Source organism: Methylonatrum kenyense (genome assembly GCF_023195885.1).
In the GTDB taxonomy this organism is placed as follows: domain Bacteria; phylum Pseudomonadota; class Gammaproteobacteria; order Nitrococcales; family Aquisalimonadaceae; genus Methylonatrum; species Methylonatrum kenyense.
Window position 1 is genome coordinate 170949 of record NZ_JALPKO010000002.1, and the last position, 115343, is coordinate 286291.

Annotated in this window: 99 protein-coding genes, 1 pseudogene and 1 riboswitch (2 of these 101 cut by a window edge); of the genes and pseudogenes, 73 read left to right on the forward strand and 27 right to left on the reverse strand. The window is 64.3% G+C overall.

What is annotated here, in order from left to right; genetic code table 11:
* On the reverse strand, positions 1–555 hold the 5' portion of the coding sequence (gene argH, locus M0534_RS02955) for an argininosuccinate lyase (RefSeq protein ID WP_248566927.1). 843 nt of this gene lie to the left of the window's left edge; the window shows 555 of its 1398 coding nt (coding positions 1–555); its start codon is at positions 553–555; the stop codon falls past the left edge of the window.
* A gap of 131 nt (positions 556–686) precedes the next feature.
* On the opposite strand from argH, the gene M0534_RS02960 reads away from it, so the two are divergent.
* The 6 genes from M0534_RS02960 (at position 687) to M0534_RS02985 (ending at position 6792) form a co-directional block, all read left to right on the forward strand.
* Positions 687–1721: a sensor histidine kinase gene (locus M0534_RS02960; RefSeq protein WP_248566928.1), complete on the forward strand. Its 1035-nt coding sequence runs from the start codon at positions 687–689 to the stop codon at positions 1719–1721.
* Entirely contained in the window at positions 1718–2446 is a 729-nt protein-coding gene (locus M0534_RS02965) for a LytR/AlgR family response regulator transcription factor (protein WP_248566929.1), read from the forward strand. The genes M0534_RS02960 and M0534_RS02965 overlap by 4 nt, the downstream gene beginning before the upstream one ends.
* Positions 2447–2582: 136 nt before the next feature.
* The gene (hemC, locus tag M0534_RS02970; RefSeq protein ID WP_248566930.1) at positions 2583–3533 is read left to right on the forward strand and encodes a hydroxymethylbilane synthase; all 951 of its coding nucleotides are present in this window, start codon (positions 2583–2585) and stop codon (positions 3531–3533) included.
* A complete protein-coding gene (locus tag M0534_RS02975; RefSeq protein WP_248566931.1) occupies positions 3511–4320 on the forward strand; it encodes a uroporphyrinogen-III synthase in 810 nt (269 codons plus the stop codon). The genes hemC and M0534_RS02975 overlap by 23 nt, the downstream gene beginning before the upstream one ends.
* A complete protein-coding gene (locus M0534_RS02980) occupies positions 4310–5554 on the forward strand; it encodes a uroporphyrinogen-III C-methyltransferase (protein WP_248566932.1) in 1245 nt (414 codons plus the stop codon). Before M0534_RS02975 ends, M0534_RS02980 begins: the two co-directional genes overlap by 11 nt.
* Positions 5551–6792 (forward strand): heme biosynthesis HemY N-terminal domain-containing protein, encoded by a 1242-nt coding sequence (locus tag M0534_RS02985; protein ID WP_248566933.1) that lies wholly within the window; start codon positions 5551–5553, stop codon positions 6790–6792. The genes M0534_RS02980 and M0534_RS02985 overlap by 4 nt, the downstream gene beginning before the upstream one ends.
* A 9-nt stretch (positions 6793–6801) precedes the next feature.
* On the opposite strand, the gene M0534_RS02990 is transcribed toward M0534_RS02985, so the two are convergent.
* From M0534_RS02990 to M0534_RS03000, 3 genes are all read right to left on the reverse strand, one after another.
* Positions 6802–9081 carry an NADP-dependent malic enzyme gene (locus M0534_RS02990; RefSeq protein WP_248566934.1) on the reverse strand — a complete coding sequence of 760 codons (2280 nt, stop codon included), beginning with the start codon at positions 9079–9081 and terminating at the stop codon, positions 6802–6804.
* Positions 9082–9176: 95 nt separating this feature from the next.
* The gene (locus tag M0534_RS02995) at positions 9177–9980 is read right to left on the reverse strand and encodes an alpha/beta fold hydrolase (protein ID WP_248566935.1); all 804 of its coding nucleotides are present in this window, start codon (positions 9978–9980) and stop codon (positions 9177–9179) included.
* Positions 9967–14781, reverse strand: a complete 4815-nt coding sequence (locus tag M0534_RS03000) for an NAD-glutamate dehydrogenase (RefSeq protein WP_248566936.1) — start codon at positions 14779–14781, stop codon at positions 9967–9969. The genes M0534_RS02995 and M0534_RS03000 overlap by 14 nt, the downstream gene beginning before the upstream one ends.
* A gap of 194 nt (positions 14782–14975) precedes the next feature.
* Between M0534_RS03000 and M0534_RS03005 the strand changes: the two genes are divergently transcribed.
* The gene (locus M0534_RS03005) at positions 14976–15593 is read left to right on the forward strand and encodes a hypothetical protein (protein WP_248566937.1); all 618 of its coding nucleotides are present in this window, start codon (positions 14976–14978) and stop codon (positions 15591–15593) included.
* Positions 15594–15614: 21 nt separating this feature from the next.
* Here the strand turns inward: M0534_RS03005 and M0534_RS03010 are convergent, their stop codons facing one another.
* The 11 genes from M0534_RS03010 to M0534_RS03060 all read right to left on the reverse strand — a co-directional run bounded on the left by M0534_RS03010 (position 15615) and on the right by M0534_RS03060 (position 31186).
* Positions 15615–16604: a 3-oxoacyl-ACP synthase III family protein gene (locus tag M0534_RS03010; protein ID WP_248566938.1), complete on the reverse strand. Its 990-nt coding sequence runs from the start codon at positions 16602–16604 to the stop codon at positions 15615–15617.
* A gap of 112 nt (positions 16605–16716) precedes the next feature.
* Positions 16717–18480, reverse strand: a complete 1764-nt coding sequence (lpdA, locus tag M0534_RS03015; RefSeq protein ID WP_248566939.1) for a dihydrolipoyl dehydrogenase — start codon at positions 18478–18480, stop codon at positions 16717–16719.
* Between the two features lie 286 nt (positions 18481–18766).
* Positions 18767–20431, reverse strand: a complete 1665-nt coding sequence (aceF, locus tag M0534_RS03020; RefSeq protein ID WP_248566940.1) for a dihydrolipoyllysine-residue acetyltransferase — start codon at positions 20429–20431, stop codon at positions 18767–18769.
* 72 nt (positions 20432–20503) lie between these two features.
* Positions 20504–23164 carry a pyruvate dehydrogenase (acetyl-transferring), homodimeric type gene (aceE, locus tag M0534_RS03025; protein WP_248566941.1) on the reverse strand — a complete coding sequence of 887 codons (2661 nt, stop codon included), beginning with the start codon at positions 23162–23164 and terminating at the stop codon, positions 20504–20506.
* A gap of 298 nt (positions 23165–23462) precedes the next feature.
* Positions 23463–24089 (reverse strand): DUF502 domain-containing protein, encoded by a 627-nt coding sequence (locus tag M0534_RS03030; RefSeq protein ID WP_248567135.1) that lies wholly within the window; start codon positions 24087–24089, stop codon positions 23463–23465.
* A 119-nt stretch (positions 24090–24208) separates the two neighbouring features.
* A complete protein-coding gene (gene hemF, locus M0534_RS03035) occupies positions 24209–25132 on the reverse strand; it encodes an oxygen-dependent coproporphyrinogen oxidase (RefSeq protein WP_248566942.1) in 924 nt (307 codons plus the stop codon).
* Positions 25133–25438: 306 nt separating this feature from the next.
* Positions 25439–26002: an L-threonylcarbamoyladenylate synthase type 1 TsaC gene (tsaC, locus tag M0534_RS03040; RefSeq protein ID WP_248566943.1), complete on the reverse strand. Its 564-nt coding sequence runs from the start codon at positions 26000–26002 to the stop codon at positions 25439–25441.
* Positions 26003–26004: 2 nt separating this feature from the next.
* Complete coding sequence (locus tag M0534_RS03045) at positions 26005–28335, reverse strand: DNA topoisomerase I (protein ID WP_248566944.1); 2331 nt, start codon at positions 28333–28335, stop codon at positions 26005–26007.
* Positions 28336–28504: 169 nt separating this feature from the next.
* Positions 28505–28978 (reverse strand): Smg family protein, encoded by a 474-nt coding sequence (locus tag M0534_RS03050; protein WP_248566945.1) that lies wholly within the window; start codon positions 28976–28978, stop codon positions 28505–28507.
* On the reverse strand, positions 28975–30105 hold the full coding sequence (dprA, locus tag M0534_RS03055) for a DNA-processing protein DprA (RefSeq protein WP_248566946.1): 1131 nt from the start codon (positions 30103–30105) through the stop codon (positions 28975–28977). Before dprA ends, M0534_RS03050 begins: the two co-directional genes overlap by 4 nt.
* Positions 30106–30148: 43 nt before the next feature.
* Entirely contained in the window at positions 30149–31186 is a 1038-nt protein-coding gene (locus M0534_RS03060; RefSeq protein WP_248566947.1) for a LysM peptidoglycan-binding domain-containing protein, read from the reverse strand.
* Between the two features lie 250 nt (positions 31187–31436).
* On the opposite strand from M0534_RS03060, the gene def reads away from it, so the two are divergent.
* From def to M0534_RS03100, 8 genes are all read left to right on the forward strand, one after another.
* Entirely contained in the window at positions 31437–31946 is a 510-nt protein-coding gene (def, locus tag M0534_RS03065; RefSeq protein WP_248566948.1) for a peptide deformylase, read from the forward strand.
* 68 nt (positions 31947–32014) lie between these two features.
* Positions 32015–32959 (forward strand): methionyl-tRNA formyltransferase, encoded by a 945-nt coding sequence (fmt, locus tag M0534_RS03070; RefSeq protein WP_248566949.1) that lies wholly within the window; start codon positions 32015–32017, stop codon positions 32957–32959.
* Positions 32960–32962: 3 nt separating this feature from the next.
* Positions 32963–34279, forward strand: coding sequence for a 16S rRNA (cytosine(967)-C(5))-methyltransferase RsmB (rsmB, locus tag M0534_RS03075; protein ID WP_248566950.1), 1317 nt, complete (start codon positions 32963–32965; stop codon positions 34277–34279).
* Between the two features lie 5 nt (positions 34280–34284).
* Complete coding sequence (locus tag M0534_RS03080; RefSeq protein WP_248566951.1) at positions 34285–34869, forward strand: DUF4390 domain-containing protein; 585 nt, start codon at positions 34285–34287, stop codon at positions 34867–34869.
* Positions 34851–37073 (forward strand): sensor histidine kinase, encoded by a 2223-nt coding sequence (locus M0534_RS03085; RefSeq protein ID WP_248566952.1) that lies wholly within the window; start codon positions 34851–34853, stop codon positions 37071–37073. The genes M0534_RS03080 and M0534_RS03085 overlap by 19 nt, the downstream gene beginning before the upstream one ends.
* Complete coding sequence (locus M0534_RS03090) at positions 37070–38440, forward strand: sigma-54-dependent transcriptional regulator (protein WP_248566953.1); 1371 nt, start codon at positions 37070–37072, stop codon at positions 38438–38440. Before M0534_RS03085 ends, M0534_RS03090 begins: the two co-directional genes overlap by 4 nt.
* A gap of 15 nt (positions 38441–38455) precedes the next feature.
* The gene (gene trkA / locus M0534_RS03095) at positions 38456–39835 is read left to right on the forward strand and encodes a Trk system potassium transporter TrkA (protein WP_248566954.1); all 1380 of its coding nucleotides are present in this window, start codon (positions 38456–38458) and stop codon (positions 39833–39835) included.
* A 2-nt stretch (positions 39836–39837) separates the two neighbouring features.
* Positions 39838–41289, forward strand: a complete 1452-nt coding sequence (locus M0534_RS03100) for a TrkH family potassium uptake protein (RefSeq protein WP_248566955.1) — start codon at positions 39838–39840, stop codon at positions 41287–41289.
* Between the two features lie 282 nt (positions 41290–41571).
* Here the strand turns inward: M0534_RS03100 and M0534_RS03105 are convergent, their stop codons facing one another.
* Positions 41572–42465, reverse strand: a complete 894-nt coding sequence (locus M0534_RS03105; protein ID WP_248566956.1) for a lysophospholipid acyltransferase family protein — start codon at positions 42463–42465, stop codon at positions 41572–41574.
* A gap of 202 nt (positions 42466–42667) precedes the next feature.
* Here M0534_RS03105 and M0534_RS03110 point away from each other — a divergent pair, with 202 nt between their 5' ends.
* The 27 genes from M0534_RS03110 to M0534_RS03240 all read left to right on the forward strand — a co-directional run bounded on the left by M0534_RS03110 (position 42668) and on the right by M0534_RS03240 (position 74581).
* Positions 42668–43165 (forward strand): hypothetical protein, encoded by a 498-nt coding sequence (locus M0534_RS03110; protein WP_248566957.1) that lies wholly within the window; start codon positions 42668–42670, stop codon positions 43163–43165.
* Between the two features lie 44 nt (positions 43166–43209).
* Complete coding sequence (gene dtd, locus M0534_RS03115) at positions 43210–43647, forward strand: D-aminoacyl-tRNA deacylase (protein WP_248566958.1); 438 nt, start codon at positions 43210–43212, stop codon at positions 43645–43647.
* A gap of 72 nt (positions 43648–43719) precedes the next feature.
* Positions 43720–44313: an imidazoleglycerol-phosphate dehydratase HisB gene (gene hisB / locus M0534_RS03120; RefSeq protein WP_248566959.1), complete on the forward strand. Its 594-nt coding sequence runs from the start codon at positions 43720–43722 to the stop codon at positions 44311–44313.
* 48 nt (positions 44314–44361) lie between these two features.
* Entirely contained in the window at positions 44362–45015 is a 654-nt protein-coding gene (hisH, locus tag M0534_RS03125) for an imidazole glycerol phosphate synthase subunit HisH (protein WP_248566960.1), read from the forward strand.
* Between the two features lie 29 nt (positions 45016–45044).
* Positions 45045–45785 carry a 1-(5-phosphoribosyl)-5-[(5-phosphoribosylamino)methylideneamino]imidazole-4-carboxamide isomerase gene (gene hisA, locus M0534_RS03130; RefSeq protein ID WP_248566961.1) on the forward strand — a complete coding sequence of 247 codons (741 nt, stop codon included), beginning with the start codon at positions 45045–45047 and terminating at the stop codon, positions 45783–45785.
* Positions 45786–45792: 7 nt separating this feature from the next.
* A complete protein-coding gene (gene hisF / locus M0534_RS03135) occupies positions 45793–46605 on the forward strand; it encodes an imidazole glycerol phosphate synthase subunit HisF (protein WP_248566962.1) in 813 nt (270 codons plus the stop codon).
* A complete protein-coding gene (gene hisI / locus M0534_RS03140) occupies positions 46602–46991 on the forward strand; it encodes a phosphoribosyl-AMP cyclohydrolase (RefSeq protein WP_248566963.1) in 390 nt (129 codons plus the stop codon). Before hisF ends, hisI begins: the two co-directional genes overlap by 4 nt.
* On the forward strand, positions 46984–47322 hold the full coding sequence (locus M0534_RS03145; protein WP_248566964.1) for a phosphoribosyl-ATP diphosphatase: 339 nt from the start codon (positions 46984–46986) through the stop codon (positions 47320–47322). The genes hisI and M0534_RS03145 overlap by 8 nt, the downstream gene beginning before the upstream one ends.
* A gap of 31 nt (positions 47323–47353) precedes the next feature.
* Positions 47354–47614, forward strand: a complete 261-nt coding sequence (gene tatA, locus M0534_RS03150) for a twin-arginine translocase TatA/TatE family subunit (protein ID WP_248566965.1) — start codon at positions 47354–47356, stop codon at positions 47612–47614.
* 14 nt (positions 47615–47628) lie between these two features.
* Positions 47629–48000 carry a Sec-independent protein translocase protein TatB gene (gene tatB / locus M0534_RS03155; RefSeq protein WP_248566966.1) on the forward strand — a complete coding sequence of 124 codons (372 nt, stop codon included), beginning with the start codon at positions 47629–47631 and terminating at the stop codon, positions 47998–48000.
* Positions 47969–48745 carry a twin-arginine translocase subunit TatC gene (gene tatC / locus M0534_RS03160; protein ID WP_248566967.1) on the forward strand — a complete coding sequence of 259 codons (777 nt, stop codon included), beginning with the start codon at positions 47969–47971 and terminating at the stop codon, positions 48743–48745. Before tatB ends, tatC begins: the two co-directional genes overlap by 32 nt.
* Positions 48746–49046: 301 nt before the next feature.
* On the forward strand, positions 49047–51878 hold the full coding sequence (locus tag M0534_RS03165; protein ID WP_248566968.1) for a 2-oxoglutarate dehydrogenase E1 component: 2832 nt from the start codon (positions 49047–49049) through the stop codon (positions 51876–51878).
* A gap of 39 nt (positions 51879–51917) precedes the next feature.
* On the forward strand, positions 51918–53171 hold the full coding sequence (gene odhB, locus M0534_RS03170; RefSeq protein ID WP_248566969.1) for a 2-oxoglutarate dehydrogenase complex dihydrolipoyllysine-residue succinyltransferase: 1254 nt from the start codon (positions 51918–51920) through the stop codon (positions 53169–53171).
* Between the two features lie 86 nt (positions 53172–53257).
* Positions 53258–54682, forward strand: coding sequence for a dihydrolipoyl dehydrogenase (gene lpdA, locus M0534_RS03175; protein ID WP_248566970.1), 1425 nt, complete (start codon positions 53258–53260; stop codon positions 54680–54682).
* Positions 54683–54884: 202 nt separating this feature from the next.
* Positions 54885–55877 (forward strand): YhdH/YhfP family quinone oxidoreductase, encoded by a 993-nt coding sequence (locus tag M0534_RS03180; protein ID WP_248566971.1) that lies wholly within the window; start codon positions 54885–54887, stop codon positions 55875–55877.
* A complete protein-coding gene (gene prpB, locus M0534_RS03185) occupies positions 55874–56773 on the forward strand; it encodes a methylisocitrate lyase (protein WP_248566972.1) in 900 nt (299 codons plus the stop codon). Before M0534_RS03180 ends, prpB begins: the two co-directional genes overlap by 4 nt.
* A gap of 53 nt (positions 56774–56826) precedes the next feature.
* Positions 56827–57957 carry a bifunctional 2-methylcitrate synthase/citrate synthase gene (prpC, locus tag M0534_RS03190; RefSeq protein WP_248566973.1) on the forward strand — a complete coding sequence of 377 codons (1131 nt, stop codon included), beginning with the start codon at positions 56827–56829 and terminating at the stop codon, positions 57955–57957.
* A 45-nt stretch (positions 57958–58002) separates the two neighbouring features.
* A complete protein-coding gene (acnD, locus tag M0534_RS03195; protein ID WP_248567136.1) occupies positions 58003–60615 on the forward strand; it encodes a Fe/S-dependent 2-methylisocitrate dehydratase AcnD in 2613 nt (870 codons plus the stop codon).
* Positions 60615–61805 (forward strand): 2-methylaconitate cis-trans isomerase PrpF, encoded by a 1191-nt coding sequence (gene prpF, locus M0534_RS03200; protein ID WP_248566974.1) that lies wholly within the window; start codon positions 60615–60617, stop codon positions 61803–61805. The genes acnD and prpF overlap by 1 nt, the downstream gene beginning before the upstream one ends.
* A 94-nt stretch (positions 61806–61899) precedes the next feature.
* Positions 61900–63057 carry a Fic family protein gene (locus M0534_RS03205; protein WP_248566975.1) on the forward strand — a complete coding sequence of 386 codons (1158 nt, stop codon included), beginning with the start codon at positions 61900–61902 and terminating at the stop codon, positions 63055–63057.
* Between the two features lie 76 nt (positions 63058–63133).
* On the forward strand, positions 63134–66439 hold the full coding sequence (locus M0534_RS03210; RefSeq protein WP_248566976.1) for a site-specific DNA-methyltransferase: 3306 nt from the start codon (positions 63134–63136) through the stop codon (positions 66437–66439).
* 3 nt (positions 66440–66442) lie between these two features.
* Positions 66443–67144 (forward strand): AlbA family DNA-binding domain-containing protein, encoded by a 702-nt coding sequence (locus M0534_RS03215; protein WP_248566977.1) that lies wholly within the window; start codon positions 66443–66445, stop codon positions 67142–67144.
* 45 nt (positions 67145–67189) lie between these two features.
* The gene (locus M0534_RS03220) at positions 67190–68329 is read left to right on the forward strand and encodes an ATP-binding protein (RefSeq protein WP_248566978.1); all 1140 of its coding nucleotides are present in this window, start codon (positions 67190–67192) and stop codon (positions 68327–68329) included.
* Positions 68326–71178: a BPTD_3080 family restriction endonuclease gene (locus tag M0534_RS03225; RefSeq protein WP_248566979.1), complete on the forward strand. Its 2853-nt coding sequence runs from the start codon at positions 68326–68328 to the stop codon at positions 71176–71178. The genes M0534_RS03220 and M0534_RS03225 overlap by 4 nt, the downstream gene beginning before the upstream one ends.
* A gap of 93 nt (positions 71179–71271) precedes the next feature.
* Positions 71272–72711, forward strand: coding sequence for a bifunctional 2-methylcitrate dehydratase/aconitate hydratase (locus tag M0534_RS03230; RefSeq protein WP_248566980.1), 1440 nt, complete (start codon positions 71272–71274; stop codon positions 72709–72711).
* 34 nt (positions 72712–72745) lie between these two features.
* Positions 72746–73306, forward strand: a complete 561-nt coding sequence (locus tag M0534_RS13695; RefSeq protein WP_282571257.1) for a methylated-DNA--[protein]-cysteine S-methyltransferase — start codon at positions 72746–72748, stop codon at positions 73304–73306.
* A 114-nt stretch (positions 73307–73420) separates the two neighbouring features.
* The gene (locus M0534_RS03240; protein ID WP_248566981.1) at positions 73421–74581 is read left to right on the forward strand and encodes a mechanosensitive ion channel family protein; all 1161 of its coding nucleotides are present in this window, start codon (positions 73421–73423) and stop codon (positions 74579–74581) included.
* Between the two features lie 129 nt (positions 74582–74710).
* On the opposite strand, the gene M0534_RS03245 is transcribed toward M0534_RS03240, so the two are convergent.
* Positions 74711–75847 carry a GGDEF domain-containing protein gene (locus M0534_RS03245; RefSeq protein ID WP_248566982.1) on the reverse strand — a complete coding sequence of 379 codons (1137 nt, stop codon included), beginning with the start codon at positions 75845–75847 and terminating at the stop codon, positions 74711–74713.
* Positions 75848–75863: 16 nt separating this feature from the next.
* Positions 75864–77150 carry an amidohydrolase family protein gene (locus M0534_RS03250; RefSeq protein ID WP_248566983.1) on the reverse strand — a complete coding sequence of 429 codons (1287 nt, stop codon included), beginning with the start codon at positions 77148–77150 and terminating at the stop codon, positions 75864–75866.
* Between the two features lie 176 nt (positions 77151–77326).
* Here M0534_RS03250 and M0534_RS03255 point away from each other — a divergent pair, with 176 nt between their 5' ends.
* From M0534_RS03255 to ggt, 3 genes are read left to right on the forward strand one after another with little or no spacing between them, the layout of a single operon-like run.
* The gene (locus M0534_RS03255) at positions 77327–78958 is read left to right on the forward strand and encodes an L-lactate permease (protein WP_248566984.1); all 1632 of its coding nucleotides are present in this window, start codon (positions 77327–77329) and stop codon (positions 78956–78958) included.
* Positions 78959–78968: 10 nt separating this feature from the next.
* A complete protein-coding gene (locus tag M0534_RS03260) occupies positions 78969–79160 on the forward strand; it encodes a hypothetical protein (RefSeq protein ID WP_248566985.1) in 192 nt (63 codons plus the stop codon).
* 20 nt (positions 79161–79180) lie between these two features.
* The gene (gene ggt / locus M0534_RS03265; RefSeq protein WP_248566986.1) at positions 79181–80848 is read left to right on the forward strand and encodes a gamma-glutamyltransferase; all 1668 of its coding nucleotides are present in this window, start codon (positions 79181–79183) and stop codon (positions 80846–80848) included.
* A 21-nt stretch (positions 80849–80869) separates the two neighbouring features.
* Here ggt and M0534_RS03270 read toward each other — a convergent pair whose 3' ends face one another.
* Together M0534_RS03270 and M0534_RS03275 are read right to left on the reverse strand one after the other, a co-directional pair.
* Positions 80870–81328 carry a universal stress protein gene (locus M0534_RS03270; RefSeq protein ID WP_248566987.1) on the reverse strand — a complete coding sequence of 153 codons (459 nt, stop codon included), beginning with the start codon at positions 81326–81328 and terminating at the stop codon, positions 80870–80872.
* A 28-nt stretch (positions 81329–81356) separates the two neighbouring features.
* Positions 81357–82394 (reverse strand): isocitrate/isopropylmalate dehydrogenase family protein, encoded by a 1038-nt coding sequence (locus M0534_RS03275; RefSeq protein ID WP_248566988.1) that lies wholly within the window; start codon positions 82392–82394, stop codon positions 81357–81359.
* A 216-nt stretch (positions 82395–82610) separates the two neighbouring features.
* Here M0534_RS03275 and M0534_RS03280 point away from each other — a divergent pair, with 216 nt between their 5' ends.
* Positions 82611–83432: a DUF6279 family lipoprotein gene (locus tag M0534_RS03280; RefSeq protein WP_248566989.1), complete on the forward strand. Its 822-nt coding sequence runs from the start codon at positions 82611–82613 to the stop codon at positions 83430–83432.
* Between the two features lie 79 nt (positions 83433–83511).
* On the opposite strand, the gene M0534_RS03285 is transcribed toward M0534_RS03280, so the two are convergent.
* The 3 genes from M0534_RS03285 to M0534_RS03295 form a co-directional block, all read right to left on the reverse strand.
* Positions 83512–83925, reverse strand: coding sequence for an Hsp20/alpha crystallin family protein (locus M0534_RS03285; protein WP_248566990.1), 414 nt, complete (start codon positions 83923–83925; stop codon positions 83512–83514).
* A gap of 20 nt (positions 83926–83945) precedes the next feature.
* Positions 83946–84410, reverse strand: a complete 465-nt coding sequence (locus M0534_RS03290) for an Hsp20/alpha crystallin family protein (protein ID WP_248566991.1) — start codon at positions 84408–84410, stop codon at positions 83946–83948.
* Positions 84411–84600: 190 nt separating this feature from the next.
* On the reverse strand, positions 84601–85389 hold the full coding sequence (locus M0534_RS03295; RefSeq protein ID WP_248566992.1) for a class I SAM-dependent methyltransferase: 789 nt from the start codon (positions 85387–85389) through the stop codon (positions 84601–84603).
* Between the two features lie 186 nt (positions 85390–85575).
* Between M0534_RS03295 and M0534_RS03300 the strand changes: the two genes are divergently transcribed.
* From M0534_RS03300 to cobU, 12 genes and pseudogenes are all read left to right on the forward strand, one after another.
* Positions 85576–86598, forward strand: coding sequence for a hypothetical protein (locus M0534_RS03300; protein ID WP_248566993.1), 1023 nt, complete (start codon positions 85576–85578; stop codon positions 86596–86598).
* Positions 86595–87170: a peptidylprolyl isomerase gene (locus tag M0534_RS03305; protein WP_248566994.1), complete on the forward strand. Its 576-nt coding sequence runs from the start codon at positions 86595–86597 to the stop codon at positions 87168–87170. The genes M0534_RS03300 and M0534_RS03305 overlap by 4 nt, the downstream gene beginning before the upstream one ends.
* Positions 87171–87183: 13 nt before the next feature.
* The gene (locus tag M0534_RS03310; protein ID WP_248566995.1) at positions 87184–88938 is read left to right on the forward strand and encodes an OmpA family protein; all 1755 of its coding nucleotides are present in this window, start codon (positions 87184–87186) and stop codon (positions 88936–88938) included.
* A gap of 4 nt (positions 88939–88942) precedes the next feature.
* Positions 88943–89410: a hypothetical protein gene (locus tag M0534_RS03315; protein ID WP_248566996.1), complete on the forward strand. Its 468-nt coding sequence runs from the start codon at positions 88943–88945 to the stop codon at positions 89408–89410.
* Positions 89411–89487: 77 nt separating this feature from the next.
* Complete coding sequence (locus M0534_RS03320; RefSeq protein WP_248566997.1) at positions 89488–90228, forward strand: hypothetical protein; 741 nt, start codon at positions 89488–89490, stop codon at positions 90226–90228.
* 49 nt (positions 90229–90277) lie between these two features.
* Positions 90278–90820, forward strand: a complete 543-nt coding sequence (locus M0534_RS03325) for a hypothetical protein (RefSeq protein WP_248566998.1) — start codon at positions 90278–90280, stop codon at positions 90818–90820.
* A complete protein-coding gene (locus tag M0534_RS03330; RefSeq protein WP_248566999.1) occupies positions 90820–91689 on the forward strand; it encodes a hypothetical protein in 870 nt (289 codons plus the stop codon). The genes M0534_RS03325 and M0534_RS03330 overlap by 1 nt, the downstream gene beginning before the upstream one ends.
* A 2-nt stretch (positions 91690–91691) precedes the next feature.
* A complete protein-coding gene (locus M0534_RS03335) occupies positions 91692–92405 on the forward strand; it encodes a hypothetical protein (protein ID WP_248567000.1) in 714 nt (237 codons plus the stop codon).
* A gap of 63 nt (positions 92406–92468) precedes the next feature.
* Positions 92469–93458: a PASTA domain-containing protein gene (locus M0534_RS13760; RefSeq protein WP_248567001.1), complete on the forward strand. Its 990-nt coding sequence runs from the start codon at positions 92469–92471 to the stop codon at positions 93456–93458.
* Between the two features lie 11 nt (positions 93459–93469).
* Positions 93470–94141, forward strand: coding sequence for a PASTA domain-containing protein (locus M0534_RS03345; RefSeq protein ID WP_248567002.1), 672 nt, complete (start codon positions 93470–93472; stop codon positions 94139–94141).
* 63 nt (positions 94142–94204) lie between these two features.
* A pseudogene (locus M0534_RS03350) lies at positions 94205–94567 on the forward strand (N-acetylmuramoyl-L-alanine amidase); the annotation flags it as partial.
* Positions 94568–94690: 123 nt separating this feature from the next.
* Entirely contained in the window at positions 94691–95242 is a 552-nt protein-coding gene (gene cobU / locus M0534_RS03355) for a bifunctional adenosylcobinamide kinase/adenosylcobinamide-phosphate guanylyltransferase (protein WP_248567137.1), read from the forward strand.
* Here cobU and cobS read toward each other — a convergent pair.
* The 3 genes from cobS to cobT are packed head-to-tail and all read right to left on the reverse strand — an operon-like array spanning position 95219 to position 97672.
* Entirely contained in the window at positions 95219–95986 is a 768-nt protein-coding gene (cobS, locus tag M0534_RS03360) for an adenosylcobinamide-GDP ribazoletransferase (RefSeq protein ID WP_248567003.1), read from the reverse strand. The two genes, cobU and cobS, sit on opposite strands and share 24 nt — an antisense overlap.
* The gene (locus tag M0534_RS03365; protein WP_248567004.1) at positions 95983–96609 is read right to left on the reverse strand and encodes a histidine phosphatase family protein; all 627 of its coding nucleotides are present in this window, start codon (positions 96607–96609) and stop codon (positions 95983–95985) included. Before M0534_RS03365 ends, cobS begins: the two co-directional genes overlap by 4 nt.
* A gap of 13 nt (positions 96610–96622) precedes the next feature.
* Entirely contained in the window at positions 96623–97672 is a 1050-nt protein-coding gene (cobT, locus tag M0534_RS03370) for a nicotinate-nucleotide--dimethylbenzimidazole phosphoribosyltransferase (protein ID WP_248567005.1), read from the reverse strand.
* Between the two features lie 112 nt (positions 97673–97784).
* Between cobT and cbiB the strand changes: the two genes are divergently transcribed.
* From cbiB to M0534_RS03445, 15 genes are all read left to right on the forward strand, one after another.
* The gene (gene cbiB, locus M0534_RS03375; protein WP_282571258.1) at positions 97785–98714 is read left to right on the forward strand and encodes an adenosylcobinamide-phosphate synthase CbiB; all 930 of its coding nucleotides are present in this window, start codon (positions 97785–97787) and stop codon (positions 98712–98714) included.
* The gene (gene cobD / locus M0534_RS03380) at positions 98701–99702 is read left to right on the forward strand and encodes a threonine-phosphate decarboxylase CobD (protein ID WP_248567006.1); all 1002 of its coding nucleotides are present in this window, start codon (positions 98701–98703) and stop codon (positions 99700–99702) included. The genes cbiB and cobD overlap by 14 nt, the downstream gene beginning before the upstream one ends.
* Positions 99703–99722: 20 nt before the next feature.
* Positions 99723–99951: riboswitch (cobalamin riboswitch) on the forward strand.
* Positions 99952–100088: 137 nt separating this feature from the next.
* Positions 100089–101903: a TonB-dependent receptor domain-containing protein gene (locus M0534_RS03385; RefSeq protein WP_248567007.1), complete on the forward strand. Its 1815-nt coding sequence runs from the start codon at positions 100089–100091 to the stop codon at positions 101901–101903.
* Positions 101890–102813 carry a cobalamin-binding protein gene (locus M0534_RS03390; RefSeq protein WP_248567008.1) on the forward strand — a complete coding sequence of 308 codons (924 nt, stop codon included), beginning with the start codon at positions 101890–101892 and terminating at the stop codon, positions 102811–102813. Before M0534_RS03385 ends, M0534_RS03390 begins: the two co-directional genes overlap by 14 nt.
* A 37-nt stretch (positions 102814–102850) precedes the next feature.
* Positions 102851–103828, forward strand: a complete 978-nt coding sequence (locus M0534_RS03395) for a FecCD family ABC transporter permease (protein WP_428348278.1) — start codon at positions 102851–102853, stop codon at positions 103826–103828.
* Positions 103828–104658: an ABC transporter ATP-binding protein gene (locus M0534_RS03400; RefSeq protein ID WP_248567009.1), complete on the forward strand. Its 831-nt coding sequence runs from the start codon at positions 103828–103830 to the stop codon at positions 104656–104658. Before M0534_RS03395 ends, M0534_RS03400 begins: the two co-directional genes overlap by 1 nt.
* Positions 104648–105985, forward strand: a complete 1338-nt coding sequence (locus M0534_RS03405) for a cobyrinic acid a,c-diamide synthase CobB (protein WP_248567010.1) — start codon at positions 104648–104650, stop codon at positions 105983–105985. Before M0534_RS03400 ends, M0534_RS03405 begins: the two co-directional genes overlap by 11 nt.
* A complete protein-coding gene (gene cobO / locus M0534_RS03410; protein ID WP_248567011.1) occupies positions 105982–106596 on the forward strand; it encodes a cob(I)yrinic acid a,c-diamide adenosyltransferase in 615 nt (204 codons plus the stop codon). Before M0534_RS03405 ends, cobO begins: the two co-directional genes overlap by 4 nt.
* 127 nt (positions 106597–106723) lie before the next feature.
* Positions 106724–108190: a cobyric acid synthase gene (locus M0534_RS03415; protein WP_248567012.1), complete on the forward strand. Its 1467-nt coding sequence runs from the start codon at positions 106724–106726 to the stop codon at positions 108188–108190.
* A gap of 758 nt (positions 108191–108948) precedes the next feature.
* Complete coding sequence (locus M0534_RS03420; RefSeq protein ID WP_248567013.1) at positions 108949–110106, forward strand: MotA/TolQ/ExbB proton channel family protein; 1158 nt, start codon at positions 108949–108951, stop codon at positions 110104–110106.
* A 6-nt stretch (positions 110107–110112) separates the two neighbouring features.
* A complete protein-coding gene (locus M0534_RS13765) occupies positions 110113–111435 on the forward strand; it encodes an OmpA family protein (protein WP_248567014.1) in 1323 nt (440 codons plus the stop codon).
* 307 nt (positions 111436–111742) lie between these two features.
* On the forward strand, positions 111743–112186 hold the full coding sequence (gene aroQ / locus M0534_RS03430; protein ID WP_248567015.1) for a type II 3-dehydroquinate dehydratase: 444 nt from the start codon (positions 111743–111745) through the stop codon (positions 112184–112186).
* A 14-nt stretch (positions 112187–112200) separates the two neighbouring features.
* Entirely contained in the window at positions 112201–112671 is a 471-nt protein-coding gene (gene accB / locus M0534_RS03435; RefSeq protein WP_248567016.1) for an acetyl-CoA carboxylase biotin carboxyl carrier protein, read from the forward strand.
* Between the two features lie 21 nt (positions 112672–112692).
* Positions 112693–114042: an acetyl-CoA carboxylase biotin carboxylase subunit gene (gene accC / locus M0534_RS03440; protein ID WP_248567017.1), complete on the forward strand. Its 1350-nt coding sequence runs from the start codon at positions 112693–112695 to the stop codon at positions 114040–114042.
* A gap of 23 nt (positions 114043–114065) precedes the next feature.
* Positions 114066–114638, forward strand: a complete 573-nt coding sequence (locus M0534_RS03445) for a YfaZ family outer membrane protein (RefSeq protein ID WP_248567018.1) — start codon at positions 114066–114068, stop codon at positions 114636–114638.
* A gap of 27 nt (positions 114639–114665) precedes the next feature.
* Here the strand turns inward: M0534_RS03445 and M0534_RS03450 are convergent, their stop codons facing one another.
* Positions 114666–115343, reverse strand: partial view of a sulfite exporter TauE/SafE family protein gene (locus M0534_RS03450; RefSeq protein WP_248567019.1) — the 3' portion only. It continues 117 nt past the right edge of the window; 678 of the gene's 795 nt are visible here — the last part of the coding sequence; its start codon lies beyond the right edge, outside the window — the gene reads right to left on this strand; its stop codon occupies positions 114666–114668.

The window sequence follows — 115343 nt, forward strand, 5'->3', positions numbered from 1 at the left end:
CTGGTCGCGCACCAGCATTTCGTACCAGGCCAGCATGTGGTGGCCGAAACTGACCGGCTGCGCCACCTGCAGATGGGTAAACCCGGGCAGGATGGTGTCCACTTCGCGCTCGGCCAGGTCCACCAGGCCCTGCTGGAAGCGCAGCAACTGGGCGCAAATCGTGTCAATCGCATCGCGCAGGTAGAGGCGAATGTCGGTGGCGACCTGGTCATTGCGCGAACGGCCGGTGTGCAACTTCTTGCCGGCCTCGCCGATGCGGTCGGTGAGCCGTTTCTCGATATTCATGTGCACATCTTCCAGCGCCGGCGACCAGTCGAAATCGTCCTGCTCGATGTCGGCGCGCAGGGCTGCCAGGCCCTCGATAATCGCGTCCCGCTCCGCGTCGCTGAGCACCCCGGCCGTGGCCAGCATGCGGGCGTGGGCGATGGAGCCGCGGATATCCTGCGCATACAGCCGGCGGTCGAAATGCTCGGAGGCGGTGAACGCCTCGACGAAGGCATCGGTGGCCTCGGTGAAACGGCCGGTCCAGAGCTGGCTGGAAGTACGCTTGGTCATCGGGGCTGCTTCCTGCAGTGGGGTTGAAACGGCGGCACAGTATAGCAATCCGCACGGCGCAGACAGCAGGTGCTTGTTCCAGCGGCCCCGATCAGCCCATGCTGAAGGTGGCTACGGGGAGAGGGACAGGGATGGTGGAGTCGGAACGGGAGCGGCGCACGAACTGCTTTCTGCCGGAATTCTGCCGTCTGCAGACCCTGTTCGCGGTGGTGGTCATCGCCCAGCTGCTGGTCTTTGTCATGGTGCTGGTGCAGCCCCAGGGCGTCGATCGCTGGACTGCACTCAGCCTGTACAGCCTGTTCGTGCAGTGGGTGGCGCTGGCCAGCACCCTGGTACTCTGCCTGACGCGGCCATTGTTGTGTCGCCTGTCGATGGCCCAGGCGGGCGTCATCGCCTGGTTGCTGGTGCTGCTGGTGACCCTCCTGGTCGGCGAAGTGGCGCGTCAGGTGCTGCCGGGGATGGTCACGCGCGAAGCCTGGGAGATCCATGCCCGAAATCTCGCGATTAGTGGAATCGCGGCGGCGGTCAGCCTGCGCTATCTGCATCAGCAGTTTGCCTGGCGGCGGCGCCTGGAGACCCTGACCCGGAGCCGGATCGAGGCCCTGCAGGCGCGGATCCGGCCGCATTTCCTGTTCAACAGCCTGAACACGATCCTTGCCCTGATTCGGCAGCGACCCGAAGCGGCCGAGGTCGCGGTGGAGGATCTGTCCGGGCTTTTTCGCGCCAGCCTGGCCGAGGTCGACCGGCTGGTGCCGCTGGAGCGTGAGCTGGACCTGGCGCGCAACTACCTGCGACTGGAGGAACTGCGCCTGGGTGAGCGCCTGCAGCTGGACTGGCAGCTGGCGTCGGCGCCGGAGGATGCCCTGCTGCCGCCAATGAGCCTGCAGCCATTGCTGGAGAACGCGGTCCGTCACGGCATCGAGCCGCGGCGTGACGGTGGCGTGATCCGGGTCGAGGGGCGGCTGCGTGGCGACAGGGTGCAGATCGATATCCGAAATCCGCTGGCCGGCCGCGACTGGCAATCGGACGGAAGCGGAACCGCACAGCGCAACGTCGCCGAGCGCCTGCAACTGGCGTTCGGTAACGCGGCATCGTTCACGGCTTCGGAGGACGAGGAAACCTATGCTGTGCACATGGCCTTTCCGTATCGCAGGGAGTCGGCATGAGGGTATTGATCGTCGATGACGAGGGTCTCGCCCGGGAACGCCTGGCGCAGCTGGTCAGTGACCTGGGCGGCCATCAGGTGGTGGGTGCGGCCAGGGACGGTGAGGACGCGCTGCAACAGGTTGCGGAACTCAAGCCCGACGTGGTGCTGATGGATATCCGCATGCCGGGCATGGACGGATTGCAGGCGGCGGCGCAGCTGAACGGCGGCGAGGCCGACGCGCCGCGTGTGATCTTCGTTACCGCCTATGGTGACCACGCGCTGGAGGCGTTCGACCTGCAGGCCGCCGATTACCTGTTGAAACCGGTGAACCGCGAGCGGCTGGCTGCTGCCCTGGAGCGGGCGGCCCGCGACCAGGCCGCACAGCGTCTGGAGGTCTCGGCGCAGCCTGCACCGCATGTGCTGTGCCGGCGGCGCGGTGATCTGCATCTGATTCCGCTGGAGCGAAGCCGCTATTTCGAGGCAGAGCAGAAATATGTCACCGCCGTGCACGATGATGGTGAAGACCTGATTGACGATTCGCTGCGTCAACTGGAGGACCGGTTTCCGAGCCTGCTGCTGCGTATCCACCGCAAGGCGCTGGTCTGCCGTGACCGCATCGAGGGGCTGGAGAAGGACATCAACGGTCGGCACATGCTGGTGCTGCGGGATTCCGGTGAAAGGCTGGAGGTCAGTCGGCGACACCTGCCCGAGGTCCGACGGGTGTTACGTGAGCTCGGTTCCTGAGACGTCGGCCTGCGGTTCGGCCCTGCAACGCAGCCGTGGCATCATGACGGCCCGGTCGACAGATTGGCTGTGCCTGTCCGGGCCAACCAGGGCGCGTTCGAACCGCAGCCGTCGCTAATGAACCAAAGGGGGTCCGATGAAGGATCTGTTGCGCATTGCCACGCGCAAATCGCCGCTGGCCGTCTGGCAGGCGGAACATGTTGCCTCGCTGCTCAAGCAGCGCCATCCCGGGCTTTCCGTCGAGCTGGTGCGGATGAGCACCCGCGGCGACCGCATATTGGATGCGCCCTTGGCGCGGATTGGTGGCAAGGGGCTGTTTCTGAAGGAGCTGGAGCAGGGGCTGCTGGAAGAGACCGCCGACATCGCGGTGCATTCGATGAAGGACGTGCCGGCTGAGATCACGCCGGACTTGCAGTTGCCGGTGATCCCGGAGCGCGGCGATCCCTGCGATGCCTTCGTTTCCAATGAGCATGCCAGCTTGCTCGATCTTCCACGCGGCGCGCGGGTGGGAACCGCCAGCCTGCGGCGTCAGTGCCAGATCCTTGCCTTGCGGCCGGACCTGGAGATCGAAACCCTGCGCGGCAGCGTCAACACCCGCCTGCAGAAACTCGACGACGGCAAGTTCGACGCCATCATTCTCGCCGCCGCGGGCCTGCGACGCCTGGAACTGAGCGAGCGCATCCGGTATCTGGTGCCGCCGGAGGAGGTGTTGCCGGCCGTGGGTCAGGGCGCCCTGGGAATCCAGTGTCGGCAACGCGACAGTGAGGTCGAGCGGCTGATCGCGCCGCTGGATCATACCGAGAGCCACATCCGGGTGGAGGCCGAGCGGGGCCTGAACCGCCAACTTCAGGGGAGTTGCCAGATTCCGATCGCCGCCTATGCCACCCTGGACGGTGACGAGTTGCACCTGCGCGGCCTGGTCGGTTCCACTGATGGACAGGAGATCGTGCGTGGCGAGATCCGCGGTGTCGCGGTCGATGCCGACGAGTTGGGCACGCGGCTCGGCCAGGATCTGCTGGCCCGCGGGGCAGACCGTATCCTGCGTGACGTGCTGGCCGCCGCCGATGCCCAGCCGCCGCACTCCTGAGCAGATGCGCATCCTGGTGACGCGGCCGGCGCACCAGGCGGGCCCGCTGTGCCGTCTGTTGCGGGAATCGGGTTTTCGTGTCTTGCGTTTTCCGGTCATCGGTATCGTCTGGCGACGCCTGAACGACGATGAGGCCGTGCTGCTGCGCACGGCGGCAGAACAGGAATTGCTGCTTTTCACCAGTGTGAACGCCGTGCAGGGCTTTACTGACCTGCTACGGGACCGCGATTTGCCGGTTCCGCGCCACCTGCTGGTGGCGGCCATCGGTGCCAGTACCGCAGCGGCCTTGCACGCGGCGGGTTTTGACCAGGTGCTGGCGGCGCCTCCGCCATACACCAGTGAGGCCTTGCTGGCTCTGCCACAATTGCGGGGGCTGGAGGGGCGGCCGGTGATGCTGGTCACCGGCGAAGGTGGTCGCGGCCTGATCGCCCGTCAACTGCGGCAGGATGGAGTGGTCCTGAAGGTATTGCCGGTCTATCGTCGGGTTCTGCCCGATACTGCAGCTGAACCCCTGCGGCAGGCCCTGGCAGAGGGCGATCTGCATCTGTCGATCGTCACCAGTGGAGAGGCCCTTGCCAATCTGCAACGACTGGCGGGGCCACGGGCCTGGTCACGTCTGCAGGAGCTGCCTCTGCTGACCGTCAGTGAGCGGCTGGCAGAGACCGCGAAACGGGCCGGCTTCACTGCCAGCATTCTGGTCACTCGGGCCAGCGATGCAGCTTTGGTCCATGCCGTAGTAGGCTGGAGTGAACAGATCACGAGAGGCGGACATGCCCATGAGCGATGACAAGCAGCGTGAATCGGACACCAAGGAACAGGCCGCGGAGCATGACGAAGCCTCTGTCGACGCCGCGGCGGAATCGCAACAGGAGGGTTCCCGGCCAGAGGATGATGGCGGGCCGGGCGGCGAGCGGACGCCGTCCAGCGAGACGTCCGGCGGCGGTCGAGGAAGTGGTATTGCCATCCTGGCGTTGATCATCAGTCTGCTGCTGGCAATGGCGCTGGCCGTCGGCGGCTGGTTGTTGTGGCAGCGCCAGCAAGAGTTGATCGGCGCTCAGGACACTGTTGCCGATGCCGATGAGGTGGCGGCGCTGCGCGATGACCTGGAATCCGGTCTGGACGAGATTCGTGACTCGGCGGTGGCGCGCGCGGATCGACTGGAGGGGCGCGTCGACAACCTGGCCGCCGAACATCAGGCGCATGTGCAGACGCTGGCCCGTGCGGAAGAATTGATGCAGGGCGTTCGCGAGCGCCAGTCGCGTGTCGATGAACGCCTCGAGCGCCTGCAGGAGTTGACCGACGACCGGCGGGAGGAGTGGGCCCGGACCGAAGTCGAGTACCTGCTCGGGCTGGCGGTGCATCGCGTGCGCCTGTACCAGGATCCCGACAGCGCACTGGCAGCCCTGCGCGAGGCGGATGCCATATTGCGGGCGCTGGACGCGGATACCGTTAATCAACGCCGGGCGATTCGCGACGCCATTGAGGCCTTGTTGGACGTGCGCTTGCCGGACCGGGGTGCGCATGCCGTCGAGCTGCGCGAGTTGATGACCTCGCTGGATGATTTCGCCGTGCATCAGCCAGACACCCGGCTTGACCCGCAGGCCATGGGGCGGCAGCGGGACGCCGAACTGGATTCCGTCGAGGGCTGGCGTGAAGCCGGTGCACGCGCCTGGCTGCAGTTCCGTGAGAGTCTGGCCAGCCTGGTGGTCGTGCATCGCGGCGAACCGGCGCCACCGCTGATGGGAGCGGAAGAAGAGTGGTACCTGCGGGAAAACCTGCGGCTGAGCCTGCAAGGGGCCCGGATCGCCCTGCTGCTGGGCGATCAGCGCGTCTGGGAAGACAGCCTTGGCGAGGCCGATGACTGGCTGCAGCGCTACTTCCAGCAGGATGACGGCGTACGCGCCGCGCGGGAAAGGCTGCAGGAACTGAAGGCGCTGGAGCTGCGGCCGGAACTGCCTGATCTGGCGGAGTTGTTGCCGGAACTGGATCGGTTCGATGAGGCCGAGGAGGACGACTCATGATCCGCCTTTTCCTGCTGCTCGCCGCGCTCCTGCTGAGCGTGATCGCGGCCCTCTGGTTCCACCATCAGGGCGGCTATGTGATGGTCAACGTCGGCCAGACCACCCTGGAAACCAGTCTTTTCCTTGCCGTGGCGGTCGCCGTGATCCTGGTCCTGCTCGGCTATGCGCTGCTGCGAGCGCTGATCCGTCTTGTGCGCACACCGGGCAGCTTCCGGCGCTGGATGCAGCGGCGGCGTCTCGGCGGCGCCCGCGATCGACTCGTGCGTGGTCTGCTCCGGATCATGGAGGGTCGCTACGCCGAGGCCGAGCGGTCACTGGCCCGGTCTGCGCCCAAGGCCGATGTCCCCCTGCTGCACTACCTTTGCGCGGCGTTAGCCGCCCATGGCCTGGGTGCGACCGCGCGGCGCGACGATTATCTGGCGCAGGCTGATCGCAGTGATTCCCAGGCGCGGCTCGCCGTGGGCCTGGTGCAGGCCCGTTTCAGTCTGGAGGACAAGCAGTGGGAGACAGCATTCGCCAGCCTGACCTATCTGAACGAGAAATGGCCGCGTCAGGCCCGGGTGCGGGAATTGCTGGCGCGGGTCTGCGAACCGCTCGGTGAATGGGACCGCCTGTTGAGCCTGCTGCCCGGACTTCGCCGTGAAGGACGCATGGATGAAGCGACCCTTGCCCGACTCGAGCGGACCGCCGCCATCGGCAGTCTGCGCAATGCCGCCCGGCTGGATGAGTCGGCGCTGACCAGGGCCTGGAATGGCCTGCCGCGCTCCGCCAACGATGATCGCGAGGTGGCGCTCTGTTACGTTGACTGCCGCATGCAGTTTTCCACCGCCGATGCCGAGGCAGAGCGGATTTTGCGACAACGTTTGCATCGGGAGTGGCGCAGCGAATGGGTCGACCGCTACGGTCGGCTGGAACTCGCCGATTCCAGTGCGCCGCTGCGACAGGTCGAGTCGTGGCTGAAGCAGCGCCCGGAAGACGCGGCGCTGCTGCTGGCAGCCGGCCGACTGGCTATCTGCAACGGACTCTGGGGGCGGGCCCGTTCCTATCTGGAGGCCGCGGTGTCCCGGGAGCCCAGCGGCGAGGCCTGCTATCTGCTCGGCAGCATGCAGGAGCGCCTGGGCGAGATCGACAAGGCTTTGGCATCGTACCGTCGCGCCTCCGAACTCGGTGCCGCGTTCCATCCGCCGGCCGGTCTCCGGCAATTGCGCAAACCGCTGCCAAACATGGCGGAGAGTTAGGTTCGCGTACTAGTCTGTGCCGCTTTCCAGCATGCTGGCCTCCACCGCGGCCAGCGCCGTCATGTTCATGATGCCGCGGGTGGTGGTGGACGGCGTCAGGATGTGCGCCGGCTTGTTGGTGCCGAGCAGGATCGGTCCCACCGAGACGCCGTCACCCATGATCTTGAGCAGGTTGAAGGCGATGTTCGCGGCATCCAGTGTCGGCAGGATCAGCAGATTCGCGTTTCCCTTCAGCCGGGAGTTGGGGAAGATTCGCTGGCGGATGGTTTCCGACAGCGCGGCATCGCCGTGCATCTCGCCCTCGACCTCCAGCGAAGGGTCGCGTGCCTCGATCAGTTGCAGTGCCTCCCGCATCTTGGCCGCCGATGCGGCATCCGAGGATCCGAAACTGGAGTGGGACAGCAGCGCCACCTTGGGTGTGACGCCAAAGCGGCGGACCTCGTCGGCGGCGAGAATCGTCATCTCGGCGATCTGTGCCGCAGTCGGGTCGGCGGACACATAGGTATCGCAGAGGAAGAAGGTGCCCTTGGGCAGGATCAAGGCGCTCATCGCCGCCAGATTGCGCACGCCGGGGCGCCGGCCGAGCACCGATTCGATGTAGTTCAACTGGCGGTGGTAGCGGCCCACCGTGCCGCAGATCAGTGCGTCGGCTTCGCCCCGGTAGACCATCAGCGAGGCAATCACGGTGTTGCGCGTGCGCACGATATTGCGCGCCTGGTCGGGCGTGACGCCACGGCGTTCCATCAGGCTGTGGTAGAGCGTCCAGTATTCGCGGTAACGCGGATCGTCTTCCGGATCGGCCAGCTCGACGCTCTCGCCGATGACCAGGCGCAGCCCCAGACGCCGGATGCGCATCTCCACCACCTTGCGGCGGCCGATCAGGATCGGTGCGGCCAGTCCGTCATCCACCACCACCTGCACGGCGCGCAGCACGCGTTCCTGTTCCCCCTCGGCATAGACCACGCGCTTGAGGCTGCGGCGGGCCCGTTCGAACAGGGGCTTCATGACCAGGCCAGACTGGAACACAAACTGGTTCAGTCGCAGCCGGTAGGCCATGAAATCCTCGATCGGCCGTGTTGCGACACCGCTGTCCATCGCCGCCTTGGCCACGGCCGGCGCGATGCGGGAGATCAGGCGCGGGTCGAATGGCTTCGGAATCAGGTATTCCGGGCCGAAGCGCAGCGGCTTGCCGCCATAGGCGGCGACCACCACGTCGGATGACTCCTGCATCGCCAGGTCGGCGATGGCCTCGACGCAGGCCAGCTTCATCTCCTCGTTGATGCTGGTGGCGCCGACATCCAGGGCGCCGCGGAAGATGAACGGAAAGCACAGCACATTGTTGACCTGGTTCGGATAATCCGAGCGTCCGGTTGCCATCACGCAGTCGGGACGGACCTCCTGCGCGACTTCCGGCAGGATCTCCGGCACCGGGTTGGCCAGCGCCAGGATCAGCGGCTTGTCGGCCATGGTCTGGGCCATCTCGGCGGTCAGCACGCCCGGGGCGGACAGGCCCAGGAAGACGTCGGCGCCGGCGATGATGTCGGCCAGGCTGCGCGCCTCGGTCTCGCGCGCATAGATCGCCTTGCGCGGGTCGAGATCAGTGCGGCCGCTATGCACCACGCCGTCGCGGTCGGTGACGACGATGTTTTCCGGCTTCATGCCCAGGCCGACCAGCAGATCCAGGCAGGCGATGGCGGCCGCACCGGCCCCGGAACAGACCAGGCGCACCTCCTCCAGTGATTTCTGCACCACCCGCAGGCCATTGCGGATGGCGGCGGCCGTGATGATCGCAGTGCCATGCTGGTCATCATGGAACACCGGAATGTTCATGCGCTCCTTGAGCCGCGCTTCGATCTCGAAGCACTCCGGTGCCTTGATGTCCTCCAGATTGATGCCGCCGAAGGTCGGTTCCAGGCTGGCAATGATGTCCACCAGTTTGTCCGGGTCCCGTTCCTCGATCTCGATATCGAAGACGTCGATGCCGGAGAACTTCTTGAACAGGACAGCCTTGCCTTCCATCACCGGTTTCGAGGCCAGTGGACCGATGGCACCGAGGCCAAGCACCGCCGTGCCGTTGCTGATCACGCCAACCAGGTTGCCGCGGGATGTCAGGTTCGCCGCCTCCTGGGGGTCCTGAACGATCAGGTCGCAGGCGGCCGCCACGCCCGGCGAGTAGGCCAGTGCCAGGTCCCGCTGATTGGCCAGCGGCTTGCTCGGGCTGATCGTGAGTTTCCCGGGGCTGGGGTAGCGATGGTACTCAAGGGCGGCATCACGCAGGTCGTCGGCCATGACGGGCTTGTCTCCGGTCGGGTTGCAATCGCCGAGTATAGGGAGTCAGGAAGCGGGAAGGCCAGCAACCATTCCATATTGTGGAACGCATTTCATCAACCAGATTCCACGCTATTCTCGAGGAAATGGATGACTTCTTCGCCGAAAGTCGTCGGGTCTTCCACGTGCAGCCAGTGCCCGCAGTTTTCCATGCAGCGCAGGCGGGCCCGGGGAAACAGTGTTTCTATTGCGGCCTGGTCTCCTGGACCCAGGTAATCCGAGCGTCCGCCGTGCAGGAACAGGGTCGGGCCATCGAAGGATTCCCCGGCCGTGGACCAGCCCACAATGGCGGCTAACTGGTCACGCAGGGTGGCCAGCGGCAAACGCCAGCACCAGTCCTTGTCGCGGCGTTGCAGATTGGTCAGCAGAAACTGTCGCACGGCCTGAACCGGGACCGCAGCGGCCAGCGCCTGGTCGGCGTCCCGGCGGGATTTCAGCGTGGTCAGGTCCAGTTGCCGCATCGCATCGATGATCGACTGGTGTTCGACGCCATCATAGGCACGTGGCGCCATGTCGGCGATAATCAGGCGCCGCAGCCGATGCTCGGCCTGCAGCGCGCAGTGCATCGCCACCTTGCCGCCCATGCTGTGGCCCAGGATATGGGCCCGCTCGATGTCCAGCAGGTCCAGCAGGGCCAGCACATCGGCGACCATCGCCGGATAGCTCATTTCCGCATGATGCGGACTGACGCCGTGGTTGCGCAGGTCGGGTACGATGACCCGAAAGCGCTCCGCCAGCGTTGGGGCGATCCGTGCCCAGTTGCTGCCCGAACCGTAGAGTCCGTGCAGCAGCATCAGGGGCTCGGAGTCGGGTTCACCATGCTGCTGGAACTGCAGCGCGACCGCTTCAGGCATCGACATGGGCCTGCGCCGTCCGATTGGCCAGGTCCTGCAGGTCCTGGACCGTCACGCTCAACATTGCGGCGGTCGGTGTTCCGGCCGCGCGCAGGTCCTGCAGCGTGTGTTGCAGGCGGAACAGTGCCCTGGCCTGTTCTGCCCGCCATGTCTCGAGCAGTGCCGCTCCGTTTTCGGCCCGATCCTGTTGCTGCAGCAGGGCTGTGGCGAGCTGGCGCCTTGCTTCCCCCAGGCCGTCCTGCAGTCCGCTACGGAAGCGTTCCTGCCACGGGTCGTCGCCGGGCAGTTGCTGGATGTTCGCCGCAAGCCAGCGTAATTCCAGTTCTGCTGCCAGCCGGAAATAAAGTTCCGCCGCCAGGGTCAGGGGAGCTGCCGTATCCTCGGCCATCAGGGTGATATCGAGTGCAGAAGACAACGGTTCAAGCTGTACGATCCGCTGCGCCAGGGCATCCGGAACCCCGGCATCGCGCCATTCCGTCGCGCACTCGCCGAGGTAGGCCTGATCGTCTGCCGGAAGCAACTCCGCCAACCTTGTCTCCAGTTCCGCCACCGGTCGCTGCAGGCGTGCCACGGCTTCGGCGATAGCCTGCTCGCCGTTGAAGTGGCGAACCAGCCACAGCACCACGGCCTCGACCACATCAAGCACCGCAAGCCGAAGCTCGGTCTGGGTCTGGCCGGAGACCTGATGATTGAGCTGATCGATCGCGGCCCACAGCGCATCGAGGCCGAATACCCGGCGGGCGATGAAATAGGCCCGGGCCGCCGCCTCGCCGGTGGCGCCAGCCTTCTCGTTGAGGCGCAGCAAGACACTGGCCCCAAGCCGGTTGAACAGTTCGTTGGCAATCTGGGTGGCGACGATTTCCCGGCGCAGGCGATGTGCCGGCAGGTATTCGCCATATTGCTCGCGCAGGGCGCTTGGGAAGTAGCTGTAGAGCGTGTCCTGCAGATCCGGGTCCTCAGGCAGATCGGTCTCGATCAGCGCCTCGTAGCCGGCCAGCTTGGCGTGGGCCAGCAACACCGCGGTTTCCGGCCGGGTCAGACCGTGGCCGACAGCCAGCCATTCCGCGATCTGCCGTTCACCCGGCAAGGCCTCCAGCTCCCGGTTGAGGCGCCCGGATGCCTCCATATCCCGGATCAGCCGGGAGTGTTCGGCCAGCAACTGCGGCGCCCTGGCCTGCATGATGCTCAGTGATTCGGTCTGCCGGTCGTTGTCCAGCAGCACCAGTTCAGCCACTTCGTCGCTCATCTCGGCCAGCAGTCGATTGCGCTGGGGTTCGGTCAATTCGCCATTTTCCACCAGGCCGTTGAGCAGAATCTTGATGTTGACCTCGTGGTCCGAGCAGTCCACGCCCCCAACGTTATCGATGGCGTCGGTATTGATCCGCCCACCGGCACGGGCAAATTCGATGCGTGCCCGCTGGGTCACGCCCAGATTACCGCCCTCGCCGATCACGCGGCACCGGAGCTCATCGGCATTGACCCGCACGGCGTCGTTGCTGCGGTCGCCGACATCCGGGTGCGTCTCGCTGCTGGCCTTCACATACGTGCCAATCCCGCCATTCCAGAACAGGTCCACCGGCGCGCGAAGAATGGCCTGTATCAACTCGGCGGGGGTTAGCGGTCCCGGGGCAATGCCAAGTGCCTTGCAGGCCCTGGCGGAGGGCTCCACTGATTTGGCGGTGCGCGGAAATACCCCGCCACCCTCGGATAGTTGTTCACGGTCATAGTCGTCCCAGGAGGACCGGGCCAGATCGAACAGCCGCTGTCGCTCGCGGAAGCTGCGTTCGGGGTCGGGATCCGGGTCCAGGAATATGTGCCGGTGATCGAAGGCGGCGACCAGGCGGATCTGACGTGACAGGAGCATGCCGTTGCCGAACACGTCGCCGGACATGTCGCCGACCCCGATGACGCTGAACGGCGTCGTCTGGATATCGTGGTCCATCTCGCGGAAGTGGCGCCGTACCGCCACCCAGGCGCCGCGTGCAGTGATGCCCATTTTCTTGTGGTCATAGCCGTTGCTGCCGCCGGAGGCGAAGGCGTCGCCAAGCCAGAAACCGTAGTCGGCGGCAATGGCGTTGGCGGTATCGGAGAATGTCGCCGTGCCCTTGTCCGCCGCCACCACCAGATAGGGGTCATCATCATCCTGGCGCACGACGCGCGGCGGTGGCGTGACCTTTCCGCCCGGGTAGTTGTCGGTGATGTTCAGCAGCGCACGAATGAACAGCCGGTAGCAGGTCCGTACTTCGTCGAGTTGGGCCTCGCGCTCCTCCGGAAGCTGGCGGGCGACGAACCCGCCCTTGGCGCCAAGCGGCACGATGACCGCGTTCTTCACCATCTGCGCCTTCATCAGGCCAAGCACCTCGGTGCGGAAATCCTCCTTCCTTTCCGACCAGCGCAGACCACCGCGGGCGACCTTGCCGCCACGAAGATGGACGCCCTCGACTCGCGGCGAATACACGTAGATCTCGAAAGCAGGGTGTGGCTCCGGCATATCCGGAATGGCCGCTGGCGTGAGTTTCAGACTGAGTGCCTCGTCGTCGCTGGCTTCCTGGTAGAAGCTGGTGCGCAGGGTGGCCTGTATGGCCGCCAGCAGGCGTCGCAGTATGCGGTCCTCATCCAGGCTTGGCACCTCGGCCAGGGCCAGCTCGACCTGTTCGGCGACCCGCGCGGCACGCTTGTCATCGAACCGATCCGGATCCAGCCGGTAGTGAAAAAGCCGCACCAGCAGCCGGGCAATCCGCGGGTTCCCGACCAGGGTGTCCTCGATGTAGGCCTGGCTGAACGTGGTACCGGCCTGCCGCAGGTAGCGGCCGTAGGCACGCAGAATCATGATTTCAGCCCAACCCAATCGAGCCGCTAGCAACAGGCGGTTGAACCCGTCGTTCTCGACCCGGCCATGCCAGATCGCATCGAATCCGCTTTCGAATAGTTCCCGGATCTGATCGAGGTCGGGTGCATTGGCGCCGGAGTCGAGCAGGCCGAAATCATGGATCCAGTGGGTCCGGGTGCGCAGATGAATGGTGTAGGGGCGTTCATCGACAACCCGCAGCCCCAAGTTTTCCAACAACGGCAGCACGTCGGACAGCGGAATGGCCTCGCCAAAACGGTACAGGCGCAGGCGGATCAGTTCTTCCGGTGCCTCCAGCGGCCGGTAGAGCATGATCTGCAGATCATGCTCCGGATCCAGCGATTCAAGCCGGGCCACGTCCTGGGCGCCGGTACGGGCACTGGTGTCCTCGCGGTAGGCGGCGCTGAAGGCCTGGCCGTACAGGTCGAACAAATGGTTGCCGTCGGCCTCGCCGTAGTAGTCCAGCAGCGCATCATGCAGTTCATCGCACCAGTCCCTGGCGGCATGTGCCAGGCGCTGTTCCAGTGCCTCCAGGTCGACCTCCGGAATCCGGTGGTCGGAGACATGCAGCAGGAAATGAATCCGGGCCAGCACCGCTTCTGACAGATTCACCGAGAACTCGCTGCGGGTGGAGGCGAACGCCTGTTCCAGCTCCTGCTGCATGCGGCGGCGGACGCTGCTGTCATAGCGGTCCCTGGGCGCATAGACGAGACAGGAAACGAAGCGGCGATAGGTGTCCTCGCGCACGAACAGCCGCACCCGTTGCCGTTCCTGCAGGTGCAGAATTCCCATGCTGATGCGGTAAAGGGTTTCGGTGTCGCTCTGGAACAGCTCATCCCGCGGATACGTCTCGAGCAGATTGTTCAATGCCTTGCCGGAGTGACTGTTGGCTGGCAGCCCCGCCATTCGCCGTACCGCGTCCAGTTTCCGCCGCAACAGCGGGATTTCGCGTGGATTTCTGCTGTAGGCCGATGAGGTGTAGAGGCCGAGAAAACGGTGCTCGCCGATGACCCGTCCCTTGTCGTCGAGCTCCTTGATGCCGACGTGGTCCATGTATCCCGGGCGGTGCACCGGCGAGCGATGTGCCGACTTGGTCAGCACCAGGCGATCGGGTTCCAGTGCCTTGGCACGAATGTCCTTCGGCAGCTTGCTGAGGCGCCTGGTGCCATCTTCGTCGCCACCGCGCAGCAGTCCCAGTGCCGACTCCGGATCACCGCTCAACCGGTACTCGCGGCCCTGCTTCTGCAGCCGGTAGTGGCGGTAGCCGAGGTAGGTGAAATGCTCGGCGATCAGCCACTGCAGGAAGGCGTGTATCTCCTCGCCTTCCCGGTCCCGGGGTTCGCCCAGGCCGTCGAGTACCGTCTGCATTCGCTGGCGCATGGGCAGCCAGTCATTGACCACCACACGGCACTGGTCGATGACGGCCTTTACGTCGTTCTGCAGCGCCCTGCGGCCCTCCTCGTCGGCGATCCGGTCCACTTCGAAATGCATCCAGGCTTCGGATTGGGCCTGGTCATTGCTGTCGTCGGCAAACAGTTCTTGAATCTCGTCGTCATCATCGCGCCGGACCCTGAGGATCGGGTGGATCGTGAGATGGATGGTCAGGCCCCGTCGATTCAGTGCCATGGCGATGGAATCGACCAGGAACGGCTGGTCATCCACCACGATCTGAAGGATGGTGTGACTGGACTCCCAGCCATGCCGGTCCGGGGTGGGGTTGATCACCTGGGTTCGCACCAGGCCGGGGCGGCGTTGCCGGCCCAGGGTCCAGTGGGCCGCAGTCATGCCGTACAGGTTCTCGGACTTGCGCTGGCGCAGGTCGTCCGCCGGCACACGCCGGAAATACTGGGCAACCAGGACTTCCAGCAGTGGTACCGTGTGATCCGGCCACTTCTGGCGGATCCGGTCGATGACCGCGGCCAGGCTGCGACGCTTGTACTCTTCGGCGCTGTGCTGCATGTTGCTCCCCCGCGTGCCGGCGCAGGTCCATCCAGGACCGGCCGATGATGCTTATCATTCTCGGGATTCACCGGCGGCGCGCCGCAGTGGCTGGTCTCGAGCCATCTGCGAGCGGACGGCACCTCCCTGCCCCGAGTTTGGCTGGCAGGCCGGTCGGTAGCAAACTGTCTGGACAGGGTAAAGCTGGGGACGTCATGGCCATCGTCGACAAGGCAACACGGGAACGGCTGACGGAGCGCTTCGCGCGCGGCAGCGTGCATCCCGATGATCAAACGCGGATCACGCTGTTCGTGCAATCGGTGAAGGCCATCAACAGCGCGGTGCTGGCCCACGCCGAGCTGCAGGGCACCGATGCACCGTCACATCAGGCACTGCACCAGCAGTATTTCAAGGAAGTCGAACTGGCAACGCTGCTGGGCAAGGCGACTGCGTGGTCGTCCAATCCGCTGCTTTACATGGAAGCCACGAATCTCAACCTGGAGTTGTGGAACCGGACAGGCGCAGCGCTGTACCTGCAGGGCTTGCTGGCGGACCAGGAACTGTTCTATCGGTACCTCGCGCTAAGCCATGCACTGCTGGATGTGGTCCGGTTTGCACCGTTCATACCCGAGGAGCAGCGCCCGGACACACCGTTTCTTCAGGCCTTGTTGCAGGTCGAAGCCGACAGCGCGCGAGAATGCGCGGTGCAGGCTGGGCTGCTTGAGACATTGTCCGAAAAGATCGGACAAGAGCAGGCCAAGGCCATCCGGCAGCGCGAGCGGACCCAGGTGGAGGCCTGTTTCAAGGCCCTGCTGGATCGCCTCGGCGCCTGAGTCGCCAATCCATCGCGGTGATCAGAGTCGCAGGGCCACGGCCGCCTGATTGAATCCCACGCCCGAGCCGATCATCACCACCAGGTCGCCGGCCCGCATGCGGCCGCTGTTCTGGCCTTCGGACAGGGCCATCGGAATGCAGGCCGAGCCGGTGTATCCGCAGCGGTCCATGATCAAGGGGGCCTTTTCCAGCGGCAGCCCGATGCGTTCCGCCACCAGCTCGATGGTGTTACGGCGGACCTGGGTGAAGATCAGGTGGTCGACATCGCCCACGCTGATGCCGGTATTGATACAGAGTTGCTCGAACAGCCTGGGCCAGCCGTCGTCATTGATCTCCGGCGGATAGCGTTCGATCAGCCGAACCTGCGTGCGGCCAGCGGCCAACGCCTCGGTGTTGACCGGCTCGGCAGTGCCGCCGGCATAGATCCCCCAGCTTCCCGAGTAGGCACCGTCGGCGCGGAACGCGGCACCGAGGTAGCCCGGCGCGTCATCCAGTTCCATGACCGCCGCACCGGCGCCGTCGCCATAAAAGAAGATCATCGGGTCATTCGGGTCGGCCAGCTTGCGCATCATGTAGGCGCCGACGACCAGGACGGTTCTGATACCTGTCCGCCCCTGCAGCAGACCCGCCGCGGTGGCGATACCGGTCGGAAACGAGGCACAGGCGCAGCCGACGTCGAATGTACCGGCGTTGACCGCGCCAAGCTTGTGCTGGAGGACGGTGGAGGTTGCCGGGGTAATGTAGTCGGGGGAGTCGGTGCCGACGATCAGCAGATCGACATCCTCGGCCTTCCGTCCGGCCCGTTGCAGTGCCTCGCGTGCCGCCGGCAGGGCAAGATCGGACGTCGCCCAGTCGTCGGGCGCGTACCAGCGCTGCAGGATTCCGCTGCTGGCTTCGAACTTGCCGATCACCTCGGGTTTGCCGAGCGCTGCGAACCGCGCATTCAGCTCGGCATTGCTGACCAGGCGCTCGGGCACATAGTGGGCGGCAGCGATGATTCGCGGATGCATTCAGCTCATCAAGGTCCGGCGTTCATGGTCATGCCAGAAAAGCATTCCAGGTGCCGCAAGCAACGCCACGGTTCTCCGGGATCCCGGTTGACGGGCGCGAACTGAATGTCCGTCAACGCTTTTTCGGCATGTACAGGTCGGTAATCGTACCCTCTGCGGCTTCCGCCGCCATCCCCACGGTTTCGATCAGGGTCGGGTGCGGATGGACCGTGAGCCCGATGTCGGCGGCCTCGGCCCCCATCTCGATGGCCAGGCAGATCTCGCCGATCACGTCGCCGGCATTGGGACCAAGCACCGCACCGCCGATAAGGCGTCCGGTGTCCTTGCTGAACAGCAGCTTGGTCAGGCCCTCGTCGCGGCCCATGGCAAGCGCCCGACCGCTGGCAGCCCAGGGGAAGACGCCCTTTTCCACCTCGACGCCCTGTTCCTTTGCCTGTTCCTCGGTCAGTCCGACCCAGGCGACTTCCGGATCGGTGTAGGCCACCGACGGGATGACCCGCGCATCGAAGGCGCTCTTCTCGCCGGCGATGACCTCGGCCGCCACCTTGCCTTCATGGGTGGCCTTGTGCGCCAGCATCGGCTGTCCGACGATGTCGCCGATGGCGAAGATGTGCGGCACCGCGCTGCGCATCTGCTCATCGACGCTGATGAAGCCGCCATCGTGCTGCAGGCCGGCGGCCTCGAGGTCCAGTTGATCGCCGTTTGGCCGGCGGCCGACCGAGACCAGCACCCGGTCGAAGGTGTCGGTGTCCGGCACGCCCTCGCCCTCGAAGGACACCTTGATACCCTTCTTCTGGGCCTCCATGCCAGTGACCTTGGCCTTGAGGAAGACGTTTTCGTAGCGGCCGCGGATGCGTTTCTCGTAGGGTCGGATCAGATCCTTGTCGGCGCCGACCATGATGCGGTCCAGCATCTCGACCACGGTGATCTTCGAGCCCAAGGCCTCGTAGACGGTGGCCATTTCCAGCCCGATGATGCCACCACCGATGACCAGCAACCGTTTCGGGATTTCCTCGAGTTTCAGGGCGCCGGTGGAATCCATGACCCGCGGATCGTCCAGGTCCATGCCCGGCGGCATCACCGGCCGCGAGCCGGCGGCGACGATCGCGTGCCTGAAGCGGATCGTGCGTTCGCCATCCTCGCCCTTCACGTTCAGGGCGTGGCTGCCAGTGAAGCGGGCGATCCCGGTGACGCTCTCCACCTTGCGCTTCTTGGCCATGCCGGCGAGGCCGCCGGTGAGCTTGCCGATCACCGAGTCCTTCCAGGAACGCAGCTTGTCCAGTTCGATCTTCGGCTTGTTGAAGACAATGCCGTGATCCTTGAACGCGGCTGCGGTGTCCATGATGTGTCCGACATGCAGCAGGGCCTTGGAGGGGATGCAGCCGACATTGAGGCAGACGCCGCCCAGGGTCGGGTAGCGCTCCACCAGGATCACCTTCAGGCCGAGATCGGCGGCGCGGAACGCGGCGGTGTAGCCACCCGGCCCGGCGCCGACCACGACCACATCACAATCCGCATCCGAGGGCGCTTCGCTCGTGGCCGCTGTCGGCGCGGGTTCGTCGGCGGGCTTTTCCGACTCTGCCGGCCTGGCCGCTGGTGCCGTTTCCTCAGCTGGTTCGGATGAGGCGGCCGCGTCGGATGCGGCGTCCAGCTCCAGAATCGGCGTGCCTTCGGCGACCTTGTCACCGACCTTGACCAGCAGTTTGCTGACCTTGCCGGCCCGGTCGGCGGGCACTTCCATCGTGGCCTTGTCGGATTCGAGGGTGATCAGCGACTGCTCCGCGGCTACCTCGTCGCCCTCGGCGACCAGCACTTCAATGACATCGACCGCATCGAAATCGCCGATGTCCGGCACCTTGATCGTTTCGTTCGCCATGTCCGATTCCTTAATCAGCCGGTTCTCCGTTTACGAACCAGCGCTTTTGGTGCGTTCTGTGTCTGCGGCTTCGATGTGGTGGTTCATCCAGCCAGGCGACTTCGGTAATGCCTGGTTCGAAGCCGTTCCGTCTGTTTCGCGGCAGCTTCCTCCGAAACGTTCAGCAGGTGGGGAGGAGGCTGCCGGCGCGGGCGTCGGCGGCAGGGAAGCCGCCGTCGAGCGTACAGGACGTATTCACAGCGTCCCGCGACGGTAGCCTCCTCCCTGCCTGCCCGGCACCCAACAACTACAGCACCAGCCGCCGCAGATCCCCCAGCAGGCCGCTCAGATGGCTCGTGAAGCGGGCGGCGGCGGCGCCGTCGATCACCCGGTGGTCGTAGGACAGCGACAGCGGCAGCATCAGCCGGGGCTCGAACTCCTTGCCGTTCCATTTCGGTTTCAGGTCCGAGCGCGAGACACCGAGGATTGCGACTTCTGGCGCGTTGACGATCGGCGTGAATGCCGTGCCGCCGATGCCGCCGAGACTCGAGATGCTGAAGGTGCCGCCCTGCATGTCGCCCGGGCCGAGCTTGCCGTCGCGGGCCTTGGCGCTGATCTCGCCGAGGTCGCGGGCGATGTCGAAGATGCCCTTCGTGTCGGCGTCCTTGATCACCGGCACCACCAGCCCGTTCGGCGTATCCACCGCGACGCCGATATTGACGTAGTGCTTGACGATCAGTGCCGTGCCGTCCGGCTTCAGGCTGCTGTTGAAGTCCGGGAAGGCGCGCAGCGCCGACGCCGAGGCCTTGACCAGGAAGGCCAGTGGCGTGAGCTTGACGCCGGCCTTCTCGGCGGCCGCCTTCTCCGCCTTGCGGAAGGCCTCCAGGTCGGTGATGTCCGCCTCGTCGAACTGCGTGACGTGGGGCACGTTCAGCCAGGACCGGTGCAGGTGCGGCCCGGATTTCTGCTTGATCCGGGACAGCGGCTGCTCCTCGACCTCGCCGAACTTGCTGAAATCCACCTCGGGGATCGGCGGGATGCCCATGCCGCCCGCCGCCGGCGCCGCCCCTGCGCCACTACCAGCCTGTTTCACTGCCTGCTTGACGAATTGCTGCACGTCCTCGCGAAGGATGCGGCCCTTGCGCCCGGTGCCTGACAGGCCGGACAGGTCCACGCCCAGTTCGCGGGCATAGCGCCGGACTGCCGGTGAAGCATGCGCCAGGCGGTGGCCATCGCTGTCGATGGTCTGGACCGGCACCGGCGCGGCGTCCGCCTCCAGCTGGTAGAGCTGGTGATCGGTGGGTTTCGCCGCTGTTGATTCGGAGGTCTTTCCGTTTGCCGCCGCCGGCTGCTCGGCCGGCTTGTCCGTGGCCGGCGCCGGCGAAGAAGCCGCCTTACCAGTATCACCGCCGCTCAATTCCAGGATCGGCGTGCCTTCGGCGACCTTGTCGCCGACCTTGATCAGCAACGCCTTGACCGTGCCGGCCGCCGGCGCGGGAACCTCCATGGTGGCCTTGTCGGACTCCAGCGTGATCAGGCTCTGTTCGGTCTCGACCTGGTCCCCCTCGGCCACAAGGACTTCGATCACGTCGACTTCGTCGAAGTCGCCGATGTCCGGTACGTTGACGGTCTGACTGCCGCCGTCGTCGCTGGTAGCGGACGCCGTTTCCTGTTTTCCCGCGTCCTCGGCTGCTGCCTCGGCCGGCGTCTCACCGCCCGACTGATCACCGTCGCCGGCCACCTCGACCTCGACAATGGCTGTTCCTTCGGAGACCTTGTCGCCGACCTTGACCAGCAGTTTCGCCACCTTGCCGCCCGCACTGGCCGGCACTTCCATCGTGGCCTTGTCGGATTCCAGTGTGATGAGGCTCTGTTCCGCCTCTACCGTGTCACCCTCGGCCACCAGGACTTCGATCACATCGACTTCGTCGAAATCACCGATGTCGGGCACCTTGATTGTTGTCGTCGCCATGACGCCTGTTCCTTGCAGTTGCGGCGGGGCGGCCTGGTGGCCGGCCCCGCGCGAAAACGGGAATCGCGCGCTTCAGACCGTGGTCGGCATCGGCTTTTCGGGATCGACGCCGTACTGCTTGATTGCGGCAGCCACGGTCTTGCCGTCGATCTGGCCCTCGTCGGCCAGGGCCTTGAGCGCGGCCACGGTGACGTAGTACCGGTCCACCTCGAAGAAGCGTCGCAACTGCTCGCGGGTGTCGGAGCGACCGAAGCCGTCGGTACCGAGTGTGACGAAGCGCCGTTCACCCAGATGCGGCCGGATCTGTTCCGGATAGGCCCGCATGTAGTCGGTCGCGGCAATCGCCGGCCCCTTGCGATCCTTGAGCTGGTCCTCGACCCAGCATGTCTTCGGCTTCTTGTCCGGGTGCAGCATGTTCCAGCGGTCCACGGACATGCCGTCCCGCCGCAGTTCGTTGAACGAGGGGCAGCCCCACAGGTCGGCGTCCACTTTCCAGTCCTTCTTCAGCAGCTCGGCGGCGGCGATCACCTCGCGGAAGATCGTCCCCGAGCCCATCAACTGCACCCGGGTCTTGCCGCGACCGCCGGCCTTGAACAGGTACATGCCGCGCCGGATGCCTTCCTCGGCGCCCTTGGGCATGGCCGGCTGGCCGTAGTTCTCGTTCATCATCGTGATGTAGTAGTAGACGTTCTCCTGCTCCTGGTACATGCGGCGCAGGCCGTCGTGGATCACCACGGCCATCTCGTAGGGGAAGGTCGGGTCATAGGCGATGCAGTTCGGAATCAGCGCCGCCTGCAGCAGGCTGTGGCCGTCCTGGTGCTGCAGACCCTCGCCGTTCAGCGTGGTGCGTCCGGCGGTGCCGCCCATCAGGAAGCCGCGGGCGCGCATGTCGCCGGCGGCCCAGGCCAGGTCGCCGACCCGCTGGAAGCCGAACATCGAATAAAAGGCGTAGAACGGGATCATGTTCACGCCGTGATTCGAGTAGGCGGTGCCGGCTGCCACCCAGGAGCTCATGGCGCCGGCCTCGTTGATGCCTTCCTGCAGGATCTGGCCGTCCTTGCTCTCCTTGTAGAGCATCAGCTGGTCGGCGTCTTCCGGGGTGTAGAGCTGACCCACCGAGGAGTAGATGCCGAGCTGGCGGAACAGGCCTTCCATGCCGAAGGTGCGGGCCTCGTCGGGCACGATGGGCACGATGTGCTTGGCCAGATTTTTGTCCCGCGCCAGGATCGACAGGATGCGCACATAGGCCATTGTGGTCGACATCTCGCGCTCGCCGGTGTCCTTCAGCAGCAGATCGAAGGCGGACAGTTCGGGCACCTTCAGCGGTTCGGCCTCGCGACGGCGCTGCGGCAGATAACCGCCCAGCGCTTCACGCCGTTCCCGCAGGTACTTCATTTCCGGACTGTCATCGGCCGGCTTGTAGAACGGTGTCTTCTCCAGGTCTTCGTCAGCCACCGGGATGTCGAAGCGGTCGCGGAATTCCTTCAGCGCCTCCAGCCCCATCTTCTTCTGCTGGTGGGTGATGTTCTGGCCTTCGCCGGAGGAGCCCATGCCGTAACCCTTGACCGTCTTCGCCAGGATCACGGTGGGCTGACCGGTATGGTTCATCGCAGCGTGGTAGGCGGCATAGACCTTGTGCGGGTCATGTCCGCCGCGGGACAAGCGGTAGATCTCGTCGTCCGACATGTTGGAGACCAGATCCTTCAGCTCCGGGTACTTGCCGAAGAAATGCTCGCGGGTGTAGGCCCCGCCCTTGGCCTTGAAGTTCTGGTACTCGCCGTCGACGCATTCCTCCATGCGCTTCTGCAGCAGGCCGGTCCGGTCCTTGGCCAGCAGGTTGTCCCAGCCGGAACCCCAGATGACCTTCAGCACGTTCCAGCCCGTGCCACGGAATTCGCCCTCCAGCTCCTGGATGATCTTGCTGTTGCCGCGCACGGGTCCGTCCAGACGCTGCAGGTTGCAGTTGACCACGAACACCAGGTTGTCCAGCCCTTCCCGCGCGGCCACATCGATGGCGCCCAGGGATTCCGGCTCGTCCATCTCGCCGTCACCCATGAAGGCCCAGACCTTGCGGCCCGAGGTGTCGACAATGCCCCTGTCATGCAGGTATTTCATGAACCGGGCCTGGTAGATGGCCATGATCGGGCCAAGGCCCATGGACACGGTGGGGAACTGCCAGTAATCCGGCATCAGCCAGGGATGCGGATAGGACGTGACGCCGGGACCACCGACGTCCTGGCGGAAGCCGTGAATATCCTCTTCGCTCAGGCGGCCTTCCAGGTAGGAGCGGGCGTAGACGCCGGGCGCCGAATGGCCCTGGATGAAGACCATGTCGCCACCGTGCTGCTCGCTCGGCGCATGCCAGAAATGGTTGAAACCGATGTCGTACAGGGTCGCACTGGATGCAAAACTGGCGATATGACCGCCGATGCCCTCGCGTTCCTTGTTTGCCTGCAGCACCATTGCCATCGCATTCCAGCGAATGAACGAGCGCAACCGCCATTCCAGGGCGTGGTCGCCCGGTGATCGCTGCTCCATGTGTGGCGGGATGGTGTTTAGATAGGCCGTGGTGGCCTTGAAGGGAATGTGGCCGCCACGACGGCGGGCCTTGTCGACGAGGGATTCCAGCAGGTAGTGGGCGCGTTCCGCCCCTTCGTTGGCGATGACGGCCTCAAGGGCCTCCAGCCATTCCTGCGTTTCCTGCGGATCAATATCCTCCGGTACTGCAGCCATCGCATCACCTCTTGGGTTGTCTGCGACACCGGGAAATCATGGCTCACCCAGGTGTCTGGATGAGCCAGGGCAGGCAGCCTTGTGGGCCGGATCCTGGATTGTCGGGGTGCCGCAGTGGCTTTAGGGGCGGTCCGGGGTCAGTGCCGCGCGACCGCCTTCTGGTTTGTTATTTGCCAAGTGCTGCCGGGCACGGGCAGCGACCATTGCGTCGATTGTCCGCTGAACCCGGTTCACCGTCTTTTTCATGGTAGGTGCGGGGCCGCGGCATTACCAGACAGGGATCATCCCCGTGCGAGAATTAGCCTTGTTCCGTGGCGGAATTAATCGAACCGCGGCCGGCCGGTGTCACCGACATTCCCGCTGTCACCGCATAACGCATGGCCTCGTCGATGCTCATGTCCACCGGCGTGACCTTGTCCCGCGGCAGAACCACCGTGTAGCCACCGATCTGGTAACTCATCGGCAGGTAGACGGCGATGTGGTCCGGCAGGCCCAGCCCGTCCGGCAGGCCCTCGAAGTCCTCCCGCGTGACCACGCCGATCAGGCGGGCCGGAACGCCGGCGATCTCGACATGGACCATCACGACCTGGCTGGCCTGGTGATCAGCAGTGCGCGAGAAAAACCCCATCAGGTCCTGCACCGCACCGTAGACGGTTTTGACCAGCGGAATCCGGTGCATGATCCGCTCGCCGAGCTCGAACACCGCACGCACCAGCCAGGCGTTGAGCAGGATACCGACCACGAAGATGCCGCCGATGGCCACCAGTAATCCGAGGCCCGGGAAATAGGCGGGGAGCAGCCAGGACACCATGCCGCCGATCACCGACTCCAGCAGCGTGGCCAACCAGATGATCAGGTAGATCGTGACGATGATTGGCAGTACGGCAGCCAGCCCCTTCAGGAACGTGGTGCCGACGAAACGCATCGCGGTCTTGTCCATCGAGAGTCTCTCCGGCGGTGACAGGATCGGCCTTGAGTCTACAGCAGCCGTTGGGTCCCGAGGTACGGCATGCCGCGTCGAGATCCCCGGTCAGGCCAACACCTTTAGTCCGGTTCCGCGGCCAGCCAATCCCGCGGTTGCAGGAAGCGCGTGTACAGCCGTTCCTCGTCGCTGCCGGGCTCGGGCGTCCAGCCGTATTCCCAGCGGGCCAGCGGCGGCAGTGACATGAGGATCGATTCGGTGCGGCCGCCGGACTGGATGCCGAACTTTGTGCCGCGGTCCCAGAGCAGGTTGAATTCCACGTAGCGGCCACGCCGGTAAAGCTGGAAGTCGCGTTCCCGTTCGCCATAGGCCATGGTGTGCCGGCGCTGCAGGATCGGCCGGTAGGCCGGCAGGTAGTGATCGCCCACCGAGCGCATGAAGGCGAAGCTGCGCTCGAAGCCCCAGTCGTTAAGGTCATCGAAGAACAGGCCGCCGATGCCGCGCTGCTCGCCCCGATGCGGCATGTGGAAGTATTCGTCACACCAGGCCTTGTAGCGGGGGTAGACGTCCTCGCCGAAGGGCTCGCAGGCGGCCTTGGCCTCGCGGTGCCAGTGAACGGCATCCTCGTCGAAACCGTAATAGGGCGTCAGGTCAAAGCCGCCGCCGAACCACCAGACCGGCGGTTCGCCGTGTTTTTCGGCAAGGAAGAAGCGGATATTGGCATGCGACGTGGGTGCATAGGGGTTGCGCGGGTGAATTACCAGTGACACGCCCATGGCCTGCCACGCACGGCCCGCCAGCTCCGGCCGCTGTGCCGTGGCGGCCGGTGGCAGCGTCTCGCCGAAGACATGGGAAAAGCCCACGCCACCCTGTTCCAGCACCGCACCGTCGCGCAGAATCCGCGAGCGCCCGCCGCCGCCCTCGCTGCGATCCCAGAGTTCCTCCTGAAACCGTGCCTGGCCGTCGTCCTCTTCCAGTTCGCCACTGATGCGGTCCTGAAGCTCGAGCAGATACTGGCGGACGGCGGATGGATCCGGATGGCTCATCGAAGGACTTCCTCGGTTATGGCTAATGGCATGGGGCATCAGGACAGCGACAAGCGGGGCGGGGACGGCTCGACGGAGGAACGTCGGCCGCATGGACGCGGCCGTCGAGCCCTCATGGATGAGTTCATGGCGTTTCCGGTCTCGAGCCGTCCCCGCCCCGCGGCCTACCGGTCACTGACGAACGTTGGCCAGCATGATACCAGTGCAGGTCTTTTACGGACCTTTGTAGCCGCAATGGTGATTGAGTCCTTCAGGAAGCACTGAAACCGGTTTCGGGCGCAGACGTGGAAATAAGTCAGTGTTGCGTTAACCCGCGCGCAAAATCTCGCCGCTGAGGCCGTCGCGAATTTCGGTGGGGTTCGGGCTGTCGCCGACTGCGCCGGCAACCACGACGTCGACGTCCGTGCCGAGCCGCAAGCGGGCCTGCAGCGCGGTGCGTGCCGGCCTTCCGGCGCTGCGATTGGCACTAGTGGAGACCAGCGGGCCGCAGATGTCGCAAAGCGCTGCTGCCAGCGGATGGGCGGTCACGCGAACGGCAAGCGTATTGCGTCCGCCGGTGAGCAGCAGCGGCGTTTTCGCATGCACCGGCAGTACCCAGGTCACGGGGCCGGGCCAGCTTGCCAGGATGGTGCCTTCGGTCTCCGCCGGAAGTGGTGCCAGCAGCGGTTCCAGCTGTTCGAAGCGGCTGGCCAGCACGATCAGGCCCTTGGCCACGGGGCGCCGTTTGACCTGGAGCAGCCGGGCGACTGCCGCGGCGTTGTAGGGATCACAACCGAGGCCGAACACCGACTCGGTCGGATAGGCGATCAGGCCGCCATGATGAACCGCGCGGCAGGCCCGAATCAGGCGATGCGGGGAGGTGGCCGCCATGCTCAGCTTTTCGCGGTCTTGCGCTTCGCCGGGGCCTTGCGGCCGCCGCGACCCTTGCGTTCCGGCGCCTTGGCAAGCAGATCCTCGCAGGTTGCCAGGTCCAGCTTCTCCGGCTCCTGATCCTTCGGGATCTTGGCGTTCTTCTTGCCATTGGTGATGTAGGGGCCGTAGCGGCCCTTCAGCACCTGGATGTCGGTCCCCTCGAACACCTTGATCGTGCGCTCGGCGTCCGCCTTCTTCTTCTCGGCGATCAGTTCCAGCGCCCGTTCGCGACTGATCGTGTACGGATCATCGTCGCCCTTGATGGAGACGAATTTCTTGCCGTAGCGGACATAGGGACCAAAGCGGCCGATATTCACCTGGATCTCTTCGCCATCATCGGTCTCGCCGAGGTTGCGGGGCAGATCGAACAGCGCCAGGGCCTCATCCAGGGTGATGTGGTCCATGCTCTGGCCGGCACGCAGGCCCGCAAATTTCGGTTTTTCCTCGTCGTCTTTGGTGCCGATCTGCACGAACGGGCCATAGCGGCCGACGCGGACCTGCACCGGCTTGCCACTCTTCGGATCGATGCCGAGCTCCCGGGCCTGGACCACCTCTTCACGAGAGATGTCCTTCTTTTCCTCTACCTGGGCCTTGAAGGGGTCCCAGAACTCCTTGAGCAGCGGTATCCAGTCCTTCTCGCCAAGCGACACCTGATCCAGCTCGTCTTCCAGCCGCGCGGTGAAGTCGTAATCCACGTAGCGTGTGAAGTGATCGGTGAGGAACTTGTTCACCACCCGGCCAATGGAGGTGGGAATGAAGCGGCGACTGTCCAGCTCCACGTATTCCCGGTTGAGCAGGGTCGAGATGATGCTGGCATAGGTCGACGGCCGACCGATGCCGTAGTCCTCCAGCGTCCGCACAAGACTGGCTTCGCTGTAGCGGGGTGGCGGCTCGGTGAAATGCTGTTCCGGGCGAATCCGGAGCAATTTGACCGTCTCGCCTTCCTCCAGCGGCGGCAGGATCCGGTCGTTGTTGTCGGCCTTGGCGTCGTCCACGCCCTCCTGGTAGACGGCCATGAAACCCGGGTCGGCGATGGTGGAGCCGGTGGCGCGCAGCACATTGCCCTCGCCGCAGCCGAGGTCCACGCCCACGGTATTGATGGTGGCGTGCACCATCTGGCTGGCCACGGCACGCTTCCAGATCAGCTCGTACAGGCGCCGCTGGTCATCCGACAGACGCTTGCCGATATCTTCCGGATGGCGGCCTGCCTCGGTCGGACGGATGGCCTCGTGCGCTTCCTGGGCATTCTTGGCCTTGGTCCGGTAGACGTTCGGGCTGTCCGGCAGTTTATCCTTGCCAAAGCGCTGGCCGATTACCTGGCGCAATTCATCCACCGCCTCGCGGGCCAGATTGACCGAGTCGGTGCGCATGTAGCTGATCAGGCCGACGGTTTCGCCGCCGATGTCGATGCCCTCGTAAAGCTGCTGCGCGACGCGCATCGTGCGTTGGGCGCCGAAGCCGAGCTTGCGCGAGGCTTCCTGCTGCAGGGTCGAGGTGGTGAACGGTGCCGCCGGGTTGCGCCGTCGCTGCTTGCGCTCGACCTTAAGCACCGTCAACCCGTCCTGGCCGGCACTGCTGAGGGTCTGCTCGATCTCCCGCGCACGGTCCTCGTTGGTGACCGTGAACTGCTCGACCTTCTCGTCGGCAAAGCGGGTGAGCTTGGCCTGGAACGGCTGCTCCCGCTTCTCAAGGTCCGACTCGATGGTCCAGTATTCCTGGGGCTCGAAGGCCTCGATCTCGGCTTCGCGTTCGCAGATCATGCGCAGCGCCGGCGACTGCACGCGGCCAGCGGAAAGACCACTGTGAATCTTGCGCCAGAGCAGCGGTGACAGGTTGAAACCGACCAGGTAATCCAGCGCCCGTCGCGCCTGCTGCGCGTTCACCAGATCCATCGACAGGTCGCGGGCGTTGTCGATGGCATCGCGGATTGCGCGCTCGGTAATCTCGTGGAACACGACCCGCTTGACCTGTTTGTCCTTGAGCTTGCCTTTCTCGGCCAGCAGCTCGTACAGGTGCCAGGAGATCGCCTCGCCTTCGCGGTCGGGGTCAGTGGCCAGCATCAGCGTGTCGGCATCCTTCAGCGCCTTGCTGATGGTGTCGACGTGCTTCTTGTTGCGGTCAATGATCGAGTACCGCATCGAGAAGCCGTGCTCGGGATCGACCGCACCTTCCTTTGGCACCAGGTCACGCACATGGCCGTACGAGGCCAGCACCTTGAAGTCCTTGCCCAGGTACTTGTTGATGGTCTTGGCCTTGGCCGGCGACTCGACGATGACGAGGTTTTTGCTCATAACTCCATCGGCTCTGGGAACAGGTCGGCGGAATGATTCGCCGCGGATACGGGGTCCGTCGGCGCAAGCGTCTGGCCCGTCGGGGCGGTGCGGCGGGTGAAGGTCACCAGGCTGGCCGCGAACCGCATGCCGGCGGTCGCGACATGGACAGCGATGGTCCGAACTGGGTTCAGTGGACCAGGTGGACGGGGTTCTCGAACAGCAGACTCTCCATCCAGGCAAAGGCCTCTTCCTGGCCGGGCTGGTTGTAGAGCACCATCAGCGTGACCCATTTCACCAAATCGATATCGGTCTCCTCGTCCTCGAGTGCCATCAAGCGATCAATGATGACCTCGCGACTGGTCACCGTGAGCACGCCGATCTGCTCCAGGAACATCAGGAAGCCGCGGCTTTCGGTGTCCAGCCGGGCGGTTTCCGCATCGGTATACAGGCGGATTGCACGGCATTCGTCAACGGTACCGGCCGGCAGATCGCGGCACGCAGCCAATCCGTCCAGCCAGTCGAAGGCCTTGCGAACCTCCATCTGCTGAAAGCCGGCCTCGAACAGTTCGGATTCCAGTGATTCCCGGTCGGGCTGCGGTTCGTCGTCGTAGAGGTAGTTCTCGAACAGGTACATCAGGACGTCGAACACGTTTTCTTTCATTTCAGGCCCTCGTGCCAGACCCGTGCATAGCGCCCACCCGGCATGGAAGTCACACGGCCCTGCAATTCAAGTATCAGCAGGATGGAGGAAAGCTCCGCGGCCGTCAATCCGGTGCGCTGCAACAAAATGTCCATCGGAACAGGGTCATGGCCGAGTGCCTCAAGCACCATCGCATGCTCCGGATCGAGGCCGGCGGCGCTCGAATCCTGAGCCCGCGTATCGCTGTCGTCGATATCCTCGGCAAGGGCCAAGCCCAGCAACGCCGGCAACTCGTCCATGATGTCGCCGGCGGTCTCCACCAGTTTCGCCGCACCGTCCCTGATCAGGGCATGGCAGCCTCGGGCCAGTGGATTGTGGATCGAGCCGGGGATCGCGAACACTTCACGGCCCTGTTCCAGTGCCAGTCTCGCGGTAATCAGTGAGCCGCTGCGAATTCCGGCCTCCACCACCAGTGTTCCCGCCGACAGGCCGCTGATCAGGCGGTTGCGGCGAGGGAAATGGCCGGGTCGGGCGGGTGTCCCCGGCGGAAACTCGGTGACGATGGCACCGCCTTCCTCAAGGATTTTGGCAGCCAGTTGCCGGTTGCTGGCCGGGTAGATCCGGTCGGGCCCGGTGCCGGTAACCGCCAGCGTGCGCCCGCGCACCGCCAGCGCGCCGGCATGTGCCGCGCTGTCCACGCCGAGGGCCAGGCCGCTGGTCACGGTCAGGCCGCCGGCTGCCAGGTGGCGGGCGAATTGCTCGGCGTTGTCCAGTCCGCCGCTGGTCGGGTTGCGACTGCCAATGATGGCGATCTGCGGTGTCCGCAGGACCAGCGGGTCACCCCTCAGGTAGAGCAGGAAAGGCGCATCGGGAAGATCATGCAACAGCGCCGGGTAGTCGTCGTCGGCCGGCGTCAGCAGGTGGCGATCATCGCCATCCCCCCAGCGCAGGACGGCATCGATCGCCCTGTCATCCACGGTCTTCAGGCTGTCGACCAGGGTGGCCGACAGCCCTGCCGCGCGCAGGGTCGAGCGGTCTGCCTCGACGATGGCCCTGGCCGAACCCAGCGCGGGTAGTAGCTCGGCGTAGCCTCGCGGGCCGAAGCCGTCGCAAAGGCTCAGTGCGATATGGGCCTGCTGTTCATTCATGGATCACCGTCCGTGGTGGACCATGGGTCGGGACGCGAGTCGTTCAGGGGTTGCGGACCACGTCCATGACTTCCGTGTGCCGTGAGGCCCGCATTACAAGACCGAAGCTGAGCTTGTCGAAGGTGCGGAAGATGATCAGCTCGCCGGCCCGCTCCTCCGGCAGCCGGACGCGCTCGCGATTCACCGGATCCGAGATCTCGCGGCCGGCCCGGAACATGGCCAGCACGTCACCGTCCTGCATGCCCTGCTCCTTGCCCAGGTTCAGCACCACGACATCGAACTGACCGATCTGGCTGACGCCGTCCATGACATCGATGATGCGCCCCTCGACCTCCTGCTCCGGCGCACGCGGGAAGAACTGCATGCGCGCGGCTTCCGGCGGCGTTTCCAGCAGCATGTCGCCCGGCAGCACCTCGCGGTTGCTGGAGCGGACCACGCCGGTGGCCGGATCGCCGTCGCGCCGCAGTCGCGCGTCACCGACATAGGTGGCGGCAATCCCCAGCAGTTCGCCGGTGTCCGGGTCGATGTACGGATTACCCTTGCGCACCACCGCGAAGTCCACCGGTGCATCTTCCGCCAGGCGGCGTATGTAGATGCGGTCGCCGGCGCTGGCCATGACCCGTTCATCTTCGCCGGCGATGATGTAGGGTGCGTTGTCGAAGAAATCCTCGCCCACCACATGACTGCGATTGAGGAACGGGCGGATCGCGCTCAGGGGGATGGCGCTGATGGCTTCGTCCAGTTGTTCCTCGCGTATGCCCGGCGACAGCCGCACCTCCCGCTCACCCCGATCAAGCCGCAGCCGTGGCTCGCCGTCGACGTAAACCAGGCTGATCACATCACCCGGATAGATAAGGTGGGGATTCCGAATCTCCGGATTGACCTGCCAGATTTCTGGCCAGAGCCAGGGTCGGGTCAGGAATCGACCGGCAATGTCCCAGAGGGTGTCACCCCGCTGCACGGTGTACTGTTGCGGGTGGTCACTACGCACCCCGTCGGTGGCGCCAAGCTGTGCCCCGCTGAATACGAACAAGGCAAGCAGCAGACTGATTATCCAAACACGGGTTTTACTGGCTGACATGAGATGCGTCCTGTTTTTCGCCCTGACCCCTGCAGACGCCTGTCAGGCCAGGCGTGACCGGGAATCCACTGATTGTCGTTTGTTCTGCCCAAGGGAAACACTGATTTATTCTCGCGTCTGCGCCCGAGACCGCATTTTCCGACGCCGGCGCGGGAATCGATCCCAATGTAGACGGACCGGGCAGGTTATACTGTGAACCGCGCCCTGATTGCCCAGTCCGATCAGACACGTCAGACAACTGAAAGATACCATGGCGATACGAGAGATCCTGCACTATCCCGATGCGCGCCTGCGCAAGGTGGCCGAGCCGGTCGATACCGTGGATGACACGATCCGCGAGTTGGTCGGTGACATGTTCGAGACCATGTACGATGCACCGGGTATTGGCCTGGCGGCGACGCAGATTGATGTCCACCAGCGGGTGGTGGTGATGGACCTGAGCGAAGATCGCTCGGAGCCTCAGGTGTTCATCAATCCGGAAATCCTGGACAGCGGAGGCAGCTGCAAGGGCCAGGAGGGCTGCCTTTCCATTCCCGGTTACTATGATGACGTGCCACGCGCTGAATGGGTGCATGTGCGTGCCCTTGACGAGCATGGCGAGACCTTCGAGCTGGAAACCGATGGCCTGCTGGCCATCTGTATCCAGCACGAAATCGATCACCTCAATGGCAAGCTGTTCATCGATTACCTCTCCGAATTGAAGCGCAAGCGTGTGCGCAAGAAGATGGAGAAGCAGGCGCGGCACGCGGCCGAGGCCTGAGCCGGTCCGGCTTCGGCGGCGCGGCCCCGCCTGCAACACCGAAACCCTCGTTAAACCCCGGGACAGCCATGTCACATTCGCCGCGCATTGTTTTCGCGGGCACGCCCGATTTTGCGGTACCGCCGCTGCAGGCCCTGATCGATGCCGGCCATGCACCCTGCGCGGTCTACACCCAGCCGGATCGCCCCGCCGGACGCGGCCGCCGATTGCGGCCGTCGCCGGTGAAACGGCGCGCGCTGGACCACGAACTGCCGGTGTGTCAGCCGCAAAGCCTGCGTGATCCGGAAGCCCGGGAGGCATTGGCGGCGCTGCAGCCGGAGCTGATGATCGTGGTCGCCTACGGGCTGATTCTGCCGCAGGCCGTGCTCGATATGCCGCGGCTCGGCTGCATCAATATCCACGCCTCGTTATTGCCGCGCTGGCGCGGTGCGGCACCGATCCAGCGTGCCATGCTGGCCGGCGATGCCGAGACTGGAGTCTGCCTGATGCAGATGGAGCGCGGGCTGGATACCGGACCGGTGCTGGCCCGAGCCGCGACCCCGATTCACGCCGAGGACACCGGCGGGACCCTGCATGATCGGCTGTCGCTGATCGGCGCGTCGCTGTTGGCGGGCTCGCTGGAGGACCTGCTTGCCGGCAGGTTGTCCGCCGAGCCGCAGGATGAGGCGCTGGCCTGCTATGCCGACAAGCTGCAGAAATCGGAGGCGCGCATCGACTGGTCGGATGGCGCCGCAGCGATCCAGCGCCGGATCGCCGCCTTCAACCCCTGGCCGGTGGCCGAGACCCGCCATGGCGGGTCCCGCCTGCGCCTCTGGCGCGCCGAGGTGGCGGCCGGCGAATCCGCTGCCCGTCCGCCCGGTACCGTGCTCAAGGCCTCGGCCGATGGCGTGCTGGTGAGCTGCGGCGCGGGGCTGCTGCGGCTCCAGGAATTGCAGCCCGAAGGAGGTAGGGCCATGGCTGCCGGTGATTTCCTCAATGGCCATCCGCTGCGACCCGGCAACCGGTTTCACTGAGGGATGGTGCGTCCGGTTCGCACAGCTCAGCCTGCCCGCGCCGTCGCCGCGCTGGCGCTGGACGATGTTCTTCGCCGCCAGAGATCCCTGTCCGATGTGCTGCCGCTGCGCCTGGCAAGCTTGCCGGCGGATGAGCGGCCGTTGGCGCAGGACTGCGTGTTCGGCAGTCTGCGCTGGTACCATCAGCTGGACGCCATCCTGCAGCAGTTGTTGAGCAAACCGCTGCGGCGCAAGGAAGGTGTGGTGCGGGCCCTGCTGTTGAGTGGCCTCTACCAGTGCCTGCATGCGCGCACGCCGGCGCACGCGGCGGTTTCGGAAACGGTCGCCGCGGCCCGTTCGCTGGGCCGGCCCTGGGCGCCGGGGCTGGTCAATGCCGTGCTGCGCCGGGCCCTGCGCGAGGCGGAAACCCTGCTCGCCAAGCCGGGCGATGAAGCGGCGCGTTGGTCCCACCCTCGCTGGATGCTCGATCGCCTGCAGGCGGACTGGCCGGACCACTGGCAGGCAATCGCCGCGGCCAACAACCAGCGTCCGCCGATGACGCTGCGGGTCAATCGGCGGCTTGGCACGCGTGCGGCCTATCTGGAGCGCCTGCAGGCGCTCGGCATCGACGCGACCCTTCATGCACACGCAGCGGACGCAGTGGTGCTCGGGCGGCCGCTGCCGGTGGAGAGCCTGCCCGGTTTTGCCGACGGGGTGGTTTCGGTCCAGGACGCCGCAGGCCAATTGGCAATCGACCTGCTGGCGCCGCGTGCAGGCGACCGTGTGCTGGATCTGTGCGCCGCACCGGGCAGCAAGACCTGTCACATCCTCGAACGCCGCCCCGGGATTGCAGGTCTGACCGCGGTCGATGTCGATGCGGGCCGGCTCGACCGCCTGCGCGAAAATTTGCAGCGCCTCGGCCTGGGAGCCGACCTTCGTGCCGGCGACGGCGCGCAACCGGACACCTGGTGGGACGGCGAGCCCTTCCAGCGCATCCTGCTTGACGCCCCCTGCTCGGCCAGCGGTGTGATCCGCCGCCACCCGGACATCAAGCTGTTGCGCCAGGCGAACGACATCGATGCCCTTGCCGCGCTGCAATATCGTTTGTTGGCGGCCGCCTGGTCGCTGCTGGCATCGGGCGGTATCCTGCTGTACGCCACCTGTTCCGCGTTCCGCGCGGAAAACGAGTTGGTTGTTGACCGGTTCATGCAGGAACATGATGCGGTTATTCCGGTCCGCATCGAGGCCCGCTGGGGCCTCGAGCGACCCGTCGGGCGACAGATTCCGGCCGGCGAGGCGGACATGGACGGTTTCTACTACGCGTGCCTGCGCAAGGATTAAGGGCTGTGAGCTGGCAATACCCGGTGGCGCTCCGACGTTGGCTATTCCTGCCGCTGATCCTGGTGTTGGTCAGTCTCGGTGGCTCGGCCTGGGCCGATACGCCGGGCTTTAGTCTTGCCAATGGCAATATTCGCACCGGGACCGACCTGCTGTACCTGGACGCACGCTTTGACGTCGAGCTGGGTGCCGACGCCCGTGATGCGCTGGAAAACGGCGTGCCGCTGACCATGGAGTTGCAGGTCCGTGTCCTTCGACCCCGCCGCTGGTGGTGGGATGCCGAGGTTGCGGAGTTCAGTCAGCGTCAGGAACTGCGTTACCACGCACTGAGCCGCCGTTACGTGATTCACAACCGCGCCACCGGAGACCGCCGGACCTTCTTCCGGAGGGACGTCGCACTGGCCGCCTGGACCACGCTGGATACCGTGCCGCTGGTCCGCCGCAGTCAACTGGAATCGGGCCAGACCTATTCGGTGGAGGCCCGGGTGCGGCTGGATCTGGATGCGTTGCCGCATCCGCTGCGAACCGTGGCGTACGTCAACCCGAACTGGCGGTTGGTCAGCGAGTGGTACACATGGCAATTGGAAGGCTGATCCGTTTGCCCCGCGAGGGCGCCGTCCGGCTGGTCCTGTGTGTCCTGCTGCTGGTTTCGCTCTATCTGTTGAGTGCAGCGACCCAGGACACCGAGGTGTTCGGTCGGCTGCATCCCTGGTTGCTGTTCTTCAACAGCATCTGCCTGGCCGGGCTGCTCGGCCTGATTGCCTGGAACCTGACTCGGCTGGTGCTGCAGCGCCGCCGCGACCAGCCCGGCAGCCGGATCACCGTGCGGCTGGTGACGATGTTCGTGGTCCTGGCCCTGGTGCCGGTGAGTGTCGTGTATTACTTCTCGGTGCAGTTCCTGCATCAGGGTATCGACTCCTGGTTCGATACCCGTATGGAGCAGCGGGTGCTGGAAGATGCGCTGAACCTGTCCCAGGCCTCGTTCGACGTCCGCATGCGCGAGCTGCTGCGCCGCACCGAGCGCGCGGCGGTCAATGTGCACGGCATGAGCGATGCGGTGGCACCGATCCGGCTTGGCGAACTGCGGGAACAGCTCGGCGCCACCGAACTCACGCTGATGGCGTCCACGGGCCGGATCATTGCAACCAACGCCCAGGAACCCTCGGCGATGCTGCCGCACCGACCAGAGGAGGACATCCTGCTGCAATTGCGCCAGGGCCGTCCCTACGTGGGGCTGGATCCGGTGGGTGATGCCGGTCTGCAGATCAGGGTACTGGTGCTGGCACCGGGCAGTGACGGCATGCCGGATCAGCGTCTGTTGCAGGGGCTGTTCCCGGTGTCGCCGCGGGTCAATGCGCTGGCCGACGAGGTGCAGCAGGCCTACGCCCGTCACCAGGAGGTGGGATACCTGGCGCGGCCGCTGCAGGAAAGCTTCACGCTAACGCTGTCTCTGGTGTTGTTGCTGAGCGTGCTGTTCGCGGTCTGGTCCGCATTCTTCGCCGCCCGCAAGCTGGTCGAACCGATCCGCCGGCTGGCGGAGGGAACCCGCGCGGTGGCGGCCGGTGAATACGGCACCCAGTTGCCGCCGGCCGGCAAGGATGAGCTGGGCTTTCTGGTCCGCTCGTTCAACGATATGAGTCGCCGCGTCGCCCAGGCGCGGGATGCGGCCAGTCGCAGTCAGGCCCAGGTCGAGAACCAGCGCGCCTATCTGGAAACGGTACTCGGCCGGCTGTCCTCGGGGGTCGTGGCGCTGGATCGTGGCGGTCGCCTGCGCACCTGGAATCACGCTGCGGACCAGATCCTGGGGCTGTCGCTGAACGAGTTTACCGGCGAGAGCCTGGGTGCCCTGGGCCGGCGCCATGCCGGCCTGCTGGCATTCTCGGAGCTGGTGCAGCGGCGGCTCAACGAGGACGCCGGCGAGTGGCGGGAGCAGGTCACGGTCACGGTGCCGGGCGGACGGCTGGTGCTGATGTGCAGTGGTGCCAGCCTGCCGGGAGCAATTGGTACCGGCGGCTATGTGATCGTGTTTGATGAGGTGACTGCCCTGATCCAGGCCCAGCGCGATGCCGCCTGGGCCGAGGTGGCCCGACGCCTGGCGCACGAGATCAAGAACCCGCTGACCCCGATCCAGCTCTCCGCCGAGCGCATGCGGCACAAGTGCCTGGCAGTCCTCGAGGGGCGAGAGCGGGAGCTGCTGGATCGCGGTACGCACACCATCATCGAGCAGGTCGAGGCCATGAAGACCATGGTCAACGCCTTCAGTGAGTACGCGCAGCCACCCCATCTGCAACTGGTGCCGGTGGACCTGAATGCGCTGGTCCGGCAGGTGGCCGAGTTGTACCGCAGTGACGAAATGACGGTGACCCTGAAGCTGGCCGAGGGCCTGCCGGAGTTCCGCGGCGACCCGGGGCGCCTGCGGCAGTTGCTGCACAACCTCCTGAAGAATGCGCTGGAGGCAGCGGCCGGCGGTGACGGTCGACTCGAGCTGATTACCCGCAGCGTCGATGAGCCGCAGTTCCGCGGTGTCGAACTGCAGGTGCGTGACTACGGGCCGGGCTTCAGCGAGGACGTGCTGGCGCACCTGTTCGAGCCTTACGTCACGACCAAGTCACGCGGGACCGGCCTGGGCATGCCGATCGTCAAGAAGATCGTCGAGGAACACAGTGGCCAGATCGGTGCCGAGAACCTGGCCGATGGCGCGCTGGTTACACTGCGGTTCCCGTTGCCGCCGAATGGCATCTCAGGGTCTGCATCGAATTCTGCACAAGGCGCCCGTCTGGGCGGGGGTAGCTCATGACTGCATCACATATTCTGGTGGTCGATGATGAACCGGACATCCGTACCCTGGTCCAGGAAATCCTCGAGGATGAGGACTACCACGTCCAGGTTGCGGAGAACGCGGCGGCGGCCCGAACCGCGCTGCGTCACCGGCGGCCGGACCTGATTCTGCTGGATATCTGGATGCCCGACCAGGATGGGGTGTCACTGCTCAAGGAATGGGCCGAAGGTGCCGGGTTGCCCTGTCCGGTGGTCATGATGTCCGGCCACGGCACGGTGGAGACGGCGGTCGAGGCAACCCGGCTGGGCGCCTACGACTTCATCGAAAAGCCATTGTCGATGGCCAAGCTGCTACTGGTGGTGGAGCGCGCGCTGGACGCCGACCGGTTGCGGCGCGAGAACGTCGGCCTGCGCCGCCAAGCCGGCACCATTGTCGAGCCGGTCGGGCGCAGCGCTGCCACCGAAACCCTGCGCAACCAGGTGCAGCGGATCGCCAGTCACGACACCTGGGTATTGATCATGGGCGAGGCCGGCAGCGGCAAGCGCACCTACGGACATTACCTGCACCAGTGCAGTAACCGCCGTGACGGTCCATTCATCGAAGTGGCCGCGGGTTCCATCGCCGGCAGTGGCGCGGCCCAGGAACTGTTCGGCAGCGAGGAAGGCGGCCGCCTGGTCTACGGCCGGCTGGAGCAGGCCAATAACGGCAGCCTGTTTATCGACGAGGTGGCGGATCTTGACATGCCGGCGCAGGTGCGATTGCTCAGCGCCTTGAACAGCCGGGCCTTCCACCGTGTTGGCGGCGCCGAGCCGGTGGAAGTGGATGTTCGCGTGCTGGCCGCGACCCGCGTCGACCTGGAGCAGGAGGTGCATGAGGGCCGCTTTCGCGAGGATCTCTACTACCACCTGAATGTGGTGCCGCTGCGGATCCCACCGTTGCGGGAACGACCGGAGGACGTGGACGCCCTGCTGGCGTTCTTTCTTGAGTCCTATCCCAGCCAGGAGGGGCTGCCCAAGCGGCGTCTGGGCACCGCCGCACGCAACCGGTTGTTGCAGTATTCCTGGCCGGGCAATGTGCGCGAGTTGAAGAACCTGGTACAGCGGCTGCTTATTCTCGGCGAGGGACAGGAAATCGAGTTGTCCGAGGTGGAGGCGGCGCTCGGTGGTGCCGTTGCCCGTGCCGCCGGGGCCCAGGCAGGCGGCCTGGCGATGCCATTTGACCGGCCATTGCGTGACGCACGCGAGGAATTCGAGCGACTCTACCTGCAGCACCAGTTGCGCGAGGCTGGTGGCAGCGTCGGCGAACTGGCCAAGCTGGCGGGTATGGAGCGGACCCATCTGTATCGCAAACTCAAGGCCCTGGGCATCGATCCGAATGATTTCTGAAGACAATCGCCGCGTATGAAGATCATCATCCTTGGTGCCGGACAGGTGGGCAGTTCGCTGGCGCAGAACCTGGCGAGCGAGGCCAACGACGTGACCATCGTCGATCTCGATCGCCGCCTGCTTGGGGAAATGCAGGACAAGTTCGACCTGCGCACGGTGCACGGCAACGCCACCCATCCGCCGGTCCTGAATCAGGCGGGCGCCGACGATGCCGACATGATCATCGCGGTCACCAACAGCGACGAAGCCAATATGGTGGCCTGCCAGGTGGCCTACACGCTGTTCACGACGCCGACCAAGATCGCCCGCGTGCGCGCCGTCGAGTACCTGAACTACCCTCAGTTGTTCGCCGACCAGGCGCTGCCCATCGACGTGCTGATCAGTCCCGAGCAGCTGGTGACCCAGTACATCAAGCGACTGGTGGAACACCCCGGCGCGCTGCAGGTGCTGGACTTCGCCGGCGGCAAGGTGCGGCTGGTCGGTGTGCGGGCCTATTACGGCGGACTGCTGGTGGGCCATGAACTGAAGACCCTGCGCGAACACATCTCCGGCGATCATGCCCGGGTTGCCGCCATCTTCCGCCGCGGCAAGCCGTTGATTCCCGAGGGCGACACCATCATCGAGGCCGGCGACGAGGTGTTCTTCGTCGCCGCGCGCAAGAACATCCGCGCGGTGATGAGCGAATTGCGGCGACTTGACAAGCCGATCAAGCGCATCGTGCTGGCCGGCGGCGGCAACATCGGCACGCGCCTGGCCCAAGCGCTGGAGGCGCGTTACCAGGTCAAGTTGATCGAACGCTCCCAGGATCGCTCACGGGCCATCGCCGAGGATCTGCGCAAGACCATCGTGTTGCGTGGCGATGCCGCCGACGAGGAGTTGTTGCTGGAGGAGAATATAGAAAACACCGATATGTTCTGTGCGCTGACCAACGACGATGAGGCCAACATCCTGTCCGGGATGCTGGCCAAGCGGCTCGGCGCGCGCATGGTGATGACGCTGATCAACCGGCCGGCCTATGTCGACCTGGTGCAGGGCAGTGAAGACATCGATGTCGCGATCTCGCCGCAGCAGGCGACCATCGGCACGCTGTTGGCACACGTCCGCAAGGGCGATGTGGTGATGGTGCACAGCCTGCGCCGTGGTGCCGCCGAGGCGATCGAGGCGGTGGCCCACGGCAACCGGGAATCCTCCCGGGTGGTGGGGCGCCGCATCGAGGAAATCGCCCTGCCCCGTGGCGCTACCATTGGCTGCCTGGTGCGCGGTGACGAGGTGCTGATGGCGCATCGCGATACGGTGATCGAGGCGGAGGACCACGTCATCATCTTCATGGTCGACAAGCGGTTGATCCCGGAAGTCGAGCGCCTGTTTCAGGTCGGCATCGGGTTTTTCGGTTAACCATGCACTGGACGGCGGTGCAACGGGTGCTGGGGCTGCTGCTGATGGTATTCAGTATCAGCATGCTGCCACCGTTGCTGGTCGCGCTGCTGTATCGGGACGCGGGAGTCGTTCCGTTCCTGGCCTCGTTTGTGCTGATCGTGCTGGCCGGTTGCCTGCTCTGGTTGCCGGTGCACCGCGCTCGGCATGACTTGCGGATCCGCGACGGCTTTCTGATCGTGGTGCTGTTCTGGACCGTACTCGGCATGGCCGGCGCGGTGCCCTTGTTCCTGTCCACGGCGCCGTCGATCTCCCTGACCGACGCTGCGTTCGAGAGCCTGTCCGGGCTGACCACCACCGGTGCCACGATCCTCACCGGCATCGACGACCTGCCCCACTCGATCCGCTTCTACCGGCAGCAACTGCAGTGGATGGGTGGCATGGGCATCATCGTGCTGGCGGTCGCCATCCTGCCGATGCTCGGCGTCGGCGGCATGCAGCTCTACCGGGCCGAGACGCCGGGTCCGGTCAAGGACAGCAAGCTCACGCCGCGTATTGCGGAAACGGCGAAGGCACTCTGGTACATCTACCTGACGCTGACCATTGCCTGCGCGACCGCCTACTGGCTGGCGGGCATGAGCCTGTTCGATGCCATCGGCCACAGTTTCTCGACCGTGGCCATCGGCGGCTTTTCCACCTACGACGCCAGCATCGGCCATTTCGACAGCGCCCTGATCGAGATGATCTGCGTCGTGTTCATGCTGATCGCCGGGATCAATTTCGCCCTGCACTTCGTGGCCTGGCGTCGCCGCAGCATTGGCCATTATCTGCGGGACACCGAGGCGCGCTGGTTTTTCGGCATTCTGTTCACCGTGGCCTCGCTGTCGTTCGTGACGCTGGCGGTCAGCGGCCTCTACGGTGGCTGGAGCGAGACCTTCACACGCGCCGTTTTCCAGGCGGTATCGATCGGGACGACGGCGGGTTTCACCACGGCGGGCTTCGATCAGTGGCCGGTTTTCTTGCCGGTGTTGCTGGTATTCACGGCTTTCATCGGTGGCTGTGCCACCTCCACGGGCGGCGGCATCAAGGTGATCCGATTCGTGTTGCTGGTGAAACAGGGCTATCGCGAGATCATCCGCCTGGTGCATCCGCAGGCCCAGGTGCTGGTCAAGATTGGAAACCGTGCGGTGGATGCACGCGTGACGGATGCGGTCTGGGGCTTTTTTGCCGCCTATATCGCGCTGTTCGCGATCATGATGCTGGCGATAATGGCGACCGGCCTGGATCAGGTGACGGCATTCTCGGCGGTGGCCGCGAATATCACCAACCTTGGGCCGGGGCTGGGCGACGTGGCTGCCAACTACGGTGACATCGGTGGACCCGCCAAGTGGGTCCTGATGTTCGCAATGCTGCTCGGCCGCCTCGAGATCTTCACCCTCCTCGTGCTGTTCACACCGGCCTTCTGGCGCCGTTGACGACGACCACATGGCAGATGCCACCACGCGCCTGCCTGGGGGCAGCACTATCCGAAACGTGGATAAGTCCTCCCCCGGCACTCAGTACCAACCGGCGTCACGGTAGTCGTCTCGATAGGGGGCCGGGCTCCGTAGCCCGAGTCCGGACGAAGCAACGGTGTTCCCAGCCCGGTAGGGACAGTGGAAGTCTTTTCTTGGCCCTGTTGGGCCGAAAGGCACGTCAGGCCAAGAAAAGACTTCCTCTGGCCCCAGCACTATCGAAACGGCGCATAGGGCGAGGAGCTATTGTCTACCGCGCCGATTCTTGTACGGATTGCCGTCCGGGTGTTGGCGGAACCGTTTGTAGGTCCACTGGTATTGTTCCGGCACAAGGCGGACGCACTGTTCCACGCCCTTGTTCAGTGCGGTGGCCGCGATCTCCGGGTCCGGATTGTCGATATCCGGTGGTGCCGGGACCAGGCGCAACCGGAATCCCCGGCCCCAGGGCAGCCGCTGCATGAAGCAGAACACCACCGGCGCGCCGGTTTTCGCGGCCATCTGGTTGAGCAGGGTCATGGTCCGCGCCGGCACACCGAAAAACGGTGCGAACACGCCGCTCCCCCTGGCCTCCTGGTCAGGCAGGATGGCGACCAGCCCGCCGCCGCGCAGGGCCTTGTAAAGCTGGCGGATACCGCTTGGTGTCGCCGGCAGCGAGCGGCCTCCGCCGCGCTCCCTGGCCTCGGTCAGCAAGGGTTCCAGTTCCGCCTGCCGCGGCGGACGGTAGAGATGGTGCAGCGTGAAGCGGCTGTTGACGTAGTAGCCGGTCAGGTCCCAGTTGCCCAGGTGCGGTCCGGCCAGCACCAGCCCGTGCCCTTGCGGCCAGCGGCCGGCCAGTTCGTCCAGCGACTCCGGATTGGTTACCAGGCGGCGCAGGCGTTCATGCCGGCCAAACCAGATGATGCCGGTCTCGAGCAACTGCTTGCCCAGTTCGCGGAAGCTGGCGCGGGCCAGACGGCGCCGCTCCTGTTCCGACACGTCCGGGAAACACAACGCCAGATTGGTCAGCGCGACATGCCGTGTGCTTCGGGCCAGGAGGTAGGCCAACTGACCGCTGATCGCCCCGATCCCATGCGCAACGGGCAGGGGCAGCATGCTCATCAAGCGTAGCAGGGTGCGTAGCAGGGCGACGCGTTTCATGCCTGGGTTCCTTGACGCATCAATGATCAGCTACGCAGAGTTGGTGCCAGAGGAAGCGCCGGCTGATGCTCTGACCGGTGCGAGACCATGTCGGCGACGGCATGAGTGTACTAGGCTTCGTTGGCCGGGTGCCAAATCGCCCTCCCGCGCCAGGGGCTTGCCGCTGGCGGGTTGTCGGAACGACGCAACAAGGAGAAAGCAGATGAGCGGAAAGAACCAGATGGAAGACATGCTGACGTCATGGACCAAGACGCAGCAGGAGATGTGGGACAAGTGGATGCAGTCCGTTCGTCAGTTCAGTAGTGGCGGGGGGCTGCCGGGGAATGAGGCGGTTCAGGCCCAGTACCAGGAGCAGCTGGCGGCTTGGGAACAGTCGGTTAAACAGGCCCTGGAGGCGCAGGCCCAGTGGGCGAGCAAACTGTCCGAGCAGAGTGGCGCCGAGCAGCAGATGCCCGCCGCGATGAAGGATCTCAATGCCCGCATGCAGGAGATGATGAAGAACTGGACCCAATCCCAGGAGAAGCTCTGGTCTGCCTGGTTCGAGAGCATGCGGACCATGGATCCGAAACCCGGCGTGGAGCAATGGGAGGAGCAGAGCAGGGAAGTCATGGAAGCCTGGCAGCAGGCCGCCGAGCGGGCCCAGGAGACACTCCAGCAATGGGCCAAGATGGCACAGGACCAGATGGGCGGGGGCCGCTGAGTGACTGACCTGACCACCGCTTGCGAGGCTGGCGCCGCGGCCTCGTGATCGGCCTGATTCAACGGGTCAGTCGTGCCCGGGTCAGCGTTGACGGAGCCGTGATCGGCGAAATTCCGGCCGGTCTGTTGGCGCTGATCGGGGTGCGCCGTGATGATGATGTATCCCAGGCCGACCGGCTGCTCGAGCGGATGCTTGGCTACCGGGTTTTTGCCGATGCCGAGGGACGCATGAATCGCAGCCTGCGGGACTGCGGCGGCGGCCTGCTACTGGTGCCGCAGTTCACGTTAGCGGCAGAGACGCGCAAGGGCACGCGACCCGGCTTTTCCACCGCGGCGTCGCCGGATCAGGCCGAGGCGCTGTTCACTTATCTGGTGGCGCAGGCCGCCTCGATGCACCGGCCAGCGGCCAGTGGACGTTTTGGTGCCGACATGGCGGTGGAACTCGTTAATGACGGGCCGGTGACCTTCTGGTTGGAAAGCTGAGCGCGCCGGCATCCAGCATCCGGTGCTGTGCTATGATGCGCCCCGTTTTCTCTCTCACACGGGGTGTCAGTCATGGCTGATCGGACCGCTTCGGTCGAGCGCAACACGCGGGAAACCCGGATCCGCGTCAGTCTCGATCTGGATGGCAGCGGTACTGCCGACCTCAATATCGGGGTTCCGTTTCTCGAGCACATGCTGGAGCAGGTTGCGCGCCATGGCCTGATAGACCTCAGCATCCAGGCCACCGGTGATACCCACATCGACGACCACCACACGGTGGAGGATGTGGGCATCACCATGGGGCAAGCCCTGTTGAAGGCGCTGGGCGACAAGACCGGTATTCGCCGCTTCGGCCATGCCTACTGCCCGCTGGACGAGGCCCTGTCTCGGGTGGTTGTGGATTTCTCCGGTCGGCCCGGCTTGCAGTTCCATGTGCCGTTCACCCGCGCCCGTGTGGGACAGTTCGATGTGGACCTGTTCCAGGAGTTCTTCCAGGGGCTGGTCAATCATGCACAGTTGACGCTGCACGTGGACAATATCCGCGGCGATAACTCGCATCATCAGATCGAGACCGTGTTCAAGGCCCTGGGTCGGGCCTTGCGTATGGCTGCCGAGCAGGATCCGCGCATGCAGGGCATTACCCCGTCCACCAAGGGAAGCCTCTGAAACCCCGGGCCCGTCCGTTCGGACGGGCCCGCACCACCCGAGTCACGCATGAGCACTATCGCAGTCATCGATTACGGCATGGGTAATCTGCGCTCCGTGGCCAAGGCGCTGGAGCATGTCGATGACCGTGCCCGCGTCATCATCACGCATGAACCGGAGCAGGTGCGGCGAGCCGACCGGGTGGTGTTCCCGGGTCAGGGCGCCATCCGCGACTGCATGGCGGAACTCAAGCGGCTGGAGCTTGACGCCGTGATCCTCGAGGCTGCCGCCAGCAAGCCGTTGCTGGGAATCTGCATGGGTATGCAGGCACTGCTGGAACACAGCGAGGAAAATGCTGGCGTCGACGCGCTGGGACTGGTTGCCGGCCGCGTTCGGCATTTTCGCGATGGATTTTCCGCAGCCGGCATCGCTGCCCCCGGCAAGGTGCCGCATATGGGCTGGAACACCGTGCAACAGGCGGAGGCGCATCCCATCTGGCGCGATATTCCGGACAACAGCCACTTCTATTTCGTGCACAGCTATTTCGTCGAATTGCTGCCGGATGAACTGACCATTGGCCGCTGTCAGTACGGTGTGCCCTTTACCGCCGCCATCGCGCGCGAGAATATAGTCGCGACGCAATTTCATCCGGAAAAAAGCCAGCATGCCGGATTGACGTTGCTGGCCAATTTCGCGCGCTGGGACGGTGAGTCCGGCGGCTAACACTGAATCGAGCCGAAGCGAGAGCCTTGATGTTATTGATACCCGCCATCGACCTGAAGGACGGCCGCTGCGTGCGTTTGCGCCAGGGCAATATGGATCAGGAAACGGTGTTCTCCGATGATCCGGTGGCAATGGCGGAACGCTGGATTAACGCCGGCAGTCGGCGCATTCACATCGTCGACCTGGACGGGGCTGTGCAGGGTTTTCCGGTCAACGCGGATATCATCGGCAAGATTGCCGAAACCTTCCCGGATGTGGAAATCCAGGTCGGGGGCGGTATTCGCGAGTTCCAGGCCATCCAGACCTACATCGATGTCGGAGTTGACTACGTGATCATCGGCACGCAGGCGGTGCGTTCGCCGCATTTCGTGGACGAGGCCTGTCTCGAGTTTCCGGGTCGCATCATCGTCGGGCTTGATGCCCGCGACGGCAAGGTGGCGGTCGAGGGCTGGGCAAAGATGTCGCGGCATGACGCCGTGGACATGGCGCGGCGCTTCGAGGAGGCCGGCGTCGAGGCCCTGGTGTTCACCGACATCGGCCGTGACGGCATGATGAAGGGCGTGAACACCGGTGCGACCCGCGAGCTGGCGAAAAGCGTCAGCATTCCGGTGATTGCCTCGGGCGGCGTCAGCAACATGGATGATGTCCGTGACCTGTGTGATGCGGTTGCCGATGGCGTCTCCGGCGCGATCGTCGGTCGCGCGCTGTACGAAGGCAAGCTGGACTTGGTCGAGGCGCAGAAGCTGGCCAACGGGCTGATGGATTCGTGAGGCGTCGATGAGTGTCTCGCCTTCCGGCCTCTGCCGTCGCATCATTCCCTGTCTCGACGTCGACCGCGGGCGCGTGGTCAAGGGCGTCAAGTTCGTTGATATCCGTGATGCCGGCGATCCGGTGGAGGTGGCCCGCCGCTACGATGCCGCCGGTGCCGACGAAATCACCTTTCTCGATATCACGGCCAGCTCCGACGACCGCGACACCATGGTGCACGTGGTCGAGCAGGTGGCCAGCGAGGTGTTCATCCCGCTGACTGTCGGTGGCGGCATTCGCAAGCCGGCCGATGTGCGGCGCATGCTCAACGCCGGCGCCGACAAGGTGGGCATCAACACCGCCGCGATCCATAAGCCGGAACTGGTGCGGGAATGCGCCGAGCGTTTCGGCTCGCAGTGCCTGGTGGTGGCGATCGATGCCAAGCGTGTCAGCGCCGACAACGAGCCGCCGCGCTGGGAAGTGTTCACCCACGGCGGACGTCGCGGAACCGGGCTGGATGCCGTCCAGTGGGCGGCACGAATGGCCGAGCTCGGTGCAGGCGAGATCCTTCTCACCAGCATGGATCGGGATGGCACCCGGGAAGGGTTCGACCTCGCCCTGACCCGTGCCGTGGCCGACGCCGTGCCGATTCCGGTCATTGCTTCGGGCGGCGTCGGTACGCTGGACCATCTGGTTGATGGTGTGCTGCAGGGTGGTGCCGATGCGGTGCTTGCGGCCAGTATCTTCCATTTCGGCACCTTCACGGTGGCCGAGGCCAAGCGGCACATGGCCTCCCGCGGTGTTCCGATCCGCCAGCTCGCCACCGGGAAGGCCGAGGCATGAATGCCGATTGGCTCGATCAGTTGCGCTGGGCAGACGATGGTCTGTTGCCGGCCATTGCCCAGGACGCCGATGACGGCCGCGTGCTGATGGTCGCCTGGATGAATCGCGAGGCGCTCGCGGCCACGGCTGCCGGCGGTGAAGCGGTTTACTGGTCACGGTCGCGGGGCCGGTTGTGGCACAAGGGCGAGAGTTCCGGCCATACCCAGGCGGTGACGGAAATCAGGACCGACTGTGACAGTGACGTGATTCTGCTGATCGTTCGTCAGCACGGAGATATCGCGTGTCACACCGGCCGCCGGAGTTGTTTCTTCCGCCGGCTTGACGAGAACGATGGCTGGATCACCGTGGATCCGGTCAGCAAGGACCCGGACGAGATTTATGGCTGAATACGACGACCGATCGCGTGCCGTGCTCGCGGCGCTGGACGAGATACTGCAGGCGCGGCGGGAGGCCGATCCGGACAGTTCCTATGTCGCGTCGCTCTACCACAAGGGTCTGGATGCAATCCTGAAGAAGGTGGGGGAGGAATCCGCCGAAACCATCATTGCGGCCAAGGGCGAGGACCGGTCTGCGCTTGTTTATGAGACCGCCGATCTGTGGTTCCATACACTGGTTATGTTGGCCGCGTGTGATCTGTCCTCGGCTGACGTTCTGGCCGAACTGGAGCGCCGTTTCGGCCTGTCGGGACTGGATGAGAAAGCGTCCCGTGAATCCTAATCAAGGGGCACCGCCCCGGAGGACTTGACCCATGGGTATTGGTGGAATCAGCGTCGGCTCGTTGTTGATCATTCTGGTCATCGTGCTGCTTTTGTTCGGCACCAAGAAGCTTCGAAACATCGGTGGCGACCTTGGTGGCGCGATCAAGGGCTTCCGCTCGGCGATGAACGAGGGTGACAAGGACGCCGAGGGCAAGGATGAGCAGGATGCCGAATCGGCGCGTCTCGAGAGCCGGGCCGAGGACAAGCCGACCGAGACGAAGAGCAAGTCCGGAGACCGTTCCTCCTCCTAGTGAGGTAGCGGCGCATGTTCGACGCCAGTTTTCCGGAGATTGTCCTGATTCTGCTTGTGGCCCTGATCGTTGTCGGGCCAGAGCGTCTGCCGCGGCTTGCCAGGACACTCGGGGCCTATGTCGGCAAGGCGCGGTCCGTGTTCAATTCGGTGCGTGACGAGGTCGAGCGCGAGGTGCAGCTGGACGAGTTGCGCAAGGCCGAGCGTGATCTGAAGCGGGATCTTGACCTGAACCAGGATGTGATGAGCGGTGGTGGCAAGCGCGCCGCTGGTGACCCTGCCTCGGGGGCTCGCCGGTCAGACACGGACGCCGGATCGGCCAAGACCGAGACGGAGAAGGGTCCGGACAAGGACAATGGATCAGAATCAGAAACCCGATCTGGATGAAGACAAGCCGTTCCTGAGCCATCTGCTTGAGCTGCGAAGCCGGCTCATGCGGGCGGTGATCGCCGTTCTGATCGCCTTTCTCTGCATCTATCCGTTCTACGACCGCCTTTTCTCCTTTGTCTCCGAGCCCTTGCGGGCGGTCCTGCCCGGCGGCGAGCTGATGGCGATCAAGGTGGCCAGTCCGTTTCTGATCCCGATGAAGTTGTCGCTGGTGGCAGCCATCTTCATTGTCATCCCCTATTTACTGTATCAACTCTGGGCCTTCGTCGCCCCGGGTCTCTACCGGCATGAACGCAAACTGGTCTGGCCTCTGCTGATTTCAAGCACCCTGCTGTTCTATCTGGGAGCTGCCTTTGCCTACTTTCTGGTACTGCCCCTGGTGTATCAGTTCTTTGCCGGCGTCACGCCGCTGGGTGTGAGCTACCAGCCGGATATCAGCGAGTATCTGGATTTCGTGCTGACCATGCTGCTGGTGTTCGGCATCGCCTTCGAGGTTCCCATCGCCACCCTGCTGCTGATCCGTACCGGCGCCACTACTCGCCAGGCACTGGCGGCCAAACGGCCTTATGTGATCGTCGCGGCATTTGCGCTGGGGATGCTGCTGACTCCCCCCGACATCATTTCCCAGGTCATGCTGGCGATTCCGGTCTGGTTGCTGTTCGAGCTTGGTCTGGTGCTGTCCCGCTGGTACCGCAACGCGGCGGACGACCAGGCCGAATCCACTCCCCCCCTAGGGAAACGCTGATTTATTCGCACGCCTGCGCGTGGTCGCCTCCTCTGCCCCTTTACAACGCAAAGTCCTTTCATGGCTTGCCTTTTCATGCTGCGCCGCGTTATTTTGAAACCGGTGCACGGCAAACTGTTTCCAAAAACGGCCGTTAGAGACATGAAACTGACATGGAAGTAAGTTTTTCTGGAAATCGCCTCCAGTGGCGCCCCCGGCGAACCCGCGCGAACCGTGTCAATCCGTCGCGAATCGGGCCGGGAGCCATGTCTCTTGCCCTCCCCGACGTCATTTCTTCCGTGGCCCCCAGGTGTCGACTTCCATGAAACAGTCCTTCGACAAGCTGCAGCGCACGTCCTACCTCGGCGGCGGTAACGCCACTTTCATCGAGGACCTTTACGAACGCTATCTGCAGGATGCGGCCTCGGTGCCCGAGAAGTGGCGCACCTACTTTCAGGGGCTGGAGGATGGGGCGCCGCGGCAGGCGCGGGAAATTCCGCACAGCCCGATTCGCGCCGAGTTCGCACGGAATGCGCGGAACAACGGTCGGGCACGTGTTGCGGGTAACGGAGGCGGCCTGTCACCAAGGGACGCGGAGAAGCAGGCGGCGGTGTTACGGCTGATCAACGCCTGGCGGGTGCGGGGTCATCAGGCGGCGGATCTGGATCCGCTGGACTTGCGTGACATTCCGCCAGCGCCGGATCTGGAACCGGAATTTCACCGCCTGACTGAAGAGGACATGGATCGGTCGTTCAATACCGGATCCCTGTTCGCCGCTGATCAGATGCCGCTGCGCGACATCATCAAGGTGCTGAAGAAGACCTACGGCAGCACCATTGGCTCCGAATACATGCATATCACCGATACGGTGGAGAAGCGCTGGATTCAGGAGCGGCTGGAGCGCTCCCGGGGCAAGCCCACCTTGCCGCCGGAGAAGCGCCGCGAAGTGCTGGAGCGGCTGACCGCCGCGGAAGGCATCGAGAAGTATCTGCACAGCAAGTATGTGGGCCAGAAACGCTTCTCCCTGGAAGGCGCGGAATCATTCATCCCCTTGATCGACGAGCTGATCCAGCGGGCTGGTACGCACAACGTCCGTGAAATGGTGCTGGGCATGGCGCACCGGGGCCGGCTGAACACCCTGATCAATGTGCTCGGCAAATCCCCGGCGGAGCTGTTCCAGGAGTTCGAGGGCAACTTCAATCTGGAGTACGCCGGCTCCGGCGACGTGAAGTACCACCTCGGCTACTCCTCCGACATACGCACAGAGTCCGGCACGCTCCACCTGGCCCTGGCCTTCAACCCCTCGCATCTCGAGATCGTCGATCCGGTGGTGATCGGTTCGGTGCGCGGCCGGATGCAACGGCGCCGCGACGAACTGGGCGAGGAAGTGCTGCCGGTGCTGGTCCACGGTGATGCCGCGTTCGCCGGCCAGGGCGTGGTCATGGAAACCTTCCAGCTGTCCCAGGCACGCGGCTTCTACACCGGCGGCACCGTGCACCTGATCATCAACAACCAGATTGGTTTCACCACCTCGCATCCACTGGATACGCGCTCGACCATGTACTGCACCGAGGTGGCGAAGATGGTGCAGGCGCCGATTTTCCATGTAAACGGTGATGATCCGGATGCCGTGGTCGCGGTGGCGCAGCTCGCGATGGACTACCGCCAGCGCTTCCGCAAGGACGTGGTCATCGACCTGGTCTGCTACCGCCGGCACGGACACAACGAGGCCGACGAGCCAGCCGCGACCCAGCCGGTGATGTACAGCAAGATCAAGAAGCGCAAGACCACCCGCAAGCTGTACGCCGGTCGGCTGGTGCGTGCCGGTGTCCTGAGCGAAGACGATACCGACACCATGATCCAGGATTACCGTGATGCGCTGGATGCGCATCAGGTGGTGGCGCCTCGCCAGGTTGCCGGGGCGCGCAACGATTTCGCGGTGGACTGGTCGCGCTATTTCCGTGGCCGCTGGGACGAGGCGGTGAATACCGCGGTGGCCAACACGACCGTGCGCGAGCTGGCGGAGAACCTGATCACCCTGCCGGAGCGCTTCGAGCTCAACCCTCGGGTTGCCGCAATCATCGACAGCCGTGCCCGCATGGGTGCCGGCGCCCTGGCGCTGGACTGGGGCTTCGCCGAAACCATGGCCTACGCTACATTGCTGCGTGATGGCTACCGGATTCGACTCACCGGCCAGGACAGTGGCCGGGGTACGTTCTCCCACCGGCACGCGGTGTTGCACAGTGCGGTCGATGGCAGTGTCCACGTACCCCTCAAGCACATCACCAACGAGCCCAGCGACTTCGTCATCATTGACTCGTTGCTGTCCGAGGAGGCCGTGCTCGGCTTCGAGTACGGCTACGCCACCAGTGACCCGGAAACCATGGTCATCTGGGAGGCCCAGTTCGGCGATTTCGCCAACGGCGCACAGGTGGTCATCGACCAGTTCATCACCTCTGGCGAGACCAAGTGGGGGCGCCTTTGCGGGCTGACCATGTATCTGCCTCACGGCTACGAGGGCCAGGGGCCGGAGCATTCCTCGGCGAGGCTCGAGCGCTTCATGCAGCTGTGCGCCGATCACAATATCCAGGTCTGTGTGCCGACCACCCCGGCCCAGTTCTTCCACATGATCCGCCGGCAGGTGGTGCGTCGGTTCCGCAAGCCGCTGATCGTCATGACACCGAAGAGCCTGCTGCGGCACAAGCTTTCCACGTCAAGCCTGGATGACCTTACCGGCGGTGGCTGGCACAACGTCATCGACGAGATCGACGAGCTCAAGGTCAAGGACGTGAAGCGGGTGGTGCTCTGCACCGGCAAGGTCTATTACGACCTGCTGACTGAACGTCGCAAGCGCGAACTGCAGGACACCGTGATCATTCGCCTGGAACAGTTGTATCCGTTTCCGGACGAGGAATTGTCCCAGTTGCTGCGGCGGCGCTACGGCAAGGCGTCGACCGTGGTCTGGTGTCAGGAGGAACCGAAGAACCAGGGTGCCTGGTATTCCATTCAGCATCCGATCATGAACTGCGTAAAGGACAGCCAGCGTCTGCTGTACGCCGGTCGCGAGGCCTCCGCCTCACCGGCCGTGGGTTCGCCGAAGGTGCATCACGAGCAGCAGCGCCGCCTGGTGGACGAGGCGCTGACCGCGGGCTGACGGGGCCCAAGACCGAGACAAGCGGAGAAACGACAGCCGATGAGTATCGAGATCAAAGTGCCGGCCCTGCCGGAATCCGTGTCCGAGGCAACCGTTGTGAGCTGGCACAAGCAGCCGGGCGATGCCGTCGCACGTGACGAGAACCTGGTTGATATCGAGACCGATAAGGTCGTACTGGAGGTGCCGGCGCCGGCAGCGGGCACGCTCGGTGACATCAAGGCCCCGGAGGGCGAGACGGTCACCGCGGATCAGGTTCTGGGCCTGCTTGAAGAGGGCGCCGCGAAGTCCGACGGCGCAGGCAAGTCCGAGCCGAAACCGCAGCCCGAGGCGGTCGAGGAAACGTCGGAGGCTGCGGAAAAAGTTGACATGTCCCCGGCTGTCCGTCGGCTTGTCACCGAAAAGGGCCTGAACCCCATCGCCATAGAAGCCAGCGGACCAGGCGGGCGCCTGACCAAGGAAGACGTGCTGCGGCACCTGGAGGGTGATGGTGCCGACGCCGGTAGCGCGCCGCAGCCCGCGACACCTGCCGGCGATTCCTCGCCACGTCCGGAGCCGCCGGCACCGGAGCCGGCGGTGCCGCCAAGCAGTGGCGAACGTGAGGAACGGCGCGTACCGATGACCCGTTTGCGGCAGCGGATTGCCGAGCGGCTGGTCGAGGCGCAGCACAATGCCGCCATGCTCACCACCTTCAACGAGGTGAACATGGGACCGATCATGGCGCTGCGCAGCCGCTACAAGGACCGCTTCGAAAAGGCCCACGACGTGCGCCTCGGGTTCATGAGCTTCTTCGTCAAGGCGGCGGTGGAGGCCTTGAAGCGGTTCCCGGCCGTAAACGCCTCGATCGATGGCACCGACATCATCTATCACGCCTACTACGATATCGGTATCGCGGTCAGCTCCCCGCGTGGACTGGTGGTGCCGGTGCTGCGGGATGCCGATCACATGGGCTTTGCCGAGGTGGAATCGACCATCGCCGGACTCGGCGTCAAGGCGCGCGACGGCAAGCTCAGCATGGAGGAATTGACCGGCGGTACGTTCTCGATCACCAACGGCGGCATTTTCGGATCGCTGCTGTCGACGCCGATCCTGAATCCGCCACAGAGCGCGATTCTCGGCATGCACAAGATCCAGGAGCGGCCGATGGTGGAGAACGGTGAAGTGGTGGTGCGGCCGATGATGTATCTGGCGCTGTCGTACGACCACCGGATCATCGACGGCAAGGAAGCGGTGAGCTTCCTGGTCACGATTAAGGACATGATCGAGGACCCGGCACGGCTGCTGCTCGAGGTCTGAGGCACCGCGATATTCCCCCGTCGGGCCGGATCGACACGGCGCTTGATCTGGCCCCGATGCGACATCCAGGCGCATGAGGAGTCTGCATGGCTAAGAATTATGACGTGATCGTGATTGGTGCCGGTCCGGCCGGCTACGTGGCAGCGATCCGCTGTGCCCAGTTGGGACTCAGCACTGCGGTTGTCGAGGGATACGTCCACAAGGACGGCAAGCCGGCGCTGGGTGGTACCTGTCTGAATGTGGGCTGTATCCCGTCAAAGGCCCTGCTGGATTCCTCCGAACAGTACGACAAGGTGCGCAACAAGCTGTCCGGCCATGGCATCAGTGCCGGCGACGTCAGTCTGGACGTGAAGCAGATGATCGCGCGCAAGGACAAGGTTGTCTCGGACCTGACGGGTGGCATCGAGCAACTGTTCAAGGCCAACAAGATCACCTGGATCCAGGGCCACGGCAAGTTGCTGGATGGCAAGCAGGTCGAGGTCGAGGCCCTCAAGGATGGCAAGACTACCGTCTATCAGGCGGACAACATCATCCTTGCGGCCGGCTCCAAGCCCATCGATATCGATGCCGCGCCGCTGGATGGCGAGCGGATCGTCGATTCCACCGGCGCACTGGAATTCACCGAGGTGCCCAAGCGCCTTGGGGTCATCGGTGCCGGTGTGATCGGCCTGGAAATGGGCAGCGTCTGGAGCCGGCTCGGTTCCAAGGTCGTGGTGCTGGAAGCCATGGATCAGTTTCTGCCGTCGGTGGACAGCCGCGTTTCGCGTGTCGCCTTGAAGGAGTTCCAGAGCCAGGGGCTGGATATCCGCTTCGGTGCCCGTGTGACCAACGTCAAGGCGGGCAAGAACCTGTCGGTGCATTACGAGGACAAGGATGGCAAGCAATCGGTGCAGGTGGACAAGCTGATCGTCTGTGTCGGCCGCCGTCCGAACACCAGCAATCTTGCTGCGGATGATGCCAACCTGCTGCTGGATGAGCGGGGATTCGTCAACGTCGACGAGAATTGCGAGACCAACCTGCCCGGCGTCTACGCCGTGGGCGACGTGGTGCGCGGGCCGATGCTGGCGCACAAGGGGTCGGAAGAAGGCATGATGGTGGCCGAATTGATTGCGGGCCAAAGCGGTCATGTCAACTACGACACCATTCCCTGGGTTATCTACACCCATCCGGAAATCGCCTGGGTTGGGCGAACCGAGCAGTCGCTGAAGGCAGCCGGTGTTCCTTTCGCAAGCGGCACCTTCAATTTCGCGGCAACGGGCCGTGCGCAGGCCATGGAAGAGACGGCCGGCATGGTCAAGATCATCGCTCATGCCGAAACCGACCGGATACTTGGTGTGCATATTGTCGGACCGCAGGCCTCGGAGATCATCGCCGAGGCGGTCGTGGCCATGGAGTTTCATGGCAGCAGCGAGGATCTGGCGCGGATCATTCACGCGCATCCGACGCTGTCGGAGGCCGTGCATGAAGCGGCGCTGTCGGTCACCCGTCGGGCCATCCACAAGGCGAATTGAGGCCCACGGCCGGCCAGGACGCAGCCCGACCTGGTGATCCGAGGGTTTATTGTCCCTGTTAATAAAAAGGCGTCGTTAGCCTCGTGTCCGGATAACGCAAACCTGTTTCCTGAATCTCTTAACTAGCTAATTTGAGAGGAATTTGGGAAACCGTTTTTGCGTGGGCTACACTTCTGTCAATTCCCAGCGGACGGAGTGAAACATGGATTCTTTCAAGGCTTTGCGCTGTCACGCGGCGGACAAGACTGTCGATGCCCGGATCGAGCAGATGCCGGTCGATGAGCTCAGTGAGGGTAGCGTACTGATCCGTGCTGCCTGGTCAGGTATCAACTTCAAGGACGCACTGGCGGTGACGGGTGCCGGCAAGATCATGCGTTCGATGCCGATGAATGCCGGCATCGATGTGGCCGGGACTGTCGAGACCTCCGAGGACCCGCGATTCCGACCGGGTGAGCCGGTTCTTGTCACCGGCTGCGGTCTCGGCGAGGCCCGTGACGGCGGTTTCGCTGAATTCACTCGCGTGCCGGCCGACAGCGTCGTACCCATTCCCGACGGCTGGGACGCCCGCCAGGTCATGGCCATCGGTACCGCCGGCTTCACCGCGGCAATGGCGCTGGTGCGTATGGAGCAGAACGGCCAGCATCCGGACCTGGGGCCAATCCTGGTCAACGGGGCCAGCGGCGGTGTCGGCAGCTATGCAATCCGGTTGTTCCATCGCGCCGGCTACCAGGTGACCGCGCTGACCGGCAAGGCCAATGCGGCCGATTATCTCCGGGGGCTTGGTGCCAGCGACGTCCTGCTGACGGCGGATCAGGATCTCGGCAAGCGGCCGCTGGAAAGGGCCCTTTGGGGCGGTGCGGTGGACAGCCTGGGTGGCGAACAGCTCACCTGGCTGACCCGCACCGTGCAGCCCTGGGGCAATATCGGCGCCGTCGGCCTTGCCGCTGGCATCGAACTGAATACGACGGTGATGCCGTTCATCCTGCGCGGCGTGAGCCTGCTGGGTATCAATTCGGTGGAATGCGCGCGCGACCTGCGGCTTGCAGTCTGGCGCCGGGTCGAGGAACTGTTGGAGCCGGCGGACGTGGAGAGCGTGGTCACCGACGAGGTCGGACTGGATGGCGTGCTGCCGGCTGCCCAGGAATTGCTGGAACGCAAGCGTCGGGGCCGCACCCTGGTGAGGATCGCATCATGACGTCAGGCAACCCGCCCAGTGCCGGACGTCGCTTCCGGGACGCCCTGGCCGAGGAAAAGCCGCTGCAGATTGCGGGCACGATAAACGCCTTTTCCGCCTTGCTCGCCGAGCGCGCGGGCTTCCGCGCCATTTACCTGTCCGGCGCCGGTGTCGCGAATGCCTCCTACGGTCTGCCGGACCTCGGGATCACGCAACTGGCGGATGTGGTGGAGGATGCCAGCCGCATCACCGGCGTCACCGACCTGCCCCTGCTGGTCGATGTGGACACCGGCTGGGGCGGCGCCTTTAACATTGCGCGCACGGTCCGGGAAATGGAGCGGGCCGGCGTGGCCGCCGTGCATCTGGAGGACCAGGTGGCCGCCAAACGCTGTGGCCATCGACCCAACAAGGCGCTGGTTTCCTCGGATGAAATGATGGACAGGATCAAGGCTGCCGTGGATGCACGCCAGGATGAGGGTTTCGTGATCATGGCGCGGACCGATTCGCATGCCTCCGAGGGTATGCAGGCGGCCCTTGCCCGCGCCCACGCCTATGTCGAGGCCGGCGCCGACACAATCTTCGCCGAGGCGCTGCACACGCTGGACGAGTTCCGCAGTTTTACCGATCAGGTCTCGGTGCCGGTGCTCGCCAACATCACCGAATTCGGCCAGACGCCGATGTTCACCGTGGACGAGCTGCGTGACGCCGGCGCGGCCATGGTCCTGTATCCCCTGTCCGCCTTCCGTGCCATGAGCCGGGCCGCCGAAAGCGTGTACGGCGAGATTCGCAGCCAGGGAACCCAGGCGGGTGTGCTCGACCGCATGCAGACCCGGGCGGAACTCTACGACGTGCTGGGCTACCACGCCTACGAAGACAAATTGGACGCCCTCTTCCGGGGTGATGACACCAAGGGCTGAACGGCGATGCCAGGCGCAGGACGTCGGCATCCTGAGATGGAGCAGGAATGACCATGAGCGACAAGAAACGCGCATCCACTGCTGGCCTGCGCGGCCAGAGCGCCGGCGAGACGGCCCTATGCACCGTGGGCAAGGAAGGAACCGGCCTCACCTACTGCGGCTACGACGTCCGCGACCTGGCCGAGAACGTCAGTTTCGAGGAGTGCGCTTATCTGCTGTTCCACGGCGAACTGCCGACCCAGACGCAGCTCGACGCCTACCTCAAGCGCCTGCAGGGAATGCGTGATCTGCCCGATCCGCTGAAGTCGGTACTGGAGCAGATTCCCGCTGATGCGCATCCGATGGACGTCATGCGCACCGGCTGCTCGATGCTGGGCACACTGGAAACCGAGCAGGATTTCTCCGAGCAACAGGACGTGGCCGACCGCCTGCTGGCCGTGTTCCCCAGCATCATCACCTACTGGTACCGGTATTCCCACGACGGCGTGCGCATCGAACCGGTCACCGATGATGCCTCCATCGGCGGCCATTTTCTGCAGTTGCTGCACGGCAAGCCGGCCAGCCAGCTGCATGCCGATGTGATGAACACCTCGCTGATCCTGTATGCGGAGCACGAGTTCAATGCCTCGACCTTCACCGCCCGGGTCTGCGCCTCGACGCTGTCGGACATGCATTCCTGCATCACCGGCGCGATCGGCTCGCTGCGCGGGCCACTGCACGGCGGTGCCAACGAGGCGGCGATGGCGATGATCGAGCAGTGGTCGGACCCGGACCAGGCCGAGCGCGAGATCATGGGCATGCTGGAGCGCAAGGAGAAAATCATGGGCTTCGGTCACGCCATCTACCGCGAGTCCGATCCGCGCAATGCGGTGATCAAGGCCTGGTCGAAGAAGCTCGCCGAGGAGGTCGGTGACACCGTGTTGTATTCGGTGTCCGAGCGGGTGGAACAGGTCATGTGGCGGGAGAAGAAGCTGTTCTGCAATGCAGATTTCTTTCATGCCTCGGCCTATCACTTCATGGGCATCCCGACCAAACTGTTCACACCGATCTTTGTCATGTCGCGGCTGACCGGTTGGGCCGCGCATGTCATGGAACAGCGGGCCAAGAACCGCATCATCCGGCCGAGTGCCGACTACACCGGGCCTGAGCTGCGCAAGGTGGTACCGATCGCCGAGCGCGGCTGAAGTCCTCGCCGGAGCGTCGCAGGAGTTGCCGCCATGGTTGATTCGATGAATCGCAAGTACCGCGAGCCGCTGCCGGGCACCGGGCTCGATTATTTCGATGTCCGCGAGGCGGTGGAGGCGATTCGCCCCGGTGCCTATGCGGGCCTGCCCTTCACTGCGCGCGTGCTTGCCGAAAACCTGGTCCGGCGCTGCTCGCCGGACCAACTGGAGGACTGCCTGCGGCAGATCGTCGAACGCCGCCGGGATCGGGACTTTCCCTGGTTCCCGGCACGCGTGGTCTGCCATGACATCCTCGGCCAGACCGCGTTTGTCGACCTGGCCGGGCTGCGCGATGCCATCGCCGCCCAGGGTGGTGACCCGGCCCAGGTGAACCCCGTGGTGCCGACCCAGCTCATCGTCGACCATTCGCTGGCCGTCGAGCATGCCGGTTTCGAGAAGGACGCCTTCGAGAAGAACCGCGCCATCGAGGAGCGGCGGAACGCCGACCGCTTCCATTTCATCAACTGGACCAAGCAGGCCTTCCGCAACGTCGATGTGATCCCGCCCGGCAACGGCATCATGCACCAGATCAATCTGGAGAAGATGTGCACGGTGGTGGAATCCCGCGACGGCGTGGCGTTCCCGGACACGCTGGTTGGCACCGACAGTCACACGCCGCATGTGGATGCCCTCGGCGTGCTGGCCATCGGCGTCGGCGGTCTCGAGGCCGAAAGTGTGATGCTCGGGCGGCCCAGCTACATGCGGCTGCCGGACATGGTGGGCGTGGAGCTCAGCGGTAAGCCCGCACCGGGCATTACCTGCACCGACATCGTGCTGGCCCTGACCGAGTTCCTGCGCAAGGAGCGGGTGATCTCGGCTTATCTGGAGTTCTTCGGCGAGGGTGCTGCCGCGCTGTCGGTCGGCGACCGTGCCACGATTTCCAACATGACACCCGAGTTTGGTGCCACCGCGGCGATGTTCTCCATCGACCAGCAAACCCTGGACTACCTGAACCTGACCGGGCGTGAGCCGGAGCAGGTGCAGCTGGTGGAGACGTATGCGAAGACCGTCGGCCTCTGGTCCGATGACCTGGAGGCGGCGGAGTTCGAGCGGGTGCTGCGCTTCGACCTGTCCACCGTGGTGCGCAACATGGCCGGACCGAGCAATCCGCACAAGCGGGTGGCCACCAGCGACCTCGCCAGTGCCGGCATCGCCGGCCCGGTCGAGCAGCGCGACGACGGCCTGATGCCGGATGGTGCGGTGATCATCTCGGCGATCACCTCCTGCACCAATACCAGCAATCCGCGCAATGTCATCGCCGCCGGACTGCTGGCACAGAAGGCCAATGCGCTCGGCATGCAGCGCAAGCCCTGGGTCAAGACGTCACTGGCGCCGGGCTCGAAGGCGGTGCAGCTCTACCTGGAGGAATCCGGTCTGCTGCCGGAACTGGAGCAGCTCGGTTTCGGCATCGTCGCTTTCGCCTGCACCACCTGCAACGGCATGAGCGGTGCGCTGGATCCGGCCATCCAGCAGGAGATCGTCGATCGGGATCTGTATTCGGTGGCGGTGCTGTCCGGCAATCGCAATTTCGACGGCCGCATTCATCCCTACGCCAAGCAGGCCTTCCTCGCCTCGCCGGCGCTGTGCGTGGCCTATGCCATCGCCGGCACCATACGCTTCGATATCGAGAAGGATCCGCTCGGCGTCGATGCCGACGGCAGGCCGGTGACCCTGAAGGACCTCTGGCCCAGCGATGCCGAGATCGACGCGGTGGTGGCCGAACACGTCAAGCCGGAGCATTTCCGCAGCGTCTACACGCCGATGTTCCGTCTGCAGCCGGCGGCCGCGGCGGAGGTTTCGCCGCTCTACGAGTGGCGGCCCGAAAGCACCTATATCCGCCGCCCCCCGTACTGGGAGGGTGCGCTGGCACGGCAGCCGGCGCTGAGGGGGCTGCGTCCGCTGGCGGTGCTGGGTGACAACATCACCACCGACCATCTGTCGCCGAGCAACGCCATCCTGGCGGACAGCGCCGCCGGCGAATACCTGGCGAAGATGGGTCTGCCGGAAGAGGACTTCAATTCCTACGCCACCCATCGCGGTGATCACCTGACCGCTCAGCGGGCCACCCTGGCCAACCCGAAGCTGATCAACGAAATGGCGGTGGTCGATGGTGCCGTGAAGCAGGGTTCTCTGACCCGCCTGGAGCCGGACGGCCAGGTCATGCGCCTGTGGGACGCGATCGAAACCTACATGGAACGGAAGCAGCCGCTGATCATCATTGCCGGTGCCGACTACGGCCAGGGTTCGTCACGGGACTGGGCTGCCAAGGGCGTTCGCCTGGCCGGGGTCGAGGCCATCGTGGCCGAGGGTTTCGAGCGCATTCACCGGACCAACCTGGTGGGCATGGGCGTGTTGCCCCTGCAGTTCGAGGGCGGCACCACGCGCAAGACACTGGCGATCGACGGCAGCGAAACCTTCGATGTGGACGGTGAGCTGGCGCCGGGCGCACGCCTGCGCCTGCGTATCCACCGCCGCGATGGCGACACCACCGAGGTCCCGGTGATCTGCCGGCTGGACACTGCCGAGGATGTCTCGATCTACGAGGCCGGCGGTGTGCTGCAGCGCTTCGCCAAGGACTTCCTGGCCGCCGAGGCCGGCGGCGAGAGTCGGAGGGCCTGATGGCGGCGGCACCCCAGGTCCGCATTCCGGCCACCTACATGCGTGGCGGCACCAGCAAGGGCGTATTCTTCCGTCTGCAGGATCTGCCCGAGGCGGCGCAGCAAGCCGGTCCGGCGCGGGACGCCCTGCTGCTGCGGGTGATTGGCAGCCCCGACCCCTACGCCAAGCACACCGATGGCATGGGTGGCGCCACCTCCAGCACCAGCAAGACCGTGATCCTGTCGAAGAGCGAGCGTCCCGACCACGACGTGGACTACCTGTTCGGCCAGGTGGCCATCGACCGGCCGGTGGTCGACTGGAGCGGCAATTGCGGCAATCTGTCGGCGGCAGTTGGTCCGTTCGCTATTGCCGGCGGGCTGGTCGATCCGGACCGGATCCCCGACAACGGCGTGGCCGAAATCCGTATCTGGCAGGCGAATATCGGCAAGACCCTGATCAACCGGGTGCCGATCAGCGACGGCCGGGTGCAGGAAACCGGCGACTTCGAACTGGATGGCGTGACCTTTCCCGCTGCCGAAATCCCAGTGGTGTTCATGGATCCCGCCGATGGCGAGGGGGCCTTGTTCCCCACCGGGGCAACCGTCGACACGCTGGACGTGCCGGGCTTCGGCCGGCTCGAGGCGACGCTGATCAACGCCGGCATCCCGACAGCCTTCGTGCGGGCCGCCGACCTGGGTTTCAGCGGCACCGAACTGCAGGAGGCGATCAACGGCAACGCCCGCTCACTGGATCGCCTGGAAGGCATCCGCCAGACCGCTTCGATCCGCATGGGGCTGGCGGACAGCCCGGAGGCCGCCGCCAACCGACAGCACACGCCGAAAGTGGCCTTCATCGCGCCACCGGCCGACTACAGCGCATCGAGCGGCACGCTGATCCACGCCACCGACATTGATCTGCTGGTCCGGGCCGTGTCCATGGGCAAGCTGCACCACGCGATGATGGGCACCGCCGCCGTGGCCATCGCCACCGCCGCCGCCGTTCCCGGCACGCTCGTCAATCAGGCCGCCGGTGGTGGCGAACGAAAGTCGGTCCATTTCGGCCACCCGTCCGGCACCCTGCGCGTCGGTGCCGAAGCGGCCGAAGCCGATGGCCAGTGGACCGTCAGGCAGGCCACGATGAGCCGCAGCGCCCGAATCCTGATGGAAGGCTGGGTACGGGTGCCCCCGGAAACCCTTGTTGGCCCATATTAAAGGCTGGAACCCCTCCGCACGTATTTGCGATCCTTAGTAAAGCAATGCTTTACTAAGGATCGCTTTCTCGCCCATATAAAAGCCAGGGTTTGCCATGCAGGAGTCGGCTTCGGCGCAGCGCGCAGGACGGTACATTCGGCAGCCGACCGGCTACCGGGCTTTTCATCCGGCCCCGCTTCCGCCTGATCCGCCCATCCGTCTGGATGGAGAGATCCAGTTTTGCCTGTCCCAGGCGGATCGTGCCTTGGGTCGCCTGGACGGCTCGATACTCACCTTGCCGCATCCCGACTTGTTCGTGGCGATGTATGTCCGCCAGGAAGCCGTGTTGTCGAGCCAGATCGAAGGCACGCAGAGTTCATTGCAGGATCTGCTGGCGGCTGAAGCGAAAATTCTCTCCCGGGATGGCTCCTCCGACGTCAACGAAGTCGTCAATTACGTCCGGGCCATGAATTATGGCCTTGAGCGGCTAAAGTCATTGCCGGTTTCGGTGCGTTTGATTCGGGAAATCCACGCCGAGTTGATGCACGGTGTGCGAGGCCATCATCTGACTCCGGGGGAGCCGCGAATCACACAGAACTGGATCGGTTCTGCGGGATGCACGCTGTCCGAGGCCACGTATGTACCCCCACCGCCCCAGGAACTCCCCCGCCTGCTCGGCGAACTGGAGACGTTCCTGCACGCCGACTCAGCTCTGCCGCTGCTTGTGCGAATCGGGCTCGCCCATGCCCAGTTCGAAACCATTCACCCGTTTCTTGACGGCAATGGCAGAGTCGGCCGGCTGCTGATCACATTCCTGCTCTGCGAGAAACAAGCATTGATCAAGCCAGTGTTGTATCTGTCGCATTATTTCAAACGGCACCGTCAGGAATACTACGATCGCTTGCAGGCTGTCAGGGACCGCGGCGATTGGGAGCAATGGCTGGCCTTCTTCCTCCGTGGAGTCACCGAAGTCAGTCAACAGGCCACGGAAACGGCGCGACAGATTCTGTTACTGCGCGAAGCGCACAGGGATCTGATTACCGCGCATTTCGGACGTGCCGCGGCCAATGGGCACAAAGTGCTGGAATACCTGTTTGATCATCCCATTGTGTCGGTCAATGAGATACAGGCGTTAATCGGCACGACGTATCCCTCGGCGAATAATCTCGTCCAGGAGCTGGAAAAGCATCGGGTCCTTCGGGAAGTCACCGGTAGAAAGCGTCACCGGCGTTTTGCCTACCGGGATTACACGAACCTGTTCTCTGATTCCTGACGTTTTATGGCGCACCGACGTGAGAATACTCTTGAAATGCCGCAAAGCAGTGCGATTTGAATAACAGGGTAGCAACATGACGATTTCCGAAGCGCAGTTGCGTGAGCTGATTTTAGCCCTGATGCCGAAAGACGGCAGCCCCATCGGCAATGTGCGCTTGATGGCGGAAATCAGTGCCCGTTCCGGTGAACAGGTCGATCAGGTCATCTATCAGCAGGTTCGCGACACGCTGATCGACGAAGGCCTGCTTGGCCGGGGACGCGGCCGTGGCGGTTCGGTCTTTCGACGGGATGACACCCTGCAGCCGTCTCCGGCCATGCCGGTCAATGATGGCAACCCACCGGTCGATCTGTCGCTACGCATGCAGGACGTCCCCCCTGAATTGCCCCTGGCCGAGAAGCCGCATGGGGCCAGAAAGGCGGCTCGCCGCCCGGCGACATCGAATATGGCCGACTCGCAGGTGCTTGCCTACCGCCATGACGAGAAACGCACCAATAATCCCCACGTGGGCATGGTGGATACCGCCAGCGACGGCGTGGAGGAGAAGACCACCTGGGCCTACGATCCGCATCTCGATCCCGAGCTGCAGTTTGATTCCTCCAGGACCCGCGCCCAAGTCGAGCGCCTGATTGACGATGCCCTGGCCTCCGGCGACCAGGAGCAGATGAAGGCCGCCCTCGAGGAGCTCAAGCGCCTGCAGTCCCCCTACCTGCAGTGGACCGGCAAGGCCGAGCGCACCAGCTTCGAGGTCGATACCGTTTCCCTGCACGTTCACGAGCGCATTGATCCCGCCACTATCCTTGGCGAGGTGCAGAAGCCCATGAAGGCCGGCAAGAAAGGCGGCAGCGCCTTCCAGCCCGACATGTTCCATGCCCCCTTCGAGAATCTGCCGCTACGCGAGGCCATAGACTTCTACAAGCATGAGCGTGACTGGGCCAACCGCCTGATCGCCGGCGACTCGCTGCTGGTGATGAACTCCATGCTGCAGAAGGAAGGCATGGCCGGGCAGGTGCAGATGATCTACATCGATCCGCCCTACGGCATCAAATACGGCTCCAACTTCCAGCCGTTTACCCACAGGCGCGACGTCAAGGATCGCAAGGACGAGGACCTGACGCAGGAACCGGAGATGATCAAGGCCTTTCGGGATACCTGGGAGCTGGGCATTCACTCCTATCTCACCTATCTGCGCGATCGGCTGCTGTTGGCCCGGGAGCTGCTCAGTGAGAGCGGATCGGTGTTTGTTCAGATTTCTGAAGAAAACATACATTTAGTAAAAAACCTACTTGACGAGACATTTTCTAACGCAAATTTCTTGAGCTTGATCACGGTTGTGAAAACAAGCGCCCAAGAGTCAGAAAATCTACCAAATGTCTGTGATTACTTGCTTTGGTATTGCAAGGAAAGGGAGTATGTAAAATACAACAAAGCCTGGATGGAGAAGGTCGAAGAAGACTTGATGTCTACAGAGTACCGGAAGCTGAAATTCCCTGATCTCTCTACGCGACCGCTTAAAAAAAGTGAGCGGCTTTCAGAAACAAGAATCCCTACTGATGCCAGACGTTATCGTCAAGACAACATTGTTTCTCAGCGGCCTCCAGGAAGTTTCCCGGTCAATTACCAAGGGATTTCTGTCAGACCTATCACCGGCTATTGGAAAACTGGCGAGGCAGGCTTTCCTCGACTTCTTCGCTCCTCAAGGATCGAATGGCGAGGCAAGATGCTTAGCTACGTTAGATATCTTGAAGATTTCCCCGTAAAGCCAATCTCTAACTTTTGGCCAGATGTTCGCTTTTCCAGTAGAGCTGAAGATAAGCAGTATGTAGTGCAAACTTCCGGTAAAATTGTAGAGCGCTGCCTTCTCATGACCACCGACCCAGGCGATCTGGTGCTGGACCCCACCTGCGGCTCCGGTACCACCGCCTACGTGGCCGAGAAGTGGGGGCGCCGCTGGGTCACCTGCGACACCTCCCGGGTGGCCGTCACCCTGGCCAAGCAGCGCCTGATGACCGCCAGCTACGACTACTACGAGTTGAAGTACCCCCAGGAGGGGCTGGGTGGCGGCTTTATCTACAAGACGGTACCGCATATCACCCTGAAATCGATCGCCAACAACCCGGAGATCGACGAGCTCTACGAGCAGCACCATCCGGCCATCGAGCAGGCCCTGGCCGAATTGAATGCCTCGCTCAAGGGCAAGTCCATCACCTTCACTGTCACTGAGGGCGGCCGCAAGGGCGACAAGGTCGACTTCGCCGCCCCCGACAGCAAGGCGGTTACGCTGCCCTCAGGCGAGACCGCCAAGGTCAACGAGCTGCTCGAGTGGGAGGTCCCCTTCGATTATCCCGACGAGTGGCCGGAGTCCGCCAAGCCGCTCTTCGAGGCCTTCCACGGCGCTCTTCAGACCATGCAGCGCCGCATGGACGAGAGCATCGCCAACCATGCCGGCCAGGAGGTGCTCTACGACCAGCCCGAGGTGAGCCGCGACAAGCTGCGCATCACCGGCCCCTTCACCGTCGAGGCCGTGCCCTTCGCCACCGTACTGGGCCTGGACGAGGCCCAGCAGCCCAAGGAGGCCGATGTGGCGGTGGCGCGCTCAGGGGCCACCTCCCGCCATGCCCAGTGGCGGGAAGAGCTGCTAAAGGCCGGTATCCGCGGCAAGGGGGGCCAGCACCTCAAGCTGATGGACCTGGAGACCCTGCCCGGTGCCAAGTATTTGCATGCGGTCGGCACGGTGGCGGAGACCGGTGAGCGAGTCGCCGTCAGCTTCGGCCCCGAGTACGCCGCCCTGGAGCAACGCCAGGTGGAGATCGCCAAGAACGAAGCCGGCGACCTCTTCCCGCTGCCCAAGCTGCTGGTGTTCTGCGCCTTCACCTTCGACCCGGAGGCCGCCAAGGACATCGACAGCATCAAGGGCATCCAGGCCCTCAAAGTGCAGATGAACACCGACCTGCTTACCGAGGACCTCAAGAAGAACGCCCGCAGCAACGAATCCTTCTGGCTGATGGGCCAGCCAGATGTCGAGGTGCATGCGCTTAAGGACGGCAAGCTGCAGGTCGAGGTGCACGGCTTCGACTACTTCGACACCAAGAGCGGCGAACTCAAGTCCGGTGGCAAGCGTGACATCGCCGTGTGGGAGCTGGATACCGACTACGACGACCGTTCCCTCTACCCGCGCCAGGTGTTCTTCCCCATGGCCGGCAAGAAGGATGGCTGGTACAAGCTCAAGAAGGATATCCGCGCCGAGCTCAACGAGGAGCTGCTGGGCAAGTACCACGGCACCAGATCGCTACCCTTCGAGCCCGGCGATAACCGCTGCATCGCGGTGAAAATCGTCGATAACCGCGGCATCGAATCGCTGAAAGTCGTTCGGCTGGATTGATCCATGACAGAGCAACTGAGCCTCTTCGAGGTACTGCTTCGCCATGAAGGCTTCGATACGGAATACAAGTCGGCGCGTGGCGGGATGCCGAAGGATCTGTGGGAAACCTACAGTGCTTTTGCCAATACCTCCGGGGGAGTGGTCTATCTGGGCGTTAAGGAGGGGGACGAGGGAGCTGTTACATCCGGCCTGAAGGCGTCGGATGTGGAGCATCTGCGTCGTGCGTTCTGGACCACCGTTAACAATCGTCAAAAGGTTAGCGCGAATATCCTGCTGGAAAACCACGTCGCTGTAGAGGTCTTCCAAGGCGACTATATCCTGGTGATTGAGGTGCCACGGGCCTCGCGCAGCGAGCGACCGGTTTATATCGGTGTTGATCCTTTCAGGGGCAGTTATCGCCGTAACCATGAGGGAGATTTCCGGTGTAACGAGGCCGAAGTACAGCAAATGTTTGCTGATCGCCTTGATCAGGAGCCGGCCGACAGTCGTATTCTCGAACTTTTCGAATTCGACGATCTGGATGCATCGTCTCTCAAGCAGTTCCGCAACCGCGTGGCTTCCCGAGTGCCGGATCACCCCTGGCTCGTGGAAGATGAGATTGGCTTGCTGACCAAGCTAGGTGGATGGCGCAAGGACCGACAGACCGGCCGGGTTGGTCTGACGTTGGCGGGTCTGCTGATGTTCGGCAAGACAGAGGCGATCTAGGACAACGGTGCACTCCCTGGCTTTCAACTCGACTATCGGGAGCGCTTGGCAGATGACGATGCTACTCGCTGGAGCGATCGGCTCACCATCGACGGTGCCTGGGAAGCCAATCTGTTTCAGTTTTATCTGCGCGTGTCGCAAAAGCTGTCGCACGATGCAGCGTTGAAAGTGCCTTTCCAGCCTGATCGGCGCGGTCAGACTGACGCCCATGAGGCACTGAAAGAAGCACTGGTAAACGCTCTTATTCATGCCAACCATTATGGCCAGGGTGGTATTTTGGTCGACCGCTTCAAGGACCGCTTCGAGTTTTCCAACCCCGGAACCTTGCTGCTCTCGCAGGAACAGTTGCTGGCTGGTGGCGTCAGTGAGTGCCGCAATAAGTCATTACAGAAAATGTTTCAGCTGCTCGGCGTAGGCGACAAGGCGGGTTCAGGCCTGGACAAGATTCGGCGCAGCTGGCACGCCCAGGTGTGGCAACCGCCCAGCCTGAAGGAAACCCTTCGTCCTGACCGGGTCATCCTCACACTGCCGCTGATTAGCGTGATGCCCGAGGATGTGATGGCGAAGCTGAATGAGCGTTTCGGAGCTGCCTTCAAAGCGCTCACTCCAGACGAAGCCCAGACGCTTGTGATAACAGCGCTGGAGCAGCAGGTGACCAACGGTCGTTTGCAGGAGATGTTGACTCTGCATCGGGTCGATATCACCCAGATGCTCAATGGCCTTGTGGAGAAGGGCATGCTGGTACCCCACGGCCGCCGCCGGGGGGCTTATTACACTTTGCCCCTGTTGGCGCCAACTAATTTGAAAGCGGAGGCCAGCTCCCCCCACAAGGACACTAGCTCCCCCCACAAGGGCACTAGCTCCCCCCACAGTGAGGAGCACTTACCGTATAGCGAAAGCGCCAACGATGATCTGATATGGGAAGATTTGACGCGGATCGCCGCCCCAGTCGCTGAAGCCCGGCGTACCCCACCAGAGACCATGCAGGCGACATTGCTCCAACTCTGTCGAGACAGATTCCTCACGCTTGCTCAGCTGTCTGATCTGCTCCGGCGTTCGCCCAAAAATATTGGTGAGCGCCACATCGCCCCCCTGGTCAAGGCTGGAAAGCTGCAGCTCCGCTACCCCAATGTCCCGAACCACAGCCGGCAGGGCTATCGCACGGTAGAAGGAGTTACCGAATGACGGCCAAGTCATTGATCATCAACTCTCCCTACGATGCTCCCTGGGCCTACTGGGAGCGAGACGGCACGCAGCTGAGCCTCCAGCAGGGTCGTCGTCCCGCGGCCTACGAGATTTTCGATACCCGCAACAACACCCAGCGCACCGAGCCCCTGGAGCAGGTCAACAAGATTCGTCAGCGCGTCGATCAGTGGCGGGCAGACGGCTACCCCGGTGTCACCAGCGCCACCCGCCAGCTCCTCGAGCACTGGCATGCGAGGGGTGATTGGGATCCGGATGCCTGTCGCTGGGAGGGTGGGCCGCGGCAGTACCCATTCTATTTCTGCCAGCTCGAGGCCATCGAGACGCTGATCTGGTGGCTGGAGGCCCAGGAATCGTACCGCCAGGGCGTCTTCCTCAGCGGTGATGGCGGCCCCTGGGAACGCATCTGCAACAAGATGGCCACCGGCTCCGGCAAGACCCAGGTGATGTCGCTGATCATCACCTGGCAGACGCTGAACGCCATCCACTATCCCAAGGATCGCCGCTACTCCAGGGCGGTGCTGATCGTGACTCCCGGCCTCACGGTGAAAAGCCGCCTGCAGGTCCTGAAGCCAGGCCACCCCCAGAACGTCTATGACGAGTTCAATCTCTGCCCCAGTGAGGCCATGCGGCAGCAGCTCAACCGTGTCGAGCTCGTCATCGAGAACTGGCACACCCTGATGCCGCTGAAGGAGCCGAACCGTTCCGTGGTCAGGAAGGGCAAGGAAAGTGACGAAGCCTTCACCCGCCGGGTGCTGGGGGCGCTTGCCAACGAACGCGATCTGATTGTAATCAACGACGAGGCCCACCACGCCTACCGCAAGCCGGCCGAGGCCAAGGTCAGCAAGAAGCAGGCCGAGGAACTGGGTATCGATTTGGACGAGGCCACCCGCTGGATCGAGGGGCTGGACCGCATCCACAAGACGCGCCGCATCCGCCGCTGCTTCGATCTCTCCGCCACGCCTTTTGCCCCCACCGGCAAGAGCAACACGGAGTCCGGCCTGTTCGATTGGATCGTGTCCGATTTCGGCCTCAACGACGCCATCGAGGCCGGGCTGGTCAAGACCCCGCGGGTGGTAGTGCGCGACGACGCCTTGGCCAACGCCAGGACCTATGCCAGTAAGCTCTATCACCTCTATCGCGAGGAGGAGGTGAAGGAAGACCTCAATCGTCGGGCCGAGGTCGCCGCCCCCCTGCCCGACCTGGTGCAGAAGGCCTATGCCCTGCTGGCCTACGACTGGAAGGAAACCCGGCAGCAGTGGCAGGAAGCCGGACACACGATTCCCCCGGTGATGCTCACCGTCTGCAACCGCACCGAGACTGCGGCGCGTATCGAGCACTTCTTCAACGGCGGTGATTGCCTGATCCAGGAGACCCAGGCCCCGGATGCCACCCTGCGAGTGGACTCCAGGGTGCTCGAGAAGGCCGAGCAGGGGGAAACCAGCAGCAGCAAGGACAAGCAGTACGCCGCCCGGTTGGAGGCCCTGATCGAAGCGGCTGGGCTACCGGCGGACAAGAAGGCCGACCTGCTGGCCATGAAACAGGAGGAGCAGCTGCGTGCCCTGGTCGATACTGTTGGCAAGCGCGGCCAGCCGGGCCAAAACCTGCAGAACGTCGTTTCGGTGGCCATGCTTTCCGAGGGCTGGGACGCCGCCAATGTCACCCACATCATGGGGCTGCGTGCCTTCACCAGTCAGCTGCTCTGCGAGCAGGTGATTGGGCGCGGCCTGCGTCGTGTCTCCCATGACATGGACGCCGACCGCAAGTTTCTTCCCGAGTACGTCAATGTCTTCGGCGTGCCGCTCTCGATCTTCCAGGATGCCAGCGAAGGCGGCGAGGCACCGCCGCCGCCGAAGCCAAGCGTGCGCGTTGAGGTGGAGCCTGGCCGGAATCACCTTGAAATTTGCTGGCCCAACGTTGATCGCATCGACAGCGTTCTCAAGCCGGAGCTGGTGATGGATTGGCAGGGCGTGCCGATTCTGACCCTGGACCCCGCCCAGACCCCGCTCAACGCCGATATTGCGCCCTCACTAACGGGATCTCCCAACCTGGCCATGGCCACCGAGATCGATCTGGAGCGGGCGGTTGACGATTTCCGGTTGCAGAATCTGATCTTCCGGGCGGCCCGCAAGCTCTATCTGCAAAACGAGGCCGCCTTCGGAGGGGACAAGCAGTACCTCGCGGTTCAACTGATCCGGTTGGTCGAACAGTTTTTGGAGAGCCGAAAGCTGGATATTCCAAGCTTGTGGCATCAAGACCCGTTCCGCCGTCGCCTGCTGTTCGCGTTGAACATGGATACCGTGGTCAACCACGTGAATCGTCATGTCAGCGAACAGAACGTGGAGCGTCAGGAGCTGGTCTTCGATGAACACCAGCCCATTGGTGCCACGTCTTACATGCGCCCCTGGCTCACCACCAAGCCCTGCGCGGCGACGGAGCGATCGCAGATCAGTCATGTTGTCTACGACAGCACCTGGGAAAAACTGGTGGCAGATATCTGCGAGGAGCACTCGAAGATTACCGCCTGGGTCAAGAACGACCACATCGATTTCAAGGTGCGCTACCTGTGGCGGGGCTCTTCCCGCAACTTCGTTCCCGACTATCTGATCCGCCTCGCCAATGGCAAGACGCTCGTGCTCGAGGTAAAGGGTCAGGACAGCCAGCAGAACGCCGAGAAGCGGACGGCCATGGCAACGTGGGTAACGGCCGTCAATGAGCAGGGCGGATTCGGTCAGTGGGTGTTCGATACCGTGTTCGAGCCGGCGAAGACGCGAGACGTTATCAACCGCCATATTGAATCTCGTACTGCGGACGGAGTCGCCGTTAGCTAATGAATTGAATGGCTCGCGAAAGCGGCGACGAGAGTGCGCGCTCTGCCGTGCCTACACTATTGGGAGCCTATCCCGCGGTGGAGGAGACGGAACATGGCAGCCAAGTCCGGTCGGCGGCCGAAGCCCGACAGGGAACTGCTGGCGATCGCCGATTACGTCTGCGGATCGGCGGCCGGCGGCAAGCTTGCTTTCGAGACCGCCCGTTACATGCTGATGGACAGCCTGGCCTGCGCCATTCTGGCCTTGCGCTATCCGGCCTGTACCAAGCTGCTCGGGCCGGTGGTGCCGGGCGCGGAAATGTCGAACGGCGTGCCGGTGCCGGGCACCAGTTATCGGCTCGAGCCGGTGCAGGCGGCATTCAATATCGGCGCAATGATTCGCTGGCTCGACTTCAACGACACCTGGCTGGCAGCCGAGTGGGGGCATCCATCGGACAATCTGGGTGGTGTGCTGGCGGCCGCAGATTACCTGAGTCGCCAACGCCTGGCGCGTAATGAATCACCGCTGGTCATGCGCGATGTGTTACAGGCTGCGATCCGCTGCCACGAGATCCAGGGTGTACTGGCGCTGGAGAACAGCTTCAATCGGGTCGGGCTGGACCATGTGATGCTTTGCCGTATCGCTACCGCGGCGGTGACAACCCGGTTGCTTGGCGGCAGTCGCGAGGATGTGGTCAACGCCGTGTCCCACGCCTGGATCGACGGCTCCAGCCTGCGCACCTACCGTCACGCGCCGAATACCGGATCCCGCAAGAGCTGGGCGGCCGGCGATGCCTCGGCCCGCGGCCTGCGCCTGGCACTGATCTGTCTGACCGGCGAGATGGGCTATCCCACCGCCCTGTCCGCGAAGGGCTGGGGCTTCAACGATGTCCTGTTCGGTGGCCGCAGGCTCAGGGTGAAGCAGGCCTACGCCAGTTACGTCATGGAAAATGTCCTGTTCAAGATCGCCTATCCCGCCGAGTTCCATGCCCAGACCGCGGTCGAGGCGGCCATGGCCCTGCATCCGCAGGTCAGGGGTCGCCTCGATGACATCGACCAGGTCCTGGTCGAGACCCAGGAAGCCGCCGTGCGCATCATCGACAAGAGCGGACCGCTGCATAATCCGGCCGATCGCGATCACTGTCTGCAATACATGGTGGCGGTGCCGCTGATCTTCGGCCGCCTCACTGCCGAGGACTACGAGGACGGCGTTGCCGCCGATCCGCGTATCGATGCCTTGCGCAAGCGCATGCAGGTTACCGAGAACACGGAGTTCTCGAAGGACTACCTCGACCCGAAGAAACGCGCCATCGGCAACGCGGTAACGGTGCTGTTCAAGGACGGCAGCAGCACCGACCGCGTCGCCGTGGACTATCCGGTCGGCCACCGCCGGCGGCGCAAGGAGGGTATCCCCCTGCTGCTGCAGAAGTTCGAGGATGCGCTGGCGAGCCGCTTCGCGCCGCGCCAGGCGGAGAGCATCCGCGAGGCCTGTTCCACGCAGAAAGGTCTCGAGGCAATGTCGGTCCCTGCGTTCATGGACGTGTGGGCGGCGTAAATGCGTTTAATCGAAGCAGTTGCGGAGGCGAGCCATGAATAGGCCTGAAGTATCACCCGAGTCCACGGGCTCCGGTCGGCTGCAGCGGCCGAAAGACGGGCAGACCCGGTTTACCATCTTCGCCTGCGCGCTGGGGAACATTCTGCTGGCGGACCGGCCGGAGGGCGTCTGCGCGGTCCTGCTGGGCGATTCCGAAGCCGAGTTGCTGGCAGAATTGCGCCGGCGCTTTCCCGGGTGCCCACTTGTCGCTGACGATGCCGGGCTGGCCGCCCGGCGGGAGCATCTGCTCAAGGGGCTGGACGGCGATGCCGTCGTCGATGAGCTGCCCCTTGCTCCCGAGGGCACCGCGTTTCAGCAGCGGGTCTGGCAGGCGCTCCGTCGGATTCCGGCCGGGTCCACCGCCAGCTATTCCGAGATTGCGCGCTGGATCGGTGCACCGAGGTCTGCGCGGGCGGTGGCGGCTGCCTGTGCCGCCAATCCCATCGCGGTGCTGATCCCCTGCCACCGGGTGCTGCGCCAGGATGGCAGCCTGTCCGGCTATCGCTGGGGTGTGGAACGCAAGCGTACGCTGCTGGCTCGGGAGGCGGTGAGCTAGCAGCGAAAAGCCGATTGCCGCGGCCGCTGCGCGCCATCACCACGCCAACACTTCCGCTGGCAGGGAACGTGGTACCTTTGAAACAAAACTGTCATGTTTCGGAGGGCCTCGACCTTGGTCAGCGAACAGGGTTTTTTCAGTGAACTGCTGGGTGCCCTGCGCCGCAGCCTGATCGACACCTTCGGCGTCTTCGAGACCGGCGAAACGGATCTTGCGACCCTGGCGGCGAGCTGGCTCAGCCAGCTCATCGTCTCGGTCATCCTGATCTCGATCTTCCTGTTGGCCTACCTCGGCATTCGGCGCGCCATGCGCGCGATGCTGCTGCGTATCGGTCTTTCCGAGCAGGTTTTCAATCCGGTCTTCATCGGCCTGCGCTACGTCTTCTTCCTGCTCACCGCGCTGGCGATCATGGCCCAGCTTGGCGTGAGCCCCGATCTGCTGAAGGCCGTGGCGCGGGCGGCGATGATCGCGCTGATGTTCTACGTCGCCTGGGCCGTGGTGACCAAGATCCTGATCACGATGTTGCAGCGTTACCAGCTGGATCCGTCCATCGAGCAGTTGATGCGCAATGTGGTCTCGGTGCTGATCGTCGCCTTCGGCATTGTCACCGTGCTGGCCCAGTTCGGTTTCGACATCCTGTCGGTGGTGGCCGGCCTCGGTATCGTCGGCCTGGCGGTGGGCTTTGCTGCCCAGTCCACGCTGTCCAATTTCATCGCCGGCATCACGATTCTGCTGGAGCGCCCGTTCCGGATTGGTGATTGGGTGCGGATCCACGAGCAGGACGGCAAGGTGATGAAGATCGCGCTGCGGACCACCTGGCTGCGAACCCGTGACAACGTGTTCACGATGATCCCGAACGAGAGCGTAGCCTCGTCGGACATCATCAACTACAGCACCGAGGGGCCGATCCGGGTACGCATGACCGTCGGCATTGCCTACAAGGAATCCATTGCCGCCGCGCGGGCGGTCATCCTGCCGATTCTGGAAGCCCACGAGGACGTGCTCGCCCTGCCCGACATGATGCCTTCGGTGAATGCCGCCGAGCTGGCGGATTCCTCGGTGAATCTGCGGATGTCCTACTGGATCCAGCCCTACAACATCGACCGCCAGCCGCGGATCAATGCCCAGTTGCTGGAGAGCATCAAGGAGGGGTTGGATGCGGCAGGGATCGAAATTCCGTTCCCGCACCTGCAGCTCTTCATCGACGATGCCAAGGGCCTGGCGCCGGTGTTGGAGCCGTTCCAGCGTGTTGTCCGCCAGAAGTCGGCCGACTGAACGGTTGTCACCCCGCCCGGCCTGGTGATCCGGTGTGGCTCAGGTGGACGAACTGCACACAGCTATTCGGGGGCGAGGCCAGGGCCGTCTTCTGCTTCCCGGATTTCCAGCCAGCGAGGGGCACCTGGCTTAGGCCAGGACTTCGACGCGATTGCGGCCGCCCAGCTTGGCCTTGTAGGCCGCCTGATCGGCCTGATCGATCAGCGCCTCCAGGGTGTCGGCGGCTTCGCCGGTGGTGCTTGTCGCAAGACCGATGCTGACCGTGATGTCGACGGGGTCCGTGTCGTCATTGCCGTCACCGGTAAACGGGCGCTCGGCGACCGCGCCACAGATCCGTTCGGCGATCACCTGCGCGCGGGCAGCATCCACGCCGGGAAGCAGCACGACGAATTCCTCGCCGCCGAACCGGGCCAGCACGTCCTCCATGCGGATGCATTGTTCGATGCGCGCGCTAAGCTCGCGAAGCACCCGGTCACCGCAGTGGTGACCAAATCGGTCATTGATCGCCTTGAAGTGGTCGGCGTCGATGAACAGCACGCCGAGCCTGCGTCCGCCAGCCGCCGCGCGTTGCAGAACGCTCTCACCGAGACGGCGCAGGCCCCGCCGATTGAGGGCACGGGTCAGCGGATCGGTTTCCGCATCCTGGCGGAGGTTAAGGCCCTCGCGGTAGGTCCGTAACACCAGATGTTCGATCAAGGTCAGGATCAGTGCCACCGGCCCGTAAGCCATCCAGACATAGGCATTGTAGATGCGCATATCCAGATGCGTGCCGTAGCCGGCCAGAACCAGCAGGTTCGGCAGTAGCGCCAGGAAACCGAGCAACAGGACATTGAAACGCAGGCTCTGGGCCTGACCGATGAATGGCACAAAAATGAAGAAGTACAGGAAGGCACCGATGCCATAGCTCGCGCCGCCGTCCAGCTGGCGCAGGATCTCTATGAAACTGATCTGCACAAAGGCAGCCACCAGTACCATACCAATGCGCGCCACTGGGCCCGTCGGACGGTGGCGGATGACCAGTGCGAGCAGCAGCACCGCCAAGGCCTGGACCAGGCGCATGCCGACCACATCGCCAGCATGCTCAGGATCGACCGCGTAGTCCCAGGCAAGGTTGCTGAAGACGAAAAGCGCCGCGATGAAGGTCGCGACCACCGAGAACGGACCCAGGAATCGGCCCTTCGCAGCCAGGTAATCGGCGCCGTGGATTGTGCCTAGCCACTGTATCGCGGCCTGGAACCGGGAATGGCCGGCAAGCGCTGATGTCATGCAGGTCACCCCTGCCTCACTGCGGGGCCGCATCGCGGCCGGCAAGCACCACGGTCTTCAGCGTCCGCAGCGCACGGATATTCTCGCTCGGATCCTCGGACAGGAGTATGAAATCCGCCCATTTGCCGGGCTCCAGCGTGCCCAGTTCCTTGCCCACACCCAGGCAGTCGGCGGCGTGGCGGGTGGCGGATTCCAGGATATCCGCCGGCGACATGCCGGCCTCCTGCATCATCGCCATCTCCATGTGTTCGAAATAGCCCTGGAAACGGGCCGGCGGACCACTGTCGGTGCCCATCGCGATACGTACCCCGGCGGCATGGAGCGCGAGCATGTTGCTCATTGCCAGCGGCAGGGCCGCGCGGTAATAGTCGGCGGCATCGCCGGTGAAGCGGGCCTGAACCTCCGGCTCCTGCAACTGCTCAAGCACGTCGGGGTCGGCATGGCGCAGGAAGAACGGATCGTCAAAAAAGTCGGGGCGTTCGGCGTAGATAAAGGTCGAGACTTCGCGGGTCAGGGTGGGCGTGATGCAGACATCCCGTTCCAGCATCAGCCGGATCAGTTCGTCGTCGACCGGCGCATCGCGCACGCTGTGGGCGATCAGGTCCGCTCCTTCCTCCAGCAGTCCCTTGGCGTGCTCCAGCGTGACCATGTGGGTGGCCACCGCGTCGCCATGCCCATGAGCCTCGTCGATGAAGGCGCTGTAGGCCTCGCGGGGCATGGCTTCTGCCTGTCCCAGCTGATCATCGACACGAATCTTCAGCCAGTCCGGATCAGTGGCACGCAGTTCGCGAACCGCCTCGCGGGCAGCCTCGGCATCCACCGGATTCGGCACCGTGCCGGCAACGAAAAGCCGCGCCATGCTGGAATCCGCCGGATCCATCCCGTCGCGCACGGCAAACGCCTCCGGCGGCTCGTCACCGAGGCTGACGACGGTGGTGATGCCGTAGGCGGCGTAGAGTTGTAACTGCTCAATCACGTTGTCGCGGCTGTGGATTTCCGGTCCGGTCTCGAGGCCGCGGGCCATGCCGACATGCCCATGGGCGTTGATCAGGCCGGGCACAATGTACTGACCGGAGACGTCGTGCACCGTGGCGTCCTCCGGCAGCGGCCGTTCGCCACGGGAGAACACGTCGACCACTCGGCCATCGCCGACCAGCAGCACTGCGTCTTCCAGATACCCTTGTTCCTTGCCAAGCCAGACGGCGCCGCCCACCCAGGCAGTGGGCGCCGAGGCCATGGCTCCGTGGCCGGCAAGCAGCAGACCCAGCAGGGTGCCGGGAAGGAACAGGCGAAAGCAGGCCATGGCATATTCCTGAGGTGACGAAGCTGCGGAAACCATAATACCGAGGTTGAAGGCAGCATCACGCCTTGATCTGTATCAATCCACCGATGCGGTTCATGGTTAGCATGGTACGGGTATACACGGAACATCGGACGGGGTCGCGGCATGGCGGCCCCTTATCGATGCAGGGGATAATCATGGACGTGAATGTTCCGACGGATCTCGGGCACTGGATTGCGGCGCTGGCATCCATTGCCCTCCTGCTATTTCTGCTGGTCGGTCTGCGCTGGAAATCCACCGAGGCAGGCCCGCTGGGCATGTTCGCCGCGGTGCTGATTTCCCTCCTGTTGTTCCAGACTCCACTGGAGACCATCTCGGTGGCCGTGGGCAAGGGGATCTGGGATTCGATCTTCATCCTGTATGTGATCTGGCCGGCCTTGCTGCTGTACGTGGTGGCCGATCGTGCCGGGGCCTTTAATTCCCTGCGCGTCGGCATCGCGCGCTTCAGCAAGAACGATCTGTTTCTGGTGCTGGCCTTCGGCTGGGTGTTTGCCTCGTTCCTGCAGGGGATTGCTGGGTTCGGCGTGCCCATCGCCGTCGTGGCGCCCCTGTTGCTGGCCATCGGGGTCAAGCCGATCTTTGCCGTGGCGATTCCCCTGCTGGGCCATGCCTGGGCCAATATGTTCGGCACCATTGCGGTAAGCTGGCTGGCCACCAATCAGGTGATCGACATCGCCGACCCTCTTGGCACGGCCTGGCAAACGGCGATCCTGCTGTGGATCGTTAACATCGCCGGTGGTCTAGCTATTGCCTGGATGTATGGCCGAGGCCCTGCCATCCGCCATGCTCTGCCGATGATCCTGATCATCTCGCTGATCCATGGCGGCGGCCAACTGGCGCTCGTGTTCTGGAATCCGGTGGTGTCCAACTTCATCGCCGGCACCATCGCCCTGCTGATGCTCTATCCGTTGTCCACGTGGCGGCGGTACGACCAGCCCCATGCGGAGATGCCGGTCCAGGCCATGGCCGAGGGCAGCGAGCGGGTGGCTGCTCAGCGCGAGCAGCGCGGTCACGACCCGGTGATGGGGCTGGGAATGGCCACGTTCCCGTATGTGGTGCTGACCGTGGTGACTCTCGGGGCCCTGCTGACGCCCCAGATCGAATCCTTCCTTGGTGCGTTCCGTGCCGGGCTGCCCTTCGCCGAGGTTGGTACCGGCTATCATGTGGTGCGGGATGCCACGGATGCCTATGCGCCATTCGCTGTCTTCACCCATCCCGGGACCTTCATCCTGGTGGCGGCAATCATCTCCTGGGTGGTGTACCGGGCACGAGGCTATTACGGTGCCTGGGCGCGCATCAAGCAGCAGGAGTCCATCTGGAAGGGCGTTACTGATGGCGCATTGCCGGCATCCGTGGCGGTACTGTCGTTCCTGGCCATGGCCACGGTATTCGACCATTCCGGCCAGACGCAGACCCTGGCACTAGGAATCGCCGGCGCTACGCCAGCGCTGGGCTATGCCTTCGCCGCCAATTTCATCGGGGTGCTGGGTGCCTTCATGACCTCCAGCAATACTGCGTCCAACGTGCTGTTCTCCGGGCTGCAACAGAATGTGGCACAGCTGCAGAATATCTCTTCCTCGTCGGTGATCGCGGCACAAAGTGCCGGTGGCGCGCTGGGGAACGCCATCGCTCCGGCCAACGTGGTGCTGGGCACCGGCACCACCGGCATCAGCGGCAAGGAGGGGGCAGTGCTGCGCCAGACCTTGCCCTGGTCGATTGCCATCGCCCTGGTGATCGGTCTGGTCACCGTGATCCTGACCACATTCTGAGGAGCCGATGATGAAACCGAAAACCGCCCTTGGTATTGCGTTTGTTCTGTTTCTGATGGGGTTGCCGCTGATAAGCGGCGGTTCCACCGCCGATAGCGCCCTGATGCTCTATCTCGGGTTTGTGCTGGTGCTGGCCGGGGCCGCCCTGCCGCCTGCGATACGCCTGCGTGAGTGGCTGTCGTCCAGCGACGGCGAATCCTGAATCGGGAGGGAGGAACCGCCATGACCCATTCCAACGGACCGAGAACCGGACGCCCACCCACCCGCGGTACCCGTGGCATGGTGGCCACACCCCATGTGCTGGCCAGCGAGGCGGGCCAGCACATGCTGCGGCGCGGGGGCAGCGCCGTGGATGCGGCCATTGCCGCCAATGCGGTGCTTTGTGTGGTGTACCCGCACATGGCGGGGCTCGGTGGCGACGCTTTCTGGTTGATTGCCGATCCACGGGATGGTTACCGGGTCAGCGCCCTGAATGCCAGTGGCCCGGCCGCCGATGGGGCCACCATCGAGTCCTATCGGGAACAGGGGTACAAGGAAGCGATTCCGCCCCGAGGGGCTGCTGGGGCCCTGACCGTCCCCGGTGCCGTGGATGGTTGGTGGCAGGCCCATCAGCGGCATGGAACGTTACCCTGGGATGTCCTGTTCGCTGACGCCATCCACTATGCGGCAGACGGCTTTCCGGTGGCCAACTCGCTGGCGGAGTGGACGGTCAAGGACACCGCCCTGCTGCGCGAGTATCCGGCCACTGCGGCACTGTACATGCCTCGGGGGCATGCCCCCCGGGCCGGAGAACGGTTGACCAGCCCGGCATTGGCGGAATCCTTCCGGCGGCTGGCCGAGCAGGGACCACGGGCGGGGTTCTACGAGGGCGAGTCGGCGGAACGGATCTGCGATGCCCTGGCCGGGAAGGGGTCACCCTTGCGCGCGCGGGACTTTGCCGCCTTCCGGGCCGACTGGGTCGAGCCCATTTCCGTGGATTACCGTGGCTTTACTGCTTACGAGTTTCCGCCCAATACCCAGGGGTTCGCGGCCCTGCAGATACTGAACCTGATGGAGGGCTTCGACCTGCGGGGATTCGGCGACGCCTCGGCGGATTATCTGCACCATCTGGCCGAGTCGGTGAAGCTGGCCTTTGCCGATCGCAATGCCTGGCTCACGGACCCCCGCTTCCTGGACATTCCCCTGGACCGTCTGCTTGACAAGGGCTATGCCGAGCAACGGCGGCAACTGATTGATCCGGAACGGGCCATGGTGATGGAGGAGGTGGCGCCTGGGATCGTTCCCGAAGGGTATTCCGGGGCAAACGCCGATCCCGGAGGCGACACCTGTTATTTCTGCGCGGTGGACGATGAGGGCTTGGCGGTCTCCGTGATCCAGTCCATCTATCACGATTTCGGCAGCGTGGAGATAGCGGGGGATACTGGCATCATCCTGCAGAATCGCGGCTCGTTTTTCTCCCTGGATCCCGCGCACCCGAACGCTCTGGCACCCGGCAAGCGCACCTTCCATACCCTGATTCCAGCCATGCTGTACCGCGAGGGCCGTCCCTATCTTGTGTATGGCTCCATGGGGGGTGAAGGCCAGCCCCAGACCCATGCCGCGATGGTGTCGCGGATCGTGGACTTCGGCTACGACGTGCAGCAGGCCATCGAGGCGCCGCGCTGGTTGATGGGGCGGACCTGGGGGACCAAGGTCCAGGATCTTGCCCTGGAGGGCCGAATCAGTGACCTGGTGGTCAACGAGCTCAAGCGCCGTGGCCAGCCGGTGAAGCCGGTGGAGGACTGGAACGACAACATGGGGCATGCCCAGGCGATCCGCATCGATCCGGAGTCCGGCCTGCTGGAGGGGGGAGCCGATCCCCGGGGTGACGGGGCCGCAATCGGGTACTGAAGGCGCCGCCGGTGGTGGCGCTCAGTGCACCACCAGGACCGGGCAGTCCGCGTGGTGCAGGACCCGTTGGGTGACGCTGCCCATCAACAGTTCTCCGGCACGGGACAGGCCCCGACGCCCCATCACAATCAGGCCATCCGTCTGCCCGGCAACCCGCGCCACCAGAGCAGCGCCGGGCTTGCCGGTGAGAATCTCCTCGTCGATGACCAGATCAGTTTCCCCCAGGGCTTGGCGGGCGCCGTCGAAGGCCGCCCGCGCCACTTCTTGGCGCAGTTGTTCGAAGGCCTCGGGCTGAAAATAGCGCACCGACCCCTCGTCGGACATGCCGAACATTTCCAGCGGATCATCGGGCAGCGCGAATAGCAGGGTCAGCGGTACCCCCAGCCGTCTGGCCAGCTGGCCCCCGTAAGCGGCGGCGCGTTTGCCCCCTTCGGAGCCATCTACGGCGACGAACAGGCGATCCGGTGTGGAACGGGTCATGGTTGTGCTCCTGCTTCCGATGCGCGGATCAGGTGTTCCGGACCCGACGGATGATGGCGTCGGTGTATTCGCGTGTGCTGGCCGAACCGCCCAGATCTCCGGTGCGGACACCCTCATCGTCGATGACACGTTCAATCGCGTCCCGCAGCACATCCGCCCGTTGCTGTTCGCCGATGTGGTCGAGCATCATTGCCGCGGCAAGCAGCACAGCCGAGGGGTTGGCAATGCCCTTGCCGGCGATATCCGGCGCAGAGCCGTGAACTGCTTCGAAAATGGCCGCATCTGCGCCGATATTGCCGCCAGGCGCCATCCCCAATCCACCTACCAGGCCGGCGACCTCATCCGACAGGATGTCGCCGAAAAGATTGGTGGTGAGGATCACGTCGAACTGGGACGGGTTCAGGACCAATTGCATTGCGCAATTGTCGACGATCTTGTCCTCGACCTCGATCTTGCCCCGATAGCGTTCGGCCACCTCCATCGCGGTATCCAGGAACAAACCAGTGAGCACCTTCAGGATGTTGGCCTTGTGCACGATCGTGACCTTCTTGCGCCCCTGCTCCAGCGCATACTCGAAGGTCCACTCGGCGATCCGCCGGCAACCCTCCCGGGTATTGAACCCGGTGCCCTCGGCTACGGCTCGCGGGTCGTCGCCCACCGGAATGTAATGCTCAAAACCGACATAGAAGCCTTCGGTGTTTTCACGCACAAGAATGATGTCGACATTCTCGAAGCGGCCGCCATGCACATAAGTGTGTGCCGGGCGAAGGTTGGCGAACAGCTTGAAGGCCTCCCGCAGCCGTACATTGACGGAGCGGAAACCGCTGCCGACCGGCGTGGCCAGCGGACCCTTTAGCGCCAGCCGTGTCTTGCGGATGCTGTCCAGCGTGGCCTGCGGCAGAGGGTCCCCGGTCTGTTCGTAGGCACCGGCCCCGGCCTGCTGGTCGTCCCAGTCAAAGCGTGCGCCAAGGGCATCCAGCACATCCAGTGATGCGTCCATGATCTCGGGGCCTATGCCATCGCCCCGAAGCAGCGTGGCCGGGATTGCGCGTTCCATCGGTCGCATGGCGATTCCTCCTTCGAACGGAATTCGAACATTTCAGCGGCTGTGAGCATCCTACCCGTTCCGGCCCGGCAGACCCACGCCGGATTTTCGACTGCACTTGCGGAGCCGGGTTGGGTATCGGCCCGGTCACGTCCTGCATCGCACAATCAGGCGGCGTCGCCGCGAACACGTTGCCACCGGATTGGTCAGAGCATCAGCTGCAATGAGGATCCCGATATGACCTGGCGCCCGGCCGCGCTCGTTTGCCTGTTGGTCTTGGTGCTGACCGCCTGCAGTCGGGTGGAACTGGTCTATGAGCATGCCGACTGGCTTGGCGCCCGCCAGATCGCGAACTACCTGGATCTCGATCGGGACCAGCGTCTGGCATTGCGTGAAGAGCTCCGCAGCTACCGCGAGTTTCACCGCGCACGGCGCCTGCCGGAGCTGATTGCCTGGCTCGAGCAAATGGAATTCGTGCTGGCGCAGGCAGATCCGAGCGACGATGCCATTGCGATGCTGTTCGATGATGGCGAGGCTTTGTTGCGGCGCAAGGCAGCAGACCTGATTCCCCTTGCCGCGCGAACCCTAAGGGACCTGGATGCGGAGCAACGGCAGGACCTCGCCGAGCGGCTGGCGGACGGTCGGGAGGAATACGCCGAGGAACGGCAGCCAGAGCGCGCCGATCGGACGCTGGAGCGCGTGGAGGGCTGGACCGGTGCCCTGGGGCAGGGACAGCGGGCACACCTGGAACGTTGCGGCCGGCGTTTGCCGGACGTCACTGACGACTGGCTCAGGTGGCGGGCCGAGCGCGAGCAGGCCTTGTTGACCCTGCTGGATGGTGCACCCGAGCAGCAGGCCGTCGAACAGTTCCTGCACGACTGGTGGCTCAACGATGCGGCCCGGGGTGAGGTGCTGGAATCCGCCCGCGCCGAGACGCGTGCCCTCTGGCAGGAGTGCAGCCGCACCTTGCTGGCGACGCTGACACCCGGGCAACGGCAGTCCGTGCAGTCCCGCCTGGATCGCTACCGGGGCAACTTTCTCAGCCTGACCGCGCGCTGACGGGCCGGCGGCGTCCCCACGATTAGAAAAAAACGGGCGCCTCGACGGCGCCCGTTCAGTCATCCATGGCCAGCCCGGATCAGGTGGCCTGGATTTCGATGCGGCGTTTCCGGTGGGTGTCGCGTTTCGGCAGGCGGACGTTCAGCACACCGTGGTGAATCGTTCCCTCGATGCCATCGGTGTCGATTTCGTCGCCCAGCGTGAAATAACGGGCGTAGCGACTGCCCCGCAGGTCGGCGTAGCGCGCTGACACGCCCTCCGGCATCTGCACGGCAATCTCGCCCTCGATGGACAGGGTATGATCCTTGACCTCAACCCCCAGTGATTCCGGCGTCACGCCGGGCATATCCGCCAGGATCGTTACCGCATCATCCTGCTCGAAAATATCCACAGGCGGCACAATGGCGCGATCCCGCCAGCCCTGTTCGGCCGCCTGATTGGCAGCCCGTTCCGGCTGCAGTTCACGGTTTTCGACACGCTGTACTTCACTCATGATCAATCACCTCCCCACGTTCAGGCAGCCTGGATATCGATACGACGCGGCTGAATTTCGGCGCGCTTGTGCAGACTGATGGTCAGCACGCCGTTTTTCAGGCTTGCCTTGACCCGGTCTGCATCAACGCCGTCGGGCAACGTAATCGCCCGATTGAACTCGCCGCTGAACCGTTCCCGGCGATACCAGTTGCGGCCCGCCGCTTTCTCGTCGTCGGCCGGATCGGCCCGTTTGCCACTGAGCATCAGCACGTTGTCCTGAACGCTGATTTCAATGTCCTGCTCCTCGACACCGGGAGCGAACACATAGACGTTGTACGCTTCGTCGGTTTCGCCGACGTTCAGCAACGGGAAGCTGCCGCGGGGTGCCGAGCGGAGATCGGCGCTGCCCACGTTGTCCCAGTTGCTGTCCATCATGCGAAGCAGACGGCCCAGATCACCGAACAGCGGATCGTTTGCCCGCCAGAGATCACGAAACATGGTCATTCACCTCCTGAACGATGTCCGGCCCATGCCGGTTTGTCTTCATCTCAAACCGGAAAATAGGGGCGATGCGGGGCTTTTCAAGCTCTCGAAGGTGAAATTTTCAGATCAGTGAAAACAGCAGCTTGCAACCGTCTTGCGGGACTTGGAGGTTGTCGATCCATCGTTGTCTCGGCATTGATGCCGGTGCCGTTCAGTCGCGCACGAATTTCAGCGTGAAGCGATCGCTTTCTCCGATCGCCGCAAAGTGATCGGCATCCGCGTCATCCGGTACGCGCGACTGCGGCGGCAGCATCCAGACGCCATCCGGATGGTCGGCGGTATCCTCGGGGTTGGCGTTGATCTCCGATCGCTCGGCAAGCCGGAACCCGGCGGCCTCCGCAGTCGCAATGACCAGGCTTTCCTTGACGTAACCACTGGCGGCCTCCGGGTCCTGTTCGCAATCTTCCGGCAGCCGGTGACCGACCACCCCGAATACGCCGCCCGGGCGCAGCATGGTGTGGGCCGCGGCGAAGACATCGTCCAGCTGGCCGTCCCTGAGCCAGGAGTGGATGTTGCGGAATGTCAGGACACGGTCCGCTTCCCCGAGCGCCACCGCCTCGGCTTGCTCCGGCGGATTGAACGGCGCGATTTCGGCATCCGGGAACCGCTCCTTGTAGCCGTCGAGCACGCGTTCGTAGAACGGCGGCAGCGGATCCCGCTGCAGGCTGAAGTGAGCGGCAACAAAACGGCCGTGTTCGGCCAGGTACGGCTTCAGGATCGCTGTGTACCAGCCATTGCCGGGAAACAGCTCGACCACCGTCTGATCGGCCTCGATGCCGAAAAAGCGCAGTGTCTCGTAGGGGTTGCGGTAGACGTCCCGGGCCCGCTCCTCGGCTGGACGTGCATCATTATTCACCGCCGACCGCAGCGCGTCGTCCGCACCCGCGACGCCTGTCAAGGGGAGAATGGCAAGAATCGCGACAAAGATTTTCAAAAACATGAAACACCTCACAAAATGACCGACTGAATTTTGACACTGCAGAACCGGCCTCTAGAGTCAGATTAATGACATTCACTGTGATAAGCAGCTTTCCCGTGCATATTCGGTAACGGCTGCAACCGGGGGCAGGGAGTGCCGGCAAGGCAACGCATACGGATTGATTCGGTGGGAAGCGCCCGCCCTGCGATGGCGGGAGCCCTCGCCAAGGGGCTGGGGTTGGCCCCTGAACGGATCGCAAAGGTGCTCTACCGGGCACCTTCCGTCCTGGTCGATGACCTGGAGCCCGCGCTGGCAGAGTCGCTTGCAAGCCTGCTGCACGACGCCGGCCTGGTGGTCACCGTCGAGGACGCGACGTTGCCACCACCGCCGGCTCCCGAATTGTTCGATCTGGCGCTCCTCCCGCTGGACGTCACACACCTTCCGGAAATCGCCGAGCGGCTCGCAGCTTTCCTTGGAACCGACTCGCGGCACGCCCTGGAACTCATTTTGACGCCGCCTGGCCTGATCCTGGGTCAGGTCTCGGGGGTGACCGCAGAACGCCTCGAGGCCGAACTGTTGACGCTACCGGTGCGTGTGGTCCGTTCGCTGCGGAGCGAGGCCCGGTATTGCCTGGCGGACGCCGGCCTGCCGGAGCCGCAGCGGCAGCAGCTGCTCCGCGTCTGCGAACCGGTCCCGGCCGGTGTTGCGGGTGTGCTCGCCACGAACCTGACTGCCGATTCCGCGGGGTCACTGGTGCGGCAGCATGCCGCGCGGAGCCGTTTGCCGATCATCGATCAGGTGTTTACGCAGTTCGAAATCGAACTACTCGAGGCGCCGGCAACGGATGCGGCTGCCGAGCAGCTGGTTGCCCTGTCGGATGTGCCCCCCCGGGTCGCCGGCCGCGTGCTGGCTGCGTTACCCGTGGTGATCGCGGACAACGTGAGCTGGTCGGAGCTGGCCGATCGGCTCGACGCCCTGGCGCAGCACGGATTCCGGGCAAGGGCCCGGCTGACCACATTGGATCAGTTCCGTTTACGTCGCATCCAGGCGCCTTCGGAGGTCGACCTGCCGGGCCTGCTGGAGCGTCTCGGGATCTGCGACGCGGCCTCGGTGCCGGGCGGCGGACCGGTGGACGCGAACGGCAGCTTTCCGGCGCTTCAGGCCCAGTTGCTGTCACGCAGCCTCCGGGGCGCGGGCTGCGCGGTTGAACTGGAACGGGAGGTTGCATGAGCGATGTCACGCAGCGGCATGCGGCACTCCATCTCGGTGTCGCCGAGCAGGGCAAGCTGTATGCCCTGGATGGTGCCCACGACGAGGCCTTGCGGCACTACCAGCAGGCCTTGCGCATGGCGGTTGATTCCGGGGCCCCGGAAGTCTTTTTCCGGCATTACACCCAGTGCGTCATGGAAAGCCTGGAGGCGACCGGGTCCTACGACGGCGTGCAGCGTTATTGCGAGGACGCTGATCGCCATTATCAGGCCCTGGACAGACAGGGTGCGCTGTTCGCGTTGGATCACGGCTCCATCCTGGAGCGGCTTGGTGTGGTCCAGTTGAAGGCGGGTGAGGTCGATGCGGCACGCGCCAGCCTGCGTCGGGCGCTTGCTCTTGCCGGTCCGCGGGGACTGCCACTGGCGGCGCAGGTGCTGGGTTGGCTCGACCGGGGCATGACGGTCAGTGATCGGCACCTGACCGATGCACAGCGTCGCCACGGCTATTTCGTCGTGACCCGCGAACGGGTCGATCCCGATCGGGCGATTCCGCTGCCCGGCGGTGGGGAGACGGCGGCGGCAGGGCTGGTTTGAGCAGGAGGTAGGCATGGCGGATTACGATGACATGACGCCGGGCGAGGTGCTGGCCGATGCCAGTGTCGCGGATTTCATCGCCTCTCTCGGGCGCGGTATTGCCGAGGCGCAGCAGGATCTTGATCGCAATTCCATCGAGCAGCTGGATTCCTTTACCGAGCGTCTTGACGGCCTCGGAGGCAAGTCCCTGATGGAACTCGGCTTCAGTCCGGCCTTTTACCATTACCAGCATGCGGATCTGTCCTGCTCGCTGAACATTCGCTTGAAGGTGGAGAAGGAAACCGGCTTCGATCTGGGGATTACCGGCGCCTTCGGTCAAACCGATTCGAGTGCCGAGGCGGCGTCGAGCAGCAGCACGGAAACGGCCTCGGGCTCGCGCACCGAAAGCGCACTGCGAACTGCGGATATCGAGCTGGAGAACGCGTCCGCCGGACGTCTGGAGATCAACGGCAGCAGCTATCAGTCGGACGCCGACGACGGTTTCATGGACCGGGCCAGCGATCTCGCCGAGCAGCTTCGCTCCGGGGGGCTGGTCGATGCGGTGCAGGTGATCCGCAAGCCCAGCGAATTGTCGATTGAATCCGAGGCCGATCCTGACCGCGTTGCCATCGGCAGGAACACGGTCGCTTTCGTCGCCCGTGACCACCCAGGCGGCCTGATCCGGCTCGATGCCAACGAGGAAACCACGATCAAGCTCGACGGCGAGAACGAGGTCACGGTGTCGGCGAAGGACGATCTGGCGGCCTTTGCCGATGCGGTGGGCGAGGCGATCGAAAACCTGTCCGGCTACAAGGCCCTGGTGCTGCCGCCGGGGAAAACCTGGTTGTCGGTCGAGTTCAAGCTGGACGGAGCTGATGTTCCCGCCGACGAGCATTCCATGCTCGATAATGTGGCGTGGTTGCTCAAACAGGTACCGGCGCTGAATCTGCAACTGCTCGGCCATGCCGACCGCACCGGCCACGAGGACTGGAGCAAGGAATACAAGCAGTCCTACAACCTGGATCTCTCCAGGCAGCGGGCCGAGGCTGTGGAGGAGGTAATCCGCGCCTTCGGCCCGGACCTCGGGGACAACCGGATCAACAGCGACGGTGAGGGCGAGGCCCGTGCCGTCGAGCAGGGTAATCCGACCGACCATCAACCGGATCGGGTGGTCGAGATTGCGCCGGCGGATGACGAGGCCGCCTACATCCTGGTGGAATCAAAGGACGACGCAATCGCTGATGTCTCGCCGGATCGCAAGGACGGCTCCGATGGCAATGGCTGGTTGGGGTTGTTCGCTGCCAGGTCGCTGAGTGATCTCGACGGTGATACCGTCACCATCGAGGGTGAATCGATTTCCTTGTCCGGGGATAGCGTCGGCGATGCCGAGGACAATTCGCCGGAGGCCTTCGCCGCCAACCTTGCCACGAAGGTCAATGACGAGGACGACCTCGCTGTCGTTGCCAACGCACGCGGTCGGGTCTGCCACCTGGCTCCGGCCTCCGATGCCATCCAGCTACATCTGGTCACCAGCTCGAAATCGGATATCCAGATGAGTTCCAGCGAGGGTGTGACGGTCAAGGAGCAGTTCAGCCGGACCAGCAGCGAGCGCAAGGTGCAGCAGCGCAGCGGCAACCGGACGGTCGCGGTCGGTGCCTCGGTGGACGTGCGCTATTCGCGGCAGTTCGAGCTGGATGTCACTGGCAATTCCTCAATCACCGCGCGTCTGGTTTCGGTGCCCGCACCTCCGGAGTTTCTCGACACCATGCGCGAGTTTCTGAAGGACTGACCTGGTGAGCAAGGCACCCGAAGTCACACGGTCACTGCTGAACGCGCCGCTGCCGCGCGTCATCGAGCGCCTGGGCGCGTCGATTGCCCAGGCGCAGGCCGAGCTTGACGGCAACTCCATCGCCATCGCGCGGGAAATGGCTGCCACCAAGGTGGAGTTTGGTGACGGCGACTACACCCTGCTTTCGCTTGGGTTCACGCCCAGTTTTTACGCCTTCACCGAGGCCCTGGTGGAGGCAAAATTGTCGTTCTCGATGGCGGAAACGCGCCAGACCGGAATCGATGCCGGTGCCGAGGGCGGCGTGGTCGGCGGCGTCGGGTTTTTCTCTGCGAGCGTCGATGTCTCGTATGCACGCAAGTTCTCGGTGTCCAGCGAGGGCACAAGTTCGATTTCGGCGCGGCTGGTGTCCTTGCCGCCACCGGAGGCGTTCACCGAAGTGCTGCGCCGGAATCTGGAATCCACGGAGGAATAGTCGGTTTCAGGCGCAACAGCCGGACCGGAGCCGCGCCGCGGTAGCTATCCTGCCAACGACTGACGGGGAGAGTCGACATGACAATAGGTCGCGACCTGCTGAACGTGCCGATGGGGGACATGATTCGCGAGATGGCGTTCGCCATCTCCGATGCCCAGATCAAGCTGGATGAGGGCTCGATGAAAGTCGCCGAGATGATGGGCGGACGACAAACCGTGCAGACCCGCTCTTCCTTGTTCAATCGCAACCCGAAGACCAGCACACGGGATACACGGGTTTTCTTCGGTCATGAATTCATGACCCGAAGTCAGGCGGCCGCGCTGCGGGATACCATCCCCGATTCGGCCACGGGGGTCGAAAAGCTGCAGCGGGAGATGCTTGATGAGGCGGCCAACGGGGGCAGCGATCAGGATGAGGAGGTGCGGATTCCAAGTCTGGTGTCGATGCTGGAGCTTGGCTTCTCGCCGACCTTCTATCAGTTCGTTGACACCATCATCGAGGTCAAGATCGCAATCAAGATGACCGAGTCCATCACCGAGGATGAATCGGAGACGGAGACCACCGAGGAGTCCGATTCCGAGGGTGGGCATCGCGGGCTTCGCCAGCTGTTCTCCGGCGGCTCCTCCTCACGCAGCAGTACCGTCGAGACGACCCAGGTCGACGCCAGCTATTCCTCCAAGTACTCCTATTCCGCCGAGGGCTCCAGTCTGTTGCGTACCAAGCTGGTTCCTGTTCCTCCTCCTGCGGCGCTGGAGGAACGTGTGCAGATGATGATCGAGGCCGAGCGTCGGCACCTGGCGGCCCGGGAAAAGGATTGATGCGCCACCGCACACACTTGGAACGTGCCGGCACAGAAGGAGGCAGGCGATGACAGTGGCAACGGATCTCCTGAACGCACCGTTCCCGATGCTGGTACGCAACCTGGGCGTTGGGATTGCCGAGGCGCAGCTTGAGCTGGACATGGTGTCACTCAAGATCGCCCGCATGATGGCGGGCGAAGACGTCGAGCTGGACGACGAGAACGCGACCACGACATCGAGCAGCGATGCCGGCTCCCGGCGTGTCGAGTTTTCCGACGGCCAGTCCTATACGCTGCTTGAACTCGGGTTTACGCCGACCTTCTACCAGTTCGTGGACACGGTGATCGAGCTGAAGCTCTCGATTTCGATGTCGCGGGAAACCGAGCAGAGTCGTCGTAGTGCCCGCCTTTCAGCCGGTGGTGGAGGGATCTCGCTGCCGATTTTCGCCGCGGGCGGTATCCGCGCCTCGGCGGTCAGCGCCAGCTACTCGAGCAAGTACCAGTACGCGGCCGAGGGCAGTTCGGTGATGCGCACCAAACTGGTGCCGCTGCCGGCTCCGGCGCTGCTGGAGGAACGTATCCGCCAGATGATTGATGCCCAGGACAGCTGATGGCACCCCGGCACTGGCGCGATTTCGATGACGAGCCGCCGGCTGAGGAGTCGGCCGCACCCGAGGTGACGGATCCGGCCCGGGTATCACCGAGGCTTGCGCAGTTGATGGAAGAGCGGCAGGCGCTGGAAACCCGCATGCAGCGTCTGAGCGGGCAAACCTCGGAGCATGAGCAACGCGACGCACCACGTTTTCCGGTGACGCCGCTGGCGGAACGCCGGCGCGCCGACAATGCCTGGGAGGAGCGGCGCGAACGGCAACGGGATGCCATCCGAAAACGGCGCGAGGAGGTTGAGTCGGCCCGGCGGGAGCCACGATTCGACACCACCAACGATGCGCGTTCGGCGCCGGACCTTCCCGGTGAACGGCTGACCGACGGTGCCGCTCGTCTGGCGGACAACGCGGATCGCGGGAGTCAGGTGCTCCAGCGTCTGGATGAACGGGTTGATCGCGGGCGCCAGAGAGTGCTCCGTGCCAATGCCGAGGGACGTCAGCTGGAACGCCGTCGCCGGAAACTCGGGGAGGTGGGAGTTGAGTTGCCCGATGAGCTGGAACAGCGGCTCGGCCGCGCCACGCAAATTCTGTCGACAGGGCGGAAACGCCTGGAGCAGGGCAGCGACGCCTGGGCAAGGGCCCGGGATCGGGTCAGGGAGTTTGGCGACACGGCGTCAATGCTCGCTCGGCGCGCCGAGCGAATACTGGCAGTCAGCGTCGGCAGCGTGGACGAACTTGGAGCCCGTACGGCACGTCAGCGAGCCACCGCCGCTGCGCGTCGAAAGGCGGAACGCGAAACCGAGCGAAACGACGAAAGACGCCGCCAGCGCGCCCTGGAGCGGCTGTGGCAAAGACGCCAAGAGGAGATGCATTAGCGATGAGTGCGCCGCACCGGCAGGTGGCTGGGACCCTTGAGGAAATTCTTGTCGCCATGGCGGATGGCCTGCGCGAGGCCCAGGAGGCCCTCAACGAGGTGCCTCCCATCGACGCGTTTGGCCGGCCCAGCAGCACTTACCATCTGCCTTACCTGGATTTCGCGATCAAGGTCGTCGCCGAAACCAGCAAGGCGGACGACGAGTCCGCCGAGGCATCCATGCCGCAGGTGCGCCTGGCGTCGCTTCGACGGCCCAAACCAGCCGAATTGCGATTCAATACCAACCTGTTGCAGTTGCCCGCCGATGAAACCTCTAGTCTGGAAGTGACCAGCACATTGTCTGGCCGTTTTGTGTCCGTGCCCCCCGGTGAGGGAATGCCCCTTGTTCGCTTGCAGGCGAGTGCGACGAAGGGGGATGGTGCCCGGGAGCATCACATCGAGGTGGTTGTGAGCAACAGTGCAGGGGAGAGGCTTGATGATGTCGACGTCGAGTTCAATCTGGACCTCGCGGCCGGCAAGGCCCTGAGCAAGGCGGATGGTATCGATATCGAGGAGAAAAAGCCGGCCACGAAGCTGGCCTCCGGTGTGGTTGCCACCGATGATGATGGGGTCGCCCGTAACAGGCTGACATTCTCGCCGGCAGAACCCAGGGACGCCACCTTTGTTGTGGCAATCAACGTCGGTGCCGTGTCTACCAACCTGACCGTGACGGTTTAAACCATGCAGGCTCGGATTCGAGGCAGAATTCTTACCGCAGGAGGCGATCCAGCCCGGGGTGCCGTGATCGCTGTTGAAATGCAGGCGCGCGAGACCCGTGGCGTCGCGTCCATTGGCGAAACACGAAGCGACCGTGACGGGCGGTTCATTGTTGAGGGCGACATTCCGGATCTGCGTGAGCCCCCGAACCTGCGTTTGCGCATACGTGTCGGCGAGCAAACGCGGGTGGTGACCGGTGACCCCGAGATCAATTTCAATCCGCGGGACGGACGCCTTGCCGTGGATTACGGTGACGTCGAGCTCGAGGCTCCGGAGGAGCCCGAGGACGACGATAGCGATGGGGACGATGAGCCCAGGAGGCCGGATGTTGGCCCCGGGTTCGACCCGATCGAGGCCGTTTCCAGCGAGCGCATCGGGCAGATTATCGATGAAACCTATATGAAGGACGTGGTCCGGCTGCAGGCGGATTTGCGTCTTCGTGATGACCAGATCGCCAGTCTTCGTGAGCAGCTTGGCGAGCTTGAGCTGGACCGGGACAAGCACCGGGAGGAGTTGGCCGGCGCGAAGGATGAGGTCAGGACCCTGCGCGATCAGATAGGCGGCGAGATCGAGGTCGAAAGCCTGTACGCCAACATCGGCCGCCAGCTTCAGCAGGCCCGGCGGCACCTGGCCGAGGACGGTATTCCCTATCGGCTCGGCAAGGTTTCGCTGTCGGTGAAGACCTTGGTCGGCGATGGTGGTAACAAGCTGTTCATGCCGAATCTGGCCGATTTCCCCCGGGTTGCCTCGGGCGCCCTCGCCGATATGACCTTCGAGTTCCAGCCCATGGGCGAGGACGAAGCCGGGGCACGTGTCGCCGTCCCGGACTTCTCCGGTCTGACGGAAACTGCGGCACGCCGCCTGGCAAAGGCTCAGGGGCTGCGTCTTGAGGTGGCCTACGAGGCACGTGGTGACCGCGATGTGGGCGCGGGTCAGGCCTTCAAGCAGACGCCGTCCAGGGACGCACGGGTGGTTTCCGGTGCCTCGGTAATCGTCGTGTTCGCCCAAAACTGAGGAGACGTTTCATGCCCAGACGTTTCGATACCCTGGTCGATGATGTCGTGGCCTCGCCGCTCGGCAAGGTCATTTCCGCTGTTGGCGAGGGTGTCGCCGATGCCCAGCGCGAGCTCGATCAGGCATCACTGGCACAGACGCTGGAAATTTATGGTGGCGGTGACGGTGAGGCGCTGGAGCTTTTGCGGCAGATCGGCTATCAGCCGACGTTTTATGCGCTGCCCGAGACCACCGGCGAGGTGAAGGTGTCGCTGAATCTCGGTGGCGGCAAGACCGGCAACGGTGGGCCCGGCGAATCGGCTAACCGGATTCCCCAGTTGCCGGGGTTTTCGGCCAGGGTACCGAGCAGGCCTTTGACGCTCTATGCCACGCCGGTCAACGCTTCGGTCTCCAATCGCTACAGCTATTCAGCCAATGTGGCTGCGACCCTGAGCTTCAAGATCGTCCCGGTGCCGCCGCCGAGCGGTTCGGAGAGCCTGCGCGCGGTTCCGGCATTCGTTGACATGACGGTGCGGAAAGCTCGTGAAATCGCCGTTAGTCTCGGACTGCGCATTGCCTTTCTGCGAGACGGTAAAACCATAGAGGAACCGGACGGGAAGACCGGCATCGAGGCACAGCGTCCGGCCGCCGGCGAAATTATCGAGGTTGGGGATCGCATCGAACTCGAACTCGCCGCTGAGTAGGGATGCACCGATCCGTTCCCGCGTTCGCGGTAGCTTTCGCGTTATTCTCCGAGAGGCCCAGGAATGCGCAGCATCGAATACATCATCATTCACGCCGCAGACACCCCGCCCGATATGGATGTCGGCGTCGAGGAAATCCGTGACTGGCATGTCAACGGCAATGGCTGGCGGGACATTGGTTATCATTGGGTCATACGCCGGGATGGAAGCGTTGAGGCGGGACGGGACGAATCCGAAACCGGTGCCCACGTCGCCGGCCACAATGCCAATTCGATCGGTGTCTGCCTGGTCGGTGGTCGTGGGCCGGATGGTGGCGACGATTGCAATTACACGGCCGCGCAATGGCGGGCGCTGGAGCAGCTGGTCGGCGAGATCAGCGAGCGGTATCCCGACGCCAGGGTCAGGGGGCATCGGGACTTCAGTGACAAGGCCTGTCCCTGCTTCGACGCTGCTTCCTGGTGGGGCGCGCGTTCCGATTCGGAGCAGTCCGCTGCGGATGACAACACCAGCGAAACTGAGGAGGCAGCGCCGCCCGAGGCCGGTGCCAGTCTGCTGCTAGGTGGCGTGCGCTCCGGCAAATCCGCCTGGGCACAGCGACTGGCCAGTCGTTCCGGTCAGACCGTTCGTGTCATTGCCACGGCGACTGCCGAGGACGAGGAAATGGAAGCCCGGATCGCGCGCCATCGGGCCGATCGTCCGGACGACTGGACCGTGATCGAGGAGCCGACGAAGCTGGCCGAGGCAGTGCGGGACGCGGCTGGCAGTGGGGATTGTCTGCTGGTCGATTGCCTGAGCCTCTGGCTGAGCAATCTGCTCGGGTCTGATGGTGGCAAGGAGACCAGGGAGCTCGATTCGTCATTCGACGATTTCTGCGAAGCCCTGGAGGCGTATTCCGGTCCGGTCATCATCGTCAGCAATGAAGTTGGGCTGGGCGGGATTGAAACGAACGATCTGGCACGTCGTTATGCCGACGAACTGGGGCGACTTAACCAGCGCGTTGCCTCCCGCTGCCGGCAGGTCTATCTGGCGGTGGCCGGCAGGTTGCTGGCGGTGAAGGGTGATCCGCCCAGCGGTGATTCACTGCATGCCGGTGAGGACTAGGACCGCCGCCAGCAGTGCAACGCATTCGGTGATCTCGGTGAGCGCACCGGCGGCATCCCCGGTGAAGCCGCCGAGCCAGCCCTGCAGATAGCGCCCGAACAGCAGGAATGTTGCAAGTGCCGAGATAATCATTGCGATGCCGGCAAAGCCGGCGACAAGCGCGCAGAGCGCGGCACAGACCAGCAGCACGCCGCGTCCCGGATGATGTGGCGGCGCCTCGCCAGCGGCCGCACCGAGACCACCGGGGCGAAGGTACGGCAGCGACAGGAACAGGCCGGTGCAGGCCGCACGTGCGATGACCGGAACCACGGGCAAAACGACAAGCGCGTACCAGCCGTAACCCAGCATTGCGGAAAGCAGCACCACCTTCAGTAGCAGCGCCAGCACGATCGCCGCGGCACCGGCCGGACCGCAGGCTGGATCCCGCATGATGTCCAGTGCACGTTCCCGTTCACCCTGGCTGCCTAGCCAGGCATCGGCGGTGTCCGCCAGCCCGTCGAGGTGCAGGGCGCCAGTGAACCAGACCCATAGCGTAACCAGGACGGCGGCGGTCACCAGCGGATCAACGCCGATGGCCTGTAACGGCAGGGCGGAAAGCGCAAGCGCCAGGCCCAGCAGCAGACCGACCACCGGATACCAGAGCACCGATCGTGCCTGTTCTGAGGCGGTGATGATGCCCGGGAGTCGCACCGGCAGACGGCTCAGCAGGGCCAGTGCGATACCGAACTCGCGCCGGGCGCTCACTCGGGACCGCCATGCATCAGCAGGCAGCGCAGTCGCCCATGGGGCGTGTCATCGACCCGGATCCGGCTACGGCAGGCGTAGGGCACCTGCAGCCTGGCCATCATCGTCTGCGGCGGCGTTTCCAGCACATGGGCCATGGTCATGCGGATCACCCCGCCATGGCAGACCAGCAGGATGCGCTGGCCGCGCAGGCGTTCGATCCATCGATCCCAGGCGGCTGCGACGCGCCGGCCGAAGGCGCCGACGTTTTCGCCACCCGGTGGCGGGTTGTTCAGTCCGTCCGCCCAGAATGCGGCTAGGGCGTCGGCTTCGGTCTCGGCGATCTGCTCCATGGTCCGGCCTTCCCAGTCGCCGAAATGGATCTCGGCGAAGTCCGGCTCAATGTGCAGCGGGATATCCCGGGCCGCACTCAGTTCCTCGGCAAAGGCCCGGCAACGCCGCAGTGGCGAACTGATGATGCTGTCCCAGTGATCGTCCTGCTGGACGGCCCGCCGCATCTGTTGCCAGCCCCGGCCGCTCAGCGGATCGTCCTGCTGTCCCCGGTAGCGCCGCCCACCCTCCGGTTCGCCATGCCGCAGCAGGTCGATCCAGGTCGGCGTCTCGTCGTTGCTTGGATAGGCCATCCGTCCTCGTTCCTTACTCTTTGGCCACGTCCGCCTCGGCGAACGTGGCCATCTCATTATGCAGCGCACAGGCAGCCCGAAGCAGGGGCAGGGTCACCGCCGCGCCGCTGCCTTCACCGAGCCGCATGTCCAGGTCCAGCAGCGGCTCTGCATCCAGTGCGTCCAGCAGGCGGGCATGGCCCGCTTCGCTGGAGCGGTGACTGAAATGCAGCCACTCCCTCAAACCGGGATTCAGGCGCAGGGCTGCCAGGGCCGCTGTTGTGGCGATAAAGCCGTCGACCAGGACCGGTATGCGGTGCCCCGCCGCCCGCAACATGGCACCGGCCAGAGCGGCGATCTCGAAGCCACCCAGGGAAGCGAGCACGGCCAGCGGCTCCCGCGATGCGCCGTGGCGCGCGAGACCGGCTGCGATTGCGCGCCTTTTTCGCGCCAGCCCCGCATCGTCAACGCCGGTGCCGCGGCCGCTCAAGTCTGCCGGATCCGCCGCCAGCAGCGCACAGGCCACTGCCGCAGCGCTGGTGGTATTGCCGATGCCCATTTCGCCGCCAATGAAAAGCTCCGAGCCGGCGCCGGCCGCCCGATCCGCCGCCGCCGCACCATGCTGCATGGCCTGCTGGCATTGCTCGGCGCTCATCGCGGGCTGACGCGCCAGATTCGCCGTGCCGGCCGCGATCCGCGCGGTCTCCACGCCGGGCAGGCCAGGCAGAGCAGTGGTCGTGCCCAGGTCCACCACCTCCAGCGCGCAGTTCCATGTCCGGGCCAGTACATTGATTGCGCCGCCGCCGTGGGAAAAATTCCGGATCATCTGCGCGGTCACTTCCTGTGGAAAGGCTGATACGCCCTCGGCACAGACACCGTGATCCGCTGCAAACACGCTGATCCAGACCTGGTCCACGGCGGGTCGAAGGCGTCCCTGCTGCGCCGCCAGGCGAACGGCCAGCGTCTCCAGTCGGCCCAAGGAGCCGGGCGGTTTTGTCAGGCTGTCCTGACGGGCCCTGGCGGCTTCGGCAATGCGTTGATCCGGGCGCGGCAATGGGCCGGACCAGGGGCTCGCGACCGCCATGAGATAACCTCGCGACTGTGGAAAGCGCAGATGCTCCGACGCGTCCGGTCGCCTGTCAACCGACAGACTGGCGGTTCACAGCATGCCGGCCTGCGGTCATGATGCGGGCATCATGACCGCATTGACCTGTCTGCTTGCCCTGCTGCTGGACTGTAGTCTTGGCGAACCGCGGCGCGGGCACCCATTGGTGCTGTTCGGCCGACTGGCCGATGGGCTGGAGCACCGCCTGAACCGGGTACGGGGCGGTCGCTGGGCCGGTTTGCTCGCGCTACTGCTGCTGGTCGCGCCGACGGTGTTGATTGCGGCACTGGCAAGCCGCTTGCTGTCCGGCGTCTGGTTATTCGCGGTTGAATTGGTCGTGCTGTACCTGGCAATCGGCTGGCGTAGCCTGCAACTGCACGCCCAGGCCGTGGCCAGGCCGTTGGTCGTCGGTGACCTGTCAGCGGCCCGACGTGCCGTCGCCCTGCTGGTGTCGCGCGACACTGAGTCGCTGGACGAATCCGGAGTGGCAACGGCGGCCACGGAATCGGTGCTGGAGAACGGGGCTGACGCGGTAACCGCAAGCCTGTTCTGGTACGTGGTGGCCGGTCTGCCGGGCGTTGTTCTGCACCGTCTGGTCAACACGCTGGATGCCATGTGGGGGTACAGGACGCAGCGCTTTCTTCGCTTTGGCTGGGCCGCCGCGCGGCTTGATGATGTCCTGAACTGGGTGCCCGCAAGACTGACCGCACTGAGCTATGCGCTGGTGGGAAGGACCCGACCGGCGCTGCGCTGCTGGCGCCGGCAGGCCGGGATCTGGGACAGTCCCAATGCCGGGCCCGTGATGGCGGCCGGTGCCGGCGCGCTCGGCCTGCGCCTCGGTGGCGCCGCCCGCTATCACGGTGCCTGGCGGCAACGGCCACTGCTTGGCGAGGGTATGGCCGCAGACGCCGGCAGTGTCGACCGGGCACTCGGCTTGCTGCAGCGCAGCCTGTTGCTCTGGTTGCTGGCAATTGCCGTTGTCTCCGTTCTCACGGGATGGTTGCTCGATGGCGCAGACTGAACTGGAGCATGGCGGACGGTTGCGGGCGGCGGCCCGGCGTTACGGGATTGCCCCGAATTGCTGGCTCGATCTCTCCACCGGCATCAATCCGCACCCCTGGCCACGGCCGTCGATTCCGGATGGGGTCTGGCAATGTCTGCCGGATGATGAGGACGGTCTGATCCCCGGACTGCGGAGGACCCTCGACCTTGGCGCCGAGGTGGGCATCACGCCGTTGGCCGGCAGTCAGGCGGCGATCCGGCTCATACCCCGGCTGCGCCACCCCTGCCGTGTCGCCGTGCCGGCCCCCGGCTATGCGGAGCATGGCCTTGCGTGGAAGGCCGCGGGTCATGAGGTCACGGTGGTCAGCGCCGATACCATCGAGCAGCGGTTGCCCGAGGTGGATGTGCTGGTCTGGATTCAGCCGAACAACCCGACCGGCGAGATCATTCCGCCCGAACGGCTGCTGCAATGGCATCGTCAACTGGTGGCACGCGACGGCTGGTTGCTGGTCGACGAGGCCTTTATCGACGTTGCGCCGGAGGCCTCGCTGCAGACGGCGCTGGGCCGTCCGGGCCTGCTGGTACTGCGCTCACTGGGCAAGTTTTTCGGTCTGGCCGGAGTCCGCGCCGGCCTGCTGCTGGGCGATGCAGGCCTCTGCCGGGCCCTCGCCCTCGACCTGGGGCCCTGGGCGGTCAGTGGTCCGGCCCGTTATCTGCTGGGCCGGGCGCTGGCGGACCGGGCCTGGCAGGAGCCGATGCGGCGGCGCCTGCGCATTGCATCCGCACGGTTGCAGGACCTGCTCGCGCAGAAGCTCGGTGTCGCGACCCATGGTACGGATCTGTTCCGCTACTGGCCTGAGCCCCGCGCGGCGGAAATCCAGGATGCCTTGGGCCGGGAGGCAATCCTGGTGCGCCGGTTCGAACACCCGTCGGCACTGCGTATCGGGCTGCCGGCAACGGAGGTTGGCTGGGCGCGCCTGGCGGACGCCCTTGAGGCCCTGCGTTGACCCCTTTGCCGGCCCCTGCTAGCTTTTGTAGCGCTCAAGGTGACCCATGCGTGTTCCACCGCATGGGCTGAAACGGGAAGTCGGTGCTGTGCCAGCTTCAACTGCTGCACGATTCCGACGCTGCCCCCGCAACGGTGATCGAGTGTACGGCGATTCGCAGGCCACTGGACGTTAGTCCGGGAAGGTGATCGTCGAGGATCAATGATCCGACTCGTCAGCCCGGAGACCGGCCTTGTGGCATTGACCGAGCGTTGCGGTGGGCGACGCGAAGGCATGCCCAGGCTCCCGTCACCGTGACCCGTCCTGCGTGTCTGCTTTCGCTGCTCCCAACCGCACGCCATAAAAATCAACCGTCGTGCGGGTTGGCACGACCAGGGAGCAATAGCATGCAAGGGGACATTCTGCCTCGGCTCGCCGGGGCAGCGGCATTTGCCGTGCCGTTCACACTAGCCGCGGAAACGACCACCGATCAGCCAATGCTGGCTGCAGCAAGTATCAATCCCATTGTTGTAACGCCGACATTGACCGCGCGTACCGTCGATGAAACGTTGTCCAGCGTCACGGTCATCGATCGCGAACGCATTGATCGCCAGCAGCCGCGGGAGCTCTCGGATCTGCTTCGCGGCCAGGCCGGACTCGATCTCACCACCAACGGCGCCTTCGGCAAGAACACCAGTGTTTTCACCCGCGGAACCGGTTCCGAGTCCACGGTGCTGCTGATCGATGGCATCCGCATGAACTCGGCCACGGGCGGCGCGCCGGCCTGGCAGTTCCTGCCGCCGCAATTGCTGGATCGGGTGGAGGTGGTACGCGGTCCGCGTTCCAGCATCTACGGCTCGGATGCGGTCGGCGGTGTGGTCCAGGCCTTCACGCCGGAAGGCGACGGCGAGCCGGCACCCTGGGTGCAGATCGGTGGTGGCTCGTTCCGGCAGCAGGAGGTCGGTGCCGGCGTGTCCGGCAGTGAGGGAAATACCCGCTACAGCATCGCGCATAATTATTTCGAGACCGATGGCATCAGGATTCGCCGGGGCGACGAGCGTAAGGGCTTCCGAAACAATGCCACGGTCGGACGCCTGTCCCACGGCTTCGAGGCGGGGCCGGAGCTCGGCCTGACCGGGTTCCGCAGCAGCGGCACCACCGAGTTCGACGGAGGCCGGACCGAATACCGGCTGCAGGCACTCGGCGCCCGCGCGGCGGTGCCGGTGACCGCTTGGTGGGATGCACTGCTGACGCTGAGTGAATCCCGTGACGAAGCCGATACCGAAGATGATTTCGGCACCAGTCGGTTCGACACCAAACGGCGTGAGGCGCGCGTGCAGAACAATCTTTATCTGGACCGCCACGAGCTGGTGCTCGGTGGTGACTTCCGCCGTGACATGGTGGACAGCACCACCGACTTCGACGAGCGACGCCGGGACAACACCGGGGCCTTCGCCCAGTTGTTCGTTGATGGCGGCGATCTGGACATCCAGCTCGCCGGTCGCTGGGACGACAACGATGCCTTTGGCGAGGAGACCACCGGCTCCGTCGCCGCCGGTTACCAGTTCGATCAGCGCCACCGCGCGCGCGCCAGTTTCGGCACCGCCTTCCGCGCACCGACCTTCAACGATTTGTTCTTTCCAGGCTTCGGTAACCCGGATCTGAGCCCCGAACGCTCGCGCTCCACCGAGCTGGGTTTCCGCGCGTCGCAGGCGGGCTGGTTTTGGGACCTTTCCGTTTACCAGACGGACGTGCGTAACCTGATCGTGTTCGACTCGGTCTCATTCCGGCCGGAGAACGTGGACCGTGCGAGGATCCGCGGCGCCGAATTGGCCGCCGGCGGCGTGATCGACGACTGGACGCTGCAGGGTTCCGTCTCGGTGACCGACCCCCGCGACCGGGAAACCCGGAATCGCATCCGGCGGCGGTCCACCCACAGTCTGCGCCTGGAGGCCGATCGCCAGCTGGGTAACGTCTCGCTGGGGGCCACGGCCCTGTACCAGGGAGACCGGTATGACGACGCCGGCAATACGGACCGTTTGTCCGGATTCGCATTGTTCAATGCGCGTGCGTCCTGGGAGTTTGCCGAAAACTGGAGTACCCGGCTCACGGTCGACAACGTGCTGGACCGCGATTATGCGGTGGCCCGTTTCAGTGACGGCGAGCCGTACCAGCAGGCTGGCCGCAGTGCCTTCCTGAGCGTGCGGTATGGGCATCGCTGATCGCCGTAACGCCGTCAGGGTGGCAGGCACGCCGACGTTGCTCGTCGGCGTGCTCCTGCTGCTTGGCGTCGTCGGTGTCCAGGCGGAAGACAGGTTCTGCGTTACCGATGACAGGCAGCGTGAGGTCTGTCTTTCCCAGCCAGCCGAGCGGATCATTGCGCTGTCGCCGGGCGTCACTGAGTTGCTATTTGCCGCCGGCGCGGGTGACCGCATCAGCGGTGCGGTTCGCTACAGTGATTATCCCGAGGCGGCGAACGACCTGCCGCGCGTGGGCAATCACACGCGGGTCGACATGGAGACGGTGCTTGCCATGGAGCCGGACCTGATCGTGGCCTGGGTCAGCGGCAATCCGGCGGAGCAGCTCGAGCGGCTGGAGCAACTTGGACTCACGGTCTACTACAGTGAGGTGCGGGATTTCGAGGATGTGGCCGCCAGCATTCGGCGATTCGGCCGGTTGGCGGGTACCTCCGCCGAAGCGGAGCAGGCGGCCGCCGGATTCACTGCCGATATTTCCCGCCTGGAGCAAACCTACGGTGATCGTGACCCGGTGCGGCTGTTCTACCAGATCTGGGATGACCCGCTGATGACCATCAACGATACCCATCTGATCAGCCAGATCATCGGCCTTTGCGGCGGCGAGAACGTGTTTGGTGACCTGGACCGCATGGTCCCGCGGCTGGATCGGGAATCGGTCCTGGCCGCACGGCCGGAGGCCATTGCCGCCGGCGGCATGGGCGAGGGCAACGAGAGCTGGCTCGAGCCCTGGAAGCAGTTCGATCAACTCCCCGCCACCGGCCGCGGCAACCTGTTTTTCGTGCCGCCTTCGACCATCCAGCGGCCGACGCCGCGGGTCATCGAAGGCGCGGAAATCCTCTGTGAACACCTGGAGGCGGCCCGTGGCCGGCGCTGAACAGCCGCTGTCCGCTGGCGCCGCGGCCCAGGTTGCGGTGCCGGGTCTGGCCCGGGTCTGGCCGTCGCTGCTGGTGCTCTCAGTGCTGTCGGTGCTGACCCTGCTGCTGGCGCTGTCCATTGGCAGCGTGCATGTGCCGCTGTCGGGGTTGCTGGCCCTGTTCGGTTCCAATGCCGATCCGCTGCATCAGACGCTAGTCATTGAACTGCGCCTGCCGCGTGCGCTGGCGGCCTTCGGCACCGGCGGCCTGCTGGCGGTGGCGGGTGCGTTGATGCAGGTGCTGCTGCGCAATCCGCTGGCCGATCCCTACGTATTGGGTTTGTCGGGTGGCGCTGCGGTTGGCGCCCTCGGCGCGATGCTGCTGGGCCTGGGCGCCCTGGCGGTGTCCGGGTCGGCATTCGTCGGTGCCCTGGTGTCCACGGTGCTGGTGTTCGGCCTGGCCCACGGCACCGGCTCCTGGACACCGACCCGACTGCTGCTGACCGGGGTCGTGGTCGCCGCCGGCTGGGGCGCGGTGATTACCTTCATGCTGGTAATCGGCCCCACCGAGCGCCTGCCGGGGATGCTCTACTGGCTGATGGGCGACCTGGCCTATGCGCGGTCGCCCTGGCCCGCATTGTCGATGCTGGCGCTGGCCTGCCTGGTGCTCGCGCCTCTGGGCCGCAGCCTGAACGTGCTGGCGCGCGGACCATTGCAGGCAGCGACGCTCGGGGTGGCGGTGCGGCCACTGGAATGGACCGTGTTTCTTGCCGCCAGTCTGCTCACCTCGGTGGCGGTCATTACCGCCGGAACCATCGGCTTTGTCGGACTGGTGGTGCCGCATATGTTGCGGCTGGTATTCGGTGCCGACCAGCGCCTGATCCTGCCGGCCTCGGCCCTGGCCGGTGGCAGCCTGCTGGTGCTGGCAGATATCGGCGCACGTACCCTGATGGCCCCGGAGCAGTTGCCGGTTGGCGTGATCACCGCCCTGCTCGGCGTGCCGACATTTCTCTACCTGTTGTACCGCAGTCGCTGATGAGCACGCTGCGCGCCCGCCATCTGGTCATCGACATCCCCGACCGCGGTGATGGTACGCCACTGGATCTGGATATTGCGCCCGGCGAGGTCTGGGGCGTGCTCGGTCCGAACGGTGCCGGCAAGACCACCTTGCTGCACACGCTTGCCGGTCTGCGCCCGCCGCGTCGTGGCGAGGTCTTGCTGGATGACCGGCCGCTGAGCGGATTGCGGCGTCGGACGATTGCCCGGCAGATCGCCGTGGTGTTTCAGGAACGCCAGGACGGCTTTCCGGCCACGGTGCTGGAGACCGCGCTGATCGGCCGCCATCCGTTTCTCTCGGCCTTGCAAATGGAGACCGCCGAAGACGTCGACCTTGCCCGACGGTCGCTGGCGGAAATGGAGCTCGAGGGCTACGAGGCGCGTGCCGTGTCGACCCTGTCCGGTGGCGAACGGCAGCGGCTCGCGGTGGCCACGGCCCTGGCACAGCAGCCCCGGATATGGCTCGCCGACGAACCGAGCAATCATCTGGACCTGCGGCACCAGGTGGCGGTCATGCGCTTGCTGCGGGACCAGGCCGTCCGTGGCTGTTCCGTCTTTCTCTGCCTGCACGACATCAACCTGGCGGCACGCTGGTGCGATCGGATCCTGTTGCTCTATCCGGATGGCGCTGCCTGCTGGGGCGACACCGGGCGCATGCTGGTGCCGTCCGCGCTGGAGCAGCTCTACGGCCAGAAGCTCATTGCGACACAGCTCGATGGCGCGCCGGTATTCGTGCCCAGCGTCGCCGACACCAGGGCAGCGGCTGCCGTGCCCGGTGCCGGAAATCCATCCCAACCCCATGACGGATGAGAGTGTGACTATGCGTGAAAGCCCCGATTGCGGCACAGCTCCGGCCGCATTGATCACGGCGCCGGCCTCCGGTCAGGGCAAGTCCATGATCACCGCCGCGCTGGCCCGCCTGCACCGCAATCGCGGGCGACGGGTCAGGGTGTTCAAGCACGGCCCGGACTTTCTGGATCCGATGGTGCTGGAACGCGCCTCCGGTTCGCCGACCTACCAACTGCATCCCTGGATGACCGGCGAGGCGGAATGCCGCTGGCGCCTGGCGCAGGCGGCAGGCGACGCGGATCTGATCCTGCTGGAGGGCTCCATGGGCCTGTTCGATGGTGACCCGAGCAGCGGCGATCTGGCCGCTCTGGCCGGCATTCCGGCGGTGCCGGTCATCGATGCCTCCGGCATGGCGCAGACCTTTGCCGCGGTTGCCCTGGGCCTCGCCCGCTACCGCGACGATGTGCAGGTGGAGGCGGTGATTGCGAACCGCATCGGCAGCCCGGGACACGGCCGAATCCTGGCCGACTGCCTGCCGTCGGGAATCCGCCTGCTTGGCGCCGTGCCGCGCAGCGCTGCCCTGTCCATCCCTGATCGCCACCTGGGTATCGTGCAGGCAGAGGAAATCGATGATCTGGACGCGAAGCTGGATACCGCGGCGCTGGTGCTTGAGGAGGCCGGCCTCGACGCGCTGCCGGACCTGGTAGCTTTCGATGCAGTGCCACCACCGGCGGTGCCGGAGTTGCTGAACGGCGTTCGCATCGGGGTGGCCCGCGACCGGGCCTTCGCGTTCATCTACCGTGCCAATCTGGACCTGCTGGCCGCGATGGGTGCCGAGCTACGTTTCTTCTCGCCGCTTGCCGACAGCGATTTGCCGGCGGTGGATGCTCTCTGGCTCCCCGGGGGCTATCCGGAACTGCATGCCGGGCGTCTGGCGGCGAACCGCCCTATGCGCGAAGCGATCCGGACACATCATGCGGCGGGCAAGCCGATCCTCGCCGAGTGTGGGGGCATGATGGCCTGCATGGAGTCGCTGGTGGACGGCGATGGCCAGCGCCATCCGATGGCCGGCCTGCTACCCGGCGAGACGGTCATGGCCGGGCGGCTCACCGGGCTCGGCCTGCAATCCGTCGAGCTGCCCGGCGGAACGCTGCGTGGCCACACCTTCCACCATTCGCGGCTGATGACGCCCTGCGAACCGGTTGGTCATACCGTTCGCCAACGCGGTGGCACCCCCGGCGAGGCGGTTTTCCGTGACCGTGGTCTGACCGCCAGCTACTTCCACGCCTATTTCCCGTCGTCGCCGCAGGCGACGGCGCAACTCTTCAACCCCCGGGAGGCGGCATGAGTAGAACCGACGCACCGACGCTGGAGGAAAAGCATCGCGCGCGTATGCAGCGGCGCAAGCAGGTGGTGGACGAGCGCATTCAGCGCGCCCAGCAGGAACGCGGCGTGCTGCTGGTGCTCACGGGCCCCGGCAAGGGCAAGAGCAGTTCCGGCTTCGGCATGGTGGCCAGAGCGCTGGGACACGGCATGCGCGTCGGTGTCGTGCAGTTCATCAAGGGCCGATTCAGCACCGGTGAAGAGGCGTTCTTCCGCGATCTGGACGGTGTCGATTACCACGTCATGGGCGAGGGCTTCACCTGGGAGACGCAGGACCGCGAGCGGGATATCCGGGCCGCCGAGGTGGCCTGGCAGCGCGCCTTGGGCATGCTGCGGGATCCGGTCTGTGACATGGTCCTGCTGGACGAGCTGAACATCGCGCTCAAGCATCGCTACCTGGATCTGGCGCAGGTGCTGGAGGACTTGGCCGCACGCCCGCCGATGCAGCACGTGATCGTCACCGGTCGCAACGCACCACCGGCACTGGTCGAGGTGGCGGATACCGTGACCGAGATGAAGCTGACGAAGCACGCGTTTCAGGCCGGGGTGAAGGCGCAGAAGGGGATTGAGTTGTGAGGGGAGGAGTGTTCAGTTTTCAGTTTTCAGTTTTCAGACGGAGGTTTTCCGCGGCGTCGGAGGATGCCTTTGGCGCCTCTCTGAACACTGAAAACTGCTACCTGAAAACTCCACCATCAGGTGGGCCATGGCCCACCTGATGGTGCAAGGCACCACCTCCGATGCCGGCAAGAGCACGGTGGTGGCTGCCTTGTGCCGCTGGCTGTACCGGCAGGGCGTGCGGGTGGCGCCGTTCAAGCCGCAGAACATGGCGCTGAACAGCGCGGTCACGGCCGACGGCGGCGAGATTGGTCGCTCGACCGCGCTGCAGGCCCTGGCCTGTGGGCTGGAGCCGCACTCGGACATGAATCCCCTGTTGCTCAAGCCGCAGTCCGATACCGGCGCGCAGGTGATCGTCCGCGGGCAGGTGTTCGGCAATCTGTCGGCCGGCGATTATCACAGTTACAAGCGCGAGGCCCGTGCAGCCGTTCTTGCTGCCTGGGAGGCACTGCGGGCGCGGTTCGACGTGGTGATCGTCGAGGGTGCGGGCAGTCCCGCGGAGATTAACCTTCGGGCCAACGACCTGGCCAACATGGGCTTTGCCGAGGCCGCGGATCTGCCGGTCTGGCTGGTGGCCGACATTGATCGCGGCGGTGTGTTCGCGCAGCTTGTCGGCACGCTGGAATTGCTGACGCCGCCGGAGCGCGCGCGTATCCAGGGTGTGCTGGTCAACCGCTTTCGCGGTGATGCCGCAATCCTGCAGCCGGGGCTGGACTGGTTCAGCGCCCGCAGCGGTGTGCCGGTGCACGGCGTGTTGCCGTATCTGCAGGGCCTGTTGCTGGATGCCGAGGACAGCATCAGCCTGCAGGGCCGGCAGGCCGCCGAGTCCGTGTTTCGCGTCGCCGTGCCGGCACTGCCGCGAATCAGCAACCACACCGATTTCGACCCGTTGCGCCTGCATCCGGACGTTGACCTGCAACTGGTTGGCCCCGGACGGCCGATACCGCCGGCAGACCTGGTTATCCTGCCGGGCAGCAAGAGTACCCGCAGTGACCTGGACTGGCTGCGCAGGCAGGGCTGGGAGACCGCTTTGCGGCGCCATCTGCGCTATGGCGGCCAGGTGCTGGGTATCTGCGGGGGGTTGCAGATGCTCGGTACAGCCATTCATGACCCGAATGGTCTCGAGGGTGACGCTGGCAGCACGCCGGGGCTTGGTTTGTTGGGGATTGAAACCCGGCTGGTGCCTGGCAAGCAGTTGCGGCGGGCCGGCGGCCACCTGCTGCCCGAGCAGGTGCCGGTGGAGGGGTATGAAATCCATAATGGCGTCAGTTCTGGTCCCGGTCTGGCCAGGCCGATGCTGCGCCTGGACGGCAGGGATGACGGTGCGTGCAGCGAGGACGGACAGGTGCAGGGCTGCTACCTGCACGGTCTATTCGAGCAGCCGGAGGCGCTGCATGCCTTGTTGCGGCGGTTCGGCTGGCAGGGCGGGCGGCGGGTGGATTACCGCGCGCATCGGCTCGCCGAGCTAGATCGTCTGGCGGATATGCTGCAGTCCCGGCTGGTTCCCGAGGTGCTCGACGGCCTGCTCGAATCGGCGCTGCATACGGCTCGCTGAACCCGGCCACGAAGCCCCGCAATCCGGCCACCATTGCGACTGCAGCATGCTTCGGCACACAATGCGGTGTTAATGTCTCTTGGGAAACATTGATTTAAGGAAACGCTGATTTATTCGCACGACTGCGTTGGCGTCCGCATTTTTCTCCGAGGCAAGGTGCGCCGCGCCGGGCCGCAGTCGTTCTGCGATCAAGCGGCGCAACACAGCATTCGGGGAAAATGCGGCCCAAGTCGAAGACCCCGGCCGGTTTTGACCCCTGGCGGCGTTGCGCCACCGGCCCGGTAGCGACGGCTCCCGAACCGGCACCGCGCCTTGCCAGATGACCAAAACCGGTCTCGGGCGCAGACGCGGGAATACATCAGCGTTTCCTTAATTGCCCGTTTCGGGTTGCGGCGGATTCTCCCGAGGCAAGGCGCAGCGTCGGGGTTCATTCCGCCTTGGGACAACGTCAGGCTGTAGCCGGGAGAGATGCGGCTCGAGCCGGGCCGAGAGGCGAATTGTTGCTGCTGGCTGTATTACGCCGACGGTCTGATTGTTCGGACTATCGAACTGATACCGCGGCGTGCCCGGTGGTCGGAGCAGTTGTCGGGCGTTGATGCGGGACGAATCGGCGTTTCCTGGGGATTGTCCGGCATCGGAGCGTTTCCGCATCTGCCGGCAGGCCAGTCAATAAGAAAGACGGTGCGGGATCAAGGGGCGGCCGCCCGCGCGGCGGCCATGCAACGCTCCCAGTGCCGCAGACATCGGAGACCGGATCTGTGAGAAACCCGACCCGCGTACTGTTCTGGATCGCGTTCTTCCTGACGGCGGTCGGCGCTGTAACGGCGCTGCTGTTCGCGCCGTTGCAAAACGCCTTCATGCAGAATCCCGTTTTCAACGGGCTGATTATCAGTGTGTTGCTGATCGGTATCCTGGTGAATGTGCGGCAGGTACTGATTCTCGGCCCTGACGCCTCGTGGATTCGATCCTACCGCGCCAGCCGGGTCACGCCGAAAGTGCCATCGAGCGGCGTCATCGGGCCGTTGATCCGCCTGCTGACCAACCGCAAGGACGATCGCCTGAGTTTCTCGGCGCAGAGCCTGCGGGCGCTGCTTGACAGTATCCGCTCCCGGCTCGACGAGTCGCGCGAGGTGTCCCGCTACATCATCGGGCTGCTGATTTTCCTCGGCCTGCTCGGCACCTTCTGGGGGCTGCTGGATACGCTGGCGTCCATTGGCCGGGTGATCAGTGGCCTGACCGTGACTGGTGAAGATGCGGCCGGTGTGTTCAGCGAGCTGCGTAGTGGTCTGCAGGAGCCCCTTGCCGGCATGGGAACTGCCTTCAGTTCTTCGCTTTTCGGTCTCGCCGGTGCGCTGGTGCTGGGTTTCGTTGATCTGCAGACCAGTCATGCACAGAACCGCTTCTACAATGACCTTGAGGAATGGCTGTCGGCGCTGACGCACTACTCGTCCGGCGGTGGCATTGCGACCGGGGATGGCGAATCCGCCTCGGTGCCCACCTACATCCAGGCGCTGCTGGAGCAGACCGCTGACAGCCTGGACAAGCTGCAGCGCAGCCTGGCTCGGTCCGAAGAGGAACGCCGCAGCGCTGATCAGAGTCTGACCACCATGAGCGAGCAGGTTGCAACCCTGGCCGAGCAGATGCGCAGTGAGCAACGCATGATGCTGAATCTGACCAAGAGCCAGATGGAGCTGCAGCCGGTGCTGAACCGGCTTGCCGACTCGGTATCCGATCGGCAGGGAGACGAGCAGGCACTGTTTTCCAACCTGCAGCAGTTGAACCAGAATCTCGGTCGGACGCTGGATACGCTGCAAAGTGATCGTCATGCGGTGGCGGAAACGCTGCGCAGCGAAATCCGTCTGCTTGCCCGGACGCTGGCGCGGGACAGTGGTCGCGACCTCGACGGCGGACGGTAAGGCCCGGTGTTTTCCTCATCCAGACGCACACGCAGCGGTACCGATATCTGGCCTGGCTATGTGGACGTGCTGGCCACGTTGTTGATGCTGTTCGTCTTCGTGCTGACGCTGTTCATGGTCGCGCAATTCGTGTTAACCGACGCCCTGAGTGGTCGTGACCGGGCATTGGAGCGGCTTGAAACACAATTGGCCGAACTGGGCGAGAGCCTGTCCATGGCCCGTGCCGAGCGCGACAGCCTGGCGGCCGAACTCGATGTCACGTTGTCGGAACGTGATGATCTGAGGGATCAGTTGTCCGATGCGTTGACGGATTCGGAACGACTGATGTCCGAGCTGGAAGCGGCCGGCGACACCATGGATGAGCAGCGCCGGGAATTGGCGAGCTTGCAGCAGGATATCGATGCCCTGCGCGAACTGCGGGCCGAACTCGAAGGTGAAATCGCCGACATGGCGGACATGCTCGCTGCGCGCGACGAAACCCTGGCCCAGCGCGATGAGGAACTGGAGGACGTGCGCCGCGAACTCGGGGCCGAGCGTGATCGCAGCATGGCGCTGGAAGCTGAGCTGGCGGACGAGGAGGAGCGCACCCGCCTGGCACAACGCGAGATCGAGGACCGCGAGACCCGGGTACGCGATCTGCAGGCCCTGACCGAGGAGCAGCGGCGGGCGCTTGAGGAAGAACAGGAGTTGTCCGAGGCGCAGATTGCCCGGATTGATCGCCTGAATCGCCAGGTTACGGCGCTTCGCGAGCAGTTACGGCGGGTCGCCGGTGCGCTGGAACTGTCGCAGGAGGAAGTCGCCGAGCGGGATGTACGGATCGAGGAGCTGGGGCGCGAACTGAATCTGGCGCTGGTCGACGAAGTCCGCGAGCTCAGCCGTTATCGTTCCGAGTTCTTCGGCCGCCTCCGGGAAATCCTCGGTGATCGGGACGACATCCAGATCGTCGGTGACCGTTTCCGTTTCCAGTCCGAGTTGTTCTTCGACACGGCGGAGGCAGAGATCGGCGAAGAGGGGCGCTCGCAACTGGATGATGTGGCGCGCACCATGCTCGAGATTGCCGAGGAAATCGATGACAACGATATCCCGTGGATTCTTCAGGTTGAGGGGCATACGGATCGACGGCAGATTCGCACTGCGGAGTTCCCGTCCAACTGGCAGTTATCCACGGCGCGGGCGCAGTCCATTGTCGATTACCTGATTGACCGGGGAGTGCCGCCGGAGCGTCTCAGTGCGACCGGCTTTGCCGAGTTCCATCCGGTGGACGAGGGCGATGACGCCGAGGCCCTGAGCCGCAATCGACGGATCGAGATGCGCATCACTTCCCGCTAGGGAAACACTGATTTATTCACACGACTGCGTTGGTGTCTGCATTTTTTCCGAGGCAAGGCGCGTCGCGCAGTGCCGCAGTCATTCTGCGGACAAGCAGTGCAACGCAGCGATCGGGCGCAGACGCGGGAATAAATTCAGTGTTCCCTGGTGCCAGCCCAGCCCTTCCCCCCGGCTCAGATTCAGCACAATGTTGTGGCCATCTTGCCGGGAACGTCGGAAAAAAGGTGCCCAACTGTGGACATGGCGATGTCCTTCGAAGACAATTGGTCCACCGCGACGGATGCGCTGACCCCGGAAATAATCAGCTATGCCACAGGTCCTGATTCTCCACGGACCCAATTTGAATCTCTTGGGCAGCCGAGAGCCCGAGGTCTACGGACGGCAATCGCTGGATGATATCAACACCGAGTGCCAGCGTTACGGGCAGGGGCTGGGGCTGGACGTCAGCACGTTCCAGAGCAACAGCGAAGGCACCCTTGTGGATCGGATCCAGCAGGCGGCCGTCGACCGCGTTGAATGGATCATCATCAACCCGGCGGCCTATACGCATACCAGTGTTGCGCTGCGTGACGCACTGCTTGGAACGGCAATCCCGTTCATCGAAGTACATCTCTCCAATGTTCACGCGCGCGAAGGATTTCGGCACAACTCCTATTTCTCGGATCGGGCCGTTGGTGTGATCTGCGGCTTTGGCGCTCAGGGTTACCGGATGGCCCTCGATGCTGCCGCCCTGCAACTGAAAACGGATTAGAGGATCGGCATTTCATGGACATTCGCAAGATCAAACGTCTCATCGAGTTGCTGGAAGAGTCCGGTATTAACGAGATCGAGATTCGCGAAGGTGAGGAGTCCGTGCGCATCAATCGCGGGGCGCCCCCAGCCGCTCCTGCGCCCGCGGCCCAGCAATACACCGTCTCGCCCAGCGCGGATGCCGTGCCGGCGGCCGTCGAGCGTCCAGCGACGGATGAGGACGCCGCGGACGCGGCCGGTGCCATACCCGATGGGCACCTGGTGCGCTCGCCGATGGTCGGCACTTTCTATCGGGCTCCCGCGCCAGGGGCCAAGGCTTTTGTCGAGGTCGGCCAGAGCGTTCGCGAGGGGGATACGCTGTGCATCGTCGAGGCGATGAAAATGCTGAACCAGATCGAGGCGGACAAGGACGGCACGGTGGCCGCCATCCTGCTCGAGGATGGGCAGCCGGTGGAATACGATCAGCCGTTGATCGTGATTCAGTAGCCCGCAGATACGGATCAAACCATGCTGGAAAAAGTACTCATCGCCAACCGGGGCGAGATAGCTTTGCGCATCCTGCGGGCCTGTCGGGAGCTGGGCATCCGCACGGTCGCCGTCCACTCGGTAGCCGATCGGGACCTCAAGCATGTCCGGCTCGCGGATGAGACCGTTTGCATTGGCCCGGCGGCCTCGGCCGATAGCTACCTGAATATCCCGGCCATTATCAGTGCGGCGGAATTGACCGGTGCCGATGCGATTCACCCCGGCTACGGGTTCCTCTCGGAGAATGCGGATTTTGCCGAGCGCGTGGAAAGCTCCGGCTTCATCTTCATCGGCCCGACCGCACAGACAATCCGTACCATGGGCGACAAGGTGGCCGCCATTGCCGGAATGAAATCCGCCGGCATTCCCTGTGTGCCCGGCTCTGATGGGCCGCTGGGCCAGGACGATGCCCGCAATCTGGAGCTCGCCCGCGAGATCGGTTACCCGGTCATCATCAAGGCAGCGGGTGGCGGCGGCGGGCGCGGCATGCGTACCGTGCACAAGGAAGCGGATCTATTGGGTGCCATCTCGGTGACCCGGAACGAAGCCCGCTCCGCCTTCGGCAACGCCATGGTCTACATGGAGAAATTCCTCGTTAATCCGCGGCACATCGAGATCCAGGTGTTGGCGGATACGCAGGGCAATGCCATTCATCTTGGTGAGCGGGATTGCTCGATGCAGCGCCGCCACCAGAAGGTCGTCGAGGAATCGCCGGCGCCGGGTATCACCGAGGAACAGCGGCGTTTCATCGGTGAACGCTGCGCCGAGGCTTGCCGTACGCTGGCTTATCGGGGCGCGGGAACCTTCGAGTTTCTTTACGAGGATGGCGAGTTTTACTTCATCGAGATGAATACGCGGATTCAGGTCGAGCATCCGGTTACCGAACTGGTGACCGGGGTTGACCTGGTCAAGGAGCAGTTACGTATCGCAGCGGGTGAACCGCTTCGCTACCGGCAGGCGGATATCCGTATCCGCGGACACGCCATCGAATGCCGGCTGAACGCCGAGGATCCAGTCAAGTTCGTTCCATCACCCGGGAAGATTACGCAGTACCATGCGCCCGGTGGTCCGGGAATTCGTGTGGATACGCATGTCTATAGCGGCTATGCGGTGCCGCCGTATTACGATTCGATGATCGGCAAATTGATCGCCTGGGGTGAAGACCGGGAGTCGGCAATCGCCCGAATGCGGACCGCCTTGTCGGAGATCGTCATCGGCGGCATCAAGACAAACATCCCACTGCAGCAGGATATCCTGGCAGACCCCAGGTTTCATGCCAGCGGTACCAATATCCACTATCTGGAACAACGGCTGAAAGCCGAATCCCAGTGACAAGACTGGACTGGAGAGCCTCTATGTTTCGTCGTCTCGCGCTAAGCCTTTCGCTCACAACGCTGGTTGCTGGCGCCGCCGGTGCCACCGATCTGGAGTTGATGGTCAGCGACAAGATGGGCGAGCTGACCCTCGCCCATACCCAGCTTCGGGATCAGGGGCAGAACCTGCGCTTTGGCGCTGGCGTGTTGTACAACGAGGACAGCGACCTGATGGGAAATGCCTTCCTGCAGATCTCCAACCGGGGGCAGGAGCGCTGGCAACCCCTGACCTTCGGGATCGGTGGCAAGGTCTACGGCGGCGAACTGGATCGGCCCGACGAGAGTGTTGCGGCGCTGGCACTGGGCGGTGACATCGGCGTCGGCATTCCGGCTCAGGTTCCACTGGCCGTGGTGTTTACCGGCTACATATCACCCAACGTCACCACCTCGGGCGATACCGATCGGCTGACCGAGTTGATGGTCCGGCTTGAGGGTGAGATTACTCGGGGTGCCCACGTTTTCGCCGGCTACCGGCAGTTCAAGGCCCGCTCCAGCGATTTTCGCAATGTCCGCCTGGACGATGGCGTGCATGCTGGCGTGCGTCTGAGCTTCTGAAGCGGTGGCCGGCAGTCGACGCTCCGGCTACAGGGCGTCGAACAGCAGACGAATGGCCATTAGTGCCAGCAGTACGGCGAACAGCCGGCGTAGCAGGGTCGCTGGCAGCCGGTAGGCGAGCATGGCGCCGACGGGCGCCAGCAGAGTGCTGGTGATCGCGACAGCGAGGACCGCCGGCCAGAACACGTAGCCGCTGGTCCAGTTCGGCAAATCGGCATGATTCCAGCCGCTAATCATGAATCCGATCGTGCCGGCCAGGGCAATCGGCAGGCCGCAGGCTGCCGAGGTGCCTACCGCCTCGCGCATGGCCACGCCGCATTTCGCCAGGAAAGGCACGGTCAACGAACCGCCACCGATTCCAACCAGTGCCGAGAGCAGGCCGATACCGCTGCCGACCAGGCTCATACCGGCACGCCCCGGCAGGGTCAGGGCGCGGCGAATCTCTCCGGCGAAGCCCATTCGCAAGGCAGTGATGGCGAGAAATGTGGCAAAGATTATGCGCAGCGCTTCGCCGCTGATCCATGCGGCAAGCAGCGCGCCTGCAAGCGCGCCGACCACGATTCCGGGAACCAGCGACAGGGCGAGCTCCCAGCGCACACCGCCGCGACGGGCGTGTGCCCTGATCGAGGCGATTGAAGTCGTCACGATGATCGCCAGCGAACTGGCCACGGCCATGTGCATGCTGACCGAATCGGCGATGCCCTG

Coding starts and splice junctions, on each gene's coding strand:
- M0534_RS03270 (WP_248566987.1), bottom strand. CDS start 81,328: ATGACCCGTTCCACACCGGATCGCCTGTTCGTCGCCGTAGATGGCTCC.
- M0534_RS02990 (WP_248566934.1), bottom strand. CDS start 9,081: ATGGCCGACGACCTGCGTGATGCCGCCCTTGAGTACCATCGCTACCCC.
- M0534_RS03110 (WP_248566957.1), top strand. CDS start 42,668: ATGAGCGGAAAGAACCAGATGGAAGACATGCTGACGTCATGGACCAAG.
- hisA (WP_248566961.1), top strand. CDS start 45,045: ATGTTATTGATACCCGCCATCGACCTGAAGGACGGCCGCTGCGTGCGT.
- M0534_RS03415 (WP_248567012.1), top strand. CDS start 106,724: ATGGCCCACCTGATGGTGCAAGGCACCACCTCCGATGCCGGCAAGAGC.
- M0534_RS02985 (WP_248566933.1), top strand. CDS start 5,551: ATGATCCGCCTTTTCCTGCTGCTCGCCGCGCTCCTGCTGAGCGTGATC.
- lpdA (WP_248566939.1), bottom strand. CDS start 18,480: ATGGCGAACGAAACGATCAAGGTGCCGGACATCGGCGATTTCGATGCG.
- M0534_RS02960 (WP_248566928.1), top strand. CDS start 687: ATGGTGGAGTCGGAACGGGAGCGGCGCACGAACTGCTTTCTGCCGGAA.
- M0534_RS03280 (WP_248566989.1), top strand. CDS start 82,611: ATGACCTGGCGCCCGGCCGCGCTCGTTTGCCTGTTGGTCTTGGTGCTG.
- M0534_RS03345 (WP_248567002.1), top strand. CDS start 93,470: ATGCCCAGACGTTTCGATACCCTGGTCGATGATGTCGTGGCCTCGCCG.
- M0534_RS13695 (WP_282571257.1), top strand. CDS start 72,746: ATGAATAGGCCTGAAGTATCACCCGAGTCCACGGGCTCCGGTCGGCTG.
- tatC (WP_248566967.1), top strand. CDS start 47,969: ATGGATCAGAATCAGAAACCCGATCTGGATGAAGACAAGCCGTTCCTG.
- accC (WP_248567017.1), top strand. CDS start 112,693: ATGCTGGAAAAAGTACTCATCGCCAACCGGGGCGAGATAGCTTTGCGC.
- cobO (WP_248567011.1), top strand. CDS start 105,982: ATGAGTAGAACCGACGCACCGACGCTGGAGGAAAAGCATCGCGCGCGT.
- M0534_RS03105 (WP_248566956.1), bottom strand. CDS start 42,465: ATGAAACGCGTCGCCCTGCTACGCACCCTGCTACGCTTGATGAGCATG.
- cbiB (WP_282571258.1), top strand. CDS start 97,785: ATGACCGCATTGACCTGTCTGCTTGCCCTGCTGCTGGACTGTAGTCTT.
- M0534_RS03005 (WP_248566937.1), top strand. CDS start 14,976: ATGGCCATCGTCGACAAGGCAACACGGGAACGGCTGACGGAGCGCTTC.
- rsmB (WP_248566950.1), top strand. CDS start 32,963: ATGGTGCGTCCGGTTCGCACAGCTCAGCCTGCCCGCGCCGTCGCCGCG.
- M0534_RS03100 (WP_248566955.1), top strand. CDS start 39,838: ATGCACTGGACGGCGGTGCAACGGGTGCTGGGGCTGCTGCTGATGGTA.
- tatB (WP_248566966.1), top strand. CDS start 47,629: ATGTTCGACGCCAGTTTTCCGGAGATTGTCCTGATTCTGCTTGTGGCC.
- M0534_RS03090 (WP_248566953.1), top strand. CDS start 37,070: ATGACTGCATCACATATTCTGGTGGTCGATGATGAACCGGACATCCGT.
- M0534_RS03365 (WP_248567004.1), bottom strand. CDS start 96,609: ATGGCCTATCCAAGCAACGACGAGACGCCGACCTGGATCGACCTGCTG.
- M0534_RS03330 (WP_248566999.1), top strand. CDS start 90,820: ATGGCACCCCGGCACTGGCGCGATTTCGATGACGAGCCGCCGGCTGAG.
- M0534_RS03285 (WP_248566990.1), bottom strand. CDS start 83,925: ATGAGTGAAGTACAGCGTGTCGAAAACCGTGAACTGCAGCCGGAACGG.
- M0534_RS03030 (WP_248567135.1), bottom strand. CDS start 24,089: ATGCGTTTCGTCGGCACCACGTTCCTGAAGGGGCTGGCTGCCGTACTG.
- M0534_RS03045 (WP_248566944.1), bottom strand. CDS start 28,335: ATGAGCAAAAACCTCGTCATCGTCGAGTCGCCGGCCAAGGCCAAGACC.
- hisI (WP_248566963.1), top strand. CDS start 46,602: ATGAATGCCGATTGGCTCGATCAGTTGCGCTGGGCAGACGATGGTCTG.
- M0534_RS03295 (WP_248566992.1), bottom strand. CDS start 85,389: ATGTTTTTGAAAATCTTTGTCGCGATTCTTGCCATTCTCCCCTTGACA.
- M0534_RS03085 (WP_248566952.1), top strand. CDS start 34,851: ATGGCAATTGGAAGGCTGATCCGTTTGCCCCGCGAGGGCGCCGTCCGG.
- tatA (WP_248566965.1), top strand. CDS start 47,354: ATGGGTATTGGTGGAATCAGCGTCGGCTCGTTGTTGATCATTCTGGTC.
- M0534_RS03000 (WP_248566936.1), bottom strand. CDS start 14,781: ATGCAGCACAGCGCCGAAGAGTACAAGCGTCGCAGCCTGGCCGCGGTC.
- prpB (WP_248566972.1), top strand. CDS start 55,874: ATGACGTCAGGCAACCCGCCCAGTGCCGGACGTCGCTTCCGGGACGCC.
- M0534_RS03445 (WP_248567018.1), top strand. CDS start 114,066: ATGTTTCGTCGTCTCGCGCTAAGCCTTTCGCTCACAACGCTGGTTGCT.
- cobT (WP_248567005.1), bottom strand. CDS start 97,672: ATGGCGGTCGCGAGCCCCTGGTCCGGCCCATTGCCGCGCCCGGATCAA.
- hemF (WP_248566942.1), bottom strand. CDS start 25,132: ATGAGCCATCCGGATCCATCCGCCGTCCGCCAGTATCTGCTCGAGCTT.
- M0534_RS03325 (WP_248566998.1), top strand. CDS start 90,278: ATGACAGTGGCAACGGATCTCCTGAACGCACCGTTCCCGATGCTGGTA.
- M0534_RS03210 (WP_248566976.1), top strand. CDS start 63,134: ATGACGATTTCCGAAGCGCAGTTGCGTGAGCTGATTTTAGCCCTGATG.
- M0534_RS03260 (WP_248566985.1), top strand. CDS start 78,969: ATGAAACCGAAAACCGCCCTTGGTATTGCGTTTGTTCTGTTTCTGATG.
- M0534_RS03060 (WP_248566947.1), bottom strand. CDS start 31,186: ATGTCAGCCAGTAAAACCCGTGTTTGGATAATCAGTCTGCTGCTTGCC.
- hisH (WP_248566960.1), top strand. CDS start 44,362: ATGAGCACTATCGCAGTCATCGATTACGGCATGGGTAATCTGCGCTCC.
- tsaC (WP_248566943.1), bottom strand. CDS start 26,002: ATGGCGGCCACCTCCCCGCATCGCCTGATTCGGGCCTGCCGCGCGGTT.
- M0534_RS03205 (WP_248566975.1), top strand. CDS start 61,900: ATGCAGGAGTCGGCTTCGGCGCAGCGCGCAGGACGGTACATTCGGCAG.
- M0534_RS03275 (WP_248566988.1), bottom strand. CDS start 82,394: ATGCGACCGATGGAACGCGCAATCCCGGCCACGCTGCTTCGGGGCGAT.
- M0534_RS03250 (WP_248566983.1), bottom strand. CDS start 77,150: ATGGCCTGCTTTCGCCTGTTCCTTCCCGGCACCCTGCTGGGTCTGCTG.
- ggt (WP_248566986.1), top strand. CDS start 79,181: ATGACCCATTCCAACGGACCGAGAACCGGACGCCCACCCACCCGCGGT.
- M0534_RS03245 (WP_248566982.1), bottom strand. CDS start 75,847: ATGACATCAGCGCTTGCCGGCCATTCCCGGTTCCAGGCCGCGATACAG.
- M0534_RS03215 (WP_248566977.1), top strand. CDS start 66,443: ATGACAGAGCAACTGAGCCTCTTCGAGGTACTGCTTCGCCATGAAGGC.
- M0534_RS03400 (WP_248567009.1), top strand. CDS start 103,828: ATGAGCACGCTGCGCGCCCGCCATCTGGTCATCGACATCCCCGACCGC.
- M0534_RS03405 (WP_248567010.1), top strand. CDS start 104,648: ATGACGGATGAGAGTGTGACTATGCGTGAAAGCCCCGATTGCGGCACA.
- M0534_RS03305 (WP_248566994.1), top strand. CDS start 86,595: ATGAGCGATGTCACGCAGCGGCATGCGGCACTCCATCTCGGTGTCGCC.
- dprA (WP_248566946.1), bottom strand. CDS start 30,105: ATGAATGAACAGCAGGCCCATATCGCACTGAGCCTTTGCGACGGCTTC.
- acnD (WP_248567136.1), top strand. CDS start 58,003: ATGAATCGCAAGTACCGCGAGCCGCTGCCGGGCACCGGGCTCGATTAT.
- hisB (WP_248566959.1), top strand. CDS start 43,720: ATGGCTGATCGGACCGCTTCGGTCGAGCGCAACACGCGGGAAACCCGG.
- aceF (WP_248566940.1), bottom strand. CDS start 20,431: ATGGCGACGACAACAATCAAGGTGCCCGACATCGGTGATTTCGACGAA.
- prpF (WP_248566974.1), top strand. CDS start 60,615: ATGGCGGCGGCACCCCAGGTCCGCATTCCGGCCACCTACATGCGTGGC.
- cobD (WP_248567006.1), top strand. CDS start 98,701: ATGGCGCAGACTGAACTGGAGCATGGCGGACGGTTGCGGGCGGCGGCC.
- M0534_RS03335 (WP_248567000.1), top strand. CDS start 91,692: ATGAGTGCGCCGCACCGGCAGGTGGCTGGGACCCTTGAGGAAATTCTT.
- hisF (WP_248566962.1), top strand. CDS start 45,793: ATGAGTGTCTCGCCTTCCGGCCTCTGCCGTCGCATCATTCCCTGTCTC.
- M0534_RS03255 (WP_248566984.1), top strand. CDS start 77,327: ATGGACGTGAATGTTCCGACGGATCTCGGGCACTGGATTGCGGCGCTG.
- accB (WP_248567016.1), top strand. CDS start 112,201: ATGGACATTCGCAAGATCAAACGTCTCATCGAGTTGCTGGAAGAGTCC.
- trkA (WP_248566954.1), top strand. CDS start 38,456: ATGAAGATCATCATCCTTGGTGCCGGACAGGTGGGCAGTTCGCTGGCG.
- aroQ (WP_248567015.1), top strand. CDS start 111,743: ATGCCACAGGTCCTGATTCTCCACGGACCCAATTTGAATCTCTTGGGC.
- M0534_RS03165 (WP_248566968.1), top strand. CDS start 49,047: ATGAAACAGTCCTTCGACAAGCTGCAGCGCACGTCCTACCTCGGCGGC.
- lpdA (WP_248566970.1), top strand. CDS start 53,258: ATGGCTAAGAATTATGACGTGATCGTGATTGGTGCCGGTCCGGCCGGC.
- M0534_RS03010 (WP_248566938.1), bottom strand. CDS start 16,604: ATGCATCCGCGAATCATCGCTGCCGCCCACTATGTGCCCGAGCGCCTG.
- M0534_RS03390 (WP_248567008.1), top strand. CDS start 101,890: ATGGGCATCGCTGATCGCCGTAACGCCGTCAGGGTGGCAGGCACGCCG.
- def (WP_248566948.1), top strand. CDS start 31,437: ATGGCGATACGAGAGATCCTGCACTATCCCGATGCGCGCCTGCGCAAG.
- M0534_RS03300 (WP_248566993.1), top strand. CDS start 85,576: ATGGCGGGAGCCCTCGCCAAGGGGCTGGGGTTGGCCCCTGAACGGATC.
- M0534_RS02980 (WP_248566932.1), top strand. CDS start 4,310: ATGAGCGATGACAAGCAGCGTGAATCGGACACCAAGGAACAGGCCGCG.
- M0534_RS02965 (WP_248566929.1), top strand. CDS start 1,718: ATGAGGGTATTGATCGTCGATGACGAGGGTCTCGCCCGGGAACGCCTG.
- M0534_RS02975 (WP_248566931.1), top strand. CDS start 3,511: ATGCCCAGCCGCCGCACTCCTGAGCAGATGCGCATCCTGGTGACGCGG.
- M0534_RS02995 (WP_248566935.1), bottom strand. CDS start 9,980: ATGTCGATGCCTGAAGCGGTCGCGCTGCAGTTCCAGCAGCATGGTGAA.
- M0534_RS03320 (WP_248566997.1), top strand. CDS start 89,488: ATGACAATAGGTCGCGACCTGCTGAACGTGCCGATGGGGGACATGATT.
- M0534_RS03225 (WP_248566979.1), top strand. CDS start 68,326: ATGACGGCCAAGTCATTGATCATCAACTCTCCCTACGATGCTCCCTGG.
- odhB (WP_248566969.1), top strand. CDS start 51,918: ATGAGTATCGAGATCAAAGTGCCGGCCCTGCCGGAATCCGTGTCCGAG.
- prpC (WP_248566973.1), top strand. CDS start 56,827: ATGAGCGACAAGAAACGCGCATCCACTGCTGGCCTGCGCGGCCAGAGC.
- M0534_RS03230 (WP_248566980.1), top strand. CDS start 71,272: ATGGCAGCCAAGTCCGGTCGGCGGCCGAAGCCCGACAGGGAACTGCTG.
- M0534_RS03290 (WP_248566991.1), bottom strand. CDS start 84,410: ATGACCATGTTTCGTGATCTCTGGCGGGCAAACGATCCGCTGTTCGGT.
- M0534_RS03145 (WP_248566964.1), top strand. CDS start 46,984: ATGGCTGAATACGACGACCGATCGCGTGCCGTGCTCGCGGCGCTGGAC.
- M0534_RS03050 (WP_248566945.1), bottom strand. CDS start 28,978: ATGAAAGAAAACGTGTTCGACGTCCTGATGTACCTGTTCGAGAACTAC.
- M0534_RS03180 (WP_248566971.1), top strand. CDS start 54,885: ATGGATTCTTTCAAGGCTTTGCGCTGTCACGCGGCGGACAAGACTGTC.
- aceE (WP_248566941.1), bottom strand. CDS start 23,164: ATGGCTGCAGTACCGGAGGATATTGATCCGCAGGAAACGCAGGAATGG.
- hemC (WP_248566930.1), top strand. CDS start 2,583: ATGAAGGATCTGTTGCGCATTGCCACGCGCAAATCGCCGCTGGCCGTC.
- M0534_RS03310 (WP_248566995.1), top strand. CDS start 87,184: ATGGCGGATTACGATGACATGACGCCGGGCGAGGTGCTGGCCGATGCC.
- M0534_RS03385 (WP_248567007.1), top strand. CDS start 100,089: ATGCAAGGGGACATTCTGCCTCGGCTCGCCGGGGCAGCGGCATTTGCC.
- fmt (WP_248566949.1), top strand. CDS start 32,015: ATGTCACATTCGCCGCGCATTGTTTTCGCGGGCACGCCCGATTTTGCG.